We start from the raw sequence: 103,746 nt of genomic DNA, 5'->3' as shown, positions 1-103,746 counted from the left end.
CTACCTGGGTTGAAGAGTGAAAATACAATTGCGGTTCAAAATCCAAATTTCAGCAGTGTTTCTGGTGCCGTTGATCAGCTCGTGTCGACTTGGGTTGAGAAGTATTCGGACACGCACACCCTGCCTGCAAGATTACAATATGCAGAATCGATGGTGTACAGCAAAAACCAAATTGCTAGTACACTTAATGTGAACGCGCAATACCTTAACAATACGCTCGGAATCGATTTTAACGCGGTCGCAAGCGGCGAGAAAAAAGTGATGGTAGCGGCTTATAAGCAAATCTTTTATACCGTAAGTGCGACTCTTCCTAACAATCCATCGGACCTTTTTGATAGCAGTGTGACGTTTGCTGAATTAGCCCGTAAAGGGGTAAGTAATGAGGCTCCGCCACTGATGGTATCCAACGTAGCTTATGGCAGAACCATTTACGTGAAATTGGAGACAACCTCGAAGAGCAGTGATGTACAGACGGCATTTAAAGCATTGCTCAATAATCCTAACATACAAACTAGTGGTAGTGGACAGTACAAAGATATTTATGATGAAAGTTCATTTACTGCTGTTGTATTAGGCGGCGATGCACAAACACATAACCAGATCGTCTCGAAAGACTTTAGTGTTATCCAAAATGTAATTAAGGACAATGCACAATTTAGCAGTAAAAATCCAGCTTACCCAATATCTTATACGAGTGTCTTCTTGAAAGATAATTCCATTGCTGCTGTTCACAACAATACGGAATATATTGAGACCAAAACTACAGAATATACTAAAGGTAAAATAACGCTTGATCACAGCGGTGCATACGTGGCTCAGTTTGACGTATCTTGGGATGAATTTACATTTGATGCAAATGGACAAGAAATCATTACACATAAAACATGGGAAGGAAGTGGTCGAGATAAAACAGCGCATTTCTCGACAGAGATTCCACTTCCTCCTAATGTCAAGAACATCAAAATTTCCGCCAAAGAGTGTACAGGTCTTGCGTGGGAGTGGTGGAGAACCGTGATTGATGAAACGAACGTTCCATTATCCAGCAATATCAAAGTTTCGATTGGTGGTACGACGTTATATCCAACAGGTTCGATTAGTCAATAATGATTAATGAAAGGGGCCGTCTCAAAGCCATGAAAATGGCCGAGGGACAGCCCCTTTCGTTTTAGGGAAGGTAATGAAATAAAGCTTATCGATATCCTTGGCTCTGAAGCCGAGGATGTGTATGTTCCGAGGATTGAGAAGCGAGCGTTGATGAAGCTGTATCATGAGTTTTATAAGGCGAAGCGGTGAGCTTAAAGTCATAAAGTAGTTCTGTTAACATTAAAGTATTAAAAGGCGACTTGTCTGCGGATAAGTTGCTTTTGTTTTTTAGGAAAGGTGATTAGACAACAAAGTATCCCGGATCCAGGAAATATCGGACAGGCTCTTTCCTGGAATAAGCCATAATAAGCTGTGTTACCTTCAAATCTGTGCTTCAACGGAAGCTTTCCGCTCTAGGAACATGCCATATCTTTGCTGCAAGGTGGAATCCCCCTCAGAGAGGTAATCTCAATCCGGCTAAATAAAACAACAAAAAACGCTTGGGCTATGATGAGCCCAAGCGTCTTTGCTGAGTGAAAAGAGGAAGCTGACATCTTATTGTGCTTTTACGAATTCAGCTGATTTAATACCGGCTTGGTAACCGAAAATAAGGATCTCGGCAACGGAGTTACCGCCAATCTGGTTTTGACCGTGCAATCCGCCTGTAACTTCGCCTGCTACGAACAGTCCCGGAATCGGTTTACCGTTTTTATTTAAAACTTCTGTGTTCGAATTGATTTTCACACCACCCATGGTGTAGTGAATCCCGGGACCGATTTTGATTGCATAGTATGGCGCGCTGTTCAAGTCGTTATCCATTGCTGTTGTTCTGACGAATTCGGCATCCTTTTTATTCTTCACTGCGCTGTTCCATGTATCCAAAGTGGTTTCAAGCTGATCTGCCGGAACGCCCATTTCTTTGGGCTCATCTTTTTTCGCATTGTACTGACCCTGTTTTTGGTTTGGTTCCCGCTGCCGCATCCCGTGATCATGAGCATGAAAGAGAGAACGAGAATAAGCGTTGCTGCAACTTTCTTTTTCATGTTTAACCCCTCCGCTATTCTATGTTGTTATTTAGAGATGAATATAAAGAGTAAAGTGATTTTTTTCACAATTGTTTATAAATTGTTGCAGTGGCACCTTTCATACCCGGTATAAGGTCGATAGTAATAATTGCTTGACTGCTAACTTTGAATTTTGGGTTAGACGTTTCCTTTAATCCTTGAGGGACTTCCTCGAACCCGAATGGTCCAACACTGAATGATTCCCGTTTGAGTCAACACTCTCGCTGTTTGCACTATATCCATATCCATTTCTTACGCATACATATGCCGTGGGCTATCTACTGTGATGCCCAAACACATATGTCAGCACAGTCACGAAGAATATTGAAATAGTGGACTCTAGCTTTGCTGCAAGCGTCAATTCACATTTGGAATGGTTGAACAGAAGAATTTACAACCGCTGGCATAGTTACTTTCCATAGTACTTCCTTGTAAAATAATTAGGATTTTCCATGAGTATGTACTCCTGCGAACCAAATTCTATGCATGTCGTTTCCTTCACATACAAAAACGCTTGGGAATACATCAACTCATCTGGAGTGGGATGATGTTTATCGTGCTTGCTCTCTTCACGATCCTGTTAAAATCAAAAATGACCAAATCGAACGCAGAGAAAGTAAACGTATATTTACGTACGAGGAATGAAACGATCATATAGGACAGGTAACCGTAGATTGGAATCAGAAAACCAATACCGTGACAGTCTGCAAATGGTCGCAGAAAATTATGTAACCATAGGAAAAAAGACAGCTTCAGTTGAGAGCGATATAAGAAAAATCTTCGCCAACCCAGAAACAAACTTTTTAGGTTACCTCATACGTCTTACTTACGTGAGAGACAAACAAGAATAAACGGAGGTTTGGAAGATGAAAAAACAGTTTACAAAAAAAATTCCTTATTTAATACTGGCGGGTTTCATTTGTGCGGTTGGAATCGGGGCGCCACAAATTTCATTAGCAAAACAGGCAAACTCAGCTCCAAAAGTGGTGAATCAGCAGTCCAAAAAACCATTGCCAAAAATAGAAATTGGTCAAAAAATTAAAGTACCCGAACTTAAACTGAAGGAAAATACGTATGTACTTGATTACAAAAAATCTGATGTTACCGGTGACTCCGTTATAGACCAAGTGATTTTGGTCGGGACAAAAGAAAAAATTGATGGAAAACTGGATGCGTATGCGAGTAATTTATCCGTCATCGTTCAAGATGGAAAAACCAACAGATACGATAAATATGATTGGGTGTACGAAGGAACGGACGGAAAATTGTACGGAGAACTTGGAAGAGAACCAAATTTGATTATCGGTGACTATACAGGTAACAAAGTGAACGATATTATCACAACAGCCCCTCAAGGAGGAAATGGTGGATACGTGGATCATCTGATCTTAACATGGGAAGGGAATAAACTTAAAGATGTTTTGGTAAAAGATGTTGTGACGGATAACCAAGAACTATACACTAATTCTCAGGCAAACTTCAGTTTGAAATTGCCCGCTTCATGGAAGGGACATTACAAGGCAAGCCAATATGCAGGTGAAAGTGCAAATAAAATCATACCGTTGGCTAAGCATGTAGTGCAGTTCGATTATACGTCAAAAGATCGAAAAGATGCTGAAATGCTGCTGCTGATCTCCGTATTCTCCAAAAATGATTGGAGCTACCTCTCCAGTGAACAAGGCCCGCCTGTAGGGAGTGTAATTATAGAAGCCAACGGAATGGTGTATGTGTATACAACTCCGCAGTCCAATCCGTTTGATCCCCAGTCGAAGGACGGCAAGCTGTTTGACCAACTCTATGGTGATTTGAACATTGGGAAATCTTTCAAACTACTAAAATAGATTTTTGTAGATTCTTGCTCGATAGTTCAATACGAGCATAATTCTTTATTTTCTGTGTCACTTCGTAACGTTTCCTCACGGAGGAAAAAATTAGAATTGCGTAAAAAACTCGATTTCCTTAAGATAAGGAACATCGAGTTTTTTAATCCGACGGAACTCTTAGTAGTTCTCATCACAGCGGGGGACCCTATTTTACTTTGCGAATTTGGAAATGAAACTTGAAATTTTTCCATCTCACACTCATGAACCGAAAAACAAACTTTTTTAGGTACCACCACCGTCTTATTTGTATAGCCAGGAAATGATATGCGCATATCAAAGGGAGAGTCTTTAAATGAAGAAGAAGTTTGAAAAGTTACTCATTGATTTTATTACGGAAAATAAAGAGAATATGTATTACTTAGCCTTCAGTTATGTGAAAAATGCTGAAAATGCACTCGATATTGTTCAGGATACGATCCAAAAGGCTCTCTCTTCATCAGAAACATTGAAATCCGAAGGTTCGATAAAAAGCTGGTTTTACAGGATTCTGGTGAATACATCGATCGATTTCCTGAGAAAACAAAAGCGGATTCAAATTGTAGATGATAAGACATTGGAATTTCACAGTCCTACAGGTGGAGACGTCTACCCTGACATAGATCTGGAGAAAGCTTTGGAGGAATTGCCCCATCCTTATCGTACTGTGATTGTACTTAGATATTTTGAAGATTTAAAAATTGACGAAATTGCGGAAGTTATGAATGAAAACATCAGTACTGTAAAAACACGATTGTATCAAGGGCTCCGCAAACTTCGAATTAAAATGAGTGATGAGATTTTAGAGGAGGTAAAATAAGATGAACGAACAACTGGAACAGTTAAAAAGCAAATATAAAAATACGCCTCTCCCAGATGAACTGGACTTCGTGGTGAAGAAAGCCATTAAACAAAGCAAAAAAAGACATCTGGGTTGGATGAAGAATCTCGTTGGAGTTGGGGCAGCGGCTATTATATTGGTAACAGGCATTAATGCCAGCCCTGCCTTTGCAAAGGCTTTATCAGATGTGCCGCTGGTTGGTTCACTCGTCAAAGTACTGACTTTTACAGAGCTTAAAGTAGATGAAGGAACCGCTAAAGCCAATATCAAAGTACCGGCCATTACGAATATGGAAAATAAAACGTTAGAAGCCACTCTAAATAACAAATATCTGGAAGAAAGTAAAAAGCTATACAGCGATTTTACAGCTGAAATGAAGGAGTTAAAGAAAAGTGGCGGGGGCCATACAGGCGTGGAAAGCGGCTATGAAGTCAAAACCGACAACGATCAGATTCTCGCCATTGGCAGATATGTCGTAAATACGGTCGGCTCATCCTCAACAACATTTAAATACGATACGATCGATAAGAAAAATCAACTTTTAATTAGCTTACCAAGTTTATTTAAAGATGACAGCTATATCAGGCTGATCAGTGAAAATATTAAAGATCAAATGAGACATCAGATGAAAGCGGACCCGGACAAAACGTATTGGGTAGATGATAAAGTCAATTTTGAGAGTTTTGAAAGCATTGCTAAAGATCAATCCTTTTATATTAACAATGATGGAAAACTTGTCATTTCTTTTGATAAATACGAAGTTACGCCAGGTTATATGGGCGTGGTTGAATTTATCATTCCCACCAATGTGATTGCCGATGCATTAGTAAGTAATGTTTATATAAAATAAAAATCCGTAAATTAAAAGGATGCAGCCTAGAAGTCTGCATCCTTTTAAGGGTGTACAGATAGATTTTGCTTCTAGAATTAAAGAAATACATATCAAATCGTATAACAGGATCAAAGAGATAGACAGTTTAATAGAGCAAAAAGAATCTGAAATTGAAGCTCTTCGTGCTCAGATTGCGGCAATGAGTGACAAGCTCACCGCTGACAAAGAGCAGCACCAGGAAGAGCGCCATTTTACTCCAGAGGTAATCTCGGAGTTCCGCACGCGCAAGAAATACATAGATGTAGACCTGAAGCTACTTGGCTGGACAATCGGTGATGACGTAAGGGAAGAAGTAGAGCTGTACGGAATGCCTAATATCGAGGAAAAAGGGTATGCCGACTATGTGCTTTATGGCAGGGATGGCTTGCCTCTAGCGATCATTGAAGCAAAGCGTACCTCCAAAGAAAAGATCCGAAGGTAGGAACCCATCAGGCTAAGCTGTATGCTGATTGTCTGGAACAAATGACTGGCACCCGGCCTATGATGTTCACTACCAACGGATTCGAAACCAATCTGCAACGAAAGCTTGTAGAGATGGTTACACAGATTAAAGAGAATGCGATTAAGATTATTGGGTGAGGTAGGAATGAGTATAAAAAATAAGTGCCAGACCACGATCTTCCGTAGTCTGGCTTTCATTTGGTGGGGACTCATCGTATAAACTTTGCTCACTGTTGGTGAGGATTAATTAAAGCAAGATGCATCAGTGTCTAGACCCTTCCAACATGTATGGAAGGGTTATTTCTTAATCATGTGTTTTATACTCACTGGATCCATATGGAGAGGAATTATTAATTCTGGAAAAGATACACCAGCTAATAGACATTTCTGATAAGTTTATGGAGTATTTTGGAGATAAGAATGAAATTATAGAATTTTTTAATAATTTAATATGGTTATGTAATTACGCTATTACTGAAAATAAATGTATATTATCTTTGGGGGATTAAATTACATCCAATGTTGAATACTGAGAAGAGTAAAATATACAGTAACATGGACATTTGGTCGACGTGAGAAGAAAGTTGTTTTCAGTTTGAATTGGATACAGAATAACCTGTAGGGATGAGATATTAATATCTCATCCCTACAGGTTATTTGTGTTTCTAGTCCATATGAAAATGTTGGAAATCATCGTAGGGATTCTTGCTTTCTAGTATACTTGTACGAGTAGCCCGAAAATATAAATGGATTAGTATAGGAGGCTTCTATGCAAAAATTCGATGATGTACTTTCGTTTATTAGTCAATCTTTTTTGAAAAAAGATGAGCAACTAGAAATGCAAAGGACAATAGGTGAAGCTTCACTTATTGATATAGATATTGTGAAGAAAACAGAACGTACGATAAGAAGAGTCGGGATCATTACGATTGCACGAGAGTACACCTCAATTGTTGAAGATCGCCCGGATCAACAGCTTTTACGTTGGACCGTAGGAAAACGTGCTGCATTAGACGATAATCAACAAACCTTTGATTGGCTTCATAAGGGCTGGATTTTGAAAGAGGTTCGTTTTAAACGTGATGGGAAATCTGTAGAACGAATTCATTACCGTATGGGTTATTTATTATATGTATATTTAACCAATAGGCAAAGGGATGAGCATCGGGATAGTATAAATCAATTCACTCAATATCAGTCGAATGTTGCTCCGAAAATGGAACAAATCAAGTATTTACATGACGAACGATTACATCAATTGAAAGGTGTAGCATCGTTTTTATCAGATAGTTTACAGTGGGGCCTTAATGATTTAGATGAACAGTATATTTTTCCTACGAATTGGAGCGTATCTAAACGAATCAATGCTTTAAACTTTTTATTAGCTTTTCTAATGATTTCTAGCAACAAAGAGATATTTGATTGGAAAGAAATTGGTGCACATTATTATCCGGGTATTGGAGGCTCTAAGGTATTTGATGCGTATAAAGTTGAGTTTCTAAACTTTTTGGAGACGTTAGGTGGTCATTCGCTGGAAACTTTAGGGATGATTAGTGGTGGTCAAATTACGTCAATCTATTTTGCTGGAGAGCTTGAAGGAAATTGGTCGAGTTATCGAGCAGGCCCTGTGCATGCCTTAACAAGTATTTCAGTTTCACAAGACCATTATTCAACTAGAGCAACAACACTCTGGTTAGTTGAGAATCGAGCCGTGTTGACTCGGATATCTGCAGAATCTCATTTTTTGCAGGAGACAAATTCATTGATAATATGTGTGGATGGTCATCTTCGAAGTGCGCATAAACATTTTATCAGACAATTGTTGTTGAATAGTCCTATCGAGCAAACCATCTTTTGGAGCGACTATGATGAAGCTGGATTACAAATTGCAGGAGAGATGTTTCAATCGCTTATGGGACACGCTGTTCGGCATAAATGGATCTGTCCAGATCATTCGATAATATCCAATTGGTCAGAGTATCAATATAACATGGAAAGTTTACTACAATATTCGAAATCGGAACAAGAGATCGTGTTAGGGGAGGCAAAAGATTGGAGAAGATGGATCTACCACTAATTTCAATTTTTCAAACAAACGAATCTAAACCGGAAATGCATCAGGCCTTGAGGGATGTTGCATTATTATCTGGAGTTCTTAACGATCTCAACTCACAAAACTTTCTGCAAACACCTATCGAAATTTTACGCTTCCTACGTATTATTCAATTGATAAATGAAGAAGCCTTGGGACTCGATGAACCGATTGAAAACGCTGATACGTTATATTTTCGTTATCGAAATCGTTTTGATGATATTGAACCACCAAGTAAGAAAAAGGTCGATCAAATTGTAAATGTCCTAGTGAAGTATAACTGGATATCCAAGCAAACAAGGCAACTTAAAATGCGAGACGTAGGTAAGCGGATGATGGATACGCTCATACGTCTAGCAAATGATTCATTAGCCTATTATATGCATGATGATATTGGAAGATCTCTATTCCAAGCTAGACGGGATGCCGAGCTTAGTGAAGCTTATGATGATCATGGCATTTCTGGTGGTAATAAAATTGCTAGTATGATTCGCAACGTTGAAAATGCGATTCAATTGATGAAAGAACGCGAGTTGGAGTTGTTAGCAGACCGTAATGCGTTACCGCAACTAGAGATCATCCATCAGTTAATGCAGGAATTGGAAATTAAACTATCGGAACGATTCCGCCAATTTTATACGTTAGAGGATAGTCTGGTACTCAGTAATTTAATGCAATCAGGCACTTCTGCACTTGCAGATGGCACGAATTTGAGCATGGGGATGATCAATAAGTATCTAAAATTTACAATGATGAAGCAAACGATGCTATTGTCCTCGATAAATCCAGAAAAAGTAAGGCTGTTTATTACACAAATGTATGATCCGCCTCAAGAATCAGACATTCCAAACGCTTATCAAATAATGAGCTTTATGGAGCAGAATGAATACGAAGGTGAGTCCATGGATGGTTTATGGATTCCGATTAAATTCGCTGCACCGCTTTCAGGGGAAGCAATTGGTGAAGCCATAGAATATCTAGAAAACTATGAGCCGATTGTTGAATTGATGCAAGAAGACGACCAGGAAATACAATATATAAATGAGGAAATAGATATTGCTTTATTAGAAGATATGATGGGAGAAACAGAATGGTTGCTAACCAAATCCATGATTGAAACGGAAGCGATTGAAGTATTCATGAAGGAAGTGGAGGCTGCTCCTATAGAGACTGTAATGATTGAAGCGACGTCTACGGCGTGGGGGGACGCCATTAACGCGCTTACTGCGTTATCTGCATTGGTAGGCAGCAAGAAGTTAACGTTGGAGGAAGCAAAGGATGAGTCACAAGTTCAAGTCTCTCTATATGAGAAAGAATGGGATTGGATGAGTCGTGATGATAGCAATCAAGTGGTCAAACATAAAAATTATCGCATTATAGAAAATAAGGACATTGATAGTATGCAGGAGAGGAGTGATGATGAACTTGATGGATGAGATGAATGTAAATCCACTTAATGCCATGCAAGCCATCAAAGGAATGCTATCCGAGGACGAAGAAATTGTGTTTATGAATCTCTTATTCTCATCCTCTGCAACAATACGTGCGGGCAATTTCGGATTATCCAGGCGTGAGGTGGAGAAGCAATTAAAGAGCTCCGGTGATGATGAGAAGTTCGATTCCTTTCTGAAGCGTGTTAATCAAGCGGTAAGTCGATACTTTCAAGTGATTTATGATGAGAAAAAGGATCAAGTTATCGTCATGATGAGAGTTTCTGCTAAAGCTGCACGTAGTACATTGTCCAAAGAAAGTTTAGCAATCCTACTGTTTATGTTTTACCAGCAAGAAGTTTTACAGCATGAGTATACATTATTTGATCAGTTGTTAAATGCCCTTGGACATGAGACTACAAAGGCCAATCAACGTTTGAATCTTAATATAGATCAGTTGAAGAAAATCGGTGCGCTTGAAGAATATGATACAAATTCAAATGAGAAAGCATATGCAATCACGGCAATTGGTGCAAATATGTTCTCGGATTCCTTTTTAAGACGTACTGTTGAATTTAGTCAATCTAATCAATTAAATAAAGAAGAGGTACTGAAATTTTTCAAACGATATAATCTGTATCAGGAAGGAACTGACCAAATAGAATGATACCTTGGAAAATGTGGTTTACGGGAATCAGAGATTATCAGCCAACTGAGATGGATTTGTCAGGAAAAGAATCGCATATACTGATAACTGGTCCTAATGGAGCAGGGAAATCTACTGTAACATACTGTATGGGGAGTGTTCTATATTCTTCCAAGGTTGATTTAGAAGGTCTGAAATCTCGTAATCTTCTGCCGAATGAGACGTGGAAGGCGCATATTCGACTTCTGTTTAAGAATGAAGGACGCATGCGTATTGATGCACCTAATTATGTTGAATTTGCAATTTATATTTTACAGGAACCAGGACAGCCGACTAAGAAGCAATTTGTTATAAAATCGGGTGATGATCCAGAACAGTGGGATGAAACAATTAAGTATACCTCTGGTGATCGGCAATACAATTTCACGACTTACAAGAAGGATCTCCAGTTCAAATATAAAATTGATCCGGATTTATTCTATCTAATTTGGTACCAGCAGGAGGTGAATCAATTCGCTGTTATGGATCCGCAGGAGCGTTTTCGTATTTTTGCCGAAATGCATGGAATAGATCATGTACAACGTAACTGGGAAGAAAGTATGGAGCAGCTAAAGGATGTGCAGGAGAGTTTAAGAAGTGCTGAAGCAAGTGTGGAAAATAAAAAGCAATATCTCGGGATGGCTCGATCAGCGCTAGACCGGTATGAAGATAATCGTAAACGTCTTATAGAGGGCGGGAAGTTGTACGCTGGAGCTTTGCTGAAATTAGAGATTTATTACAAACAAGAACAATTAAATCTAGTAGCCATGGAAGAACAATTGCTCGTGGATCATGATATCGCAAGTGATAGACTGGTGACATTGCAGAAGCAAGGCGATCGATTGAATAATGAAATGAAGCAAATACAAGAAGAAAAAGAAAAGCTTGATACGAAAATTACTTTATTGCAGGAGCAATTAGCCTCTGTGAAAAAGGAAATTGAAGAAACTTCAATTGTAATTGGAGAATTAGAAATTCAGCTAAAAGAACTTAGTCAAGAAAAATCTAGAATTACACATACTGAAGAAGAGGTACATCAACAATTATCAGCAATAACTAAGCAGCTCAACGAAATGAATATTGAGATTGAGAAGACGGAAGCTAGTATTCAAGAATCTGAGGATATTATAGCCCAATTAATAGATTCAAGTTCTTACTTGAAGGCGCTGATTCAACAGGATAAAAGCTTGGATCTTATACACCAAGAACGGTTACGGCAGTATCGCAGCAGTCATGATGTACAGATGGAAATTGACCGCTTAGATCAATCCATTCAACTATCCAAGCAGGAACGAGAAGATAAGTCTAAATTACTTGAGGAGTTATCCAATGAGGAGCGGATGCTTGAGTATAATCAATTATGGTCAGCTCGTCAAAGGGAATCACTATCTTTGTTCAAAGCGATAGGTGTGCGTGCCTATACATTAAATGAATTACTTGAATTAAATGAGTCAGCTCGACTTACAGCGGAGGAACAGTTTGAGACGATAAAATATTCGATATTTTTTGATGGCTCGCACGTTCAAGCTCCTAATGATTTGTATCATGTTCCTTTACGAAGTATAATACCGGATCGTTCTGTTACTGAAATTCAGACACTCCAAATTCGTGTGAAGAATGGAATAGAAGATGATGTATTCCCACATGCGGTCAAGGCTTTATGGTGGGTAGAACAATTTTTTCTATCAGGTGAGACAAGAATAGAGAATGATATGCTTATCGACTCAAAGGGGATTCGAGGTGCACAAGAGAAAAAAAGTTATATATTAAGCCAGAAAGCTATGCAGAAACGTAAAGAGGAGATTCAGAAGAAAACTAGCGAATTGAATACATCACTTGCGAATCTCCATGACTCTCTTGAGATTGATACGAAAACTATGCAAGAACTACATGCCATTATACAATCTGTGCGTGAATCGGAAGCCTTTCTTACAATGAAACATGAACGTGAAGGCCGGATCCTGAAGTATGAAGATGAGATAAAGCATCTTCAGGAACAGAAGGAGCATAGTCAGGAATTTAAGGCTACTCACACAAAGTTTATTGAGAAAAGAATCAGGCTGGAGCATACCCAAGTTATACTACAACTTGAAGCGGATTTTTATGTGAGATTAGGTCAGCAGAAGGAACAGTTTGAAATGTTACAACGGAAGACTCATCGGTACAACCACTTATGCTTACAGCAGGATGCGTTGAAGCAGCAAAATGATACATTGGAAGAGCTGGCTGAACAAAAAGATGGAGATGAACGTCGACAAAAACGCAATCTTTCGAATAATGAAGACGAATTTCAACAAGCTACGCGTACACTTAGTCAAATTGATAATCAAATCAACGATACAAAAGAGTCACTTGATACATCTAAAATAAATCTACTTACAGTAACCGAAGAAATTGAAAATCTCAAAGGGATTGCACGGTTTATTTATGATGAGGTGACAAGTGAGTTTGAACATGAGCCTAATCATGCGAAGAGGCAACAATCGCTTTCAAAGCTCCGCCAAGAGCATGAGTCTGGAAAAGTAACATTTAACAGCGCTAGAAATGAATCAGGTATTGATCCCGCTGCATCTGAGAATTATAAAGTGATAAAAGAAGAGGTTCAACGATTGCAGGATGAATTTAAACGGACAAGCTTATTGTTTGAAGAGAACCAAGAACGAGCTGAGAATTTGAAAGATCAGTTAGAGACGACAATCAACATGAGGGTCCTTGAAATTCAACAGCGATTTAAGAATTATATGAGCATTTTTCAATTTGAGGGGCAGATCGATTGGAATCAGCAGGAGGATCGTCGAGGTCGAGTGCTCTTCCATTTATTCATTAAGGCTCGCAAGGAAGGGCACCGAGGAACATTAGAGGATGTTAGTGTGAAGGCACGTGGAGGAAGAGTTGGCAAAGGTGTTTCTGGAGGCGAAGAATCGCTCAGTTCACTACTTTTTGCTCTTGCTTTATTGCAGAATCTGCAAACGGCACCCGGATTTATAGTCATGGATGAATTTGATAGCGCGTTAGATGAGCAGAGGAAGTTAAAGGTATTTGATCTTTATGCTGGTGAATTACAACGTAAATTGATTATCCTGTCACCAAAGTCGCATGAGAACTCTTATCTGGATCGATTCTCGAAAGCGTACATTGTGCAGCATGATCCCACTGTACCACGGAGTAAAGTGATGGGGTTAAATTTGCAACGAATATGACCATGTGGGTAAATGAATTAGCCTGTTAGAGTGAGATCTCCATCGATCATTCTTACGGGCTAATTGGTTGTATGTGCATACATACTTAAGCTAATATAAAATTTACTGTGCTGTGGTATACTCGAGCTATCATATATAATGAGGTGTTTCTATAAATGATGAATCTTACACAAGACCTTGCTAAATTGATTCGATTAACGGGTGATCGTGCCAAATTGGATGCAAAAGCAAATGGGACATATATCGTATATAAAACAGCTGCTGGGCAAATTGTTAAAGAATATAGCACGGGTGAGATCGAGGAAATGAGTGAACAGGATCTTAACCATGACTGAGCCAGTTTCAACCATGTTTGTATTTGCTGGTAATTATGGAAGTGGTAAGAGCACAGTTCGCAATTTGATTGTTGACCGACTTGGGGTAAGTGTGAATATTGATCCGGATGCACTAGCTCGCAAAATTAATACTCAATATCCAGAAAAAGGTAAAGTATCTGCTGGCAAAGAAGCCATATGTTTTATGTGGGGCTAGGGGATATTCGGCTTAATATTGAGCGTGTTGCTATGCGAGTAAGGAACGGTGGTCATCATATTGAAACAGAGGATATTATTAGACGCAATTTAACAAGTATGAATAATCTGTTGTCTCACTTAGACCTAATAGATCAGTTGTTAGTTGTTGATAATAGTAAAGCAGATGGTGAGATTATTCTTGGAGCGGATATAAGCGGGATGAAATATTATTCAAATGAATTACCTGTATGGGCACATAAAATTGATCAAGAATTACAGTTGAAATATCAAAAGTAAACCAATTCGAATCGGGAGCGATCGTAATAGGTTTGCTTTTTTTTTACATCACATCGTGTCCATAACCTTTAAAAAAGTTGATAATACTGGGGAAGACATGGAGGATCTGATCTCCATCGGAACAATTGGGCTGATTAAAGCCATTGAGAGCTACCGTCCAAACAAAGGCACAAAAGCTAGCCACTTTTGCTGTTCGTTGTATTGAAAACGAAATCCTGATGCACTTAAGATCATTGAAAAAGACCCGCAAGGATGTTCCATTGTATGATCCAATTGGGACTGACAAGGAAGGTAATGAAATTACACTTATCGATATCCTTGGCTCCGAGGCTGATGATGTTATTAAAGAAGTCGATCTGAAAATCGCGAAGAGTAAGTTATCGTAATGAGTTTTATAAGGCGGGACAGCTCCCTTACATAGAATTAGATGGAATAACGGAATCGTGCAAAAAGTAACTTTCTTAGCTAAATAAAACTCTCCATCATTCTTATATAATAAAGGTAATAAGGTATCATAAGAAGACGAAAGTTATTCTGTAGTAATCCGGGTATTATACAAATGTAAGAGAAGGATATGCATGTAGAATGGTAAGTAATCAATGCCCAAGAAGACTAGACGCTGTAGGGAGACTTCGGCTTCTCCCAACAGGGAGCTTGGATCAACATAAAATAACCTCCGCGAGTGAGAAGGATAGGATGGATGCATCATGAAAAGGTACGGGGTTGTCGTGATAGGCTGCGGTTATATGGGGGCTCTCCACTTGGACGCGATATCACGACAGGAGCGGGTCCGGTTGATCGGCGTGGCGGATTGGAACAGGGACAGGGTCTCCTTAGTGGCAAGCCAATACGGAGCCGAGTGTTGGGGCACGGATTACCGGGCCTTGATCGAGCGTGACGATGTGGACCTGGTCATTATCGCCACGTACCCGTCCTCCCATCTGGAGATCGCAAAAGATTGTCTCGCTGCAGGGAAGCATATCCTATGCGAGAAGCCGATGGCGGGCAATGAACGGGAAACGCAGGAATTCATGAAGCTGGCCCGTGGAGCCAAAACCAAGGTGCTGATCGGTCACATCCTTCGCCATAACACCACGTACCAGGCGGTTATGAAGATGATCCGGGAGGGCGCCATCGGCTTTCCCTTGGTCATCCGGTTATCTCAATTGAAGCCCTCCAAAAATTGGGCTTCCCACTTGTCCCTGCTACGGGACGTCTCGCCGATCGTGGATTGCGGCGTCCATTATATCGATGTGATGCGTTGGGCTACAGGGGCGGACGTGGTAAGTGTCAACGGGATCGGGCAGCGTCTCTATGAAGAAGTCCCGCCGTACACTTACAATTACGGACTCATGACCCTCCGTCTGTCGGACGGTTCCATCGGCTACTTTGAGACGGGGTGGGGCAAGGGGCTTCCGACTGATAACCGGAAGGAATTCATTGGACCGGCAGGCCGGATCCGCATCATCTACAAGAACGATCGCCCGCTAGGGGTTCAGCATTTGGGAAATCTGGTCGAGGTCGAAGACTACCGGAAAGGAACGGTCCGGCAGATCAATATGGACTTCTCCGTGAAGCCTACGGGTGCTCAACTGGACTATTTCCTGTCCATGGTAGAGAACAACTTGCCCGCTATACCGGCAATGGAGGATGCTTACCGGGCGATGGAGATCGCTCTCCTGGCCGACCGGGCGATCCATGAAGGAATTACGTTACCTTGCGCGAAATAAGGGTGGACCAACATAGTGATGCGATTGCAGAGCTTATAAGCTCCGGAGCCATATTCCAGGAGGTTCCGTTGGGCGAGGGAAAGGTGGATTTCGACGCCAATTTCGCCGCCTTGCAGGAGAGCGGATATGGGGGGCTGACCATCGAGCGGGAAGTGGGGGATCGCCCGAGAGGGATATAGAGCGGGCGGTCTCCTTCATCCACCAATACAGGTAACGGCAGACGGCAGTGCGAAATCTCGGGGATCGAGACTGTGTATTGGAAAACCGGGTAATCGCGGGTCTAAATAATCAAGTTAATTAATGGTTGTTTTGCTGTGTTAGCTCCAGTGGGATTTTGAACAGAAGGGAATGAACCATGGAAAGAAAAGTGGAAACCTTAGTAATTCCCCGCCTGACAAATCAGACGGATGTTTCAGATACAGAAGAAGTCCAGATCATCAAGCAGTATCAATGGCTTAAAGGGTATAACCCGATCGTTACAGCAAGATTAAATTACAGTCAGGAGGATCTGAAGCTTCAGTTTAAGGTTTATGAAAAGAATCCAATACGAACATATAGAAACATGAATGATCCCGTGTATAAGGATAGCTGCATCGAGTTCTTTTTTCAGCCTACTCCGGATTCGGACCAGCGCTATATGAATTTCGAATTTAATGCGAATGGCGCAATTCTCTTGCAGATAGGAGCGGATCGGTATGATCGCTTCCCAATCACTATCAATCCGGCACTTTTCCACGTCCTAACCACTACGGATCAAATCAATGATAAAGGGGAAGTGTATTGGGAATTAAGCTTTTCGATCTCATGGGCTTGGGTACAATCTTATTTTTCGGATTTCCGGGCAGTGTCGGGAAAAAGGATAAGAGGAAACTTTTACAAGTGCGGCGACGATACGACCTATCCGCACTTTGGAACATGGAGCAAAGTTCATTCGAACAAACCAGAATTTCATAGCAGCTGTGATTTTGGGATTCTGTACTTAGAGTAACTGCGAAACGCAGCGTCAATGAATAACTTCCGAAGCCGCATATACGGGGTTGGAGGTTTTTTTTCGTTTTAGGGAAATTAGTCAAATAGAAACAAGATTGATATCATGCCAAATTATACATAGGTTTAGGATGTCGGCAATAGCAGAGATTTTGTTATGTTCGATTATTTTCTTGGGACACTAGTCCGGATATTTGGAGCAACCATACCCAGGTGAACTATGATTATAACGCCGAGGTACTGACTGAAGAAAAGCTGAGTGGCAACAGTATCATCCAACAATCCACGTTGTGCGCGGGGATCGAGTACTCGTGAAAAAGGACAAGACGGCCAATAAAGATTACTTATACAATGGTCATGGTGATGTGGTACAGAATGTGGATACTAGCGGAAAAACAGTAAATGAATATAGTTATGATGAATGGGGGAACATCACTGGCCAGATAGAAGGAACCTCCAACTCTTTCAAAATACACAGGTGAAGTGTATGATGCTGAAACGGGATTATATTATCTGCGGGCTAGATATTACGATCCGGGTATGGGGCGGTTTTTAAATGAGGACTCTCATTTAAGGCGTTGTCATAATAATTTCATCGGCGTGACATACTGATTTGGGCTCCAACCTGTGGCAGCATGTCGTGGTATGAATGGGAAGTGTACTAGTATCCCTGATTACTGTGACGATCAATCCAGTCACGTCTTTATGCGTTTCAAAGGTAATCGCTTTGATACCTAGGGCGGTATCCTACCGTGCTGTTACGGTGCTCATAGTAGCTTTGATCTTACGTCTGTCAGTATCCTTATCCTTGCGTTTCAGAAAGGCATAGGCTTATGGTTTGCTTGTGCTTAAGCTCGCCGATGACGATATATCGCTTCTTTAACCCTCCCGATTCAAGATTTGTAACCACTTTTTAGGACATCTACCTCCAATTTCAAACGACGCAGTTCTCGTTCATGCTCGGTTTCAACTCTGTGTGCATCTCTACGTCAATCCTCAAATGATACTTTCTCATCCAGACTCATGTATATCTAAGCTTAAACTTCTGACCTTTCTTTGTTGGCATAAAAAATGTACCCCCTAGAATTACATCGGATTTACCCAGGGGTTTTTCCAATGTCTAATTTAAGGGAGGCACTTCAAATAAAACCTGCAGAGTTTTTGGTGTGCAACAGCTTTACAAGTACGGGTTACCGCTTCACATAACGATTTATCCCCGCTGTCCAGATTTCGATCAAATGCTCAATCTTGATACGTCCTCAGTGCATTGGAAACCAACTGTTTTCGTTAATTTTCGTAAAAAATCATTGATTTATGTAGATGAATGTATAGTAAGCGCTATTTTTCCGGCATATAATAGCTTTGCGAAACAAACACAAAGAAATCCCGAAACTCTGTTTCGTTCATTCCAATGAATAAAATTTTCTGGGAATTCATCGGGAATGGACGCGATTCGCTGATGGTGAAGTGAAAATAGAAGAAACAAAAAGAAACGGAGGCTAATTATGTTAAAAAAAATCTTTACAGTTTGGTTAACGCTGGCGCTGGCTATTTTGCCGCTGGTGGGTACGAAGGTGAATGCGGCGGGTGACTACACTGCCGGCATAAGTGAGACCGGCTCCACAGGCACAATTTGGTTTCAGACCAGCTTAACGCTGAGATTCCTGGATGTACATTACACCATCACATCCAGCGGTCAAACAGGTGTTCAGCAGAATATTTCCATGCAAAAAAATACAGCCACAGGCAACTATGAATATAAAATTCCCGTTGCATTAGCTGCGAATGATGTCATTAAATATTCATTTACCTATTTTAATGAAGCAACCGGAGGAGCAACCGACACAGCACAGCTTTCTTATACCTACGGACAAGGCGGAGGAGAAAATCCGGCAACATTATCCGCTCCAACGTTCAACCCAGGTGCAGGCACTTACACCTCAGCACAGAATGTTACTATCTCTGCTGTACCAAGTGATGTCGCCATTTATTACACCACCGACGGCAGCGCACCCACCCGCCAGTCCGCACTATACACCGGAGCCATCCAAGTATCGCAAAGCCAGACCCTCAAGGCCATAGCCGTGAAAACGGGTTATTTTGACTCTCCAGCCGCGATTTCGGCATACAGCATTAATACGGGCGGAGGCCCGGATGTGCCGGTCGGAAGCAACCGCTTGACTATCCAGATTAAAAATGACAGCAAAGGCCAATACACAGATAGCCAGGTTTACTGGCAGATTGTCGGCAAATCCTATCAAACGGGAAAATTCGTTCACGTGGATGCAACCGGCAGCCTAGTCGAAATGAAACGAACGGACAATACCTATTACAAGAATAACCAAGACGGCAATAATACGAATGATTATTACACCAACTACTTCCATAAGCTGAGTGACGCAAGCTGGGTATCCATCCCGGATATCGAATCTGCAAGGCTCTATGTGAGCTATGGTGAGCCTGTATTAATCCGTACGGTTGACGCTCTGGATGGCGCCGGAAATATCGTCGGCCTTGGATATCAGGGACCGGACATCAACTCCCCAACGGACGCCAACCAGAAGGTTTATTTTGATTTTATCGAATTCAATTTGGGTCCAAACGGATTCCATGGCAACACAACAAGAGTGGATCAATTCGGGTTCCCGCTAAAAATGCAATTGATCGGACACGACGGTTACAACCGTACTGTCGGCGAAACGGAATCTCGCGCGGCCATTTACGCCGCCTACAAGAACGAGGTATCCGACAAGTTCGTTTCCTTGGCAAACTCTCCATACCGGATTCTGGCTCCGGGTAAAGGCTCATTTGGACACCCCGTGAACGGTGAAGACAATACGCACTTTTTTGATGCCTACATTAATGACATCTGGAATACTTACCGCAGCAAAGAACTGGTATTTTCCGTCCCTGTCGGTGGAGGCAATCTGGTAACCTACAGCGGGCATGTGATGCCGGGAACCGACAAGCTCGTATTCAAAAAGGATGCGAATAACGGCAATGGATTCACACCGTACCAATACTATGTGGATAAACCGACAACTCCTGACGCATTGGAAGGCAAAGGAGCCTTTGACAGAAGAAGTGCTGGCCAACCTGCGTCGATTACCGATGTTGAACTGGCGATCCAGGCCCAACTGTGCGCGGCAATCAACAGACACCTGCTGCTTTCGGTTGACCCAACAAACTGGGGAAATGAAAGTTATTTCTTTAAAACAGCACCTTCCAACGAATTTGTGAAGTTCTGGCATAACCATAGTATTGATCGGTTGGCCTACGGCTTTTGCTATGATGATGTCCGTGACTTCAGCCCATCGCTTCATACTCCAAGTCCTAAAGCAATGGTTGTCACTGTAGCCTGGTAAAAGATAAGCACCCTTTCGGGCGGTTTTCTGGATGAATGAATCCATTGATGCCAGTGGGGTGCTACCGCCCATGATACAACAGAATAATTTGTTGTCACAAATGATTATCATCCTGAAAGAACTTCAAAAGTTTAAGGCTTAAGTTAACAATAAAGAGACCCTATACGAGGTCTTTTTTTATTTAAAGAAGCATGGATATCTCAAAAAATATTGCAAAGTATGACGTGTATCATTTACGGTTCTTCCTTCATCAGCAGTATCAACAATCATTGCGGAGTGGAGTTATCATCTGTAACGCTGTTAGGGGTACGCATTCTTCAAATAATAAATATAGTTTTCACATGATTAATTACACTATTTTATTGGGTTATATAAGCGATTTCAAGAGATTATCATGAAGTCAGAGAAAAAGGAGGCAATGCAAATGGAAGCGTTAACAGCAGTGAAACCACTTAAACCACTTAAACCCCGGGGGAAATCGGATAAGTTCTGGAGGACCCTTTTTCAACAAAAGTATTTGTATTTGATGTCCATACCTTTTGTTATTTGGGTATTCGTATTTAACTATATCCCGATCTGGGGCTGGACGATGGCATTCCAGCGCTATCGGCCGGGTAAGTCTTTCATGAAGCAGGAATGGGTCGGGCTTGATAACTTCAGGGAATTATTCCATGATGAACGGTTTTACATGGCACTTAAAAACACGCTGGCTATGAGCTTTATGGGGTTATTCGCAGGATTTACAATTCCTATCCTATTTGCCCTCTTGCTTAATGAACTGCGCCGTCAAATGTTTAAACGTATTGTGCAAACCGTATCGTACCTGCCCCACTTCGTATCCTGGGTAGTCGTAGCTGGGATCATCAACAAGATGATGTCCATCGATGGCGGAATTAACGGACTACTTATGAATCTGCATATTATTGCAGAACCTATTCAGTTTTTGGCGAAAGCAGACTGGTTTTGGGGAATTGTGACAGCTTCCGATGTCTGGAAGGAGACAGGTTGGAATTCGATCATCTACTTGGCTGCAATGACGGGAATTGATCCGGAACTGTATGAAGCAGCCAGAGTAGATGGGGCGGCCCGGATTCGACAAATGTGGCATATTACGCTTCCGGGAATTCGGACAACAATCATCATTCTGCTGATTATGTCCATCGGAAACTTGATTAATATCGGTTTTGAAAAGCAGTTCCTGTTGAGCAACCCGATTGTTGCTGATAAGGCCGAAACCTTGGACCTTTATGCCTTGAATTACGGTTTACAGCTTGGGCGTTATTCCTTTGGTACGGCCATTAATATATTCAACTCTGTAGTTGCAGTGATCCTACTGTTTACAGCGAACACGATATTTAAAAGAACATCGAAAGAAAGCATTATGTAGGAGGGCAGGGATATGAACAGACAAAGCAGAGCTATTAACGCTTCTAGGTCCGATAAGATATTTGACATCGTTAACTGTTCCTTTATGACTTTGGCGTTTGTCATTACGCTTTACCCCTTTCTAAACGTACTGGCCATCTCATTAAATGATTCTATGGATACCGTCAAGGGAGGGATATACCTTTGGCCGAGAAAGTGGACGTGGGCAAACTACGATGCCATCTTCTCCTTCAGGGGATTGATTACCGGATTTAAAATCTCATTTCTGAGAACTTTTGTTGGTACGTTACTAGGATTGCTGAGCTCATCCATGCTCGCTTTCGTCCTGAGCCGGTCCGATTTTCAGGCAAGAAAGCTAGTTTCGACTTTTCTGGTCATGACAATGTATGTATCCGGCGGATTGATCCCGGGCTTTATCCTGGTTCGTCATCTTGGAATGATGAATTCCTTTTGGGTTTATGTACTGCCCGGTATGGTAAGCGCTTGGAATGTATTTATCATCCGATCTTTTATAGACGGACTGCCCAGTGCACTTCAGGAATCAGCCAAGCTGGACGGTGCCAATGACTTTACGATCTACTGGAGAGTGATCCTCCCTCTTTGTAAGCCTGTGTTGGCTACTGTTGCTCTCTTTTTGGCAGTAGGTCAATGGAATTCCTGGTTTGATACGTTTCTTTATAATAGCATGGCGCGCCATCTAACTACCCTGCAATACGAATTGATGAAGGTGCTGCAAAGCACGCAGATCGGTTCCAATGATATTCATGATCCGAACATGTCACAACTAATGAATAGGATTTCACCGGAATCTGTCAAAATGGCCATCACCATCGTTGTAACTGTACCCATTCTGATCGTTTACCCCTTTCTGCAAAGGTACTTTGTGAAGGGGATGACCTTAGGTGCAGTGAAGAGCTAGTTTCGGTATCAACAGGGTTACCTGTTATACATATATACAATATCTTTCAGGGGAGGCAGTACAGATGAAGGGAAAAACAGGTAAAATGATATTAACACTAATACTGGTCCTATCTTTGACAATCACAATGATCGGTTGCAGCGGCAATAACAATGAAGAAGCCAATAATTCAAACGTCAATTCCAGCAAAGGAGCAGACAAAGGAAGCAATGACAAGCAAGCTTCTGAGAAGCTTGAACCGATCACCTTCTCTTTTTTCGCAGAAGATCCAAATCCGAACTGGGTAGACATGCGGGATGATATCGGGAAAGCCATCACAGAAAAAACAGGTGTATCCCTGGATGCAGAATTTGCTGTAGGTGATCCTTCCCAAAAAGTATCGCTTATCGCAGTCAGTGGCGAGTATCCTGATTTGATCAGTGCAAAAAACGATATTAACAAAATGGTTGATGCAGATGCACTTCTTGACCTGACCGATCTGATAGAGAAGCATGCCCCTAATATCAAAAAGCTATACGGGAAATATATGAAGCGCCTACGTTACAGTGAAACAGACCATAGCATCTATGCGCTTCCGACTTATGCAGGCGTAGATGGTATCGGGTTTAGCGCAACCGGCGGTTTCGAGCTTCAGCATCGTGTCGTGAAAGAGCTTGGATACCCGAAGATCAGAACGGTTAAGGATTTCGAGAACGCTATCAAAACCTATCTCGACAAGCATCCGACCAATGAAAAAGGCGAGAAAAACATCGGTCTATCCCTGCTCGCTGAAGACTGGAGAATTTTGATTTCTGTTACAAATCCTGCATTCTTGACTACCGGTGCCCCGGACGACGGAGAATATTATATCAACCCTGAGACCTATGAGGCAATGTATCACTTCAGACGTCCTGAAGAGAAAGAATACTTCAGATGGTTGAATCATATGAACGATATCGGTCTGCTGGATCGAGAATCCTTCATACAAAAATTTGACCAATATAAAGCGAAAATCGCATCAGGCAGCGTATTGGGCTTGATCGACCAAGACTGGGAGTATGGTGATGGTGAGAGAAGCTTGAAGGCAGAGGGGAAATTCGATCATGCCTACGGTCATTATCCGGTTACCCTGAATGAACAATTCAAAGATCATTCTTTCCAGTCAACTGGCTTCATGGCAGGTTACGGTATTTCGATCTCTAAAACTTGCAAAGATCCGGTTCGTGCCATTAAATTCCTTGATTATCTCGCCTCCGAGGAAGGCCAAGTTCTTACCTACTGGGGTGTTGAGGGTATGCATTACGTTGTAGAAAACGGTGTGCGAAAAATTCCTCAAGAAATCAATGATCAAAAAATCAACGATTCCATTAATTTCTCCAAAAAAACAGGTATAGGCTTTTATAATAACATAGGTCCGCACTATGGCGACGGCGTAAAGGATTCCACTGGCAACTATATTACTACTAACTTCCCGGAACAAATTGAAGCTTCCTATAATGATGTGGAGAAGGAAGTGTTAACAGGCTACGGCATCAAAAATTGGAAGGAGTTATTCCCGGGTGAATCTGAATTCCCGGTTAAGCCTTGGGGTGTAGCATGGAACATTTCTGCTCCAGCTGACTCCAAAGTCAGTGTGCTAGCTGAGAAAATGAAGGATATTACCTGGAAGCGTATACCTGAAGCGATTCTTGCAAAACCTGAAAAATTCGACGTCATCTGGGATGTTTATATGAAAGATATCGAGAAGGCAGGCGTGAAAGAGATGGAGAAGGAATATACGAAGCTGATTCAAGCACGCGTGAAGCTTTGGAATGAATAATTAAACATTAAAATTAGCCTGTATAAAATACAGGCTCTTAAATTTAGACAGACAGAAATGATTCGCGATAAACGTTAGCTGTAAAAGTTACTAATAATGCTTTTAATAGGAGTAATGTATGCCATAATGAACCTCTTAAATAACATGAGGATACGGAACAAATTGATATTATCCTTCATCATTGCTGTATTTGTTCCGGTCATAATAGTTGGTTTCTTTTTAACGTTAGAACTGCGAAAAATGGCATTGAATAACGCCTTAGATCAGAGTGTAAAGAATGTGGAACGGTTGAAGAAACGGACGGAGGATTTATTGTATTCTCCTTCCGATGTATCTTATCGTCTGTTATTTGACCGTCAGCTGAGTAGGGTTGTCACCGCTCAATATACATCCGTATATGATGTAGTCAAAACGTATAACGACTATAAAAAATTTCAAGAATACGTGGATTTATATAAAGAAATTGAATATTTCCGTTTCTTTATCAAGAATCCTACGATGTTAAATAACTGGATTTTCAACCAGCCAACACCGGAAGTCATGCAGATGCCATGGTATGTAGATGCGATGAACGCCAGGGGACTAATTACGTGGAGTTTCATTGAGGATGTTAACACGCACAAGAAACAGTTGTGTCTGATCCGACGAATAGATTTTTTGGAAACTCATAAAACCGGAGTATTGGTAATCGCTATCAGTACAAATGAGTTGGAATCCATCGTAAGCCAGGAGCCATTCGAAACCATGATTGTAGACAGCTATAACAATATCGTGGCAGCAAATCATGAAAACCTAACTGGAAGGTCCTTGGAGGACATTCATTTGGATACTGAATTAATGGATCACGGCAAAGGAACCTACGATGCTCTTGTGGATGGTAAGAAATCAAAGATTGTTATTGAAGAGCTGATGCCAAGATCAAGTCTAAATGGAGTACGTATTATTTCCATTTATTCCGTTGAATCCATTGTTAAAGATGCCAATCGGATCAAAATGTTGGCTCTGTCCGTGATCATCGCCAGCTTGTTTGTGGCAGTTTTGCTGGTTTACTTTTTCTCCATGTTAATATCATCACGCCTATTGCGCCTAAGCAAACATATCAACAAGGTAGCTTTGGGAAATTTAACGATAACAATGCAGATTGAAGGTAAGGACGAGATTGCCCAACTTTCCCGTCAATTCAATTCGATGGTGGGCAGTATCCACGCGTTGATGTCGGAGATTCAAGAATCTAACCAGCAAAAAAGCTTGCTGCAGCAAAAGCAAACTGAAATCAAACTGAAAATGCTGGCAAGCCAAATCAACCCGCACTTTCTGTTTAATGCCCTTGAATCGATCCGGATGAGAGCGCATTTGAAGGGAGAAGCTGAAATATCCAATACCGTACAGATGCTTGGAAAAATGATGCGGAAGAACCTTGAGGTCGGCAGCAGGAGCATCCCGCTGAAAAGTGAGATTGAAATGATTCATTGTTATTTGGAAATACAAAAATTTAGGTTTGGAGACAGATTAACCTACAAGATGGATGTGGAACCTGCTGCCCTAAACGTACCAGTTCCACCGTTGATCATACAACCCTTGGTCGAAAATGCAGTCATCCACGGTTTGGAAAACAAGATGGAAGTGGGTTGTATTTTCATAAGCGTGACATGCCTTCAAGATGAACTTCAGATCGAGGTTGTTGACAACGGAATAGGCATATATGAAGAAAAGCTCGAAGTATTGCAAAGCTCCCTGGATGACGTAGAGGATGAAAAAAATAGGATTGGTTTACGAAATGTACATCAGCGTCTTGTGTTGACTTACGGCAATACATATGGGCTTCACATCGATAGCAAAAGCAATCAAGAAACGAAGGTGAGTTTTCGAATTCCGCTTGGAGGAGATAAGCATGTATAAGGTTCTGATCGTAGATGACGAGCAGTACATCCGGGAAGGATTGAAAACACTAATTCCCTGGGAAAACGCTGGTTTCCAAGTCTGTGATGCGGCTTCCAACGGAATAGACGCCATAGAGAAACACAAAACAATGCTGCCGCATCTCATGATCATTGACATCCGTATGCCAGGCATGAATGGATTGGAACTGATCGAGAGGATCCGAAAGGAGGATCCAAATGTTCATTTTCTTATATTAAGTGGATATGCGGATTTCGATAATGCTAAAAGAGCCATGACCTATACAGTGGACAGTTATATTTTGAAACCTGTGGATCAGGATGAATTATTGGATTACCTGCATCGTTTAAGGAGCGTCTTTGATGGGGAGCAAGAAGATAAACGGGAAAAGATGAAAATAGGTTTGATTCAAGCTTTGCACTCGGGCACAGTCACCCCGGAACTGGCGGAGCATGCCATCCGGTATGATCTGATGTTGAAAACCTGTCAGGTGTTGGTGATTGAGTTGTCCAGCGAGAAAAAAACAGCCGAAAAAGCACTATACCGAATGGAAGCGTTGCTCAAGAAACACTTTGAGGCTTCTGGACGTGGAGAAGTGGTTCCCATGGGTTCCTACACGGGGATTCTTTTAAATGAGGATATATTCCAGGAAGAGGATCGAAAAGCCCTATATTCGGAGCTTATTCAATTACTTGGTTCAGAGCTTGATTTCTGTGCCGCCATTGGAAGTCCAGTACATTCATTGACTGATATAGTACATTCTTATCAAAAGTGCATAGACCTTTTGGCCTTCCGCTTTTTTATGCCAGGTGAAGACTTGCTGCATACCGCTCCCGACTTTCCATCATTGGAGCAGGAGATACCGCTTGATTTGGAAGAGTTTTCCCAAACATTATTGATCGCTCTAGATGTCGGAGATATGGAAGCCGCACAGAAATGTATTATTTCAATGGGAGATGGGATGGTTCAGGCCGGGTACAGGGAGCAAGATATGAAGCTCGGATATGCGCAGATCATTTCAACGGCCATAAACAAGTTGTTACTCTCTCTACCAACAAAGCACGATGTCATACAGGATGCTCGTGGCAGAATCGTTCAGTTGTATCAGCAACAAAGTAGATTTGATCTCAACAGGTTTGCGATGCGGTTGTTATCTGATTTAAATAGACAGATTAAATCAAGTAATGGAGATACCTCATTGAAGCAGTTGATCGAGTTTATTCAGCGCAATTACCACAAGAATCTCAAACTGGAGAGCCTAGCGGATTCCTTTAATTACAACAACGCATATTTAGGTAAAATTTTCAGGAATTATACGGGAGAGCCCTTTAGGACTTATTTAGATAAAGTACGTATGGATCGTGCCAAATCCTTGTTGGAGCAGGGATATAAAGTATATAAAGTAGCAGAGTTGGTTGGTTTTCCTAACGTTGATTACTTTCATTTTAAGTTTAGAAAATATGTCGGTTGTTCTCCCTCCGATTACAGGAAAGCCCATTCTTTACAGTAGAAGCGCTTAAGGTAAAGGGGAGTGAAGGCTCGGTCTTTTGACCGGGTCGATTGTTTTTTGTAGTGTGCCTAGCGTGGAATTCAGCAGTATCATTCAAGTCCTAAACGGGTCAGGCCAGTGTTTACCCTAGCCAAGCGCGGGGTGTCCAGTGTGAGGAGGAATGAGCCTATAAATTTTATATGAAATTTAGTAGTAGAATGTTGGGTATTAAAAAGTATTTGTATATTTTATAATCAAATAGAAATGTAAGCGGTTTCCGGCTATGAAGAAACCTGCTTGAGAACGCATCTTGTGAATCTCAATCTAAATAACTATTATACTCGATTGATAATACCTCTTAGATCGGACCCTTTCCACCTCTATATGCCTATCAACTAAACTATACCGATTTGCACCTACTTCATATTTCTTCAACGTTCTATCCAACATTACCATCGGCTCTTAGTTTGGAACTTCTTTCTCCTATCTATCCATCCCTCAAGTAATTTATTTTATCTTTTTACATCATTAAATCTCTATGGATTTTTATTATGTAAGGCATCCATAAAGATACCAATTATCCGATTATCTTTAATATATAATGTGTAATTCGCTAAATGACAATGAGACACCAAGAGATACCATATAGATTAGCAAGTGATCCTTTGATGAAGGGGGTATTAAAGGGGAATTGGAAGATTGGAAGTAAGTAAATAAGTAAGTATGGAAGGTCATACAGTGGTCGTAATGACTGTTAACAGTTGAAAGGAGAGCAAGTACGGCATTCAGGTAAAGACGGGATTGCCCCTCGAAGGAGAGTAGGGGGTGGCAGCTTTTGCATCCTGACAATTGGAAATGGTCGCTTTAGTAGCTTGTGCTTGGTTACCATACACGGTTTCGACCGTCGGTCCAAATCAAGAATAAACGACTCCTGTGGACAAGGCCGGATGAGATTCTGATTGATCTGACGCCAGCTCCTTTGAAGGTTTCGGGCACTAATTTTCTCTAAGTATTCAAGAAATACTTTGCTTCCCTCCAGCGTTCGTACATCATTAGGATACTTTACCTAAAAGGTGTTTCTCACTTGGGTGATGTTTACGGATAAACACTAATCTACCAGAGATTTGGAGTCCTTATTCATTTTTAGATCAGGTTATTCTCGAAATTCATGTTCAATGAATGAAGTACTGCGATTATCAATCGGGCGTCCAAGCAGAGTAACCCACGAAAATGTGCAACAAACAATTTAAGGAGGTAGTTATATATGTTGAAAAGAATGATTGCGGTTTTTTTTGCATTTCTTATCACCTTCATGGCCGTATCCTTCGTCCCAACTGAAAAAGTAAAGGCCGAAGAAGTTAATTCGGTAGTATCCAAAAACGGCCAATTGCGAGTTTCTGGAAACCAATTAGTGAATCAGGCAGGAGAAGCGATCCAATTAAAGGGTATGAGTTCACACGGCTTGCAGTGGTTTGGACAGTTTTCGAACTACGACAGTATGAAATGGTTAAGAGACAATTGGGGAATGACCGTGTTTCGTGCTGCGATGTATACGCAAGATGGCGGATATATCAACGACCCTTCCCAAAAAAATAAAGTGAAACAAGCTGTACAAAACGCTATTGATCTTGGCATCTATGTAATCATCGACTGGCATGTGTTGGGTGAACAAGACCCGAACGTCTACAAACAACAAGCGAAGGGATTTTTTAGTGAAATGGCCTCCTTGTATAAGGATTATCCGAACGTGATTTATGAAATCTGCAATGAGCCCAATGGATCTGCCACTACGTGGAACGATAAAATTAAGCCTTATGCAGAGGAAGTCATTCCGGTTATCCGTTCCATTGCTCCGGGTAGTATTATTATCGTAGGAACCGGAACATGGAGCCAGGATGTGCAGGATGCGGCAAACAATCCGCTCTTTTACAGCAACATTATGTATACAACGCATTTCTACGCTGGTACTCATGGTCAATGGCTGAGAGATCGTATAGATTATGCGAGAAGCAAAGGTGTAGCTGTATTCATCACGGAGTGGGGAACAAGCGATGCCTCTGGAGATGGTGGTCCATTCCTTGCCGAATCTAAGGTTTGGACGGACTTTATGCAAGATAGAAAAATAAGCTGGGCGAACTGGTCGTTATGCGATAAATCGGAAGTATCCGCTGCACTGATGCCAGGCGCAAGCCCGTATGGTGGATGGTCAGATGCGCAGTTAACTGCATCCGGTAAGTTTGTCAAAGATCAAATGTATGGATCCTCGCAACCGCCAAGCGATGGCATCGTTTCAGGTAAAATCTACAAATTGGTTAACGTAGGCAGCGGTAAAGCATTGGATGTATCTGCTGCAGGTACTTCAGACGGTACGAATGTACAGATCTGGGACGATAACGGAACCGGTGCTCAGCAGTGGGTGATCACAGATGTTGGCGGCGGGCTGTACAAAGTCATTAACGTCAATAGCAATAAAGGTTTGGATGTAGCGGGTACAGCTAGTGGTTCGAATGTACAAATATGGAGCTATGGTGCCGGAGCCAATCAGAAGTGGAAAATTGTCAAGGTTGGGAGCGCTTATAAATTGATTGCCAGCCACAATGGTAAAGCTTTGGATGTAGCTTCCGCAAGCACTGATAATGGTGCGAATGTTCAAATTTGGGATGACAATGGCTCGAACGCGCAAAATTGGAATCTGTATCAATTAAACTAACTGTCAGTTATGAAAGAACTGATATAGCAGCCATTCCATATCGAATTTACAAGAAATAAGCAATAAGTATTAGAGACAATCGTTTTACATTTCAAAAACGATTGTCTCTCTTTATACATAACTGTGATTCCATGAACTGCGAACGCCACTCATGTCGAATTACACTCATCGATATCCTTGGATCGGAAGCCGATGATGTCATTAAAGAGGTCGATCTCAAGATCGAGAAGAGCAAGATCTACCGCAACCTCGACATTCTGGATGATCGGGAAAAAGAAGTAGTGGTTGGGCGGTTTGGATTGGACACGGGTGGAGAAGAGAGAACACAGCATTGCTAAGAAAATGAATAGGTATGATAGTATATTTGTGAGCGGATGTACCCTTTAAAGCAAAGGGCGGCGGCTTATTTTTGGCCTCTTTTTCGGCTGTGTTTTCATTTTTTTAATCATTAAAATATGTATCATTTGAGATGGAATTATTGTATAGACTTGGATATTTGTTTGTTATATGATTCTAGTGAATCGATGGACCTGTAATTTTTTGCCTATTTAGTCTATCGCAATCACAGGGGGGACATATGAGAAAAAGGATTTTGAGTATTGTATTAGGGGCTATAGTTCTAGTGAATTTGGTTTTTGGGAGTCAAGGAATAACCTTTGCCGCCCAAGCACAGTCAACTGACAGAATGTCCGACATTCAGAGCCATTGGGCCAGCAGCCAGATTTCTAGATGGTTAGATAAAGGTTTGATTTCAGGATATGCCGATCATACTTTCAAACCGAATACAAGCATTTCACGGGCTGAGTTTGCTGCGATAATCAATAAAGTGTTTGGTTTTACGGACCAGTCGCAGGATGTTTTTAAAGATGTGAACTCGGATAAGTGGTATTATTCCGAAATTGGAAAAGCTAAGGCAGCCGGGTATATCTCCGGGTTTGGGGACAATACGTTCCGGCCTGAGGCTGCTATAAGCAGGCAGGAAGCGACAAAAATGTTGTACATACTGTTGCAGCTGAATGGTTCTAATGATGATTCAGCAATAAAGGCGTTTAAAGATTACAGCGTAGTACCGGCTTGGAGCAAAACCTATTTAAATGAAATTGTAAGTAAAGGATACATAAATGGTTATCCGGATCGTACGTTAAGACCCCTTCAGACGATTTCGAGAGCAGAAGCTGTTGTCATACTGGATAAAGTAATGGGTACTCTTATTATGGATAAGGGAACCGTTGGCGGAACGGAATTAACAACGATATCGGGAAATGTAACGATTAACACATCAGGGATTACCTTGAAGAACACCAGAATTGAAGGAGATTTACTGTTAACTGCGGGTATTGGTGCAGGTGAAGTGGATCTCGATCAGGTGACTGTGTCAGGAAGAACGATTATAGCAGGCGGCGGGGAGAATAGTGTTCATCTGCTGGACTCCCAATTGAATAAAATGCTTGTAAATAAGCAGCCGGGGAGAGTCCGTATAGTAGCTCAGGGCAGCACCCGAATTAAGGAAACAATTGTAAAAACAGAAGCCGAACTGGAGGGAACTAATAAAGAATCGGGCTTTGACTCTATTGAACTCGATCTTTCGAAGGCAGATGGATATGTTGATTTAAGCGGTATCTTCAAGACTATAATAATAAAAAATAAAACGATAGTTAATGTTCTTGAAAAGTCTGAGATCGGTGCGCTTGAGGTAGCCAAAGAGGCAGCGGCCAGCACGGTGAATTTAGCCGATAACAGCGTACTGAGACAATTAACTTTGAATGCGGCTGCCATAGTCAAGGGAAAAGGCACGATTACAAAGACACTCATTAATGCCAGCGGTTCTACATTCGAACAGGAAATTAAAGATTATACTTTGGCCAAAGGCGTGTCAGTTGTTATGAATGGCAAAGAAATCGGCGAGGAGCTGAATAAGGCACAGCAGATTGCCCCAAGTGTACAGTTGCCAGCCTCTCCAGCTGCAGGTGGAGGAGGTAGTGGCAGCGGCGGCGGTAGTTCAAACCCGGGCCCCTCTCCTCAGCCGGAGCCACAACCTGAACCTGTTGAACTTCCGGAAGTTCTAGGAGTGTTTATGGTTGAGGATCAACTGTACGCCTGGTTTGAAGAATCTGGTAATCATAGTAAAATACAGTGGGATCTGTATAATGAAAACACTCAAAAAAGTTATGAGACAACATATAAGAATACTGCGGGAAAGATTGGGGTTTATACAGTAAAAGAAGGTGGTCTTCCTCCGGCTGAATATATTGCTGCCATTTCCAATGAAAAGTATTATGATCTTTTGCCGAGTCTCTTACTTAGCAAATCGGTTATCAATGGCTCCTATTATCCCGCCGTTTATTACACAGGTATGCTCGATATCGGCTTTAAAATCAATCAGAACGAGATTATCGTAGATTTAAATCAGTCATCTGCTGCTGATAACACTCCTTTAGCGGATGGTGATCTGATTTCCGTATACTACGGGGACTATCTGGTTCTGAAAGCAAAATGGGATGGTGCGGGCAAGAAGTGGGTGTATCAGGGCATTGTGAACATTTTACCAGCCCCGGATAATGTTTCAGCAACCCCTTCCTCCAGAACGGATATCAACATTAAGTGGGGGGCGATGCCTGTAGCAGAGTACTATCATATTCTCACAAGCAGCTCACCGGATGGACCTTATACTCCTGTTAAAGATAGTTCGGGAGCACCTATGAAGGTAACAGAAAACTTTTATATTGATAGCGGGCATTCGCCGCATACAACCGTTTACTATAAAGTGATTGCGGTGCTTAACGGCATCGGATCTGCATTTAGCGATTATGCTTCAGCCACTACGTTTGCTAATGAGCATATGCAATTAGATTTCAATGTTACTGACAGCGTTCAAGACCCAAGCAAGCCAATTATTTATGCAACAGACAAACAGAATAAGAAACTCGTTGCAGTTAACTATGAGACCCAACAGACTACTGCGGTTCCGTTGGGACTGCCTCCGGAAAGTATAACGTACGCGGATGGAAAATTGTACGTGGCTCTCCTGAAAGCGGAACATTCATCTCAAATTTTTGATGAACAACAAAAAGGGGCTGTCGCTGTTGTAGATGCGGCAACGCTTACCATTGACCATGTTTATGATATTAATCTCGATCCTTATAGCATTGCAGTAGACCGTGAAGGCTATGTGTATATTTCATCCGGTTCAGGCCAATGGACGAAAATACGGTCTTATTCTGGTGATTCTTTTACTCCCATTGGATCTTATACAATCAGTCACGCAACTCATATTCTTATGCATCCGATCATGAATAAGATATATACCGTTAATACGAATTCGATTCCAAGAGATATTGGAACATTTGTCATTAAGAACGGCGAATTCCTAAGCAACTACGATTCTCCTTATCACGGAGATTACCCAATGACGACAAAGATTAATTTATCTCCAGACGGAAAGTATCTTTTCAATGGCGCAGGAACGGTATTTTCAACCGAGTATGACAAATTTGGTGACATGAGCTTTGTATATAAAATGGATGGAATGTATGATGATATGGCATTCGATTTGAAGAACGGAAGGTTTTATACCGTTAAAGATCATCTAATCAACTCTTATGACTACAGTAATTTCAGCAAAGTTGAAACTATTCCGGTAGATGGTGTCGGCCAGCGGATTTTCGAGGGAGCCAATCAATTGCTTGCATTGACCAACTTAGAAGGTAAGACGATTCTTGAGTTTGTTGATAAACCTTCTTCGGAGGAAGTACCGCCGGTAGATGCCCCGGGGATTTATTTGGGCGGAACGGTTGTAGACGCTGTATATAGCTCTGCTGACAATAAGGTTTACGCTATTGATCAAGCGTTCAAAAATTTAATCGTAGTTGATACCGCAAGCCAATCTGTTATTCAAAAAATATCTCTGCCCTATAAACCGGCAGGACTGACATTATCAGAAGATAGAACAAAATTATATATTGTGAATAAGGATGCTAGCAATCTGGTTACTGAGTTAAGTTTAAGTGATTATTCAGTTACCCGGAGCTTGACGTATCCGAATATGGCGGATTCCCGGGACTTCTCGGATCGGCATATTTACAGTAAGTCGGGCCGTCTGTATGTGGTATTAGGTGACTGGTCTCCAACGCTGTTGATTTTTGATGAAGAGACTTTCCAGCCAAGCCCCGGCAATGCGAAAATTAATGGTATCGGGGATATGGTGTTCTCCAGTGATAACAGCAAATTCTATTACTGGAGTCAATATGGATGGGATGCCGGTTCAGCTAATTCAACCGTCTATACGTATTCCATTCATGAAGATGGCAGCTTCACCAACGTTGACCAGTCCGTTTTGGCATATCCGGAAATGGATAGAGATCCGCTTGATACGCCGGCTTTGTTAGTGGAAAATCTAGGAATGATTATTGTGAAGAACAAAGCCTTTAATAAGGATAACCTGCAAGAAGTTAAAGGGACGTTCCCGGAAACGATTTATGCTGTGGATGTAGTGAATAATACGGCGTTGGGTAAAAGAGGAGTTTATGACCTTACCACCTTCCAGAAGATCGAATCCATTGATTTAGCCGGTGCAAACAACATTTTCTATGATGATAAAGGAAACCGGTATTATATAATAGATAACTCTTTGTTTATCAATTAAATTCAAAAAATTGTAATCATTTTTTCTAAGTTTTCAGTATAATAGGCAAAAGACCGCTTTAGTCACAGAAAGCGGTCTTTTGCCTATTATAGATTTCAGATGGCGGAAATGTGTTGGTATCAAATCACCAAAATAAGCTGTGTTCCCTTCAAATAATGTTCAGTCCGTTGTTTCTGTATTCTTTTGTTTATCAGGTGAAATGCCGGGAGCTGTGACCTCTGGTTCGTCGCCCTGCATAGCACCCACGATTTCTTCCAGCTTACCTGTTGCTCCCATATCGCCAGCCAGGCTTGAATCGGGTTCGGTTATGGGATCAACACCCGGGCCACGTCCGTCAAGCGGAGCTTTGTTGTCGTCCTTCATTTGATCGTCTCCTTTCTGTGTAGTCTTTGTGTTTCTTTCCAATCCAAATCATTGAATAGCAACAATAAAGGTAACCGTCGAGCAATAGAAAATGTGATATAATGACGTCGCTGTTGTAAGGTGCATTTTTAAATATGAAAATAGGATGGACAATATGAAGGGATATATTCATAACGTCGATAAAAAACGATTGATTATTATGGTTATCGGCAATGTATTTCTAGGCATGGGAATTAGTATTTTCAAGCTGTCCGGTATGGGGAATGATCCCTTCAGCGGCATGGTAATGGCACTTGCAGAGAGCGTCGGTATAACATATGCGAATTTTCTGATCTTACTGAACCTGGTATTGTTTGTAATCGAATTCATAACAGGAAGAAAGTTTATTGGAGCCGGGACTTTCGTAAATGCAATCCTTTTGGGATATATCGCCACTTTCTTTCACGGGACTTGGCTATCTCTGTTCGGCGAACCTCAGCTGTTATGGCAACGGGTGGTCATCGTAGCGATTGGCGTGGTGGTATGCAGTTTTGGGGTATCCCTGTATCAGACATCGGCTGTGGGAGTAGCTCCCTACGACAGCTTGTCCCTGATTATGAGGGATAACTTCCCTAAAATATCTTATTTTTGGCACCGGATGTTTACGGATGCTCTTTGTGCTTTGATTTGCTTCCTGGCAGGAGGCGTTATAGGCTTAGGAACCCTAGTGTCCGCACTTGGTCTGGGACCCATCATTCATTTTTTTGATGTGAATTTTACGGAGAAGCTGCTGGCAAAAAGGCGTCCAAATTAAGAAAGGCGGGGCAGATTAATCTGCTCCGCCTTTACTGTAGTTTGAAGGTCTATTTCTAATGAGTAAATGCGCTCTTTATTTTATTGTTTTTATGAACATTTTCCGTGCCGCTATCCAAGGCGGTCTTGTAGTAGAAGCATTTATGTTCTATGACTTCCATCGTTTTTTTTAATTCTTCCATCTGCGCTTCTACGGAAGCTTTCCGCTCCAGGAACATGTCATATCTTTGCTGTAAGGTGGAATCCCCCTCAGAGCACCACTCAATGAAATGTTTTATTTCTTTAATTGGCATCCCGGATGACTTCAGGCATTCAATTACTTTTAAAGCGTCCATATCGGATTGTTTAAAAATACGTTTACCGCCGGAGGTTCTTTCTATAGAAGGGAAAAGACCTTCCTTGTCATAGTAACGCAGGGTATGTGGTGTCATGTTAAAGGATTCTGCAACTTCACTTATGGAGTATGTCTTCATCATCTATCTCCAATCTCAAATATATTTTGTACTTGACTTAGAGTTAACTTTAAGTAATAACATATGTTTTGTAAAGCTGACGTTTTAGATTTTAATATTAACAGAAGAGAGGTTTCACTATGGTAAAAGTTAATGCACGCGCTACATTCAGTCAGGAAGGTCCATTTAAGCTAACCACAATCGAACGCCGAGATCTGCAACCGCACGATGTTCTTATTGAGATTAAATACGCTGGCATTTGCCACTCGGACATTCATACTGCCCGTGGGGAGTGGGGACCGGTCAACTATCCACTCGTTCCGGGGCATGAGATCGCCGGAATTGTCAGCCAGATTGGTTCTGAAGTCACAAAATACTCAGTGGGCGACCGGGTAGGTGTAGGTTGTATGGTTGACTCCTGTGGAGAGTGCAGTAATTGCCATAAAGGTGAGGAGCAGTATTGCCTAAGTGGAAATACGGGCACCTATGGAGCTATCGACCGGTACGGGCAGTATACGCAAGGCGGCTACTCCACTCATATCGTCGTAACCGAAGATTTTGTGGTTCGGATCCCTGACAGTATTCCGCTTGATGCCGCTGCACCGCTTCTGTGTGCAGGAATCACCACCTATTCACCTCTGCGTCATTGGGGAGCAGCTCCCGGCAAAAAAGTAGCTGTAGTGGGTCTTGGTGGGCTTGGACATATGGCTGTGAAGATTGCTCATGCCATGGGAGCTGAGGTGACTGTGTTGTCACAGTCACTGAAGAAGAAGGAAGACGGATTGCAATTAGGGGCGGATCATTATTATGCCACTAGCGATCCGGAGACATTTAAACAGCTTGCCGGTTCGTTCGACCTAATCGTAAATACTGTAAGCGCGCAGATTAATATCGATGCCTATCTTTCGCTCCTGGCGCTGGATGGTACATTAGTCAATGTCGGTGCGCCCGCTGATCCATTGGCAGTTAACGTATTCTCGCTGATCGGCCACCGCCGCTCGTTTGCCGGATCGATGATTGGCGGAATCCGTGAAACGCAGGAAATGCTTAATTTCTGCGCTGAACATAATATTGCATCTGAAATCGAGGTCATTTCTGCTGACCGGATTGATGAAGCCTGGGAGCGTGTGCTTGCTTCTGATGTCCGTTACCGGTTTGTAATTGATTGCAGCAGCGTTTGATGGGAAATGTTAATTATCTGTCAATCCTTGTAACGCTTGTCTATATGGTGTTGGGTCTGCTTTTCTCCACACAGCTGGTACGATTCATGGGTGGAGAAGGGGAAACTCTGGCTCTTGGAGACAGCTATTTTAGAATTACGGTAATCGGTTCATTTTTCTGGATTTATGGATTGGCTGCCAACATGATTGTGCGTGCCGAAGGGAAAATGAAATCGGCAGCCGTGGTAATGGGCATTGGACTGGCAGTTGATGTTTTGTCCAATTATATTCTGGTAGCCTGGCTCAATTTTGGAGTAGAGGGTGCTGCCTGGGCTACAAATATCGGGATGCTGGTCTATACCTTGCTGGGATGGATTTATTTTGGCAAAGGATTTGCCTCATTCCGAACGAATGTCTTCGCAATTTATCGGGATGCGAGCACAATCAAATCCATAGTTGGACTGGGAATGTCCGCTTTCATTATGAACTTTATGAATCTGGTACAGGCTGTTATAGTATTCAATACACTGTCGAGATACGGGACTACAGCAGATATTGCATTTTATGGTGTGGTTTTTCGTGTATTCACCTTCCTGTTGACACCGATATTCGGATTAATGCGCGCCTTGCAGCCGGTCATTGGCATTAATTTTGGAGCAGAACAGTATGAGCGCGCCATCAAAGCTTATAAAATATTCACACTCGTCTCCATGCTGCTAACTCTGCCTTTCTGGATAATTTCCATGATCTCTCCGGCTTCCATTCTGGGACTGATGCTGCCGGATCAAATCTTTAAGACCAGCGAAATGTTATATTTCCGGTTGAACATGGCGGTTCTGCCGTTATTGTCGCTCATTTTTATGGCCATGACCTTTTTCCCTGCGATTAATAAAGGGAAACCGGCGGCCGTTATCGGTATTACCCGACAACTTGTTTTTTATGTGCCGGTGATGCTTATTTTGCCAAGATGGTTAGGAGTCTCTGGAGTATATTGGGGTTCGCTTGTGATTGATTCTGTGGTTGTTGTGTGGACGGTAATCCTGGTAACTAAGGAATTCACCAGACTCAGAGCTAAGTCTAAGCCAGTCAGGACTTACAATATGTAAAGATAAGATGCTGGAGTTCACAGCCGAAGGATGGACGATCTGACAGATATATCCAAAAAAAGAGCCTTGGCACTATAAAGGCTCTTTTTTGTGCTAAAGGTTGACATTATAAATAAAAAGAAAGTATGATGTTTTAAATCGTAATAATTACGAATAAATGTTGGCTATAATCGAGTTGAGTAATAATGGATTCGTTCACTTTAAATAGGCTGAAGGTCATGGGAACTGATTTGCTCAATTCCGCTGGAACAAATGATAAGTGGAAGGTCTATTGACTAAATAATTTGTTAAAGGAGCTTCAATAATTAATGAATAAAAGCAGCACCAATCAACGTCTACCCAGAGCAAAAGGAATCGATATGGGTACCTATTATACACCCAAAGAATGTGCCAAAAAGGTTAGACATCTCGTTCTGCCCGATATGAATCGAAAGATTGTCGAAGAATTCATTACAATCCTAGGAATGAGGGGAATATTTGAAGAGCATCGAGTTCCAATTCCAAATAAAGTGGTTATGTATGGTCCACCGGGCACAGGGAAAACACTTACGGCATTTTATATGGCTCAAATGCTGGAGCTTCCACTTATCCTAGTTCGACTAGATGGAATTATTCACAGCCATTTGGGTGAGACTGGAAGTAATATTCGAAAAATATTCGAGTATGCCAAAGCATCTCCTTGTGTTCTTTTCCTGGATGAGTTTGATGCCATTGCAAGAACACGGGAGAGTAATGACGAGGTTAAAGAAATGGCTCGTGCGGTGAATACACTACTGCGATGTCTCGATGATTTTGGTGATAATAGCATTTTTGTAGCAGCGACGAACCTGGAAAATGAACTGGATAGAGCTATTTGGAGAAGGTTTGATACAAAAATGATTTATTCTAACCCTGATGAATCAAGTAGGCGTCAATATGTCGAACTGTTAATCAATGATTTTGAAAGAGAAGCTGGGTTGATGGAGGAGGCATGCGAGCATCTTTCCGGTTGCAGTTTTGCTGATATTGAACAAATTGTTCTAAAAGCGAAACGTAAGGCGATCATAGAGCATTGTCCGCTAAAAAGAGAGCATCTTGTTCTTTCTTATGAAGAATACAATCCTTCCATATACTAATTGTGGGCGATTATAAATACAGGGACATTGTAATAAGAACAATTTAATGAAAATAAAGAACCCAAGCGATTGAATTCTTAATTGCTTGGGTTCTTTACTTCATTTAATGAATCAACTGATATTAGGTGTAGAGTCTCTTATGATGAGTTTGGTATAAATATGAGAAACCTGATAGGGTTGCTTTGGATCATTAATTCGGGAAAGTAGCATTTCGGCTGCTTTGACACCCATCTCATTACTATAAATATGAACCGTAGTGAGATGGGGTTCTACAATGCTTGATTCAGGGCCGTTATCAAAACCACAAATGACGATGTCGTTAGGAATGGAAAGCACATTTTTGAGTGATTTCATAAAGGTAACCGCAATATAATCGTTAGCACACACGAAAGCAGAAGGGAGCTCATTTATTTGACTTAGTCTAGTATCTGCCCACTCCGGATTGGAGGAAAATAGTCGATCGTCATCGAGAATGCATTGAGAGAGATCTAGCTGAATCCCGGATTCTATCAGTGCACGGTTAAAACCCACCCATCTTTCATTAAAACTCCTACAGTGATTATAGTCCCCGATGAACCCCAGTGATTTGTAACCGCCATCAATTAACTTTTTTGTAAGTTGGTACGTGCTGTGTTCGTTCTCCATGAGAAGTACATCTGCTTGGAATTCAGGATAACAGACATCTGCAGAGCAGTCGATGAAAATAGTTGGAATGCCTAGACTTGTAATCAGCTTACTATATTCCGAATTGAACAACTCAATACAAATAATTCCGTCTACATTGGAGACATCAAAATTATTTGGAAGAGACAGGGACTCCTGATCAATGTCTCTTATAATGTGCATGGATAAATTATATCCTTCCGCGCTGATTCGTTTCTCCATGCCACTGATCAGTTTCGATCCAAAGTGGGAAGTGTTAGGTAAGTTTTCTGTTAATAAAGCGATGTTTCCAGAGTTTCTTGATTGAACACTCTCGGTGTCCATAAAAGCAAACTGTTTATATTTTAACTCTATCGCTTTCTTTATAACCTTGTTTCTGGTTTCATCAGGTATACCATTCGTTCCATTTAAGGCTTTGGAAGCTGTATTTCTGGAGATTCCTAAAGCATCCGCGATGTCTTGTATGGTTACTTTTTCTCTGGCCATCTATGTAATTCACCTCTATATTCTAGTTCTTAATATTCGCACAAATAGTATACTATTTGCCATTATTCCAACTCTCTTTAATGTATATTAGTTTGCTAAAAATAGCAACATGATATTTACAAATGCGCAATTTAGTTTACATTTTATTAGGTCACTATTGTGCAAAAAAATCGCTATGTTTTCATTTTACTGAGAAAATGATGAGATTAAAGTATATGATCTTATTTAAATTGGCTGTATTTGTAATTATGTAAAATTATATACGCCGTTTATGAACAAAATATTTTGTCATATGCACATAAATATTTTACAAAATGTATTGACGAACGATAAAGTGTTTGGTAAATTGTAAAAGCAGCAGGACATAGGTGAGAATGAAAGCCCTTACTGCATCAAGATGTAAACATTGATAAGAACGGAGGTAAAGGCATTGCATAACCCAATAGAAGCCGAACACGGAATAACGGTGACGAGACATAAGAGCTCCTTACTAGACTATCTAAAGAAGCACTACTTTCTTTATATTTTGCTCGCACCAGCTGTGATTCTGACCCTTATTTTTAAATACGGGCCTATGTATGGTGCGATTATCGCCTTTAAAGATTTCAGCCCAATCAAAGGGATTATGGGGAGTGAATGGGTTGGTTTGTACAACTTCGAGAAATTTCTTTCATCCCCCAATTTCGAAGTTATCTTTATGAATACGCTTAAATTAAGTTTCTTCGGATTAATTCTGAGTTTTCCAATTCCAATCCTGCTTGCCTTGATGTTGAATCAAATTCGCCGTGCAGGCGTCAAAAAGAACATTCAATTGTTCTTGTATGCCCCTAACTTTATTTCTGTGGTCGTTGTGGTCGGGATGTTGTTTATCTTCTTGTCCCCAACGGGACCGATTAACCAGTTTTTCACCTGGCTTACAGGTGAACCAATCATGTTCATGTCTCGTCCCGAGTACTTTCGTTCGATCTACATCCTATCCGATATTTGGACCGGAGCCGGTTGGGCATCCATTATTTATGTAGCAGCGCTTGCGAATGTCGATCCTGAGTTACATAATGCAGCCAATCTCGACGGTGCTAATCTTCTACAAAGAATACGCCATATCGATCTGCCAACCATTCGTCCAATTATGGCTATCGTATTTATCCTTGCAGCCGGTGGGATTATGTCAATTGGTTTCGAGAAAGCCTACCTCATGCAAACGGCGATGAACTTGCCAACCTCAGAAATCATTCCGACTTATGTTTATAAAATTGGTTTGCAGTCGGGCGATTATGCCTATTCAGCCGCAGTAGGATTGTTTAACTCTATCATCAACATCGTCTTGCTCCTCACAGTTAACTTCACCGTGAAGAAACTGAATGAGGGTGAAGGTCTTTACTAAGAAAGGAGCAACAAGCTATGCCCATTAAACATTCCGGATTAGATCGCTTTATCGTCGTGCTGAACGCGATCTTCCTGACACTGGCCGTACTTATCATCGTACTTCCTTTGATTTATGTAGTGATTGCCTCTTTTATGGATCCGTCTGTGCTGCTCAGTAAAGGATTATCATTCAACCTTTCGGACTGGTCATTAGAAGGGTATAAAAAAATTCTTTCTAATCCGGCCATGATCCGAGGTTTTGGAAACTCTGTTTTATACTCTGTTTCATTTGCTATGATTACCGTTCTCGTCTCAATCTGTGCGGGGTACGCACTGTCTGATGACAGGCTCAAAGGAAAAGGATTCTTCATGACTTTGTTTATTATCACCATGTTCTTTGGCGGTGGGCTTATACCTACATATCTGCTCGTTAAGAACCTGGGTCTGCTTGATACAGTATGGGCGGTGATCATTCCAGGGGCAGTCAATGTTTGGAACATCATTCTCTCTAGAACTTTCTTCAAAGGAGTTCCGAATGAAATGAAGGAAGCCGCTAATGTAGACGGAGCCTCGGAGATGCGAATCTTCTTCAGTGTCGTATTACCGCTCTCCAAACCGATTGTTTTCGTGCTCGCTCTTTATGCTTTTGTGGGCCAGTGGAATTCCTACTTTGACGCGATGATCTATTTAGATCATTCGAATCTTCATCCACTGCAGCTCGTGTTGCGTTCCATCTTGATCCAGAATCAGGTAGATCCGGGCATGATCAGCGATCAACTCGCCATGGCGGAAATGAAGCGATTGTCTGAAATCATCAAGTACGCTGCCATCGTTGTTTCCAGTTTGCCACTTATTGTTATGTACCCGTTCTTCCAGAAGTACTTTGAAAAAGGTGTTATGGTCGGTTCCCTTAAGTAGGAAACAGGCTGCACATAGATAAAGATTAATTCATTCATATCTAATTTGGAGGTCATAACCTATGAAAAGAATTAAGAAATCAAGAGTATCAACGAAAGTAGCTTCTGCATCTGTACTTGCTTCGTTTATGTTCCTTACTGCATGCGGTAGTGGAGGAGGAGGAAGTGCAGCTAGTAAAGAACAGGACGCCAGCGGTAAAGTAACTTTGAGCTTTATTACGCAAAGCTCTCCACTTGCACCAGCTGATCCAAATGAAAAACTGATTAATAAGCGTCTTGAAGAAAAGACGAATGTTCATATTAATTGGAAGAATTTCACGAAAGACGTATTTGTTGAAAAAAGAAACTTGGCTGTGGCAAGTGGTGATCTTCCTGATGCAATTTTTAATGCGGACTATAGCGACTATGAGCTGCTCAAACTTGCTAAAGACGGTGCCATCGTTACGCTGAATGATCTTATCGAGAACCATATGCCAAACTTTAAAAAGGTACTGGAAGAAGCACCAGAATATAAGAGTATGATTACGGCACCAGACGGCAACATTTATGCCTTTCCATGGATTGAAGAGCTGGGTAGCGGTAAAGAAAGAATCCAAGCGGTAGATAGTATGCCTTGGATTAATGTGGAATGGCTTAAGAAGCTTGGCCTTGATATGCCTAAAACAACAGAAGAATTAAAAGAAGTATTAATTGCATTCAAGACAAAAGATCCAAATGGCAATGGTAAGGCTGACGAAATTCCATTGTCCTTTATTAACAAGCCGGGAGCAGAAGATCTGGCATTCCTATTTGCTTCGTTCGGATTGGGTGAGAATCCTGACCACGCGGTTGTGAGCAATGATGGGAAGGTAATATTTACGGCGGCACAAGATGACTACAAAGAAGCAGTTTCTTTTATTAACGAGCTGTATAAAGAAGGACTCATTGATATTGAAGCCTATACACAGGACTGGAGTACTTACCTTGCAAAAGGGAAGGATCAGAGATACGGACTTTACTTCTCATGGGATAAGGCCAACATTACTGGAGCTAATGATACTTACGATGTTATGCCTCCACTTGCTGGACCCGATGGTGAAGTTAACGTAACTAGAACGAACGCGCTTGGTTTGGGAAGAGGCAAAATGGTTGTCACAAGCGCCAATAAGAACTTAGAAACGACAGCGAAATGGGTTGATCAACTCTTCGATCCGATTCAATCTGTACAGAACAACTGGGGGACATATGGAGATGATAAACAGCAGAATATTTTCGAATTTGATAAAGAAAAAGAAATGCTGAAACATTTGCCACTGGAGGGTGCAGCTCCTGTAGAACTACGTGAGAAAACAAGTGTCGGTGGGCCATTAGCTATCCTTGATTCCTATTATGGGAAATACACAACCATGCCGGATGATGCCAAAGGCAGAATGGATATTATCAAGAACATCATGGCGCCAAATATGAAAGCAGAAAACGTAATGCCGAGTGTATTCCATTCCATTCAAGAGCTTGATCGCCTTACGACAATTGAAACGGATCTTTTTGCCTATGTACTTAGAATGCGCACTGAATGGTATCAAAACGGTAAAGTCGAAGCGCAGTGGCATGAATATCTGAAAGAATTGGACCGTCTGGGCTTGAAAGAATGGCTTGAAATTAAACAAGGCGGCTATGACAGAGCAACCAAATAATAAACTATTAAATTAATATTGTGCGGTGAAGGCCGTGTTCAAGAGTAAAGGAGAAAACAATAATGTCTACGATTGCGAAACAAAATTACCGAGGATTGTATCATTTTTCACCTAAAGAAAAGTGGATGAACGATCCAAACGGAATGGTTTATTTTGAGGGCGAATATCATTTGTTCTTTCAGCACCATCCAGGTGGAATGACCATGGGAGCTATGCATTGGGGCCATGCGGTTAGCAAGGATCTTGTTACATGGGAGGAACTGCCTATCGCTCTCGCTCCAGATGAATTAGGGATGATTTTTTCCGGCAGTGCCGCAGTCGACTGGAATAATACGACTGGATTTTTTAAAGATAAACCAGGACTAGTAGCTATCTTTACACACCATCTAGATATGCCAGAAGGCAAGCCAGCCATTCAGCGTCAAAGCTTGGCCTATAGTAAAGATAACGGAAGAACCTGGACGAAATATGAAGGAAACCCGGTACTTGAACATGATACATTCATTGATTTCCGTGACCCCAAAGTATTTTGGAATAAAGATACTAATAAGTGGGTGATGATTGTAGCTTGTGGCCAAACGGTATGTCTATATCATTCTCCTGATCTGATGAACTGGACATTTGCCAGTGAATTCGGAGAAGGAATCGGTTCTCATGACGGGGTATGGGAATGCCCGGACTTGTTCCCGCTGGCCATTGATGGTGATCCTTCGAACACGAAATGGGTGATGCTAGTGAGCATCGGTGCGGATCCCGCTTTTGTGGAAGGGTCAAGAACACAGTATTTTACAGGGGATTTTGATGGTGAAGTGTTCACGCCAGATGAAGATTCGATAAAAGTTCGCTGGCTTGATTATGGAAGGGATAATTATGCAGGTGTAAGCTGGTCCGATATACCGGCTGAAGATGGAAGACGACTATTTATCGGCTGGATGAGCAACTGGATGTATGCTAACAAGACCCCTGCAGAAGAATTCCGCGGCGAGATGACAATTGCAAGAGAACTTCAACTCGAATCAAGACAAGGGGAGATTTTTCTTGTGCAGAAGCCGGTGCAAGAGTTGGAATCTGCTCGTGTACAAGTCCTTTCTGTGAAAGAGGCAACGGTGCAAGAAATCAATACTCTTCTTAAGGAAATTCACTTGGAATCTTATGAGATTATAGCTGAGTTCACTCGGGGTAAATCTGTAGGCTTCAAAGTAAGAGTTGGTTCGGATGAACAAACAGTGATCGGTATCAACGGTGAGACAGAGGAACTTTATGTAGACCGGAAGGCTTCGGGTCAGCATGATTTCCACGAACATTTCTTAGGATCCCATTCAGCCACACTGGAAGCACTTGGTGAGTCAAATGATCTCCGTATTTATGTGGATCGCTCTTCCGTTGAGGTGTTCAGTAATAGAGGTCAGGCAGTGATTTCGGATCTTATATTCCCTGGACTAGAATCTAAAGGTATTGCTGTGTTTGGAGAGAATGAGAATGACTTGCTGATTTCCCTGGATATCTATGAGCTTACTCCCTCTGCTGAGCAAGACAAGAATTAGTCACCGAGAGGAGTCATGTATATGCGTATAGGAGCGATTGAAGCTGGCGGGACGAAGTTTATATGTGGCATTGGGAATAAAAATGGGATAATTGAAGATCAAATTAGTTTCCCAACAGAACATCCTGAGTTGACGTTGCCCAAAGTTATACAATATTTTCAAGGCAAGCAAGTAGAAGCTATCGGAATTGGATCGTTCGGTCCGATCGATATACGCCTAGATAGCCCAACATATGGTTACGTTACTACAACACCAAAGCCAGGGTGGGGAAATTACGATATGCTGGGCACTTTGAAAAGAAACTTTTCGGTTCCCTTTGGCTGGGACACGGACGTCAATGCAGCGGCATTTGGTGAAGCCAAATGGGGCGCTGCCCAAGGGTTATCCAGCTGTTTGTATTATACAGTTGGCACGGGTGTTGGTGTAGGAGTGTATTCAGAAGGCAAACTCATTCATGGTCTTGTCCATCCTGAAGGTGGTCATGTTCTTACGAGACGCCATCCTGAAGATGTATTCCCAGGGGGATGTCCCTATCATGGGGACTGCCTAGAAGGGATGGCGGCAGGTCCTGCTATTGAAGCAAGGTGGGGGAAGAAGGGACATGAGCTTCCTATAGATCACATGGCATGGGAAATGGAAGCATTTTATATTGCGCAGTCGATAACAGGTGCTATATTGCTTAACTCTCCTCAGAAAATCATTTTGGGTGGTGGTGTTATGCAGCAGTCGCAATTGTTTCCACTTATTCGGCAGGCCGTGCTTCAGAACCTGAATGGTTATGTCAGCTCAAGTACTATTTTAGAACACATAGATGAATATATCGTTCCACCAGGTCTAGGCCAACAGGCGGGATTATGCGGTGCTCTGGCGCTTGGACTCACAGCACGGGAAAGTCAGATTTCTGCTTAATTGTAAAAGAATATAGAGATTCTTGTTTTTCAATATTAATGATAGAAGAAGAGGGAACCGTAAGTATTACCTCTGTTCATCATAAAAAAGCGCTGGAAGTATCGGCGGATGGAACGACACTGTCTCTAAGCGAGCTTGATCCTACTCTTGATCGACAAAAGTGGGTAATTACGACTTAAAATGAGGAAGATAGAAGTAATGGAAGAGCTGCTAAGATTGGCGGCTCTTCTTCTTTATTTACCACACAAATAAGCAACATCCCAAACTATTCCGTAATTTGGTGAAATATAGTGACTTACTGTTTTTTTAAAGCAGGAAAATATACATTTATATTGAATACAAAACAACAAAGAAGGAGGATCAAAATGTCATATAGTGAAAATGAATTGCGTTCGTCATTAACCCTAGCTGTTCCAATTATCCTAAACAGGCATTTTCATTCTATGAATATGAAAAAAAGTATTGAATCCGCCTGGTTTGTTGAGACGCATAATGAATTGTTAGATTCAACATTCAGTACGATATTAATGAGTATGGTAGAAGCACTGTTCTTGGATTCATTTGATTACGACCAATACCTAAACTTACTAGAAAAAGAGGGCTTTGAGCAAGGGATTTATACTGCAGTAATATTCGCAGATCATTTTGATATCTTACTGGAAATGAGCAAGGATTTAAACTTAATCGCTCAGAATGTTATGTTTAAGATCATTGAAGAGATAGAAGATGATTCTACGATTCGATTGATTTTATATAATCGTTTAATGGAATGCAACTGGACACGTTTTGCTGGCTTTGCACAGGGTTATTTATCTAATAAAAACCAACAGATTGACAAGTTACATGAACAAAAAATTGCTGTTATGGGACAAATGGCAGCAGGTATGGCACATGAAATACGGAACCCGCTTGCTTCGATTAAAGGATTTGCTCAGCTTGTAAATAACAGGCTATATGAACCGCAGATCAAGGCGGATGAATTGCGTGCTTATTTGGATATAACCATCAAAGAAATTGATGCTCTGAATGGATTAGTAACGGACTTCCTGGTGCTGGCTCGAAAAGGTGATAGTGCGAAGAATAACGGCGTAGTATTTAACATTATCGAGGTTATACATAGAGTTAATAACATCGTAAATCAACTCATACTTAGTGATGATATTATTCTTTCTGTGGAGTATTCTCTAGAGAAAGTACTAACGTATGGAAACGCCTCTCAACTAGAGCAGGTAATCCTGAATATTTTAAAAAATAGTATTGATTCATTCACAGCGTTTAGAGGCAGAATAGACATTACAGTTAGCACCGCTGCTGAGACTAACGAAATTATACTTATTTTTAAAGACAATGGAGAAGGAATTCCACAGGATAAATTAAATCGAATATTTGACCCTTTCTTTACAACCAAGCAAAAAGGGACAGGAATTGGATTGTCAATTTGTAAACAATTAATAGAAATGTATGGGGGACAAATTAAGGTGCATTCAGAAGTTCAGGTAGGTACTAGCGTGATGGTTAGTTTGCCTTGGGTAAATGATTATCACATTTGAGCTTACGAGCAATTTAAAGGAAGGATGATAAATGAATGACGAAATTTGAGTGGAAAAAGCATGACAAAGCACTCTATGTACCAGGTCAGAAGCCCGTTCTGATCGAAGTACCGGAAATGCAGTATTTTACGATTCAAGGTAAGGGAGACCCGAACGGTGAGGCGTTTCAAGAACATGTAGAGGTACTCTATGCACTGTCTTACGCGATTCGGATGATGCCGAAGCAGGGGGTTACACCAGAAGGATATTTTGAATATACGGTGTTTCCCTTAGAGGGATGTTGGGACTTAGCTGAAGAGGGAAGAAAGCTGGATTACTTGGATAAGGATCATTTGATTTATACATTGATGATTCGGCAGCCGGACTTCGTTACAGAGGATCTGTTTCAGTGGGCAAAAGAGCAGGTTCAACGTAAGAAAAGGCATCTCAATGTGGAGTCTGCTCGGTTGGACAAGATCATAGAGGGTTCGTGTGTGCAAGTGATGCATCTTGGTAGTTATGATAATGAACCGGAGACATTTACAATGATGGAGGAATATTGCGCGGATCATCAGCTTCGGAGAGCCGAGAAAACACATAAAGAAATTTATTTAACGGATGCCCGAAAAACATTGCCAGAAAAACTGAAGACGGTTCTGCGATTTAAGGTGGAAAGAGATATATAAACTGATGATCACGCCAGTAAATCCTCCGACAATGTTCAATGGATATATGATGAAAAGCTAGTACAGCAAAAATAAACAAGCCTGGCACAGAAGCTCATCAGGCTTGTTTACTATTTTTCATGCTGAAAAGGATGCCCCAAGCGATACGCAGTATCGCTGCTTCGGAAGAATACGCCTGCCTTAGAGGGCGGCAAAGCCGGTTCTACTTTTCACTAAGTTGTATCCCTTTTTCTTTTACAAACTTCTCCAGAACTCTAAAATCCTCGGTAACCTTTTTAAATGGTAAAGATCCCAGTACCTTATCCCGGTAATCCTTTTTGGCTGCAACGGACAGACGGGAATCAAGTATGCTGAGTACACCAAGGTCAGTTTCACTACGGATCAGTCGCCCGGTTCCTTGTCTTAACCGAAGCAGCATGTCCGGTACAAAAACGTCTTTTAAGGGATCCTTCGCCAAAGATGCCTTATATTCATAGACAGGATCGGAAGGAACAGGGAAAGGCAGACGGAAAATAATTAACTGCGACAAATCGGACCCTTCGATATTCACGCCTTCCCAGAATACACCGGTACTAAGAAGGACACCTTTACTCCCTCGGAATTCAGCGATCACCCCGTCCTGAGACGATCCTTCTCTTTGAACATGCACCGCCCATGCAAGCTTTTCGGATTTCAGCTTATTATGAATGTACTTCATATCTTCCTTAGCTGAAAAAAGGACCAATGTCCGACCGTCCGTTAAATTACAGAGCCTCAGCATTTCCTTGTATGCCGCTTCAAGATAACCTACCTTGTTCTGATGGTTGTAGTATGGGATGTCCTTGGCAATATACATCATGGTGTGGTTGTCATAATCAAACAGCGAAGCCTGGCGCTCCATATAATCTCCCCAGTAACCGAGGGACTCTGTCAGATATGCATATTGTTCCTCTAATGTTTCAGCGCTTTGGCACATGGTTGCTGACGTTAAAATAACAGATGTCTTACCGTTAAATAAGCTATATCTCAGAAACTGGCTTATGCCTTTAGGACAGATACTAATGGTAGCCTCACGCTGGGTATTGCTTGCCCAGATCAGATAGTTATCCTCCACTCCGGCGAGTACATCAAACAGATCTATAAGTCCGTTTATGGCTTCAAAAATGTTGTCGATCTCCCGCTCGTGCTTGGAAGTTAAGACGGATAAGCTGAGATTAAACTCTTTCAAAACCTGGGCCCCTCGCTTTAACGGAATCCCTGTGATCTCCGACACTTTTATCCGGTCATTATCCTGCTTGGCTGTTTGCAGCAAATCTGCCTCTACCTGTTTGAAAATATGACCAACGCATCTTTTTAAAAATTTGAATTGTGGCATTAGGTCCGTATCTGCGGATTGCTTGAAGAGAATCTGTAAGGTGTCATCCAGCATACGGCAGGTTCTCCGGTATGTAAACTCGAGCGTTCTAGCATCTCTAACCTTTGCTTCCAGATTATGAGCTTCATCAATTACGATCAGAGCTGGCCGTTCAGTGATTAATCCCTTCGTTCCTTCTTTTTTCTTGATCAAATCACGGATGAGCAGGTCCTGGTTGACGATAATAAAATCCATGTCGCTGGCGTTAGCGTTAATCTTAGCTCTCATCTCATAAAACGAACATGTACTTTTATAATGACAACGTTCAAATTTGCAATCATTCACACAAACGTTCGACCACACTGCATCACTAACCCCGCCCTTAATATCTGCCCGCTCATCAACGTCATAATTCACAATACGCTGGGCAATTGTAGATAGAGGGGAGCTTAAATCATCAGGCTGTAACAAATCTGCTGCTCTGTACCGGCAAGCATATTGCCCCATGCCCTTTCCTACTACGGAGCGAACCGATGTAAATCCGAGCCGGCTTCCGATGAATCTCAGATCTTTATGTATCTGTTCTGAAAGTTGTATGGAGGATGTTGCAATAATGATCGGTTGCCTTGCGATTTGGTTTATGAGCAGGCTGGGAATGAGGTATGCAAAGGACTTGCCGATGCCGACTCCAGCTTCAATCATTGCGTTTCGGCCATTAATATAAGCATCAGCGATATCCAGAGACATATCCTGCTGACCGATCCGCTCTTTAAGTCCAATCCTGGGAAATCTATCATACATCCGAAAGATGGCATTGACTAAAGAGGGCTCGATGTCCTTTTTTAGCTCCTGCTTCTGTAATTTATAGAGATCACTTAACCAGCTAATAAGGACCGCCCCTTTTCATTATCAATTTTCTTCCAGTCCCAGTTTTTTGGGTGAGGTTGTAATTATCGTAGATGAAGCGCTAACAGTCAAGTGTCGGAATATAAAATAATGATTTTAACCCTAGTTCTTCCAATCATTAGGGATAGGAAGTGTGTAGGATCACAAAGCATTTATTGGATACGTTTATACTCAATATATCAATTAAATTTGAAATATAAATGACATAAGAATTTGGAGGCTACGGGCATGGATCATTTTACTTTTACAGATATGAAAAAAATAAAAAGAGAAAATTTGGGTGATGCTGTACCCTTAGAGCTTTTCAGAACGATTAGACTTATTGGATTATATCAAGCGTTACCCATGAAAGGTAAGGGTACAACGTTGACCATAGGAAGAAAAATAGGGGAAGAGTTTGGTGTTACCTCGGTTAATGAACTCTTCCGGTTATTCGAACAATTGAAGATAGGGATCCCTGTAATAACCCATGAAGATGACAAGGGGATGTCGATAGCAGTACATGATTGTTTCTGCGAAGGTTTACCTGTTATGGAAGGGAAAATGGTATGTGACCTGGAGGGGGCCATAATCGAAGGAGCACTTACCAAAATACGTGGGAAACGAGTTTCCGTCCGGGAAGTGAAGTGTAATGTTCATGGGGATGAATGTTGTGAATACATAGTCAAATATTAAAAAATTCGTGATATTTATAATACGGCTGCTTTAGTCAGATCTGTAAACGACAGAAGAACAGCGATTCTCCAAAGATGGAGAATCGCTGTTTTGTCTTTTCAGTCAATTGTTGATCAAGAAGCTGATTTAGGCGTAAACGCTCTACGTACAACCTTTGTCAATTCCATTAGGATAACGGCACCGAGTGCCAGACCGCTTGCAACCAGCCAATCGGACATTCCGAACGAAGCCGGAATCGAGAAGATTTCTCTAACTCCTGGCAGAACCGCAATGCCATAAAAGGCAAAGCAGACGAGAACGGCTCCGATGACGTATTTGTTGCTGAAAAAGCCAGCTTCAATAGCTGTTTGACTGTTCGAGCGAGCAGCAAAGGTCTGAAGTGTACGAGACAGGATTAGGGTTGTGAATGCCATGGCCACGCCCATATCAGGGGAATGCTGGAGTCCAATATACAGGGATATAATTACGGCTATACCTATAAGTAGACCACGGGTAATAATAGCCTGCATCATTCCTCCGGCAAATATACCTTCCTTGAGTTCTCTTGGATTTCTGCTCATCACATTAGGTTCAGGTTTCTCCATACCAAGAGCAATGGCTGGGAGAGAATCATTCGCCAAATTGATAAATAGAAGCTGAATCGCCGTGAATGGATTAATCCAGTCGAAGATCAGAGCAAAGAGAATAGCGATAATGGCACCCAGATTGCCAGAAAATAAATAGGCGATCGCTTTTTTGATATTGTCGAATACCGTTCTGCCCACAGATACAGCATTCACAATCGATACAAAATTATCATCGGTCAAAATCATGGCAGCCGCATCTTTAGCAACGTCGGTTCCACTGCCCATAGCGACGCCGATATCTGCTTGCTTCAAGGCAGGTGCGTCATTTACGCCATCACCTGTCATGGCTGTGATTTTGCCTTTTCTCTGCCACGCACGGACAATTCTGATCTTATTCTCCGGGGAGACTCGGGCGTACACACCAATTTGCTCAAGTTTATTATCCAGTTCTTCGTCGGACATGGCATCAAGCTCTTGACCGGTTACTGCAATTTCTTTTTCGGTCATCAGGCCGATATCGCGTCCGATCGCTTGTGCGGTTGTCTTATGATCACCAGTAATCATGATGGTGCGGATTCCAGCCTTCTTAGATTCTGCGATTGCACCGTAGACAGCTTCCCGAGGGGGATCAATCATAGCTGTCAAGCCTACGAGCACCAGGTTTTGTTCATCCTCAAGTCCGACTTCAGTGACCGTATTTGGTACGGTTTTGTAAGCATAGGCAAGTACACGTAGTGCTCTGCTGGAGAATTCCTCATTGGCTTCAAAGAACCGATCAAGAATTTCCGGTGTCATCGGCACTTCTTGTCCACTTAGTAGTACATGCGTACAAAGACCAAAGAGTACATCTGGTCCGCCTTTGGTGATCATTGCTTTTTGTCCGTTAAAAGTATGCAAGGTCGTCATCAGCTTGCGATCCGAGTCAAAAGGAAGTTCGGCTTCACGAGGGAAATTGTCGCGTATTTCCTTGTAATCTTTATTCATGCTGTTACTGAAGGCAATAAGTGCCACCTCAGTTGGATCGCCTAGTTCTTTACCATCTTCATTAATGTTAGAGTCGTTACAAAGCACGGCAATGTGTAGGAGGCGCCGGGCTTCCTCAGACCATTCTTCGGGCTCTTGATTGAATTGATCACGATTACCCTCCGGTAAAAAGTAATCTACAACCGTCATTTTATTTTGGGTTAGGGTACCGGTTTTGTCGGTACAGATGACACTGGTTGATCCAAGTGCTTCGACGGCTGGCAGCTTACGAATAATCGCATGTTGCTTAGCCATTTTGTTCGTACCTACGGATAAGACAATCGTTACGATCGAGGATAAAGCTTCAGGAATAGCGGCGACTGCCACAGCGACTGCGAACATTAGCGCATTCAGGATGGCTTCCGTGGTATCCACTGTATCATTTGACAGCCAAACACGTCCGGCTTGGATGGCAAAGATCAGAATGGACAGCAGGATGATGGCTATACCCAGCTGCTTGCTGAAGGTTTCGAGCTTACGCTGCAGTGGCGTTTGTTTGGCTTCGGCACTTTCAATGAGTTCAGCAATTTTTCCGATTTCGGTAGTTAGTGCTGTTCCTGTTACAACAAGGGTTCCACGGCCATATACAACCAAAGAACCGCTGAATGCCATATTACGACGGTCTCCGAGTGGAGATTCCTTCGCGATGGTATCCGTATGCTTCTCTACAGCTTCGGATTCTCCGGTAAGCATGCCTTCATTGATCTTCAAGCTTCCCGATTCTATGACACGGCCGTCGGCAGGTACAAAATCACCAGCTTCCAGTAATACGATATCACCGCGAACAAGCTCTCTAGCAGGGACGGTTTTTAAGACTCCATCCCGCAACACTTTAGCCTCGGGTGCCGACATCTGCTGTAAGGCATCGAGTGAACTCTCCGCTTTACGAGTTTGGATGACACTTATAACTGCATTGAGAATCAACACGAGGAAAATGATAAGCGACTCCATAACTTGACCCATAACAATCTGGACAATGGCCGCAATAAGCAGTACGACCACCATAGGGTCCTTGAAATTTTCAAGAAAAAGTTTCCAGAGGGGATCTTTTTTCTTTCCTTTTAATTCATTGTAACCATCACGTTCCAGTCGTTTGTTGACTTCTGCCGACGTAAGCCCGCTAGTTGTACTCTGCACTTCCTGTAAACTGTCTGTTACATTCTTGCGGTAATACTCCACTAATGATAGCTCCTCTCCGCTGTGCTGTGTCTTTTTTTAGGTCTCATAAGCTTCGATTTACTGCATAAGTGCACATAACTGCGTGTTCTACACAAATATGTTATATCAGTTCGTCAAATCAGTAGACTTCAGGACCTATCTTCAAACTTACGATTCAACTTGGCGCAAGTTTCAAAATATCGAGCTTAGTATGCGCATATCTAAAAAAAGATCATTCGTAATCGTCTATATTGTGAAATCTTTTTAATGAAAAGTATTGGATTACGCATGAAGAGGTCTTATTACATGGGAAGACATAGGGAATTCCAAGATCTTGCGTGTGTTTTCCTATGATTATGGGGGGTAACACCTTTAGTATTAGTATAGTTGTGGATAGAATCGGAAGGTGAAATAATGTGAATTCGCTAATGCTAAAGACCAAAATTAGGAGGAATGGTGCAAATGAACAAAATACTTAAACAAGTCATCTCGATCTTACTCGCAATCGCGATACTTATACCGTCAGGTTTGTTTGCACCGGTTACGGAAGCTGCGTCATCTGAAATTCCTGTACTATTGTATCATCGTATTGTCGATACAGCGACGAATGAATGGACAGATACAAGCGTAGATAAATTCAAGAGCACTATGAAATATCTTTATGATAACGGTTATAATACATTGACTGCGGATCAATATGTGAACATTAAAGCCGGTGTCGAGGCAGCTCCTGCCAAACCGATTTTGCTCACTTTCGATGACGGGACACCTGACTTTGTTACCAAAGCTCTTCCGGTATTGGATCAATATGATATGAATGCGGTTGCATTTATTGTCACTGGATGGATTGGCGCTGGCTACAGCATGTCGCATGCGCAACTGCAAGATTTAGCGACCAACCACCCCGAATATTAGTATCCAGAATCATACGGTTAACCATGCTGAAGCTAAATGGAAGACCATGACAAAGGCGGATGCTTCCGCAGAATTAGCTGAGGCTAATAATTATCTTAAAGAAATCACGAATAAAGATCCTGTTCTTTTGGCTTATCCTTATGGCGACTTCAATTCCGATGTTCAGTCTGCAGCTGCAGCGAACGGCATAAAGTACTCCTTTAAAGTGGGTTATCCGAATCAAGGGGACCATGCTATTGGACGTTATTACGTACAAATGGGCACAACATTATCAGAAATTGCTAATTGGATTGGTGGACCTGCACCCGATACGACAGCACCCTCAAGTCCGGTAACGGTTTATCACGAATCCTTTGCGAGTGGCAAAGGTGCTGCTACGCAATCTGGGAACGCAAGCTTGACGACAGTCACGGACAAGGTTTTTGCGGGGAATGAAGACGGCACAGCATTATACGTAAGCAACAGAGCCAATGACTGGGACGCGGCTGATTTCGATTACAGCGGGATAAAACTTGTAAACGGTAAGACTTACACGGTAACCGCATCCGTGTACGTTGACGAAAACGTGAATGTACCTAGCGGTGCCCAAGCTTATATACAAAGCATAGAGAGCTATGACGTTGTTGCGAGCGCGAATTATGAAGCTGGTAAAGCAATCACCTTAAGTGGAAAATTCACTGTAGATACGAGCAAAAATACAAAACTGCGTTTTCAATCAAACGCGGACGGGAAAGAAGTTCCATTCTATATCGGTGATATATTGATAACAGAGAAACTCGATACGGTAGAGCCATCTAGAGACCCCGCTTTGCCTTTTACCACTGTTACTTTTGAGGATCAAAAAGTAGGCTTTTTTGAAGGTAGAGCAGGTACTGAAAAGCTGACCGTTTCCGATGAAGCTAATCATACTGCTGATGGTTCCTACGCTTTGAAGGTAGAGGGTAGACAGGATACTTGGCAAGGACCTTCGTTACGTGTGGAGAAATATATTGACAAGGGACAAGAATATAAAATTTCACTCTGGGTTAAGTTGATCGAGCCTTCAAGCTCGGAGCTTAAGCTGTCTACGCAAGTTGGCAGTACAAGTCCAAGTTATAATACACTTGCCTCGAAGGCAATTAGTAATAGCGACGGCTGGGTTCAATTACAAGGCACCTACCGTTATAACTCAATAAGTGAAGAGTATTTAACCATCTATGTGGAAAGCTCTAACGCAACAGCCTCATTTTATATCGACGATATCCGCTTTGAAAACACAGGTTCAGGTACGATCGACATTGAAAAAGATCTAACTCCGATCAAGGATGCCTATCAAAACGATTTTCTGATTGGAAACGCGATATCGGCTGCAGATCTGGATGGTCTTAGACTGGATCTTCTCAAGATGCATCACAATACCGTTACAGCAGAAAACGCAATGAAACCGGATCAGGCATATTCTTCACCAGGCAAATTTGATTTTACCGCACAAGATAAGCTTGTTGATAAAATTTTGGCAGAAGGACTTAAGCTGCATGGACACGTATTGGTATGGCATCAGCAGACACCAGAGTGGCTGAATACAACAACAGATGAAGAAGAGAACATGATCCCATTGGGCCGGGAGGAAGCTCTTAAGAATTTGAGGACCCATATTAAAACCGTCATGGAGCATTTCGGCGATAAGGTGATTTCTTGGGACGTTGTAAACGAAGCGATGAACGATAACCCTTCCAACCCAACAGATTGGAAAGCAGCGCTGCGAACAGCTCCTTGGAAAAGCGCCATCGGAACAGACTACGTAGAGCAGGCATTCCTGGCAGCAAGAGAAGTGCTGGATTCGCATCCTGAATGGAATATTAAGTTATATTACAATGATTACAATGATGATAATCAGAATAAAGCACAGGCTATCTACAGTATGGTCAAAGAAATCAATGATAAATATGCGCTGGAACACCCAGGTAAACTTCTTATCGATGGCGTTGGTATGCAGGCGCACTATAATATAAACACGAATCCGGAGAATGTTAAGCTGTCATTAGAGAAGTTCATTTCCTTGGGTGTAGAAGTAAGTATTACGGAGCTTGACATCATGGCCGGAAGTGATTCTAAGATTACCGAGCAACAAGCGAATGCTCAGGGTTATCTATATGCACAGCTGTTTAAAATCTATAAGACTCACGCAGCAAATATCTCACGCGTGACATTCTGGGGGCTGAATGATGGTACTAGCTGGAGAGCCTCTCAGAATCCATTGCTGTTTGATAGTAACTTGAAGGCCAAACCGGCTTATTACGGGGTAATCGCCCCGGACAAATTTATAGCAGACCATACACCTGATGTTGTAAATGCTAACCAGTCAACCGCTAAATATGCAACACCTGTAGTTGACGGGACTGTTGATGCCGTTTGGAACGATGCGGCCCCAATGCCGATTAATCGCTATCAGATGGCATGGCAGGGCGCAAATGGTGTAGCAAAAGCACTTTGGGATGATGAAAATCTTTATCTTTTAGTCCAGGTGAACGATACGCAGCTTAACAAAAGCAGTGTCAATGAATATGAACAAGACTCCGTTGAAATCTTCTTGGATCAAAACAATGCAAAAACAAGCTTCTATCAAAGTGATGATGGACAGTATAGAATCAACTTTGACAACGAAACCTCATTTAATCCTGTAAGCATCGGAGCTGGTTTCGAATCGGCGACTCACATTTCCGGAACAAACTACACGGTTGAAGTAAAGATTCCGCTTCATGGGATAACTCCGGATGACGATACAGAGCTTGGTTTCGATGTACAGAACAATGATGCTAAAGACGGCTCACGTCAAAGTGTTGCCGCTTGGAACGAACGACAGGTAATGGATATATGGACACATCTGTTTACGGTGTGCTTACCCTCAAGGGTAAATCTACCGGTACGGAACCAACGCCAACGTCAACGCCGGATCCATCAGCAACTCCGACACCTGTTCCAACAGCGACACCAGCGCCAACCAATGAACCAACTGGTAGCAGTAACACTGGTAGTGCAGTAACAACTCCAAAGCCTGTAGCCATTGCATACAAAGATGGTGTTGTTACGATTACACTGGAGGTGAAATCCGATAATGGCCGTGCCATAGGTACGATCTCCAGCGATAACTTGAAAAAAGCGCTTGAACTGGCTACCCCAGCAGTAAACGGAAAAAAACAAATCGTAATCGAAGTGCCAAAGTATACGGATGCGAATGTGTATGATATACAATTACCTACCCAAAGCTTGATAGGGAAAGAAAACTTTGAGCTATTGCTTAAGACGGAAAATGCTACAATCCAAATTCCAAGCAATATGCTGCCCGACTTAACAGATCATGCTGAGCAAGTGTCCATACGCATAAGTAAAGTCTCTGCGGACAGCCTGAGTGCAGCTACCCGCAATTTGATCGGTAACCATCCAGTTATTGATCTAAGCGTTGTATCAGGCGATAAAGTCATTCCGTGGAATAACCCTAACGCGCCTGTAACGGTATCCATTCCTTACAGACCGACAGCGGAAGAACTAAGTAATCCGGATTTAATCGTTGTTTGGTACATTGATGATAAAGGTAATGTAGTGCCGGTTCCGAACGGTCGATATGATGCTGCAACCCAAACGATTGTATTTCAAACGACCCACTTCAGCATTTATGCAGTAACCTTTGTAAAGAAAAACTTCGGAGACCTTCAGAGCGTATTTTGGGCGAAAAAAGCCATAGATGTTATGGCAGCTCGCGATGTCATCCAAAGAACGAGCATGAATAGTTTCTCACCTGCAGATTCTATTAAGCGAGCGGATTTCATTGCTCTTCTCGTCAGAGCGCTTGAACTCAAGGGAACGGGAAAAAGTGCAGCATTGTTCAGCGATGTCCAAAAGACGGACTATTATTATGATGAACTGGTCACTGCGAAGGAACTGGGAATTGCCACAGGCTATGAAAATGATACGTTCCGACCACACAGTGATATCTCTCGTCAAGATATGATGGTGCTGACCGCACGGGCACTGGCGGTATCCGGTAAGCAAATCAAGGCGAGTGGAGCTTTAAATGCTTATCTGGATGAAGCAAGCATCTCCAGCTACGCGAAAGACAGCGCATCATTGTTGATCAACTTCGGAGTTGTAACCGGAAAGAACGCTAGAATTGCGCCTAACGATACGCTTACCCGTGCTGAAGCGGCAGTTATCTTGTACCGCATCTGGAAGCTGTAGTCCCGGCAGCAGAGAAAAGAAGTCTGAATTGGCTGATGGTCATATTTAATCTGAAGAGCGGAAATACGTGTATATCCATCCCTTAGCGTTCTTCAGTTTCAAGAATTGCTGCTCACCTCTCTGCGGAGAGGAGCAGCGATTTTTTTTTGTGTGTTTCGTTAAATTGGAGCTGATACGGAAAAAAATGTCACGAAACGGACCGCTCAAGTGTTATAACTGTACTGATAGTAGAAAGGAGACAGTCGTGGACTCTATTGAAGAAAAGATAAAGCGGGTACAAGCGGGAGAAGTCTACCTTTTTTCAGATATTATCAGACTCTACCAACAACGGATCTACCTCTACTGCTTTCGCTTGTTGAACAATAAGGAAGAAGCCGAGGATGCGGTTCAGGACATATTTATTAAGGCTTACCAGAACATCGGCCATTTTGAGTCTCAGGTGAGTTTTAACTCGTGGCTCTACAGGGTTTCCTATAATCATTGCCTGAATCAATTGCGCCGGAAGAAATTTCAAAATCAGCTGCGAAAATTACTCAGACAGGATGTAACCACTAAAAGCGCTGAACAAATGGTAGAAAATCAGTTGTTCAGTGAATCCGTGACCTCTGCCCTGGAAAAGCTTAGCGTGGAGGAACGCAATCTGTTGATTTTACGCATTTTTGAAGATAAATCATTTGCAGAAATTAGTGAAATTCTGGGTAAAAGTACGGTCACTGTTAGGAAACGATACGAGCGGACAAGGTGCAAGCTCAGAGAAGTCATTGAAAGAAAGGAGAAACAACTATGCGTAAGGACGAATTGACTTCCGAAGAGTTGTTTCTGAAGGAGGGGGATAATTCTGCTAAACTTCTGCTGGTTGATGTTCATGATTCTGTAATGCAAGCCATTGGGCTAGGTAATGGTCGCCTTGCTGTTAAGTCTGTACCACCCTTGCAGGAGGGGGACATCCCAGATATTATGCATCGAATGGAGCCAGCAACCGAGGCAAAGCGATACCGTAAGCGCACGTGGAGCAGACCAGTAAGGAGATGGGCAACGGTGCTGATCCTGGTTGTCTTGGTAGGAGGCGGCTATTCTATGTTTATGGAAAGCCCCTGGCAAGCTGCCAAATTTCAATATGAAGTACTGCCATATGAGCCGCTTCTTGCAACGAAGGAAGGGGGGACGATTGAAGTATCTAAGAATCCGTTAGTTCCCACAAAGGGAAAAATTCCTCAGAGAGTGGCGACTAAAGAAGAAGAGCTGCTGACTGAAAAAAATTTAGAGGCATATAGAGTTGTAGAGAAATTATTACTTCCGGGAGAGGGCGCTTCTTACGTGTTGAAAAAGGAAGATTCCGGAGATGAGCGTCCTCAGCTTGGCAGAGTTATTCCTGCGATGTTATTTAATGATTATTCCAGCTATTTAGCCAAAGCAGAAGAGTATAAGGCGCCATATTTGCCACGCCCGGAGTATCTGCCAGAAGGGTATGTTTTTGATCAAGCATGGATTCAACCTGATTTTGAGGTCAACGAGAATGAGCTACTTGCCCTGACTGATGGTATAAAGCTGGAAGGCGGTTACCGGGTTATGTGGAAAAAAGAAGCTGCGGCCAGTATTAATTATGACTATTCGTCGATGAGATACAAAAAAGGGGGGAGTATGGTAAGAATTAATGCCAAACACATCAAGTCAAAGACCAGAACGGTGGAAAGCTTGCTAAGGACTAATACCACAAACGTAGAGAATATTCTTGTTAACGGAACCCAACTGATCTATACGGAAACTACAAACAATGAAATAAAGTTGGGGTATAGATACAGACTTGTCTGGACGGATCCAGAACAAAATGTAGTATACGATATGACTGCTGCACCGGAGTCTTCTTCTTTAACCAAAGAGGAGGTTATCCGAATTGCTGCCGACATGATGAAATAAGTACAGAAATTTGATGTCACGAATCCGGTAACGTAAGTGTTATGTAAGAGTATTACATATACAGGAAGGTGAGGTATTTAAAATGAATAATAGAAAAATGCTCATTGCCATGACCAGTATGACCCTAATGTTCGGTTTAGGCTATGGTTTCAAAGGAGAAGCTTATGCCGAGAAGTCTGTTACTCAGTCTGCGGAAGAAACCGCCATTAAGGCGGAAGTCAAATATATAGCTCAGGGCATTGATGAAGCTGCCAAAGCGAAAACGGATCAGGAACAAAAAAAATTCAAAAATCTCAAAGATCTGCAGCAGAAAGCATTAAGTGAAAAGCTTAATCCTGGAGAAATCAGATATGTGTATATTAATGACAAGGAATATCAAGCCTATGCTAAGGGATCACCCACTACGGGTGCATATTATTCCCTTTCGTTTAATACGTATAATGAATATGTGGAAAAGTATGCTGCCGGCAATACCTCCATGCCACTGCAATTGCAAGAGCCTCCGGAAGGCTACATTTTTTTCATGGCAATTGTTTCTCCATATATGACGAAAAAAGAACAGGATAAGATATACTATCAAGTGATCGCCGAGGGTAAGGCGTCCGATAAGAAAATATATGTAAAGAAATTGCAGGAGAAGCGTACAGCTATCAACATCATCTATAATATGACCACAGAGAAAAATGGTAAAAGAGGAGTTCTTGCCATCGCTGCCGAACCTGCAGGACCTAAGGATACGACTGTTGAATCCGAACCAGCAAATGCACAGTCGCAGAAGCTAAAAGTGAGTGGTCAAGAGGTAGTATACACACCTATTGATAAGATGGAGTACAAGTCAGTTGCATGGATGAATCCAAAGACCCGTGTCAATTATATTATTCGGGAAACCGGTGGACATCTGACCAAGGAGGATTTGATTGCTTTGGCAGGACAGATCATTGAAGCTTCGGCGTAGAATGATTCTAAGACAGTTACTAATTAATTTGATCAAGGCAGCCCCAAGGCTGCTTTTTGGTTTGAGTATAAAGATTTATAGTATTCACGCTATTTAGGAGATTAAAAGCGAAATGTGGCAGTGGAGAATGGAAATGTGTCTTTTTTAAGTATTCACAAATAAAGAACGAATATCCTATCGTACCAATATTTACAAAAATCGATATAAAGTGATATAATTTTCAGGATTCATATACATAAACATGAAAGAAGAGTGTAAGATGCTAAAGGTAACAAGCAAAAAAGTCATGTCAATTATTACAGTTAGCTCAATGCTGTTGGCTGTGGGCGCGGTCGCTTACGCAGACACGACATTGAAGAAGATTTCTGCATATCAGAATGCGGCCATCAGCATTGAAGTGGATAATCAGAAAGTGAACCTGTCAAGTAGTGAAGGAACAATGTACCCAATTATCTATGAGGGACATAGCTATGTATCCGCCAAGGCTGTATCTGAAGCGCTGGGGGCAACTGTGAAATGGGACAACAGTCGTCAAGCTGTTGTGATCACATCGGCGAACGGCGGAACATCAACATCTGTTGTACCGGATAAGGACAATACAGTTGCACAAGCTACTGCGAAGCCAGTAACCGTATCTACTCCGCCTGCAACCGAGTCCACTCCGCAGGCAACACCAAAGCCTGCTGCATCATCTTCCGCTACGGCTTCCAATAACAGCGGCGCTTCGTTTGCAGATGCAGTGAAGTTGGGTACTTCTTTTACTTATACGGACCTTGATAACAATTATAGCCCTAAGGGTGATTCAACATCTGCTCAATATACTTTCACTATCAATGAGGTTACGTCGACTACTCTCGGACAATTACATGCTCTTGGGTTTGAGGAACATGTCACTGATCCCGATGTAGCTGTAGATTATGTCCTGCTTGATGTAACGCTTAAGGTGAAGAACGCCACTCTTGTAAAAGGTAGTCAGGACCAAGGGCGGAAGTTCCTTTCAAGTTTTACACCTACCATTTGGGGGGTAGAAACATCCAGTGGACAATACTATATTGGTGGCTCTAGTGATTATTTTGAGGGATCTCTCGGAGAAAATATCGAAAAGTTGTTGGCTGATTTTCCTGAAGTCACCCCAAGTAAACCGGGTTCTTTTGAAGCTTCGGGTAAAGTTATTCTACCAATAATTAAAGGCAAGGAGAACAACCTTGTTCTTCATAGAAAAGATAGTAAGCTTGAGTCCGACAAAACGTCCATCTATTTTAAACTGAAATAGTTATGCAAGTTAGCAGATGGTTTGGTCGCTAATTGTTGTAATAAAGATCAGACTAAAAAGAGATCAACGATGTTATTCATCGTTGATCTCTTTTTTATGATGCTTAAAACAGTGCGGATAACTTCTATATATCAAGCTTCTTTGGCAATGATTTTTTTGAGCTTCACCTTGGGTTCTTGCTCAGGATCAGGCGCTTGCCCAACACGTTTGATAAAGAAAGATAGCAGCAGACCGAGGATACCAATTCCCACAATCACTAGATAGGAATCATTGATCCCTTGAATGGATGCTTCCATAGTCATATGTTCCTTTGTTCCGTTCTGTGTGCTGCCAGAGGCCAGCATATCCTTCATATGCGTTGTAGTACGGCTCTTCATTACGGTGACGAGCAGGGAAGTCCCAACGGCGCCAGCTACTTGTCGAATGGTATTTGAAGCGGAAAATGCGAAGTTTTACAAAGTTATACTCACGTCGAAACGAAGCCCTATTTTTACAGTTCGCCTGTTTAACTTGATGGCGTAAATCATTTCTGCACACCAGGAGAAAAAGGAGGATGCCGCTGATCATTCCAAGATGCCCATACAGAAGGACATTGCCGTCTGGTACGGTTCAGCAGCACTAATTGGTACGGTTATTTCTTGGCTTCGTGATGACATGCCCTATACGCCTGTGTATCTTGCCAGACAAATTAGTATGCTGCGTGCTAACTAACAGCGGGTTCCGAGTAATGACCAACAGAGAGCAATGAAATGAATACGATCAAAAGAAAAAGTCACGCATCGTTACGCGGCTGTCTGTCGTATTTAGATCGGGTAAATCACTGCACACTGAGATTATCCCAGTTGATTTGGAATTCCTTCAGCATACCTTCTTTGGTCAGCTTGCCGCCGAGATACCCTTGGATGCTGCTGGATAATTCCTGTGGCATTCCGTTCGGCAGGCGGGTCCAATTCCAGGTCAGCGCTTGATCTTTATCGGTATAGGCCAGCACCTCAGCACCTAGAGCTCCAAGATCTTCTTCGGTTCCCTTAATGTTGTCGAGCGCAGCTGGTAGCATCACCAATGCTTATCCGAACGATTATCCTTATGGCATCTCCAAAATGGCGCTAAACATGTTCTCGCAGCAGCTGCATGTGTATGTAAAAGAACGCGGGATACAAGTGCTCAGCGTGCATCCCGGCTGGATGCATACGGATATGGGCGGGGCAGAGGCGCCAACGAATCCGACCCAAAGTGCTGAGGGCATGATGGACTTGATCGAGAAGCGGACTACACCGGAAGGTCATTTCATGTTTGTAGATTATACGGGGAAGGATATGAAGATTTAGGCGTTCCTACAGTTCCAAACTTCCCCTCCGATCCTTTTCGCTTTTTGTTATAATCTTTTATACAGCCTATATAGATAGGAACGGTCAGTAAAGAGAACCTCGGTAATTATGCAGAGGTTCTCTTTTTTGTTTATAGAACTGCTTATTTCTTAAGCAATAAATAAGTGAAATAAGGTACGCCGATTAGTGATACCATGATCCCTGCCGGAATACCGTCAGGATCGACGAGATTGCGGCCAACGGTGTCCGCGATCAGAAGTAACCAGCCACCCAGCAATACAGCGACGGGAATAAACATCTGATTGCGCGGGCCCACTAGTGATTTCGCAATATGTGGAGCCATCAGTCCGATGAAGGCGATTCCGCCTGTCACATCCATTGGTCCAAGAGTACCTAAGGTAGATCGAATATAAATACTACTATGATCCTTCATCCATTTTTAAAAGAGGTGAATCTAAGATGAAAAGACAGGTGAAACCTAGTAGGAAAAGAAGACCTGCCTCCAGACTGCAGCCTAAACGCAGTTTGATTCTTAAAGCAACAGCCCAGACCATTAACTTTGCGGTTATTGGAGATAGCCATGTGGGTTATGGGAATAGCTCTAGCATTTTCAGAAATCTTTTGCCGAAGGCAGTGAACAGCGGAAATAAGAGGTTTGTTATTTTTGGAGGCGATAATACTCAAGCGGGAGCGAATCATGGAAATAATGCAAATACTTACTACAAGGATTTTAAAGATACGGTAACAAGCACACTCGGGAGCATTCCTTATAAAGCATCAATAGGAAATTGGGAGGCAAGTACCCAGTCCTTATTCACGCAATATTTAGGAAGAGTCGAGGGACAAATGAATTTCCCGGGAACACAAGGCAAGGTGAAGTATGTATGGCTTAATTGTGCTCTTGGAAAGTTCACTCCGGCTAGTATAAATCTGTTGACGAATCTAGATGATAGTTTCTATTATATTATTGATTTCCATTGGCCTTTAAAAGTGAGCGGGATCACGGTCGATCCTAGCCATGTATTAAGCGCGGCGGAGACAGCTAAGTTTTTTGCGGCCATACCTACGAAAGTGAGAGATAAAGTGCTGGCTATCTTTACACATCATGGGCATCTGTTTTATCGGAAGCTAACCAATATATACCCCGGTTATACCAAGACTAAATTCTTCGTGTGCGGATGTTCTGGGGATTATAAATGTAAGCCGAGTGGTGATCGAGGGTATTACAACGCCACATTGACCATCAATGAGACGGCATTAAATGTAGATGCTTTTAAGGTAGCAGTCACTTAGTGAAGAAGAGGATGCGGTTAAAATAAAACGCTAAATTTCGAGAGAAAACCGAGATTAGCGTTTTTCTTTTATTAAGAATAGTTCATTAACCATGGGTCAAAGGATAATAGTAAGCAAACAGGATTACTTAACATATTTGTATAATAGTTTATGTATGTATTGAATAAATTTATTATGGAGGGCTATCCATGAAAAAACTATCCTTTTATTCGTTAGAACAGGCGGGTGTGTCGGCTTACGGTGTAGAACGTATACGTACAGCAGCCGCGCAAATAGTTAAAGACAACATCACACCGGCACAAGTTATTGTTGCTGCGAGAAAAGGGACGCTACTGGTCCATCAAGCGAACGGGAAATTCGGTCCAGAGCCAGACGCAGCAGAATTAACTGTAGATGCTATATATCCTATATGCTCCATAACAAAACTGTTTACTTCAACCGCTATTATGATGTTAATGGAACAAGGTAAGGTAGGTCTAAACAGACCTGTGTCCGATTACATCCCCGAATTTGCAGGTGAAGGCAAAACTAAGGTATGCGTACATCATTTGTTGACACATACCTCCGGTCTGGATGGTGAGGTCATTTGGATGAACGGACAGGAGAAACAGGAACAAAGGCAATACCCTCCACACGAACCTAATCAAGATCCAGATCAGCATAAATACTTATATGGCGGTTATGATGCCCCACTTAGTAACGAACCTGGTACGGTCATGTCTTATTGTGGATATGGTTATGAGCTGTTGGGAGAAATCATCCGCCGTGTCAGTGGACAAGCTTATGATGTATTCGTAAAGGAAACTATATTTCAACCGCTTGGCATGGAAAATACATATTATCGTGTGCCAATGGAAGTGCGGAACAAAGTAGTTAGACGTGCACCAGAGGCGCATGCGCGGAATGGGTAGACAGCGAATACAATTTGAATTCCGTATCTGCGGGGGGCGGCGCTTACTCCACGGCTATGGATTTGGCTGTTTTTGGCCAGATGTTCCTTAATGGTGGCATTTATAACGGAGTACGATTCCTTAGTCCGATAACCGTAAAAGAAATGACCCGCAATCAAATACCAGGCGTATCCTCACAATATAGAGACGAGGTTTTTTCAGAAGCGTATTGGGGGTACAGATGGGCGATTAACGGTACGAAGCGTGACGGTGGTGATCTGTTCTCTCCAGAAGCCATTTAAAAATATGTATGTTGAGTACTTCAATAATACCGTTCTGGCAGCGATCACAGATCTGTAATCCGGTCAAGGATCTGCAAGAAGAATTTAATGCCTTGGCTACTAAGTAGAAGGAAGCCAGTGGCGTATATTAGTCATATTTATTATACACCACTGGCTTATTTATTTATAAAATCTGTTGTTCAACTACCGTTATCCGTAAACTCAATGATTCTGGTGTGCTTAACGCTTCCTTGAAGGAAATCCGTATTCTTTAGCTTGCCACGCTACTAATAGTGCAAGAATCAATAGTATAAACATTACCCACGGGAAGGAGCGGACACCAAGTGTTTCAATAAGAATCCCACCCATCACACCGCCACCGCCGATGGCTAGGTTCCATGCCGTCACCAACATCGATTGGGCCACATCTGCACTTTCGCCAGCGGTTTCGGCAACGGCTGTCTGTAGCAAAGTAGCCGCTCCTCCGAACGTCAATCCCCAAACACCAACCACTAAATAGATTACTACGGGCTGGCTGCTACTAATGCCTAGTGCAATGGATGACAAGGCGAAAGCAGCGAGGCTGATCAGAACCAATGGACGCAGTTTGCGGTCGATCAAAATACCGATGACCCAGATGCCAGCAAGCGCTGTAATGCCGAAAATAAGCAGTACCAAGTCAACGCGTTGGGTTAGCCCGGCCTGAGTAAGATAGGGGGCAATGTAGGTATACAAGATGTTATGTGCTAGTACCCATGCCAGAACGACAAACAGTACCGACCGTACTCCCGGAATAACAAAAACCTTGTAGAGAGGGAGCCGTTTATCAGGGGCCTCTCCTGGATAGTCCGGTAGCTTCCAAAACACCCAAGCGACCAGCATCAGAGCCAATAGCGACATGATCCCGAAGATAGAGCGCCAGCCTACAAGGGTGCCAAGAAGTGTTCCCGCAGGGACACCGAGTGCCAGAGCGAGAGGCGTGCCAACCATCGCTACCGCCATTGCTCGTCCCTTGAGTGACTCCGGCACCATGCGCCGGGCGTAACCTGCTATCATCCCCCATAAGACTCCAGCGGATACGCCTGCGAAGAACCGAGCTGCCAGCGTAAGTATATAATTGGAAGAAAAAGTGGTGACGGTGTTGAATATGAGAAAACCAAGGATGCACATTAGTAGCAGTGGTCGCCGCCGCCATCCACGCGTCACGGTAGTTAAGGGAATCGCGGCCAACAGTGAACCCAGGGCGTACAGAGTGACAAGTTGACCCGCAAGGGCCTCGGAGACTCCAAGCCCATCACCTATTTGGAGCAACAAGCCGGCCGGAATCGTTTCGGTAAGAATACAGATAAACCCCGTCATAGCCAGGGCGAGTAATCCAGCCCATGGCAGACGTTCAGAAGAGGGAGTGCTGGAGGCACTTTGTGTGGCAGAAGATGTGTTTTGGCTCATAGGAGTAGCACCTCTCTTATATAATTTTAGCAAACTCAATGATATACACGACGAATAGGGTCTACTAGACAGAGTGCCTAGGCCGGTTCATTCCGGAACAAGGCTCCTTGTGTTCTTGCTCTATTTATTACGTCTATCATAAATGGCATCACAAAGGTCTACAGTAAACTGACCCGACATGCCTTCCAGTGCGGTATTAGTGAAAGCCACGACACTGAGGCGTTGCTTGGGATCGACGAACCACGAGTGACCATAGGTGCCACCCATGCGCCAAGTACCCGGGGATTCCGGAGTGTCTGCGGCGACAGGGTCCTTTAGTACCGTAATACCTAGGCCAAAGCCTCGTCCTGGCCAGAAGGCCATTGGCAGATCACCGATCTGGTTGGTCGTCATATCGTGAACCAGAGACTCCGGTAGCAGCGGTGCTCCGCCCTTACGTAATGTCTCCAGCAGTTGCAAAAAATCTCCGGCGCTGCCGACCATGCCAGCTCCTCCAGAATGATAGGCAGTAGTGTCAAGTGCTCGGCCAGGGGCAAGCAGGAACCCAGCCGTTCCCTCCACAAAGGCAATACTGTCGGGATCAAGTAAGGGCCGAGGCTCTGGAGCAGCATTGGTATAGGAAGTGGCCAGTCGTTCTCGATCAACTGCAATGAAACCCGTGTCGCTCATGCCAAGCGGCTTTGTTACGAGTGAATGTACAGCCTCACTGAGCGGTGTTTCTGTGACCTTTGCAATTACTGCTCCTAGCACATCTGTCGCGATGGAATATTTCCACTCGGTACCTGGCGTATAGAGGAGGGGGACAGAGGCAAGACGACGCAGGTTCTCTTCCAATGTGATGCCGGACTGATCCATACCATCTGATACCCCTGCAGACTGATAGGAACCCTTCTCTTCTTGAAAGAATCGGTAAGACAGGCCTGCGGTGTGCGTCATCAAATGACGAATCGTCAAGGTCGCCAACTCGCCATTCTGCAAACGTGGCCGAAACTCTGGAAGCCAACGATCAACGCGGTCGTCCAGCTGCAGGCGACCTTGCGCAACTAATGCTAGGGCTGCTGTTGAAACGATAGGTTTAGTAACTGAGGCGAGCCGGAATAAGGCATCTTCTCGCATAAGTCGGCTCATCTCGCGGTCGGCAAAACCGGCAGCGCGGCTATAAACCAGTTCCCCATCTATCGCCACTTTAATGACAGCACCGACCAGGCGCTTGTCAGCAAGGGTTCGATCGATTACTTCATCGATGCGACCTGATAAACAATCTGTAATTATTTTGTTTGAATCCAATATACTCAACAGTCTTCATCCCTTCGGAATAGTTAAAGCCATGAACACTTTACTATTGTAGGGTTATTATATATAACAAGTTATCTTGATTACATAAGGCAACTAAGTTAAATTAGCTTTATAACGGTTAATTACAAGCTAGTTTATATAGAACACCTTAAATTTAAAGGAGACGATTTTGATGGACCATGTTGATAAGCAAATTCTCTTTCATCTTCAAAATCAAGCGAGAATTTCTATGACAGAGCTGGGGAAATGTGTAGGATTATCACAACCTGCAGTGACGGAAAGAGTTAGGCGTATGGAGGAAAAAGGTATCATCAGCGAATATCGCACCATAATTTCCCCTGAAAAGATTGGAAAACATGCTGCTGCCTACATGTTATTTCATTCTAGGGATTGTAATGCATTTCTTGATTTCTGCCGCTCCAGTCCTGATGTCGTCGAATGTTACCGTATAAGCGGAGAACACAACTACTTGTTGAAAGTAGTAACCGACTCTACACGAGCCCTTGAGGAGTTCGGAAATCAATGTGACAAATACGGTACCTACACGATTCTTATTGTGATGTCATCGCCAATCGATCATAAATTTCTTATCCCATCGCTTGAAGAAGCAAGCATCAACTTGCTTAGTTAGAATTGAACATCACTTGATGGTCAAGCCCCTATTTTATAGACACTGAAAAAAGACCCTAGACAATAAGCTGTTTCCGGTACTCTACCGGGGGCAGCTTATTTAGTTTTCGTTGTGGCCGATGTTGGTTATAAAATCGAATGTAATCTTCAATTTTCTTTTGTGCCTCATCCATATTTCGGATATGATATGGATAGAGTCCTTCCGTTTTGAGATGCGAGAAGAAGCTCTCCATGGAGGCATTGTCATAACAATTGCCCCGGCGTGACATGCTGTTTCGGGCCCCAACCTTTGGCAGCATGTCGTGGTATGCATGAGACGTGTACTGGAATCCCTGATCGCTGTGAACGATCAGTCCGGTCACGTCTTTTTGCTGAGTCCACGCCTGCTCAAAGGTTCGGAGAACCAGTTCATTGTCATTCCTAGCACTCATTAGAGAGGGCTCTGTTTCATGGTGTTAAGATCACGATTGGATCAGATGCACATAAACCTGAACGGGTGGGAGATCAGTTCGAAGAAGTTCTGAAAAACCTGCAGGCCATTGGCTATCAAGAATGGGCTACATTCCATAAACGAGTTAGAACAATGGTTAGCCTAGACCAAATATAAATTGAATTAAGTAGCCAAGCCAATGCCAGCATCGCCTAGTTTCCAACGGCAGGTCATTATCAGTTTCTCACCTTCCAGTTCGGCTGTCAGCGTGCCACCCATTTTATTCATCAGACTTTTGGCGATGGAGAGACCCAGCCCGGAGGCTTGAGAAGATCGGGTACGGTCTGCGGTATAGAATCGGTCAAATAAGAGGTTAACATCGCTTCCGGCTAAATCCTTAGCATCGTTTACAATCGTTAAATCTGCTGTTTCCTGCTGGCGGTTGAAACTGATTCCCACATACCCGGTCGTATGTTTGACCGTATTGACAAGCAAATTCTCTATAACTCTCCGCACAGCGGATTCATCGGCGTATACGGACACATTTTCCTCAGGTAGCCGTATATCCGGTGTAATGTTGCGATCGTTGAACGAATCGTAAAATCCGACCAGAATTTCCGAGAGTAGGACAGTCATTCCAAGCTTTTCGGTATGTAGAGGATAATCTAGCGATTCGATCAAGGAAAGCTCAAAAAAATCATTCAGCAGTGCCTGCAGCCGTTTCGTCCGGTTTTTAACGATGGCAACATATTCAAGCTTCTCATCAGGGGTAATAGACTCATCCTCCAACAGTTGAATATAACCGAAGATGGAGGTGAGTGGTGTACGAATATCATGAGAAATATTTGCTACGGCCTGACGGAATTCTTGTTCGACACGTTTTCGTTGGGCTTCCGCTTCGACGATTAAATCAGATTGACGATTGATTTGTCCCGCAAGCGCCTCAAGCTTCTGGTCGAATAGAGCCACATTGATTTTTTTACCGGTTGCACGTTCGTTGTAGGTATGCAATTGCGTTGTCATCCGCCCTAGCTCTCGCCTTAACATCAACAGACGGACAAGCAGGAGAGACCCTGCCGCAAACAATATGATTGTCAGAATAAGCAGCACTCTCCTGCACCTCCGATGTGTTATTTGATTTCTTTTCTGTGGAATACGAGAATACCGAGCATCCCGGAAACGGCAATTGTTAACAACGGTACAAGTAGAAGTGCTAGCCAATCTCCGCTGTCGATACTGGGCTTACCTATATCGCCTACCAGTTTGAAGATGGAATAATCGTACAAATTACTAAAGAAAGAGATCTTCGAACCTATACCAGCCAAAACTGTATCGATCATAAGGAAGAAAATCATTGAGAAGCCGATAGTTTTGCCGCTGTCGGTAAGAATTACGGTGAACAGCGCGCCGATCGCTGCGTAACCAGCCGTGTACAATAACGTTAGACCGAGGGCGCGCGGTATGAAAAGTGCAGTGCTTCCTTCCGGCAGTTGACCGAAGCCCGAAAGCAGCGTGACTTCGGCTGTGCTGACCATAGGAAAGATGAGAGAAATCGCCATGGCTCCAACTGCGAATACGATAAGTTTTGCCGCGAACAGTCTCCCTCTGGTGTTGCCCGATGATGCGATTGTCTTCATGACCCCTGTGGAATATTCGTTAGAGATGAAGAATCCCGCCAGAATGGCTACGCCGAATTTAATAATGTAGGCATTGCTTGAAATAAAGGTAGTCAGAAATTCGGCACCGGTGATCTGAGGTTCCCCATTGGACCGATGATCAAAATAATATAGCAATGGGTAAGCAAGCGAGAGGACGGAAAGTGCTAATAGAAAAGTCCAAAATGATCTATTCTTACGGAGCTTGAAAAACTCAACTCTGATCAGATTATACATTTGGATTCCCCCCAATTCGCTTCGTAAAATAACTTTCCAAGTCTTCACCCATAGGCATAAACTTCTCGATTTCGAGACCCGCGGAGAATAACGCTGTTGATACTTTACCTGGCTGCTCAATGCGGCTATACAACTTGATGGTTCCATCCTGCATCACTTCGAAATCGGCCGTACCCAGCTCGTTCTGAATGACGGCTGTTGCCTTGCCCGGATCATCCACTTTGATAAACAAGTACTGCTGACATTTCTCGTTCAATTCCTCCGCAGTGAGTTGTTCAAGCAACTGACCGCGATGAATAATACCATAATGACTTGCCATTAAATGCAACTCACTTAGAATATGACTTGAGATCATTATCGTAATGCCCAGCTCACGGTTTAGCCGCTTGAGCAGTTCGCGCATTTCGACGACACCCATCGGATCCAACCCATTGGTTGGCTCGTCCAGAATCAGAAATTCTGGATCTCCCAGCAAGGCGATGGCAAGACCTAGCCGCTGTTTCATTCCCAGCGAGAAATTTTTGGCTTTCTTTTTGCCGGCGCCCTGCAGTCCAACCTGCTCTAGCATTCTAGGAACGCAATCTTTGCCGGGAATACCGCGTAGAATCCGGTTTGCTTCTAAATTTTCGCTTGCAGTCATATGGGGGAACAAAGCGGGGCTCTCGATAATTGAGCCGATTCGCTTACGAGCCTGGATCAGGGCCTGCTCTTCATTGGCTCCGAACAGCTCGATCGTCCCCTGAGTCGGAAAAGCAAGTCCGGTCACCATACGGATTAATGTTGATTTTCCAGCTCCATTTTGCCCAATAAAACCATAAATAGAGCCTTTACGGATTGACAAATTGACTTTGTCCAGCGCTGTATGGCCCTTGAACTTTTTGGATAGCTGATTTGTTTTTAATACATATTCGTACATCTCGTCTTGGCCTCCTTTTCGTGATAGACCAAGTATAGAATTGAAAACATAAGAAGAGCTAAAGCCAAATCTTAAGAATGTCTTAAGGCTTGAGCCGATAACCTATGCCCCATACCGTCTCGATAAATTCGCTTCCTGGTGCGGCCTTGGTTAGCTTGCTGCGCAAATTGCTCATATGGACATTGACCGTATTGTCGTCCCCGTAATATGGCTCGTGCCAGACCCTTTCGTACAAATTCGCTTTTGTGAACACCTTCTTAGGGGCCGACAAAAGCAACGAGAGAATCTCAAACTCTAGAGCCGTGAGCGTCAGTTCCGCTCCATTTGCCGTAACCGACATCGCATCTCGATGAAGTACAAGGCCCTGATGCTGGAGCACGTTAGGCAAAGCCGATTGCGCAATCCGTGAATACAACCGTAGATGAGAATCGATCCGTGCAGAGACTTCCTCAACGTCGAAGGGTTTCGTAATGAAATCATCCGCCCCCGCCCGCAGGGCAGACACCTTGGTCTGGGGCTCACCCTTGGCTGAAATGATAATTACTGACATATCGTCCCGCCCGGCAATCTTCTCAAGTAGTTCCTCTCCCGACATGCCAGGCAGCATCAGATCCAGTAGCAGCATACTCCATTGACGTTGCTCCAGATAGAGAAGTGCCTCCGTTCCCGAGTAAGCAGGTTGGGGAATGTAGCCGCTTTTCTTAATAATGCTGCACAGCAATCGGTTGATGTCGCTGTCGTCTTCAGCAACGAGAATATGTATCAGGTTATTCATTTAATCTCCTTTTTCCACCTAAAATAGGTCGTTATTCGGATGAATGCCTATTAAATAGGATAGCAGGTTTTAGATTCTGTATCCAGATCCAGCCAATTTAATAACAAAGAGACTCTTCTATTTAAATAGAGGAGTCTCTTTGCGGTGTTAAGGTATTTAGATAAATAGATTATGACTAGATTGATCGGCTTGGCCGAGGTAATATCCTACGCCGCCGATTCCTACGCCGTCGATTAGTTCTTCACGGGTGATGCCCATAAGATCCATAGACATTTGGCAGGCGACGATCTCGACGCCTTGGTCGACAGCCATCTGAATCAATTCTTCCAAAGAAGAGACATTATTGTTCTTCATTACAGAGCGAATCATTTTGGAGCCCATCCCCATCATGTTCATATTCGAAAGCGTTAGCTTCCGGCTGCCGCGCGGCATCATCGCTCCGAACATTTTGCCGATGAAATTCTTGTTCACAGGCACTTTCTCATCTTTACGGATAATATTGAGGCCCCAGAAGGTAAAGAACATCGTCACTTTTTTGCCACTGGAGGCTGCTCCATTAGCAATGATGAAGGAAGCGATCGCTTTATCCAAATCCCCGCTAAAAACAACCATTGTGCTTGCGTTGCTAGTTTGGACAGGTTGTGCTCCTGTTGGGGCGGATTCTTCGTTCAATCCTTTGCGCAGATAAGCTTCGATCATACCAGTAGGCAGCTTTGTTAATTGCAAAAGCGTGTGCTTAGACATGCGAGCCCATGCCTTGATATCTTCATAGAATCCCGGATCGGAAGCCGTTACCTTCAAAATTTGTCCGTCCAAGAGCGGGTCGATGCTCATCTTGACTTGAATCAGCGGTCCGGGGCAGCACAGTCCACAAGCATCAAGCACGGAATCAGGTGTTAAATCCAGTTCTTGTTCGACTGGGACGGATGCAGTGGCGCTGGAGTTGGCCGCAAAAGCTGCAATATTGGTATTGACTGTAGCTAACCCGTTAACTGTAGCTGTTCCAGTTCCAATTGCGGCAGAATTATTGCTAGTGCCAGTCCCCGTTCCTGTCGGTGCTACTGCTGCTGCGATTTCTTTACGGGCTGCTGAAATACCGACGTTTGGCGTCAGGCAATCTTTTTTTTCAGGCGAATATTTGCTCAGTTGATACGTCTTAAAGCCTCCGGTCAGATTCTTCACACGGAAACCCTTTTGCTGCAAAATGCGGGAAGCGGTGTAGCCTCTAAGTCCAACTTGGCAATACACCCAAATTTCTTTACTAGGGTCAAGCTCGGCTAGACGACCACGCAGATCATCTACAGGGATGTTAATAGAGCCTTCAATATGGCCGTTGGCATGCTCGATTTCCGAACGTACGTCAACTAAAATGGTATTGTTGTGGTCACGACCTTCTAAATCCTTAGGAACGAATACTGTGGTCATGCCTTTCAAAATATTTTCAGCGGCAAAGCCAGCCATATTCACTGGATCTTTAGCCGAAGAGTAAGGAGGGGCATAAGAAAGCTCCAATTCCGTTAAATCAGTAACCGTACCTCTAAAGCGAATCACTGTAGCGATATCGTCGATACGTTTATCTACTCCACTATAACCAACAGCTTGTGCACCGAGCACCGTACCTTTTGGATCAAAAATCAGCTTCATTGATATTGGAGTTGCCCCCGGATAATAAGTTGCATGAGAGCTTGGATGAACATAAATCACGTGATAAGGTAAGCCCAAGCGTTGTAGCGTTTTTTCGTTATTACCGGTAGAAGCGCCTGTCACACCAAATACTTTAATGATAGAAGTGCCTTGGGAACCTTTGTAAGAAGTACCTAGACCGCTAACATTGTCCGCTGCAATCCGTCCTTGCTTATTGGCGGGGCCTGCTAGTGGAATAGCGGTTTTCGTTCCGTTTACAAAATCAACCACCTCAACCGCGTCACCTACAGCGTACACTTGATCCAAATTTGTCTCCATGCGCTCGTTGACCAAGATGTGGCCGCGTGGACCGAACTCTAAACCACTATCCTTCAGGAAAGAGGTATCCGGCGAAACGCCGATAGCCAGCAGAACCATATCACTTTGCAGCACAGTGCCACTCGCTAATTGAACCTGTATTTGTTCTCCCACCTCAGCAAAACCTTGGACCATATCGGAAAAAATAAGATTAACGCCATGCTCGTCGAGTTCTTTTGCCAAAATAGAAGACATTTCAGTATCGAACGGAGCTAAGATTTGCGGACCCGCCTCGATCAAGGATACTTCCAGACCTGCTTCTCTGAGGTTCTCAGCCATTTCCACACCGATAAATCCACCACCGATCACAACGGCGGAACGAGTGCCTTCGGCTGCCACTTTAGCTTTGATTTTGTCAGTGTCGGGAATGTTGCGCAGCATGTGAATTTTGGAACTCTCGATACCGGGCAAATTCGGACGAATCGGTTTAGCACCAGGCGATAAAATAAGCGCATCGTAGCTCTCTTCATAGGAGCCTTTTTCTATGCTTTCTACTCGTACTTTCTTGTTCACAGGGTCGATAGACACCACTTCGCTTTGAATCCGAACATCGATGTTAAAACGTTTATGCATCGCCTCTGGTGTCTGAACCAGCAGCTTGGAGCGATCCTGAATGGAGCCTCCGATATAATATGGCAGTCCGCAGTTGGCAAAAGAAATGTACGGATCACGCTCAAACATTATGATATGAGCCTCTTCATCTAATCTCCGAAGCCTGGCGGCCGCTGATGCGCCTCCTGCAACTCCTCCGACAATCAGTACTTTTTTACTCATGATGATTTATTCCTCCCCTAAAAATAGCTGAATTAGATGTTTGATCTTCTCGTCTTTAACAGAATAGTTAATTTCCAGTCCATTACGTTCGGTTTCGACAATGCCTAGGGATCTAAGCTTCTGCAAATGCTGGGATACCGTAGATTGTGGAAGGTCGAGACAGTCCTGCATGAAGCTAACGTTGCAGCTGCCTTTTTCAAGCAGTCCTTTAATGATGCACAAGCGAACGGGATGAGCGATAGCCTTTAAGGTTTCGGCGGTTTGATTATAGGCTTTAAAATTTTTGTCCATAGTTATGAACTCCTCGCTTTACAATATCCTTATATCGTAATATTATGATATAGTGATATGAAAATCAAGTTATTTTTTAAAAAAGAGAAGGAGAGATGCTCGATGTCTTTTAAAATTCCAAAGGAAATTACCCCGCAGCAAGTGGCGGAACTTCTGAAGAATGGAGAGACCCCTACGCTGCTGGATGTACGCGAACCCGCCGAATGGGTGGAGGGACATGTGAACGGTGCGAAGCATATTCCGCTTGGGCAGCTGTTAATGCGTATAGATGAACTAGATCCTAATGGAGAGACGATTGTGATGTGCTTAAGTGGTGGCCGGAGTGGACTGGCGTGTGAGCTGTTGAGCGAAAAGGGATATAACGTTGTGAATATGATGGGTGGATTAAGTGCTTGGACGGATAATTTTTTGGTGCGGGGGTAATAACATGAGCATGATGTTTCGGATACTACTGAGTATATTAATTGTCTTTAGTATTGTAAGGTTCTTACGTTACGCTTGGCCAGTCCGTTCACTCTCATATGTAGAAGCCCGCGACGTTCACGAATTAGCAGATCAAACCTTGGCCATGAAAATGCTCGATGTGAGGGATGCCGTAGATTATGAAAAGGATAGTATCCGTGGCTCGATAAATATATCACTCGGGCGGCTAGCTTATGTCTGGCAACACTGCCTTTCGTCCGACGACTCGGTCCTAATTCTTGCTGATAGTTATTATAAAAGAAACAAAGCTGCGAGAATTCTATATAAGCAGGGCTTTCGAAAGTTATATGCGGTAAATGGTGATTTTTTAGGGAACAAAAGAACGCTCTCCGACATTTCGGTGAAAGGTTGTTGTGAAGGATAATGGATTTAAGCTCATTGATGTCCCGTCTTGGATTTGGTAAAAGCGCAAGTGTAAGAACATTGAAGGTGGCAGAGTTCCGGAGCAAAATGGAGCTATCTAAAAATAAGCTGCTGATCGATGTCCGCGAACCGGATGAATACAAGAGTGGATTTATTCCGGGGGCGAAAAACATCCCGCTGTCTCAAATGGAAAAGCGGCTCGGTGAGATCCCAAAGGATCGGGATCTGCTACTCTACTGCCGTAGTGGTATGCGAAGCAAAAGTGCAGCGCGGATTCTGAGTAAGCATGGGTTTACTAGGCTTGCACATTTGCAGGGCGGGGTAAGTAGCTGGAATGGGAAGTTGAGTCGGCGGTAGGATTAGGGGATTTCGTACTGAGCATAGTTCAACTGATGTTGCTTTTACGTACTTAAACCAATTAGCTTTTTTAATGGAACTGAATGCTGTGGTGAGGTACCTTACTTTATCGCAATGTACTTAAACTAATTAGCTTTTTTTGCTGGATAAGTTATATTTAGCTGGATCTAGTGTTGGCTGTTGAGTGTTATTGACAGTATCAGAAAGTGAATACTATACTTTTGAGTAATAGGACGAAGCACGTCCCGTACCCATATTGGGTGCGGGATTTTTTTATGCCAAGGAGGAGAGTAACGTATGGGATTTGCGGAGGAGCATCGTAAGTGGGTAGAGGATCATATTAGTCGAAGATCAGGAGAACGGCGTGGGAGATTGGAGCGGGGACATGGCCATGGTGAGCGGATATTTTTGGAGAAGGTATGGTGGCCTATGATGGGGCATTTCAATGACCTTCATCCTGAATACGAAGTGGTGGATTGGCGTAGCAAGCCCTACTTTGTTGATTTTGTGTGGAAGCCTGGACAGGTTAAGTTTGCATTTGAAGTAAAAGGCTACGGCCCACATGTACAAAATACAGACCGAACGCGCTACAGGCAGGAGCTGAATCGAGAGACTTATCTGCAAATCGCGGGTTATCGGGTAGTGGCGATTCCTTATGATGATCTGGATGCGAGTCCTGAACTTACGATAACTTTGTTAAGACCATTGCTGATGCCGTACCTCGATGTGAAGATGGAGGAGCAAAGGGAGTTTAGCCGACTGGAACGTGATATTTTACGGATTGCTGTGCGTTTGAATGGGTGCATCCGGCCGGTTGATTTGGTGAGGGAGCTTGGGATTGATAAGCGTACGGCTCGAAAGGGACTGGGTGCTCTCAGCGAAAAAGGAAAGTTTATTCCCATAGTTTCTGAGGAGAGCGGTAGAGTCTGCAGATATGAATATATCCATTCCTTAAAGGATATTCAGCTATGGTGAGGCAACTAAATGCCCTAGCTATCGCCCAAAAGGCTGGAATTGGGCAAAAGAAAGGCAAAAATGCCTTGGATACCGCCCAAAAGGCTGGAATTGGGCGAAAGAAAGGCAAAAATGCCTTGGATACCGCCCAAAAGGCTGGAATTGGGCGAAAGGAAGGCAAAAATGCCTTGGATATCGCTCAAAAGGCTGGAATTGGGCGAAAGGAAGGCAAAAATGCCCTGGATACCGCCCAAAAGGCTGGAATTGGGCGAAAGAAAGGCAAAAATGCCTTGGATACCATTCCCCCGCCACACTCCACCTTCCATTCTCACTAAGTGAGACGACTGGGCGAGCGAGGCCCCCCAAAAATCTCTAATTATGACCTGATTTTCATTTAGATTGTTAAGGTGTTACTTATTGACCTAATCTTCTATGATTAGGTTGATAGACCAGATTTGTGTTTGACATAGACAATTACCTTGAGAACATATGAAACCGCTATCAACTTGAATCGAAGGAGCGATTTTGATGGAAACAGCGACATCTAAATATCCATTTCAACAGATTGATTTACCTCTAAATGAACGAGTGCAGGATCTGATCTCCAGATTAACGCTTGATGAAAAAGTAAGCCTCATCCCCCAGTATCAAGCTGCCATAGAGCGTTTAGGCGTTGGAGCCTATAAGCACGGTACAGAAGCGGCGCACGGAATTTCCTGGCTTGGTAAAGCGACCTCTTTTCCTCAGCCGAGCGGACTGGCTTGTACCTGGAACCCGGAGTTAATGAAAGAAATCGGCTCGGCCATTGGAGATGAAGCAAGAGCATTTTACAAAAAGAATCCAACGGTGAATGGGCTGACGTTATGGGCACCAACAGTGGATATGGAGCGTGACCCGCGGTGGGGTAGAACGGAAGAAGCCTATGGTGAAGATCCGGAATTAACTGGACAACTCAGTACATCACTTGTGCAAGGAATCCAAGGAGATCACCCTGTCTATTTGAAAGCGGTCGCAACGCTCAAACACTTTCTAGGAAACAACAACGAGATCGAACGCGGAAATTGTTCCGCCAGCATTGATCCGAGAAATATGCGCGAGTATTACCTGGAAGCATTTAAGCCTGCTTTTCAAGAAGGTGGCGCACAGTCTATGATGACCGCCTATAACGCGGTGAATGGTGTGCCTGTTATTCTTCATCCAGCAGTGATGGATGTGGTCAAAGGCGAATGGGACATGGACGGTTTTATCGTCAGTGATGCCGGAGATTTATTCGGGATTGTGAAGGACCATAAATATTATGAATCTTTTGCACAGTCGATGGCGGAGTCTATCAAAAACGGAATTGACAGCGTAACAGAAGAAACCGAAGAGACAATCAAGGTTCTTCATGAAGCACTTGACCAAGGTCTGCTGGCAGAGGAAGATTTGGATCGCGCACTAACCAACACATTTAGAGTTCGCTTCCGTCTGGGAGAGTTTGACCCGGCTGAAGGAAACCCATATGCGGCAATCGACGATTCCTTTATTCTTAGCAAAAAACATGCCGCACTATCCATGGAAGCTGCCAAACAATCCATTGTGCTACTAAAAAATGAGCAAGCCACATTGCCGCTGAGCAAGACTAAATTAAACAAAGTGGCGATTATTGGTCCACTCGGCAATGAAGCTTTTAGAGACTGGTATTCCGGCACATTACCTTATGGAGTGACCCCCCTGCAGGGCGTGCGTAAGAAGCTGCCTGGTAAACAAGTTACTTTTGAGAGCGGCGCAGATCAAATCATTCTTACCTCAGCCGCAAACGGTCAAGCCATCGGAATTACGGGTGAGGACGGAAGATTGGCTGTACAGCATGACACGGCAGAGCACGGAGAAATGTTCCAACATACGGCTTGGGGCTGGACTAGCAATACGCTGAAGGCGACAAGTCGTGGACAGTATGTAACTTTAAGTGAAGCGGAGACGCTCACTGCATCTGCTGAAGAAATTTACGGATGGTTTGTAAAAGAATCCCTTAACATCGTTCCGGAAGCTGAGGGTAAAGTCTCTTTGCGGACTTGGAATGACAAATTGATCTCTGTGAATGCTGAGGATGGCACACTGCAGGTTGCTGATCAGGACGCAAGTGCTGACGCTCGTCTTTTCAAAAAGAACATCGTTACGAACGGCATAGAAGCTGCTGTAGAAGCTGCCAAAGCTGCTGAAGTGGCTGTGGTTTTTGTCGGTAACCATCCACTCCTAAACGGAAAAGAAGAAATCGACAGACCTGATATTGTACTTCCGGAGGAGCAGGAACGTTTGGTCAAAGCAGTCTATGAAGCGAATCCGAATACAGTGGTAGTTATTGTCGGCAGTTACCCGATCTCTTCCACTTGGATTGACGAGAATATCCCGGCAGTTCTATATACTTCCCACAGTGGACAAGAGCTGGGCAATGCGGTTGCTGAAGTGTTGTTCGGAGATTACAGTCCTTCTGGCAAGCTGAATATGACTTGGTTCCGTTCTGTGGAGCAGCTGCCAGAGCTGATGGATTATGATATTATCAAAGGTAAAAGAACCTATATGTACTTTGACGGCGAGCCATTGTATCCTTTTGGTCACGGCTTAAGTTACGCCCAAATGTCCTACAGTAACCTAAATTTAAGCACCAAGGATCTGCAACAAGATGATATGCTTAACATTTCCGTTCAAGTGGATAACACTGGAGCAATCGATGGGGACGAGGTTGTTCAGTTATACGTGCAAGCTTTGAATTCCCGGGTTAAACGTCCGATTAAACAGTTGAAGGGTCTTGAAAAAGCGAGTATAGCCGCAGGTCAATCGCATACAGTAGAGTTTGCATTACCAGTTACAGAGTTAGCATTCTGGGATGTTACACGCGAACAATATTGCATCGAAAATGGAGAATACGCGATTCTGATTGGCCGTTCTTCTGCTGATATTAAATTGTCCTCAATCGTAAAGGTGAAAGGGGACATCATTCCTTCCCGTAATTTATATAACAACACCAAAGCAGAGAACTATGATGACTACGAAGGTGTATATCTGGACGAATGCAAAGCAGGTGGAGCTTCCATACATCCGGTAAAAGAGGGCGCTTGGATCGCTTTTAACGATGTATTGTTCGATCATGGCGCAGTAGCATTTGAAGCTGTGGTATCTTCCACAAAAGGTGGCAGCATCGAGATCAGAACTGGAAGCACAACTGGGAAGCTGGTTGGAACCTTAAATGTTCCTTCTGGTGGAGTTCTGCAACAGTGGAGCACACTGACTGGCGAAGTATCCGTGGAGCCTGGTACTACCGATGTTTATGTAGTCTTTAACGGTGAGGTACTTCTCAGCCGGTTTCAATTTAATCAATAATAAAGATGACCTTTGATTATGGATTGGAGTGTGCAAATATGGAGTGCTTGGGATGTCGGATTGCTAACGGAATTGAGCCTAACGTAAAAGTAGTATATGAGAATGAATCTATTACTTGTGTGCTAGATATCGCTCCATTTAATGAAGGACATATCTTGATTCTTCCTAAAAAGCATTACTTGGATCTCGAAGAAATCGATTCAGAGACTTCCTATGCGATAATGGACGGGTCGAAGAAGTTGTCAATTATCTTGAAGGATCTATTCAACCCAGATGGCATAAGCATATGCCAAAATGGCGGGAAGTTTAACGACCTGACCCACTACCATATGCACCTCATCCCTAGATACGAAGGCGATGGATTCGCGTGGAGTGAACCATTACAACCGCACGGTGCTGAGAATTTTTTAAGTCAGACGCAAGGAAAGATTCTTGAAGTATTAAAAGGGCAATAAACATAAAAAGGGCATTCCTGAAGCAATATCAGGGATGCCCTTTTCCTTTTGTTATAGCGTAACGCTCTAATCACATCCGCCACCGCCACCAGAATCTCCTCCACCGAAATCTCCCCCGCCACTGTGTCCGCTATCCCCACCCCAGCTATGGCCGCTGTCATGTCCAGAATGGTGATGAGAGTCGCTCCCGTGATGGTGTTGATGGTGGTGATTAGAGTGATTCGGGTTATTTGGATCCAGGAGATCTGGATGGCTAGCTGCCATAAAAGACATGCTGGCGGCATCATCACGTCTATTCCTTTCAAATCTGTTACTGCTTGAGCTTGAGCCATTACGAACTACGGACTGTATAATTATGTATACAATAACTCCAATAAACAGTATCCCAAAGACCATTAGATCGCCCTCCTAGTTGTTCATTATAAGCTGTATTCTCTTAAATTGTACCATAATATTGAATAAATGGATTTAAAAAATGAAATTAAGCTATGAATTTGTTCTTTTTTATTTAGAAAAGGTTGATTTTATCACCCCGATTTGCTACCATACGATGTAACTTAATAGTTATTGTTTTCTAGGGTTCCGCAGCTGGTGCACAGCTGGTCTGGTCCGAGGGAAAACGCACGAACAGCATCGTTCGTGTCTACACGGAGGGATAAAAGCCCGGGAGGTATCGCCATATATGGCGACGACCTTCCGGGCTTATTTGTTTGTTTCGTGGGCAATTATAAAGTAGGTGAATTAAAGGAGGGCTTGAAATGAAAAATAATTCAGAGTGGTTAAAGGTAGTTGGTGCAGCCGTTTTCGAGGTCATGTGGGTCATCGGCTTAAAACATGCCTCCACGATGTGGGAGTGGCTGATAACTGTGGTAGCTATAATAATAAGCTTCTATGTGATGATTTCAGCGAGTACCAAACTGCCGGTCGGCACGGTATATTCCGTGTTTGTTGGTCTAGGAACTGCAGGTACAGTAGTTGCGGACATGGTTTTATTCGGAGAACCGTTCAAGTTGATGAAGCTGGTTCTAGTGGTTATTTTGCTGGCAGGCGTTATAGGATTGAAAATGGTGACCAAAGAAGCCGAAGTAAAGGGGGAGTCTTAAATGGCATGGGTATTTCTGGTAGTTGCTGGTTTATTTGAAATGTTTGGAGTAGCTATGATTAACAGGTTGAATAAATACCGAAATTTCCTGTCGTTCGCGCTGCTCTTTCTTGGTTTCGGAGCAAGCTTTCTGTTTCTGTCTTTAGCCATGAAGAGTCTGCCGATGGGAACAGCTTATGCGGTATGGACGGGGATCGGTGCATCCGGTGGAGCGATTCTGGGGATGTTGTTGTATGGGGAGGCTAAAGATTGGCGCCGGATCGTTTGTATTATTATGATTCTGGGGGCTGCTGTGGGACTAAAACTGATAGCTTAGTTTGGTATTCATTCTTTACTTTTTCTCTTCAAAAGAGGGATTAGTTATAAATTGGACACGATTCAGATGTTTAGAAAGGTTCTTATAGGTCGTATAAAGTAAGTATACAATACTTCAATAAGGGGATTTTTAATATGACTAAGGATTCAATCGAACATTTGGCTGAAATCGCAACAATGAATCAATCTAACCGCATGCTGCTTCCAGATGGAACGTCACTTCCCAGAATCGGGCAGGGAACTTGGAATATGGGTGACGACGCGTCCCGTAGGGAGGAAGAGATTACTGCACTGAGATTAGGTGTGGAACTAGGCATAAATTTAATAGATACGGCTGAGATGTATGGAGACGGGCGCTCTGAGCTTTTAGTAGGTGAGGCTATCACAGGCATTCGGGATCAAGTTTTCTTGGTGTCAAAAGTCTATCCACAAAATGCCGGGAATGAGCGCCTTATCCGCAGCTGTGAAGAAAGCTTGAAACGCTTGAATACGGATCATCTGGATCTTTATTTGCTGCATTGGCGGGGAGATATCCCACTAGAAGAGACTGTTCTAGGTATGGAAAAACTAATCTCTCAAGGAAAAATAGCAAGATGGGGTGTATCTAACTTCGATATCGACGATATGAAAGAGTTGCTTAAACTTGCTGAAGGAACTCATTGTGCTACCAATCAGATTCTTTATCATTTAGGGTCCAGAGGCATTGAAACTGAACTGCTGCCATGGCAAAGAAGCCACAAGATCCCGGTAATGGCTTACTCACCGCTTGCTCAAGCAGGTTCACTCCGAAAAGGAGTGATCGAGAGTGAAGTCGTTCAGGAAATCGCTAGTGCACATCAAGCAACTCCGCTTCAGATTATGCTGGCTTGGACGGTGCGTGAAGAGGATGTTATTTCTATCCCAAAAGCTTCTTCTCGTAAGCATGTCATTGAGAATGCTGCCGCAGGCTTGATTACACTAAGTAAAGATGAAATTTGGAAGTTGGACGAAGCTTTCCCAATACCGTCTTGGAAAGTGCCGCTAGATATGATCTAAATTAGTTCTATTCACATAAAAAGAAGCCCTCAATCACTGTAAAAGTGTTTGAGGGCTTCTTTAATTCTTTATGCGATTAGCTGTTCTCAATGATTGTCTGTAGTGTGGTCCGATCAAGCCCTTCTACCAGCTTGATCAGAAGCTCTTTAGCAGCATCGTAGTCATCACTGTGAATCACTGATGAAGCGGTGTGTATGTATCGGGAGCATATTCCGATTACTGCGGAAGGAACACCGATTCCACTAACATGAACTTGACCCGCATCTGTTCCACCTTGGGATACAAAATACTGATATTTGATCCGGTGAGTATCCGCTGTATCTTGTACATATTCAATCAGACCGCGATGTGTAACCATCGTAGGATCGAGGATGCGCAGGAGAGCACCTTTACCCAGATGGCCAAATGCTTGGCTGTCACCTGTCATATCGGCAGCAGCGCTCGCGTCCAGACCGAAGAAGATATCCGGTGACAGGAGATTAGCCGCAGTACGGGCGCCCCGCAGACCTACTTCCTCTTGTACAGTGGCACCAGCGAAAACGGTGTTCGGCAGCTTTTTACCGTGCAATGCTTTAACTAGTTCAATGGCGAGACCTACGCCGTAACGGTTGTCCCAAGCTTTCGCCAAGATTTTTTTGGGATTAGCAAGGGGGGTAAAGGGACAAATCGGCAGAACTTGTTGGCCTGGTCTAACGCCAAAGCTTTCTGCTTCCTCGCGGCTGTCTGCACCGATATCAATATACATTTTGCTAATTTCACCAGTCTTACCGCGTTCTTCATTACTTAACAAATGGATTGGCGTGCTGCCAACAACACCGGTCAGCGTTCCTTTAGGTGTAATGATATGAAGACGTTGGGATGCAACAGCAGAGGCAAGCCAGCCGCCAAGTGGTTGAAAACGGATCATTCCGGTGTTAGTAATTCCAGTTACCATGAAACCTACTTCGTCAAAGTGCCCGGCGACCATAATTTTTGGCCCGTTCTCTTCGCCGCGCAGTACGCCGAACAAACTTCCGAGACGATCCTGTACGAACTCATCAGTATAAGGAGTCATAGCATCCTTGACGTAAGCGCGGAGTTCGCGCTCGAATCCTGGGGCTGAGGGAAATTCGGTAAGTGTTTTGAACATGTTCAGTGTTTCTTGATTCATATGAATTCACTCCTTTATTAAAATATAAGAACACATTTATACATCATCCTTATATTTCTACGAGAAACGGATGTTATCCATAATGGACGGCATCGTTATTTCTTCCTGCAACTTAGTATGAACATTCTGAGCTCACTTGTCCATGATAAGAGACATTGAACACCGGGCACGAGCTCCGCGAATACTATGCATTAGAGGCTTTGGTGACAGTAGCCTTAGAAAGGATGCGAAGACGAATGAGGGTAGCGGGTAGCGTACCCCAACGAAGGGTGCAGGGAGGATTCTCTAGTAGGAGCCTACAAGTAAACGGAACGCACAGACGATATTGGCGCCGCAATCCAAGGGAAAGAGAAGCAGTACTTATTTTTGTGCTCTTTTTGCTGCTGATTGTTGTGTTACTGTATTTTTCCTGAACTGGAGGGACATAACGAAGCGGAGGATGGCAAACAATAAGGAAAACTTCTAAGCGAAGAACAACTTAAGGGGCTTTAAAGTGTGTACTACAATTGCTTGTCAGCCCCCTTCGCCTAACTTTCAGGAGGTGCCTCAATGCCGGCAAAAACTAAGAAATCGGGTGTCAAGCTGAAGCTTGACACCCTGACTCCACAAGATTACGATAAATTGTCCAAGCCCTTTGTTCCTGCCAGGCCCGTATTCAAAAACTGCATACGAGCGTTTATTGCTGGCGGCATAATCTGTGTTATTGGACAAGGTGTTCAGGAGGCTTTTATGGCAATTTTCGATATGAGCTCCAAGGAAGCTGCCAGTCCGACAGTCGCGGTGATGATACTGCTCTCTGTAATTCTGACCAGCTTTGGCGTGTACGACAAAATGGCTCAATGGGCTGGTGCAGGAACTGCAGTCCCAGTGACCGGGTTCGCAAACAGTATGTGCTCTGCAGCTCTAGAGCATCGCGCTGAGGGGCTTGTGCTCGGTGTAGGCGGCAATATGTTTAAGCTAGCGGGCTCGGTCATCGTATTTGGTGCCGTCGCTGCTTTCATCATTGGTATCGTCTATCTCATCTTAGGCGTAGACGGAGGTGCACATACATGAAGCAGCTTGGCAGTCAGACCTGGGAGTTCACGAACCGTCCCGTTATTCTAGGTTCTTCCGCTGTAGTAGGGCCAGAAGAGGGAGAAGGTCCTTTAGTATCAGATTTTGATTTTATATTTGATTCGCTGGAAATGGACGAGAAGACATGGGAGAAGGCAGAGCGCGCTCTTTTCGAAAAGGCAGCCATGCTAGCTCTGATTAATGCGAATATCGATAAAGAGAAGCTGGAGTTTTTTGTCGGAGGAGATTTGATGAACCAGATTATCAGCAGCTCTTTCGCAGCAAGAAAATTGGGCGTACCATATCTCGGAGTCTTTGGCGCTTGCTCTACCTCCATGGAGAGCCTTGCGATTGCCTCAATGATTGTTGATTCTGGAGGCAGCAAATATGTGCTTGCGGGAACATCCAGCCATAACTGTACGGTAGAGAAGCAATTTCGTTATCCTACTGAATATGGCTCACAGAAGCCCCCAACGGCGCAGTATACAGTTACAGGCTCGGGCTGTGCTGTAGTGGGTCAAAATGACGGCACAGGTAACTATCCAGTCGTGGTCTCAGCAACACTTGGACGTATTATGGATCTAGGCTTGACAGACCCTTTTAATATGGGAACGGCTATGGCACCTGCGGCGGCGGATACAATAACTGCGCACTTTCGGGATACCGGACTATCGCCCGGGCACTACGATCTAATTGTTACCGGGGATTTAGCATCCGTGGGACTACCCATAGCCAAAACCCTGTTAGCTAAAGAGGGGATTCCTATGGAGCAAACAACCTTTGATGATTGTGGTCTACTTATCTACGACTTGGAGAAACAGAAATATGTAATCGCTGGAGGAAGTGGCTGCGGATGTTCAGCGGTTGTAACCTATGGTCATATCCTTAAGCGCCTAAAAAAAGGACAACTTAAACGTGTGCTTATAGTGGCAACTGGCGCATTGTTATCCCCTTTGTCTTATCAGCAGGGAGAGAGCATTCCGTGTGTCGCTCATGCTGTAGCCATAGAGAGCGGAGGTGAAGCATAATGATGATTTACTTATGGGCTTTTCTGATAGGAGGAGCCATTTGCGTTATAGGGCAGCTGATGTTCGATGTATTGAAGCTGACACCTGCACATACGATGAGTACTTTAGTTGTAGCCGGGGCGATTGCCGATGCTTTTGGAATATACGATCCACTTGTGAAATTTGCAGGAGCCGGAGCAACCATACCAATCACAAGCTTTGGCAATTCCTTGGTACATGGTGCATTGACAGAGCTGGAGCGGGATGGCTGGATCGGTGTAGTTACGGGTATTTTTGATATTACAAGTGCGGGCATTTCGTCAGCTATTGTGTTCTCCTTTTTGGCAGCTTTAGTTGTACGGCCGAAGGGGTAGAAAAGTTGATCCTACATGATACGGTTGTCGTCTAAAAAAGACGGCAACCGTTTTTTTGTTTAAAACTTGTAGGATGTTTCATCTTATGGTTTTTTTTGTATTCTCACTTCGTGATCTTCAACAATGTACTTTGGGTCCCCTAATCATGTAAAATATAAATAATACTGCTTATTCTGGCTAGGAGGATCGTATATGCCCGTACGTCAAGAATCAATGCACATCATGAATGCTGTACGCACTAATTTGGAATCCTGCATACTTGGAAAATCATTTGAAATACAATTACTGTTAACCGCACTGCTTGCTGGTGGTCATGTATTGATCGAGGATGTACCGGGAACAGGGAAAACCCAACTAATACGCGCACTTTCAAGATCAATGTCCGGTGAATATCGCCGAATTCAGTGTAATCCGGATATACTTCCGAGTGATATTACAGGTGTTTCTGTCTATCATCCTAGGGATGAGATGTTTCATTTTCGGCCAGGTCCGGTAATGACGAATATTCTGCTAGCTGATGAAATTAACCGTGCTACAACGAAGACACAATCCGCACTTCTGGAAGTGATGGAGGAGAGAAACGTAACCGTGGATGGAGAGACGTATCCACTTCCGCATCCTTTCATGTTGTGCGCTACCCAGAATCCGATAGACTTTGAGGGAACTTACACGCTGCCTGAAGCTCAACTAGATCGATTCATGCTGAGAATTAGCCTTGGATATCCTGATGCAGCGACGGAGAAGAATTTATTGCTGAGCCATCAGGAAGGCCAACCTGTGGACAGGCTTTCGCCAGTAACAAGCATGGAACAAATTGCAGGGATTCAGGAAGAGATTCGTGACATCTTTATGAGCGATCCTGTGCTGAATTACTTGTTAGATATTGTGCGGCAGACAAGAGAACATCCACTAGTAATGCTAGGTGCAAGTCCACGTGCTTCACTATCCTTTATGATGGCTTGTAAAGCTTATGCCTTTTTGCAGGGAAGAGACTATGTTCTGCCTGATGATGTGAAGATCCTTACTCCATTTGCCTTGGGTCATCGTATATTGCTGCGTCCAGAGTCGCGCCTAGATAATATTAGCGTAGAATCTTTGCTTCAAAAGCTTCTGCAGAGCATTCATGTGCCTGTTACGATGAGGCAATAATATGAGACGTTATTTGTCGTCGGTAGCAGCTATCATTCAGCCATCTAAGCTTGCAAGCATCCTTGTAATTTGGAGCATTACACTCTTATATGTGCTTTTTCAGGGCGGGAAAACTGCATTTATGTTGTTTATCATGGTCTCTGTACTTATTGCATATTTGATTGCTGGAGGTTTAGGAGGCGTTCGGCGGGCTAAGGGCACTCGCAGTCTTTATTCTGAACAGGACAAGGGAGATTTGCTCTCTGCCGGAGGGCATCTTCGTGTGAAACTTAAGGTTACAATCCCCGGAATTTTGCCCTTGCCTTATGTGGTTATAAGGGAGGCCCTTAAGCGGCATAATGGAGAATCATGGGTATTTGAAGAAAGTGTGATCCCAAATCTCAGAGGAATTGGGGAATTGAAGTTTCAGACACCAGCCCTAGAACGTGGAACCTACACGTTCTCTAATACGGATATCATCAGCCAAGATATATTTGGGCTTGTCGAGCATAAGGGGACATTTTTATCTGAAGGACAATTTCAGGTTTTGCCTCGTGCGATCTACGTTCCCCGCTGGCAGTTATATGAGAGGAAATCTCGGCTATCCGGGCCTCAGACATCCGTTGTTCAATCTCGGCGTGAAACCACACAAATTAATGGCGTCCGCGACTATGTATACGGTGATCGCTTGACGCGAATTCACTGGAATGCCACTGCTAAGACCGGTTCTTGGAAATCCAAAGAGTTCGAGCATGAGTCGATTCCCAAAACCATTCTAGTTCTTGATGGAAGCACATCAGCTTATATGAATACGAATCAATTCGAATTAGCAGTTTCTGTAACGGCCTCACTACTCGGCTTCGGTATTCGAGAGAGAATTGGAATTGGTCTGTGTTGTTTGGATAAGACGACAAAGGTGTTCGCACCCGTCGAAGGTGCTGCTGAGCGTCAGAAGATGATTCAATATTTAATCGATCTTAACGCTGAGGGGCGAGGTCCGCTTATTTCCCGATTGGAAAAAGGATACCGTATGTTTCCTAAGGGTTCTTACTTCGTGTTGATCAGCCCACAGCGTGGACAGCCTGTACTTGATGCACTACGCTGGGCTGATAGCAGAGGGATGACTGCTTCTCACATTCATGTGCGAAATTCGGCAGAGATAAATAGAGGTAACGATTGGATAGACGTCCTTAGATCTCGTGGAATAACCGGTTATGGCATTAGCTCGCTTCAAGAGCTTCCCTCCGTGTTAGGAGGGGAGGGATGATATGAGAACCTGGTGGAATCAGATAAAATTCTCCTGGCACCGTTCATTCAGCTTATTTTGGCTATTGATTATTGCACAGCAGTGGATTTCTTATACGGGACCTATTTGGTTAAATCAAACCACTGCTTCTGTATGGGCTGCTCTAATAACGATCACAGTCATTGAAATTCTTATCCCAGTTAAAGTTCAGTTCAGACTAATTATGGAAATAGTAGCTATTTTCTATATCGTTTATCGCACCATTACTAATTATGAAATTTATAATCCTGACCCATGGGCCATAACACTTGGAGATAGGCTCCAGGATATTAGTGTGTATATGGTACCGTATATCTGGTTTGCTCTTGGTGCCTCTGCCTTGCTGTTGCTTTCGTCTTGGTGGGTATCCTCGAAAAGGCGCATCTTATGGTTTGTAGGAATGAACATTGTGGCGCTGGCTGCTCTTGATTCCTTTACATCTATTGTATTGTGGCAGGAAGTGGCTTGGACGGTATTTGCGGGTATGGGTTGGCTTGTCAGCCAGCACTTGAGAAGTTTTCAGCTGCATTATCCGCGTGGATGGGTACATTTGCTGGAATATCCCTCGAAAATAGTCATGAATATCGCTATCGTCTTCTCTCTGGTTATTCTAATCGGTGTGAATATGCCGGATGTAAGGCCTACTTTGACGGATCCATATACGGCTTGGCAAGATTGGAACGGAAATGGAAAGTCTTCTGGTAAGAGCACAACTGGAACAACGAAATCCAATACGGGCTCAAGTTCCTCTATTAACAATACTTCGTCTGGCTACAGTCTGAATGATGATAACCTTGGCGGGGGCTTTAACTTCGATTATACGCCGGTGATGACAGTGGTTTCGGATTTACGTACTTATATGCGTGGAGAGACACGCAGAGTCTACTCCGGAAGTGGATGGACCGATAAGGATCGATTGAAGCGGGGACCTATATCAGAGGTGGAGACGGGGGAATCCTTGGAGCAAAGTGTGTCCTCTAAGGTCACAACTCGAACGTTGAAACAGACGGTTAAAGTGCTTAACAATAATGAATTCCCTGTATTGTTCGGTGCTTACTCTGTTACTTCGGTGGATTCATTAAATGGCGAGGCAGCCGGGAAGGGTCTTTTCTGGAGAGATCGTGATAGTGAGCTTATATGGGATGTAGATGGGAAGAAACGCGATTATCCATCGAACTTCGAGCTGACTTCTGAAGTTCCTGTCATTCCTGTTCAGGAATTGGCAGCAAAGACCTATGAGGAGCTATACAAAGGTAATGATCTGGAGGAAAGTTTCCTTCAGCTGCCTGATGATTTCCCTCAACGGGTTAAAGAGCTGGCTGAGGAAATTACAGCACAAGGAACAACACCGTATGAAAAAGCAGCGCTTTTGCAACAATACTTACAACAAACCTTTCCATACACCAACAAGCCGGATATTTCACGTGTTTCAAGTAAGGATTTTGTCGATGGATTTTTGTTCGAGCTGAGGGAAGGGTACTGTGATTATTATTCAACGGCACTAGTCACTATGGCACGTTCTCTGAACATTCCTGCAAGATGGGTTAAGGGGTACGCACCTGGAGAACAGCCGGAACTGCCTATGAATCTGGCGCAGCAGGCGGGTGCGGCGAATAATAATTACACGATTACCAATGCAGATGCCCATTCCTGGGCGGAAGTCTATTTTGGTGAGTATGGTTGGATTCCGGTTGAAGCTACTCCTGGTTTTAATGTTCCTCTACTGACTAAGAATGAGCAAACACCAGAGACAGAGCCGGAAGACCAAGATGAACAAGCAGAACCTACACCTGAACCTGTGACTAATGCACAAGCAGATCAAGGCTTTCATGTGGGTGTATGGGTAATTTTGGCGGCAGTGGGTGTATTGTTATCCTGGATCATTTTTAAAATTTGGCATATGCGCTTTAAGCTTCGCTTCTTCGTTCAACAGATGCGACTGGGTCGACCTTTAACGCCTGATCAGAAAGTTGTAACGGAAACTGAGCGTTGGGTAAGGTATTTGCATCGTAAGGGAATGATAAAGGAAGAGCATGAAACACTGCGTGAAACTGTAGTCCGCTGGAGTCAGGAACGACCTGCTGTGGCCCATCATCTTTCTTCACTGCTAACGATGTTTGAACAAGCGAAGTATAGCCCTGATGTTATTGAAGACAAAGACTGGCAGAGCGTGTATACTGAAGCTTTGCGGCTGCGGAGAACGATAAGATCCAAGAAATAGCGTGATTGCAGTAAATCATTGATATAGATTTATTTGCGTAGCGCATGGAGTATGTTATAGTTTTTTGTATGAAATCGAGGTGAACGTATTGTTTGAAATGTTAGTTCCCAAACTCCGGGTGAATACGGTATTCGATATTTCTCTGGAAGAGCTGTATCGACAGGGATACCGTGGAATCATTACGGATCTGGATAACACACTGGTCGGTGCCAAAGCGCCTGTGGCTACTCCGGAGCTGTTGTTATGGTTTGAGAAGGTGAAGGAATTGGGCTTTAAGCTCATCATCGTATCCAATAACAACATGGATCGGGTGTCACGCTTTGCTACACCGCTTAATATTGAATTTGTGCATCAGGCTCGTAAACCGAGTAATGCTCCTTTTCTCAAAGCGATGAAGCAGATGGAGTTGCCACCGGAGCAAACGATTGTGGTGGGAGACCAAATGCTTACAGATGTATACGGCGGCAATCGGCTTGGCCTGTATACCGTATTGGTGCTGCCAATCTCCGTTAAGGATGAAGGGTTCGGTACAAGATTTAATCGCCGGGTAGAGCGAGTTGCTCTGACACGGCTTCGTAAAAAAGGATTGTGGCACGAGGAGGATAAATAGTAATGAACGAACAAAGTGAAACACAGCGTGCTGAGAAGTGTAGCGGTTGTGGTATCAAGCTTCAGACGGAGCATAAGGATCAACCAGGATACCTTCCGGAAGTCGCACTTGATCGGGACCCCGTGATTTGCCAGCGCTGTTTCCGGATTAAGAATTATAACGAGGCTTCATCTGTTTCTGTGAATCAGGATGAATTTCTTCGCTTGCTGAGTGGAGTAGGGGAGAAAAATGCACTTGTTATTCATATTGTGGACATTTTCGATTTTGAAGGCAGTTTGATTTCCGGCCTTCAGCGGTTTGTCGGTAATAACCCAGTTATTCTTGCAGTGAATAAATGTGATCTGCTACCTAAGGTTACGAACTGGAATAAACTGCGTAACTGGATGCAACAACGCTGTAAAGAAGAAGGATTGCGGACAGCTGAAATCGTACTTTGTAGTGCGAAACGTAATCAAGGTTTTGACCGTTTGCTGGAGGCCGTAACAGAACTGCGTGGTGAGCGTGATGTTTATGTAGTGGGTGCAACGAATGTAGGGAAATCCACGCTTATCAACCGTCTGATTTCAGACTATAGCGATTTGGAGCAGGAGTTAACCACTTCACGTTACCCTGGTACAACACTCGATACGGTCAAAATCCCACTGGATGATGGCCACTATATTATTGATACGCCAGGGATCGTGTATCCATGGCGTTATAGTGAACTAGTTGAGCGTCAAGATTTGGATGCGGTTATGCCTGCTAACCCGTTAAAACCTGCAGTATACCAGTTGAACGAAGGACAAACTCTTTTCTTCGGTGGACTGGGACGTTTTGATTTCGTGCAAGGCCCACATCAATCGTTCACTTGCTTTATTAGTGGTACTTTAAAAATCCATCGTACCAAGCTGGAACGTGCAGATTCCCTTTATGAGGACCATCGTGGTGAAATGTTGTCTCCTCCAGGAAGTGACCGGATGGACAAGCTGCCACCGTGGCAACGGCATGAGTTCCGTATTAATAAAGGCAGTCGGAGCGATCTATACATTTCAGGTTTAGGCTGGATTAAGGTCAACGGGATAGAAGGCGCAGTCGTGGCTATCCACGTTCCGCGTGGTGTGAAGGTGCTTACCCGCCCTTCGATGATCTGACGGGGAGGCTATTACAGTGTCTTTGATAACTGCAACCGAGGGCTACAATACCGGGAATATTCTGCTGGGCGTAATGGGAGATCCTATTATACAATCAAAATCTCCTATTATGCATGAAGCAGCACTGCAAGCATTGGGAATTCCGGGTGCTTACGTGCCTCTTCATATCCTTCCGGAGAATCTGGAAGATGCGGTGCAAGCGATTCGCACGCTTGGGTTCCGTGGGGTAAATGTGACAATTCCGCATAAGGTTGCGGTGATGGCTCATGTGGATCTATTAGATGAAAGTGCGGTAGCCGTTGGTGCAGTCAATACGATTGTTAATAATAACGGGATACTCACCGGATATAATACGGATGGAATCGGTTATGTACGTTCGCTTAAAGCGGAAGCCATTTCTGATTTGTCAGGTTCGAAGATTATGGTGATTGGAGCCGGCGGAGCAGCAAGAGGAATTGTTGCCGCACTGCTTCAGGAGAAGCCTTCTGCTATCCTTATCGCTAATCGCAGTGTTGATAAGGCACAGGACTTAGCTGCAGAGTGCCAGAGCAAAGGGAATGTCATTGGGATTAGCATGAACGAAGTGGCGGAAATGCTGGATGGTGTTAATGTACTGATTAATACAACCTCCGTAGGAATGTATCCTCATATGGATGAGACACCGATAGATCCTGGACTGCTTCGTGCAGGGATGGTCGTAAGTGATCTGATTTATAATCCACTGCGTACGCGTCTATTGTTAGAAGGACTTGAACGGGGCTGTACGATTCATGGAGGCCTCGGGATGTTTGTCTATCAGGGCGCCTATGCACTGGAGTACTGGACAGGACAACCTGCTCCTACGGAAATCATGCGTCAGACCATACTCAATTGTCTGGGTGGAAAAGAGTAAGAAATGGATTCATCAATTTAGGGTAATAATATATGTTAATTAAGGAGTTATTCATTTATGTTAACTGGTAAACAAACACGGTATCTTCGTTCATTGGCGCATCACCTCGATCCTATTTTTCAAGTGGGCAAAGGTGGAGTAAATGATCACCTCGTACGCCACATTGAAGAAGCTATTGAGAAGCGTGAGCTTATGAAGATTAGTATACTGAGCAACAATATTGAGAATCCCAAAGAAATCGGTGCGCTACTTGCCGAACAATCGGGTTCTGAGCTTGTACAAGTAATCGGAAAGACCATTGTCTTGTACAAGGAATCGCGTGATAACAAAACCATTGAGCTGCCACGCTAATACCTGAAAGCATACTACCGAGGAGGTCGTCCCTTGAAAGTTGGAATTATGGGAGGTACCTTTGATCCTCTTCATATCGGTCATATGATGGCAGCGGAAGCAGCTAGAGAAACTTATGGACTTCAAGAAGTATGGTTCATGCCTTCACATATCCCGCCTCATAAACATGAGGCAGGGGTATCTGGAGCAGACCGGCTGGCAATGGTGCAGGAAGCGATACACAATCATGAAGCTTTTCGCACATTAGACTGGGAAGTTGTCAGAGGTGGCGTTTCCTATACGTATGAGACCATAAGACGGCTGCAAGAGGCGTATCCGCATTTCGATCTTTATTTCATCATCGGAGCGGATATGGTCCAATATTTACCGAAATGGAACGAGATTGAAGAGCTTGTGCAGCGGCTCACATTTATCGGCGTAGGTCGTCCGGGAACACCTATTGATCTAGACGCATTGCCAACCTATATAGCAGAAAAGGTGCTACTAGCAGATATGCCTCTGGTTGATATTTCGTCAACGATGTTAAGAGAACGGGCTGCAACGGGCAAATCCATTCGTTATATGGTACCTGAGGCAGTGTTCGATTATGTTCAAAGGAGTGGATTGTATGGTATACAGCCGCGAAGCTCTGATTGAGGCGGTCTCGACACAAATGCCTGCTAAGCGCTGGAAGCATACACTGGGCGTCATGGAGTCATCCATTCAACTAGCGGAGCAATATGGCGCTGATCCTGAGCGTGCAGAGACAGCAGCGATTCTGCATGATGTAGCCAAGTATTGGCCTGTGGAGAGAATGAAGGAGATTATCGAGCAGAATCATCTGAACTTGAATCTTCTGAAGCATGACAAGCAGCTGTGGCATTCGGAAGTAGGAGCCTTTGTAGCAGAGCAAGATTATGGGATCACAGATCCGGATATTCTTAATGCGATCCGTTTTCACACCTCAGGTCGTGAAGACATGAGTTTACTTGAGAAAATTGTCTGTCTCGCCGACTATATCGAGCCTGGCCGCGATTTTCCAGGGGTCGATAAGATACGTAAGCTGGCAAAAGAAAGTTTGGAAGAAGGACTAGTCGCTGGATTTGATTCTACGATTAGTTTGCTACTGGAAAAACGCCGAGTGATCTTTCCGTTAACGGTACTGGCGCGTAATGATTTAGTTAGAATATTGGAGGATAAAATATGAGTGTACAACCAAGCAAGCTGTTAGAACTGGCCCTTAAGGCTGTGGAAGATAAAAAAGCAATGAACGTAGTGGCATTAGATCTGCGTACTGTTTCACCAATTAGTGATTACTTTGTTGTATGTCATGGTAATTCGGATACCCAAGTACAGTCCATCGCTACCGAAGTCCGCAAAGTAGTCCATGAAGCAGGCGGAGTAATTAAGGGTATCGAAGGAATGGATTCAGCACGCTGGGTACTGATGGATCTTGGAGATGTTATCGTTCATATTTTCCACCGTGATGAACGTGAATACTACAATATTGAGCGTCTGTGGTCGGATGCGAAGGTAGTGGAGACTGTATGAGCCTGATTGCAGGAACTACAGTTACACTTAATGTAGTAAGAGAGGTATCCCCATACGGATTTTTCCTGAACGCAGGAGATCAGGATGTTATGCTGCATTATACAGAGCTTACCGAGAAGGTTAAGACAGGCGATAAAGTTGAAGTCTTTATCTTCTTCGATACCGAGGATCGTCTTGCGGCAACGATGAAGAAACCGTTTCTAACGTTGGGCGAGATGGCGTTATTGGAAGTAGCTGATATTCATCCACGGCTGGGCTGCTTCTTGGAAATGGGCCTTGGACGGCAGCTGCTGTTGCCAATCCGTGAGCTTCCAGAGCTTCCAGAGCTTCGTCCTCAGGTCGGTGACTATGTGTATGCGATTATGGAACATGATAAACAGGGGCGTCTTCGTGCTAAATTAGCTGGAGAACAGGAACTAGCTCCGCTAGCTCTTCCTGCGCCTGAATCCTGGATGGGACAGACTGTGACAGCCCGGGTGTATAAGCCGCTGCAGATGGGGACTTTTGTTCTTGTAGATGCTGGAGTTTTAGGCTTTGGTATTATCGGTATGGTCCATTCCTCTGAACGGAGTCGTCTACTACGTCTTGGAGAGCAGTTCGAAGCACGTGTCTCCCATATCCGTGAGGATGGTCGTGTTAACCTTTCTATGGGTCTCCGTAAAGAAGTAGGCATGGATGTAGACTCTGCCTCGATTTTGGAGTTCTTGCATGCCCGTCCGGGTGGAGCAATGCCTTATTCGGATGCAACACCACCCGATATTATCAAGCAACGTTTCGGAATTAGCAAATCAGCCTTTAAGCGTGCGCTTGGAAAGCTGATGAAGGAAGGCCATATTACCCAAAAAGAGAATTGGACGTATCTTGCTCCTAAGGAAGAGGAAGCTTTAACCGAGGGAAATGAAGAAACAACCGAATAATTTAAAATATGAGATAGTATAAGTTTCACACTATACGTTCTCCTTATATTTCTCGCTTAAACGCTCACCGTCCTTGTAGGGATGCCGAGGGCGTTTATGCTTGTTGGGCCAATAATAGAATCATATTAAATGTTGTAATAGAAAGCGGTGTACTAGTGTCTTCCTATGGGAAATTTGCTTATGTATACGATGAGCTCATGGCAGATATGCCGTATCCTGATTGGATCTCCTTTGCTGAAACCGCATGGAGCAAATATGGTAAGCCTGTAACCGTGGCTGAGCTTGGCTGCGGCACAGGGAGTATCACCATTCCTTTGGCGGGTTCAGGATATCATATGACCGGAATCGATCTATCTTCAGACATGCTCTCAGTGGCACAGCGCAAAATGGAGGAGCATCCCCAGGGACGGCGCTTTTTGCGCGAAGGTAGTGTTCGTTGGATTAGACAAAACATGAAGGAATGGGAGCTTCCAGAGCTTGTAGACTCTGTGATTTCATTCTGTGACTGTCTGAACTATGTACTGGAAGAAGACGATGTCAGAGCTGTCTTTGCTAGTACCTTTGCAGGTCTGAAGCAAGGCGGCACCTTTCTGTTCGATGTGCATCATCCGAACACACTGATCCGTTATGAAGAAGAGCAGCCCTTTATTCTGGACGAACCGTCGGTGTCCTATATTTGGACTTGTGAGATGGATGTTCCACGCCATGAAATAGAACATCATCTGTCCATTTTCGCTCGCGAAGAGGGGCGGAGTGATGTTTATCGCCGTTTCGAAGAGACGCATATTCAGCGTGCCTACGATCCCCAGTGGATGAAGGATGAACTGCTTAAGGCTGGCTTTAGTGATGTGAGAACTTACGCCGATTTCGAGTGGATAGAGGCGGATGATGATGCTGAACGTTTATTTTATATTGCTATAAAATAAATAGAGAAGGGCTGTCCCATAAGCTATGAAAATAGCTGGTGAGACAGCCTTCTTTTTGTGAGCTCGGTTGCAGAGCAGAGAGAGAGTAGGGTTGCCGCTATTGGCCTGAAAAATGCCTAATAGCATGTATGAAGTAGCTGTAATTGCGCTAATATGTGAACATCAAAAAAACCGGGCAGTGTTTATGCCACCCGGCATCTTCCAATCCTTACCGATGCTCAAACAGATCAATGGCACCCAATACGACATGAGCCAGACCAAATCCAAGTACGCCTGTTGCTGCCATCTTATACTTGCTTCCAAGAAAAGCGGCGCTAGAAGCGATTACGACGGTTCCAAGAACAGCGGGAATTAGACCTTCACGCATTCGAAACACTCCTTCTCGGTGGTTTGGGAGACAAGGTTATTATGAGTCAAAATCAAAAAAATATACAAAGCAAAAGAAGACCTTAGACCAGTTATTGCTGGTTCTAAGGTCTTCTTGCTTAGGGATAATTTTACTCTGATAAGGTAACGGCAGTACGAGAGGCGCCAATTTCTACTTCATGTACATCGTATAGTACACGCGCGAGTAAGTCCTGGCTGTAGTTGCCAAAATGTTTGCCGTAAATGGTGAGCCCACGTTTATTTACAGGCTTGTCCGTTACAGCTATCCGGAAAGTGAGTTCGCTCTTATAATCCAACTGAATGTCATCCAGTGTCACGTCAGAAATTCGGCAGCCGTCAATGAAGCTACCTTCATTATTAATACGGATTAATTTGAGCATACCGTATTGATTTAAATGTGGCGGCCACCAGTCTGGATTAAACGTTCCTCGGGTGTCTCCGAAATCTCCAGGACTAGTCCAGTAGCCGATTTTTATTCCGTTTAAGTAGAAATAAAGGTCGGAGGGATAGTTATCGTTAGATCCAGGGGCTTCAGAGCCAATCTCCATTGAGAATTGGATTTCGCGGAACGTTTGGTTAGCTTTAAGATAGTTCGGAATTCTATATTCGAGAAAGCCCTCAGCCATCCAAATGATTTCGGATTCAATCCGCTGAGGATCAGCGAAATAACGGGGTTCGTCGAAGTCACCGATAATACTGTCTTTGGTAGCAAGTCCACAGGTTGGAATGGCCTGATAGTTGCTATAATGTCCTACTTGGATTTCTACTTCGTAGAGATTATCAACATCCTTACTGCGAAGATCAACAATAAGCTTATCCTTATTTAAATAGCAGACCTTCTGAATGCCATGTTTGCCGACAGATGTGTTTATCTCGATGAGACCGCTTTCTTCTAACTTTTTAATATGCATCGTGATTGCGCCATTGCTGAGGTTCAGCTTCTTGGCTATTTCATTCAGGTTCAGTGCTTGATTGGTAGCTAAAAGTTCGAGTATGAGGATTCTGATTTCAGAACTAAGCGCCTTGAATATTTCAAGACCACTCATTAAATCTTTAATATAGATCATTTTATCCACTACCTTCTTCCAAATGGTCATA

The 103,746-nt window shown here is 43.3% G+C and carries 95 protein-coding genes, 6 pseudogenes and 1 riboswitch; of the genes and pseudogenes, 78 read left to right on the top strand and 23 right to left on the bottom strand.

Features of this window, described 5'->3' with window-relative positions; translation table 11 throughout:
• Window positions 1-1,104: thiol-activated cytolysin family protein (locus UQ64_RS20885; RefSeq protein ID WP_245238135.1), on the top strand; the 1,104-nt coding region annotated here is incomplete at its 5' end.
• 363 nt (window positions 1,105-1,467) lie between these two features.
• On the opposite strand, the pseudogene UQ64_RS32315 reads toward UQ64_RS20885, so the two are convergent.
• Together UQ64_RS32315 and UQ64_RS20880 are read right to left on the bottom strand one after the other, a co-directional pair.
• Window positions 1,468-1,551, bottom strand: a pseudogene (locus tag UQ64_RS32315) (MerR family transcriptional regulator); the annotation flags it as partial.
• A gap of 87 nt (window positions 1,552-1,638) precedes the next feature.
• Window positions 1,639-2,094: pseudogene (locus tag UQ64_RS20880) on the bottom strand (FAD-binding protein); the annotation flags it as partial.
• 919 nt (window positions 2,095-3,013) lie between these two features.
• Here UQ64_RS20880 and UQ64_RS32310 point away from each other — a divergent pair.
• From UQ64_RS32310 to UQ64_RS20765, 26 genes and pseudogenes are all read left to right on the top strand, one after another.
• Window positions 3,014-3,988, top strand: a complete 975-nt coding sequence (locus UQ64_RS32310) for a hypothetical protein (RefSeq protein WP_245238133.1) — start codon at window positions 3,014-3,016, stop codon at window positions 3,986-3,988.
• Window positions 3,989-4,322: 334 nt separating this feature from the next.
• Window positions 4,323-4,826, top strand: a complete 504-nt coding sequence (locus UQ64_RS20865) for an RNA polymerase sigma factor SigV (RefSeq protein WP_060625391.1) — start codon at window positions 4,323-4,325, stop codon at window positions 4,824-4,826.
• A 1-nt stretch (window position 4,827) separates the two neighbouring features.
• Window positions 4,828-5,697: an anti-sigma-V factor RsiV gene (gene rsiV / locus UQ64_RS20860; protein ID WP_060625390.1), complete on the top strand. Its 870-nt coding sequence runs from the start codon at window positions 4,828-4,830 to the stop codon at window positions 5,695-5,697.
• Window positions 5,698-5,716: 19 nt separating this feature from the next.
• On the top strand, window positions 5,717-6,160 hold the full coding sequence (locus UQ64_RS20855) for a hypothetical protein (protein ID WP_060625389.1): 444 nt from the start codon (window positions 5,717-5,719) through the stop codon (window positions 6,158-6,160).
• Between the two features lie 789 nt (window positions 6,161-6,949).
• Window positions 6,950-8,257 carry a DUF2399 domain-containing protein gene (locus tag UQ64_RS20850; protein ID WP_060625388.1) on the top strand — a complete coding sequence of 436 codons (1,308 nt, stop codon included), beginning with the start codon at window positions 6,950-6,952 and terminating at the stop codon, window positions 8,255-8,257.
• A complete protein-coding gene (locus tag UQ64_RS20845) occupies window positions 8,233-9,708 on the top strand; it encodes a class III extradiol ring-cleavage dioxygenase family protein (RefSeq protein ID WP_425339608.1) in 1,476 nt (491 codons plus the stop codon). The genes UQ64_RS20850 and UQ64_RS20845 overlap by 25 nt, the downstream gene beginning before the upstream one ends.
• On the top strand, window positions 9,689-10,369 hold the full coding sequence (locus UQ64_RS20840; RefSeq protein WP_060625387.1) for a hypothetical protein: 681 nt from the start codon (window positions 9,689-9,691) through the stop codon (window positions 10,367-10,369). The genes UQ64_RS20845 and UQ64_RS20840 overlap by 20 nt, the downstream gene beginning before the upstream one ends.
• Before the next feature lie 11 nt (window positions 10,370-10,380).
• The gene (locus tag UQ64_RS20835; RefSeq protein ID WP_245238131.1) at window positions 10,381-13,587 is read left to right on the top strand and encodes a coiled-coil domain-containing protein; all 3,207 of its coding nucleotides are present in this window, start codon (window positions 10,381-10,383) and stop codon (window positions 13,585-13,587) included.
• A 155-nt stretch (window positions 13,588-13,742) separates the two neighbouring features.
• Window positions 13,743-13,922: a hypothetical protein gene (locus UQ64_RS20830; RefSeq protein ID WP_060625385.1), complete on the top strand. Its 180-nt coding sequence runs from the start codon at window positions 13,743-13,745 to the stop codon at window positions 13,920-13,922.
• Window positions 13,915-14,118 (top strand): hypothetical protein, encoded by a 204-nt coding sequence (locus UQ64_RS32730; RefSeq protein ID WP_342447603.1) that lies wholly within the window; start codon window positions 13,915-13,917, stop codon window positions 14,116-14,118. Before UQ64_RS20830 ends, UQ64_RS32730 begins: the two co-directional genes overlap by 8 nt.
• Complete coding sequence (locus tag UQ64_RS32725) at window positions 14,100-14,396, top strand: hypothetical protein (protein ID WP_342447602.1); 297 nt, start codon at window positions 14,100-14,102, stop codon at window positions 14,394-14,396. The genes UQ64_RS32730 and UQ64_RS32725 overlap by 19 nt, the downstream gene beginning before the upstream one ends.
• 70 nt (window positions 14,397-14,466) lie before the next feature.
• A pseudogene (locus tag UQ64_RS20820) lies at window positions 14,467-14,776 on the top strand (sigma factor); the annotation flags it as partial.
• A 327-nt stretch (window positions 14,777-15,103) separates the two neighbouring features.
• Window positions 15,104-16,126, top strand: a complete 1,023-nt coding sequence (locus UQ64_RS20815; RefSeq protein ID WP_060625384.1) for a Gfo/Idh/MocA family protein — start codon at window positions 15,104-15,106, stop codon at window positions 16,124-16,126.
• Window positions 16,127-16,143: 17 nt separating this feature from the next.
• Window positions 16,144-16,340: pseudogene (locus tag UQ64_RS32305) on the top strand (sugar phosphate isomerase/epimerase); the annotation flags it as partial.
• Window positions 16,341-16,481: 141 nt separating this feature from the next.
• On the top strand, window positions 16,482-17,114 hold the full coding sequence (locus tag UQ64_RS20805; protein WP_060625382.1) for a carbohydrate-binding family 9-like protein: 633 nt from the start codon (window positions 16,482-16,484) through the stop codon (window positions 17,112-17,114).
• A gap of 310 nt (window positions 17,115-17,424) precedes the next feature.
• Window positions 17,425-17,595 (top strand): M20 family metallopeptidase, encoded by a 171-nt coding sequence (locus UQ64_RS31005; protein ID WP_167348509.1) that lies wholly within the window; start codon window positions 17,425-17,427, stop codon window positions 17,593-17,595.
• A 1-nt stretch (window position 17,596) separates the two neighbouring features.
• Entirely contained in the window at window positions 17,597-17,725 is a 129-nt protein-coding gene (locus tag UQ64_RS32960) for an RHS repeat-associated core domain-containing protein (RefSeq protein ID WP_082651226.1), read from the top strand.
• An 893-nt stretch (window positions 17,726-18,618) separates the two neighbouring features.
• Window positions 18,619-20,478, top strand: coding sequence for a beta-1,3-glucanase family protein (locus tag UQ64_RS20800; protein ID WP_060625381.1), 1,860 nt, complete (start codon window positions 18,619-18,621; stop codon window positions 20,476-20,478).
• A 424-nt stretch (window positions 20,479-20,902) separates the two neighbouring features.
• Window positions 20,903-21,865, top strand: a complete 963-nt coding sequence (locus tag UQ64_RS20795) for an ABC transporter permease (RefSeq protein ID WP_060625380.1) — start codon at window positions 20,903-20,905, stop codon at window positions 21,863-21,865.
• Window positions 21,866-21,877: 12 nt separating this feature from the next.
• Window positions 21,878-22,783 carry a carbohydrate ABC transporter permease gene (locus UQ64_RS20790; RefSeq protein ID WP_060625379.1) on the top strand — a complete coding sequence of 302 codons (906 nt, stop codon included), beginning with the start codon at window positions 21,878-21,880 and terminating at the stop codon, window positions 22,781-22,783.
• Between the two features lie 64 nt (window positions 22,784-22,847).
• Complete coding sequence (locus tag UQ64_RS20785) at window positions 22,848-24,581, top strand: ABC transporter substrate-binding protein (RefSeq protein WP_060625378.1); 1,734 nt, start codon at window positions 22,848-22,850, stop codon at window positions 24,579-24,581.
• Window positions 24,582-24,743: 162 nt separating this feature from the next.
• The gene (locus UQ64_RS20780) at window positions 24,744-26,480 is read left to right on the top strand and encodes a sensor histidine kinase (RefSeq protein ID WP_342447601.1); all 1,737 of its coding nucleotides are present in this window, start codon (window positions 24,744-24,746) and stop codon (window positions 26,478-26,480) included.
• The gene (locus UQ64_RS20775; RefSeq protein WP_060625376.1) at window positions 26,473-27,990 is read left to right on the top strand and encodes a response regulator transcription factor; all 1,518 of its coding nucleotides are present in this window, start codon (window positions 26,473-26,475) and stop codon (window positions 27,988-27,990) included. Before UQ64_RS20780 ends, UQ64_RS20775 begins: the two co-directional genes overlap by 8 nt.
• Before the next feature lie 1,243 nt (window positions 27,991-29,233).
• Window positions 29,234-30,679, top strand: a complete 1,446-nt coding sequence (locus tag UQ64_RS20770; RefSeq protein ID WP_060625375.1) for a cellulase family glycosylhydrolase — start codon at window positions 29,234-29,236, stop codon at window positions 30,677-30,679.
• A gap of 155 nt (window positions 30,680-30,834) precedes the next feature.
• A pseudogene (locus UQ64_RS31000) lies at window positions 30,835-31,008 on the top strand (RNA polymerase subunit sigma-70); the annotation flags it as partial.
• 248 nt (window positions 31,009-31,256) lie between these two features.
• Complete coding sequence (locus tag UQ64_RS20765) at window positions 31,257-35,321, top strand: S-layer homology domain-containing protein (protein WP_060625374.1); 4,065 nt, start codon at window positions 31,257-31,259, stop codon at window positions 35,319-35,321.
• A 159-nt stretch (window positions 35,322-35,480) separates the two neighbouring features.
• Here the strand turns inward: UQ64_RS20765 and UQ64_RS20760 are convergent, their stop codons facing one another.
• Window positions 35,481-35,684 (bottom strand): hypothetical protein, encoded by a 204-nt coding sequence (locus UQ64_RS20760; RefSeq protein WP_060625373.1) that lies wholly within the window; start codon window positions 35,682-35,684, stop codon window positions 35,481-35,483.
• Between the two features lie 154 nt (window positions 35,685-35,838).
• On the opposite strand from UQ64_RS20760, the gene UQ64_RS20755 reads away from it, so the two are divergent.
• The gene (locus UQ64_RS20755; protein ID WP_060625372.1) at window positions 35,839-36,477 is read left to right on the top strand and encodes a YczE/YyaS/YitT family protein; all 639 of its coding nucleotides are present in this window, start codon (window positions 35,839-35,841) and stop codon (window positions 36,475-36,477) included.
• A gap of 55 nt (window positions 36,478-36,532) precedes the next feature.
• Here the strand turns inward: UQ64_RS20755 and UQ64_RS20750 are convergent, their stop codons facing one another.
• Complete coding sequence (locus UQ64_RS20750) at window positions 36,533-36,949, bottom strand: MerR family transcriptional regulator (protein ID WP_060625371.1); 417 nt, start codon at window positions 36,947-36,949, stop codon at window positions 36,533-36,535.
• A gap of 119 nt (window positions 36,950-37,068) precedes the next feature.
• Between UQ64_RS20750 and UQ64_RS20745 the strand changes: the two genes are divergently transcribed.
• The 3 genes from UQ64_RS20745 (at window position 37,069) to UQ64_RS20735 (ending at window position 40,309) form a co-directional block, all read left to right on the top strand.
• Window positions 37,069-38,109: an NAD(P)-dependent alcohol dehydrogenase gene (locus UQ64_RS20745; protein WP_060625370.1), complete on the top strand. Its 1,041-nt coding sequence runs from the start codon at window positions 37,069-37,071 to the stop codon at window positions 38,107-38,109.
• Entirely contained in the window at window positions 38,109-39,194 is a 1,086-nt protein-coding gene (locus tag UQ64_RS20740) for an MATE family efflux transporter (protein WP_156417626.1), read from the top strand. Before UQ64_RS20745 ends, UQ64_RS20740 begins: the two co-directional genes overlap by 1 nt.
• A gap of 308 nt (window positions 39,195-39,502) precedes the next feature.
• Window positions 39,503-40,309 (top strand): AAA family ATPase, encoded by an 807-nt coding sequence (locus UQ64_RS20735; protein WP_060625368.1) that lies wholly within the window; start codon window positions 39,503-39,505, stop codon window positions 40,307-40,309.
• Between the two features lie 111 nt (window positions 40,310-40,420).
• Here the strand turns inward: UQ64_RS20735 and UQ64_RS20730 are convergent, their stop codons facing one another.
• Complete coding sequence (locus UQ64_RS20730) at window positions 40,421-41,458, bottom strand: LacI family DNA-binding transcriptional regulator (protein WP_060625367.1); 1,038 nt, start codon at window positions 41,456-41,458, stop codon at window positions 40,421-40,423.
• A 460-nt stretch (window positions 41,459-41,918) separates the two neighbouring features.
• Between UQ64_RS20730 and UQ64_RS20725 the strand changes: the two genes are divergently transcribed.
• The 8 genes from UQ64_RS20725 to UQ64_RS20695 all read left to right on the top strand — a co-directional run bounded on the left by UQ64_RS20725 (window position 41,919) and on the right by UQ64_RS20695 (window position 50,081).
• The gene (locus UQ64_RS20725) at window positions 41,919-42,842 is read left to right on the top strand and encodes an ABC transporter permease (RefSeq protein WP_425339613.1); all 924 of its coding nucleotides are present in this window, start codon (window positions 41,919-41,921) and stop codon (window positions 42,840-42,842) included.
• A 17-nt stretch (window positions 42,843-42,859) separates the two neighbouring features.
• Window positions 42,860-43,741, top strand: coding sequence for a carbohydrate ABC transporter permease (locus tag UQ64_RS20720; protein ID WP_060625365.1), 882 nt, complete (start codon window positions 42,860-42,862; stop codon window positions 43,739-43,741).
• Between the two features lie 61 nt (window positions 43,742-43,802).
• Window positions 43,803-45,413, top strand: a complete 1,611-nt coding sequence (locus UQ64_RS20715) for an ABC transporter substrate-binding protein (protein ID WP_060625364.1) — start codon at window positions 43,803-43,805, stop codon at window positions 45,411-45,413.
• A gap of 62 nt (window positions 45,414-45,475) precedes the next feature.
• Window positions 45,476-46,957 (top strand): glycoside hydrolase family 32 protein, encoded by a 1,482-nt coding sequence (locus tag UQ64_RS20710; RefSeq protein ID WP_060625363.1) that lies wholly within the window; start codon window positions 45,476-45,478, stop codon window positions 46,955-46,957.
• A gap of 21 nt (window positions 46,958-46,978) precedes the next feature.
• Entirely contained in the window at window positions 46,979-47,866 is an 888-nt protein-coding gene (locus UQ64_RS20705; RefSeq protein ID WP_060625362.1) for an ROK family protein, read from the top strand.
• A 38-nt stretch (window positions 47,867-47,904) separates the two neighbouring features.
• Complete coding sequence (locus UQ64_RS31760) at window positions 47,905-48,045, top strand: hypothetical protein (RefSeq protein WP_209445850.1); 141 nt, start codon at window positions 47,905-47,907, stop codon at window positions 48,043-48,045.
• A 186-nt stretch (window positions 48,046-48,231) separates the two neighbouring features.
• Window positions 48,232-49,416, top strand: a complete 1,185-nt coding sequence (locus tag UQ64_RS20700) for a sensor histidine kinase (RefSeq protein WP_060625361.1) — start codon at window positions 48,232-48,234, stop codon at window positions 49,414-49,416.
• 35 nt (window positions 49,417-49,451) lie between these two features.
• Complete coding sequence (locus tag UQ64_RS20695) at window positions 49,452-50,081, top strand: GyrI-like domain-containing protein (RefSeq protein ID WP_060625360.1); 630 nt, start codon at window positions 49,452-49,454, stop codon at window positions 50,079-50,081.
• Window positions 50,082-50,283: 202 nt separating this feature from the next.
• Here the strand turns inward: UQ64_RS20695 and UQ64_RS20690 are convergent, their stop codons facing one another.
• Entirely contained in the window at window positions 50,284-52,215 is a 1,932-nt protein-coding gene (locus tag UQ64_RS20690; protein WP_156417625.1) for an ATP-dependent DNA helicase, read from the bottom strand.
• Between the two features lie 333 nt (window positions 52,216-52,548).
• Here UQ64_RS20690 and UQ64_RS20685 point away from each other — a divergent pair, with 333 nt between their 5' ends.
• On the top strand, window positions 52,549-52,995 hold the full coding sequence (locus UQ64_RS20685; RefSeq protein ID WP_060625358.1) for a V4R domain-containing protein: 447 nt from the start codon (window positions 52,549-52,551) through the stop codon (window positions 52,993-52,995).
• A 113-nt stretch (window positions 52,996-53,108) separates the two neighbouring features.
• On the opposite strand, the gene UQ64_RS20680 is transcribed toward UQ64_RS20685, so the two are convergent.
• On the bottom strand, window positions 53,109-55,763 hold the full coding sequence (locus UQ64_RS20680) for a cation-translocating P-type ATPase (RefSeq protein WP_060625357.1): 2,655 nt from the start codon (window positions 55,761-55,763) through the stop codon (window positions 53,109-53,111).
• 441 nt (window positions 55,764-56,204) lie between these two features.
• Here UQ64_RS20680 and UQ64_RS32600 point away from each other — a divergent pair, with 441 nt between their 5' ends.
• The 7 genes from UQ64_RS32600 to UQ64_RS20655 all read left to right on the top strand — a co-directional run bounded on the left by UQ64_RS32600 (window position 56,205) and on the right by UQ64_RS20655 (window position 65,017).
• Entirely contained in the window at window positions 56,205-56,657 is a 453-nt protein-coding gene (locus UQ64_RS32600) for a polysaccharide deacetylase family protein (protein WP_167348508.1), read from the top strand.
• Between the two features lie 46 nt (window positions 56,658-56,703).
• Window positions 56,704-59,679 (top strand): endo-1,4-beta-xylanase, encoded by a 2,976-nt coding sequence (locus UQ64_RS32300; protein ID WP_342447600.1) that lies wholly within the window; start codon window positions 56,704-56,706, stop codon window positions 59,677-59,679.
• 293 nt (window positions 59,680-59,972) lie between these two features.
• Window positions 59,973-60,872, top strand: coding sequence for an S-layer homology domain-containing protein (locus UQ64_RS32720; protein WP_342447608.1), 900 nt, complete (start codon window positions 59,973-59,975; stop codon window positions 60,870-60,872).
• Between the two features lie 244 nt (window positions 60,873-61,116).
• On the top strand, window positions 61,117-61,674 hold the full coding sequence (locus UQ64_RS20670; RefSeq protein WP_245238130.1) for an RNA polymerase sigma factor: 558 nt from the start codon (window positions 61,117-61,119) through the stop codon (window positions 61,672-61,674).
• Window positions 61,656-62,789 carry a DUF4367 domain-containing protein gene (locus tag UQ64_RS20665; protein ID WP_060625356.1) on the top strand — a complete coding sequence of 378 codons (1,134 nt, stop codon included), beginning with the start codon at window positions 61,656-61,658 and terminating at the stop codon, window positions 62,787-62,789. The genes UQ64_RS20670 and UQ64_RS20665 overlap by 19 nt, the downstream gene beginning before the upstream one ends.
• Before the next feature lie 82 nt (window positions 62,790-62,871).
• Window positions 62,872-63,744: a hypothetical protein gene (locus UQ64_RS20660; RefSeq protein ID WP_060625355.1), complete on the top strand. Its 873-nt coding sequence runs from the start codon at window positions 62,872-62,874 to the stop codon at window positions 63,742-63,744.
• Between the two features lie 286 nt (window positions 63,745-64,030).
• Complete coding sequence (locus UQ64_RS20655) at window positions 64,031-65,017, top strand: stalk domain-containing protein (RefSeq protein ID WP_209445848.1); 987 nt, start codon at window positions 64,031-64,033, stop codon at window positions 65,015-65,017.
• Window positions 65,018-65,148: 131 nt separating this feature from the next.
• On the opposite strand, the gene UQ64_RS20650 is transcribed toward UQ64_RS20655, so the two are convergent.
• A complete protein-coding gene (locus UQ64_RS20650; RefSeq protein ID WP_342447599.1) occupies window positions 65,149-65,394 on the bottom strand; it encodes a hypothetical protein in 246 nt (81 codons plus the stop codon).
• 196 nt (window positions 65,395-65,590) lie between these two features.
• Between UQ64_RS20650 and UQ64_RS30995 the strand changes: the two genes are divergently transcribed.
• The gene (locus UQ64_RS30995; protein WP_156417624.1) at window positions 65,591-65,728 is read left to right on the top strand and encodes a TetR-like C-terminal domain-containing protein; all 138 of its coding nucleotides are present in this window, start codon (window positions 65,591-65,593) and stop codon (window positions 65,726-65,728) included.
• Between the two features lie 106 nt (window positions 65,729-65,834).
• Here the strand turns inward: UQ64_RS30995 and UQ64_RS20645 are convergent, their stop codons facing one another.
• Complete coding sequence (locus UQ64_RS20645; RefSeq protein WP_060625352.1) at window positions 65,835-66,074, bottom strand: hypothetical protein; 240 nt, start codon at window positions 66,072-66,074, stop codon at window positions 65,835-65,837.
• On the opposite strand from UQ64_RS20645, the gene UQ64_RS20640 reads away from it, so the two are divergent.
• The gene (locus tag UQ64_RS20640; protein WP_082651223.1) at window positions 66,049-66,345 is read left to right on the top strand and encodes an SDR family NAD(P)-dependent oxidoreductase; all 297 of its coding nucleotides are present in this window, start codon (window positions 66,049-66,051) and stop codon (window positions 66,343-66,345) included. The two genes, UQ64_RS20645 and UQ64_RS20640, sit on opposite strands and share 26 nt — an antisense overlap.
• A gap of 142 nt (window positions 66,346-66,487) precedes the next feature.
• On the opposite strand, the pseudogene UQ64_RS20635 reads toward UQ64_RS20640, so the two are convergent.
• Window positions 66,488-66,724, bottom strand: a pseudogene (locus UQ64_RS20635) (iron chelate uptake ABC transporter family permease subunit); the annotation flags it as partial.
• A gap of 80 nt (window positions 66,725-66,804) precedes the next feature.
• Here UQ64_RS20635 and UQ64_RS20630 point away from each other — a divergent pair.
• The 3 genes from UQ64_RS20630 (at window position 66,805) to UQ64_RS20620 (ending at window position 68,830) form a co-directional block, all read left to right on the top strand.
• Complete coding sequence (locus UQ64_RS20630) at window positions 66,805-67,638, top strand: metallophosphoesterase family protein (RefSeq protein WP_060625350.1); 834 nt, start codon at window positions 66,805-66,807, stop codon at window positions 67,636-67,638.
• A 188-nt stretch (window positions 67,639-67,826) separates the two neighbouring features.
• A complete protein-coding gene (locus UQ64_RS20625; protein ID WP_060625349.1) occupies window positions 67,827-68,549 on the top strand; it encodes a serine hydrolase domain-containing protein in 723 nt (240 codons plus the stop codon).
• 14 nt (window positions 68,550-68,563) lie between these two features.
• A complete protein-coding gene (locus UQ64_RS20620; RefSeq protein WP_156417622.1) occupies window positions 68,564-68,830 on the top strand; it encodes a serine hydrolase domain-containing protein in 267 nt (88 codons plus the stop codon).
• A gap of 219 nt (window positions 68,831-69,049) precedes the next feature.
• Here UQ64_RS20620 and UQ64_RS20615 read toward each other — a convergent pair whose 3' ends face one another.
• Complete coding sequence (locus UQ64_RS20615) at window positions 69,050-70,258, bottom strand: MFS transporter (protein ID WP_060625347.1); 1,209 nt, start codon at window positions 70,256-70,258, stop codon at window positions 69,050-69,052.
• 120 nt (window positions 70,259-70,378) lie between these two features.
• Window positions 70,379-71,554, bottom strand: a complete 1,176-nt coding sequence (locus tag UQ64_RS20610; RefSeq protein WP_245238127.1) for a serine hydrolase domain-containing protein — start codon at window positions 71,552-71,554, stop codon at window positions 70,379-70,381.
• Between the two features lie 172 nt (window positions 71,555-71,726).
• Between UQ64_RS20610 and UQ64_RS20605 the strand changes: the two genes are divergently transcribed.
• Window positions 71,727-72,185 (top strand): Lrp/AsnC family transcriptional regulator, encoded by a 459-nt coding sequence (locus UQ64_RS20605; protein WP_060625346.1) that lies wholly within the window; start codon window positions 71,727-71,729, stop codon window positions 72,183-72,185.
• Window positions 72,186-72,240: 55 nt separating this feature from the next.
• Here UQ64_RS20605 and UQ64_RS20600 read toward each other — a convergent pair whose 3' ends face one another.
• The 7 genes from UQ64_RS20600 to UQ64_RS20570 form a co-directional block, all read right to left on the bottom strand.
• Entirely contained in the window at window positions 72,241-72,615 is a 375-nt protein-coding gene (locus UQ64_RS20600) for an integrase core domain-containing protein (RefSeq protein WP_245238126.1), read from the bottom strand.
• Between the two features lie 182 nt (window positions 72,616-72,797).
• A complete protein-coding gene (locus UQ64_RS20595; RefSeq protein ID WP_245238124.1) occupies window positions 72,798-73,724 on the bottom strand; it encodes a sensor histidine kinase in 927 nt (308 codons plus the stop codon).
• Window positions 73,725-73,744: 20 nt separating this feature from the next.
• Window positions 73,745-74,506 (bottom strand): ABC transporter permease, encoded by a 762-nt coding sequence (locus tag UQ64_RS20590; RefSeq protein WP_060625345.1) that lies wholly within the window; start codon window positions 74,504-74,506, stop codon window positions 73,745-73,747.
• On the bottom strand, window positions 74,499-75,422 hold the full coding sequence (locus UQ64_RS20585; RefSeq protein ID WP_060625344.1) for an ABC transporter ATP-binding protein: 924 nt from the start codon (window positions 75,420-75,422) through the stop codon (window positions 74,499-74,501). Before UQ64_RS20585 ends, UQ64_RS20590 begins: the two co-directional genes overlap by 8 nt.
• An 82-nt stretch (window positions 75,423-75,504) precedes the next feature.
• Window positions 75,505-76,197: a response regulator transcription factor gene (locus UQ64_RS20580; protein WP_060625343.1), complete on the bottom strand. Its 693-nt coding sequence runs from the start codon at window positions 76,195-76,197 to the stop codon at window positions 75,505-75,507.
• A 156-nt stretch (window positions 76,198-76,353) separates the two neighbouring features.
• A complete protein-coding gene (locus tag UQ64_RS20575; protein ID WP_060625342.1) occupies window positions 76,354-78,972 on the bottom strand; it encodes an FAD-dependent oxidoreductase in 2,619 nt (872 codons plus the stop codon).
• Window positions 78,973-78,978: 6 nt separating this feature from the next.
• Window positions 78,979-79,263 carry an ArsR/SmtB family transcription factor gene (locus tag UQ64_RS20570; RefSeq protein ID WP_036675735.1) on the bottom strand — a complete coding sequence of 95 codons (285 nt, stop codon included), beginning with the start codon at window positions 79,261-79,263 and terminating at the stop codon, window positions 78,979-78,981.
• Between the two features lie 102 nt (window positions 79,264-79,365).
• Between UQ64_RS20570 and UQ64_RS20565 the strand changes: the two genes are divergently transcribed.
• From UQ64_RS20565 to UQ64_RS20535, 7 genes are all read left to right on the top strand, one after another.
• Complete coding sequence (locus UQ64_RS20565; protein ID WP_060625341.1) at window positions 79,366-79,686, top strand: rhodanese-like domain-containing protein; 321 nt, start codon at window positions 79,366-79,368, stop codon at window positions 79,684-79,686.
• Window positions 79,687-79,690: 4 nt separating this feature from the next.
• Entirely contained in the window at window positions 79,691-80,110 is a 420-nt protein-coding gene (locus tag UQ64_RS20560) for a rhodanese-like domain-containing protein (RefSeq protein WP_060625340.1), read from the top strand.
• A gap of 17 nt (window positions 80,111-80,127) precedes the next feature.
• On the top strand, window positions 80,128-80,466 hold the full coding sequence (locus UQ64_RS20555; protein WP_245238122.1) for a rhodanese-like domain-containing protein: 339 nt from the start codon (window positions 80,128-80,130) through the stop codon (window positions 80,464-80,466).
• Between the two features lie 297 nt (window positions 80,467-80,763).
• Window positions 80,764-81,441, top strand: a complete 678-nt coding sequence (locus tag UQ64_RS20550) for a hypothetical protein (RefSeq protein ID WP_060625338.1) — start codon at window positions 80,764-80,766, stop codon at window positions 81,439-81,441.
• Window positions 81,435-81,755 (top strand): hypothetical protein, encoded by a 321-nt coding sequence (locus UQ64_RS20545; RefSeq protein WP_060625337.1) that lies wholly within the window; start codon window positions 81,435-81,437, stop codon window positions 81,753-81,755. Before UQ64_RS20550 ends, UQ64_RS20545 begins: the two co-directional genes overlap by 7 nt.
• 193 nt (window positions 81,756-81,948) lie before the next feature.
• Window positions 81,949-84,780, top strand: a complete 2,832-nt coding sequence (locus UQ64_RS20540; RefSeq protein WP_060625336.1) for a glycoside hydrolase family 3 protein — start codon at window positions 81,949-81,951, stop codon at window positions 84,778-84,780.
• 38 nt (window positions 84,781-84,818) lie between these two features.
• The gene (locus UQ64_RS20535) at window positions 84,819-85,235 is read left to right on the top strand and encodes an HIT family protein (RefSeq protein ID WP_060625335.1); all 417 of its coding nucleotides are present in this window, start codon (window positions 84,819-84,821) and stop codon (window positions 85,233-85,235) included.
• Window positions 85,236-85,301: 66 nt separating this feature from the next.
• Here UQ64_RS20535 and UQ64_RS20530 read toward each other — a convergent pair whose 3' ends face one another.
• A complete protein-coding gene (locus tag UQ64_RS20530; RefSeq protein WP_060625334.1) occupies window positions 85,302-85,631 on the bottom strand; it encodes a hypothetical protein in 330 nt (109 codons plus the stop codon).
• Between the two features lie 167 nt (window positions 85,632-85,798).
• Window positions 85,799-85,907, top strand: a riboswitch (guanidine-I (ykkC/yxkD leader).
• Between the two features lie 86 nt (window positions 85,908-85,993).
• On the opposite strand from UQ64_RS20530, the gene UQ64_RS20525 reads away from it, so the two are divergent.
• From UQ64_RS20525 to UQ64_RS20515, 3 genes are all read left to right on the top strand, one after another.
• Complete coding sequence (locus tag UQ64_RS20525; protein ID WP_042125357.1) at window positions 85,994-86,338, top strand: DMT family transporter; 345 nt, start codon at window positions 85,994-85,996, stop codon at window positions 86,336-86,338.
• Window positions 86,339-86,653 (top strand): DMT family transporter, encoded by a 315-nt coding sequence (locus tag UQ64_RS20520; protein ID WP_060625333.1) that lies wholly within the window; start codon window positions 86,339-86,341, stop codon window positions 86,651-86,653.
• A gap of 134 nt (window positions 86,654-86,787) precedes the next feature.
• Window positions 86,788-87,687: an aldo/keto reductase gene (locus UQ64_RS20515; protein WP_060625332.1), complete on the top strand. Its 900-nt coding sequence runs from the start codon at window positions 86,788-86,790 to the stop codon at window positions 87,685-87,687.
• Between the two features lie 76 nt (window positions 87,688-87,763).
• Here the strand turns inward: UQ64_RS20515 and UQ64_RS20510 are convergent, their stop codons facing one another.
• Entirely contained in the window at window positions 87,764-88,837 is a 1,074-nt protein-coding gene (locus UQ64_RS20510; RefSeq protein WP_060625331.1) for a M42 family metallopeptidase, read from the bottom strand.
• Between the two features lie 549 nt (window positions 88,838-89,386).
• Here UQ64_RS20510 and spoVAC point away from each other — a divergent pair.
• The 15 genes from spoVAC (at window position 89,387) to UQ64_RS20435 (ending at window position 102,261) form a co-directional block, all read left to right on the top strand.
• Complete coding sequence (gene spoVAC, locus UQ64_RS20505; protein WP_060625330.1) at window positions 89,387-89,890, top strand: stage V sporulation protein AC; 504 nt, start codon at window positions 89,387-89,389, stop codon at window positions 89,888-89,890.
• On the top strand, window positions 89,887-90,918 hold the full coding sequence (gene spoVAD / locus UQ64_RS20500) for a stage V sporulation protein AD (protein WP_060625329.1): 1,032 nt from the start codon (window positions 89,887-89,889) through the stop codon (window positions 90,916-90,918). Before spoVAC ends, spoVAD begins: the two co-directional genes overlap by 4 nt.
• A 2-nt stretch (window positions 90,919-90,920) precedes the next feature.
• The gene (spoVAE, locus tag UQ64_RS20495) at window positions 90,921-91,271 is read left to right on the top strand and encodes a stage V sporulation protein AE (RefSeq protein ID WP_036675923.1); all 351 of its coding nucleotides are present in this window, start codon (window positions 90,921-90,923) and stop codon (window positions 91,269-91,271) included.
• Between the two features lie 192 nt (window positions 91,272-91,463).
• Complete coding sequence (locus UQ64_RS20490; protein ID WP_042125369.1) at window positions 91,464-92,420, top strand: AAA family ATPase; 957 nt, start codon at window positions 91,464-91,466, stop codon at window positions 92,418-92,420.
• A 1-nt stretch (window position 92,421) separates the two neighbouring features.
• Window positions 92,422-93,666, top strand: a complete 1,245-nt coding sequence (locus UQ64_RS20485) for a DUF58 domain-containing protein (RefSeq protein WP_060625328.1) — start codon at window positions 92,422-92,424, stop codon at window positions 93,664-93,666.
• 1 nt (window position 93,667) lies between these two features.
• The gene (locus tag UQ64_RS20480; RefSeq protein WP_060625327.1) at window positions 93,668-95,905 is read left to right on the top strand and encodes a DUF4129 domain-containing transglutaminase family protein; all 2,238 of its coding nucleotides are present in this window, start codon (window positions 93,668-93,670) and stop codon (window positions 95,903-95,905) included.
• A gap of 88 nt (window positions 95,906-95,993) precedes the next feature.
• Window positions 95,994-96,515 (top strand): YqeG family HAD IIIA-type phosphatase, encoded by a 522-nt coding sequence (locus tag UQ64_RS20475; RefSeq protein WP_060625667.1) that lies wholly within the window; start codon window positions 95,994-95,996, stop codon window positions 96,513-96,515.
• A gap of 2 nt (window positions 96,516-96,517) precedes the next feature.
• On the top strand, window positions 96,518-97,645 hold the full coding sequence (yqeH, locus tag UQ64_RS20470) for a ribosome biogenesis GTPase YqeH (protein WP_060625326.1): 1,128 nt from the start codon (window positions 96,518-96,520) through the stop codon (window positions 97,643-97,645).
• Window positions 97,646-97,661: 16 nt separating this feature from the next.
• Complete coding sequence (gene aroE / locus UQ64_RS20465) at window positions 97,662-98,537, top strand: shikimate dehydrogenase (RefSeq protein ID WP_280818232.1); 876 nt, start codon at window positions 97,662-97,664, stop codon at window positions 98,535-98,537.
• Between the two features lie 57 nt (window positions 98,538-98,594).
• Window positions 98,595-98,888, top strand: a complete 294-nt coding sequence (gene yhbY, locus UQ64_RS20460) for a ribosome assembly RNA-binding protein YhbY (RefSeq protein WP_042125377.1) — start codon at window positions 98,595-98,597, stop codon at window positions 98,886-98,888.
• Between the two features lie 33 nt (window positions 98,889-98,921).
• Window positions 98,922-99,524, top strand: a complete 603-nt coding sequence (locus UQ64_RS20455; RefSeq protein WP_060625325.1) for a nicotinate-nucleotide adenylyltransferase — start codon at window positions 98,922-98,924, stop codon at window positions 99,522-99,524.
• Window positions 99,496-100,074, top strand: coding sequence for a bis(5'-nucleosyl)-tetraphosphatase (symmetrical) YqeK (yqeK, locus tag UQ64_RS20450; protein WP_060625324.1), 579 nt, complete (start codon window positions 99,496-99,498; stop codon window positions 100,072-100,074). The genes UQ64_RS20455 and yqeK overlap by 29 nt, the downstream gene beginning before the upstream one ends.
• Complete coding sequence (gene rsfS, locus UQ64_RS20445) at window positions 100,071-100,418, top strand: ribosome silencing factor (protein WP_042185972.1); 348 nt, start codon at window positions 100,071-100,073, stop codon at window positions 100,416-100,418. The genes yqeK and rsfS overlap by 4 nt, the downstream gene beginning before the upstream one ends.
• Window positions 100,415-101,335, top strand: a complete 921-nt coding sequence (locus UQ64_RS20440) for a CvfB family protein (protein WP_060625323.1) — start codon at window positions 100,415-100,417, stop codon at window positions 101,333-101,335. Before rsfS ends, UQ64_RS20440 begins: the two co-directional genes overlap by 4 nt.
• A gap of 155 nt (window positions 101,336-101,490) precedes the next feature.
• The gene (locus UQ64_RS20435) at window positions 101,491-102,261 is read left to right on the top strand and encodes a class I SAM-dependent DNA methyltransferase (protein ID WP_060625322.1); all 771 of its coding nucleotides are present in this window, start codon (window positions 101,491-101,493) and stop codon (window positions 102,259-102,261) included.
• Between the two features lie 208 nt (window positions 102,262-102,469).
• Here UQ64_RS20435 and UQ64_RS20430 read toward each other — a convergent pair whose 3' ends face one another.
• Together UQ64_RS20430 and UQ64_RS20425 are read right to left on the bottom strand one after the other, a co-directional pair.
• Window positions 102,470-102,628 (bottom strand): hypothetical protein, encoded by a 159-nt coding sequence (locus tag UQ64_RS20430; protein ID WP_060625321.1) that lies wholly within the window; start codon window positions 102,626-102,628, stop codon window positions 102,470-102,472.
• Between the two features lie 130 nt (window positions 102,629-102,758).
• Complete coding sequence (locus tag UQ64_RS20425) at window positions 102,759-103,715, bottom strand: ArsR/SmtB family transcription factor (protein ID WP_060625320.1); 957 nt, start codon at window positions 103,713-103,715, stop codon at window positions 102,759-102,761.
• Window positions 103,716-103,746: the final 31 nt, after the last annotated feature.

The organism is Paenibacillus etheri (genome assembly GCF_001012825.1).
GTDB lineage: Bacteria > Bacillota > Bacilli > Paenibacillales > Paenibacillaceae > Paenibacillus_AQ > Paenibacillus_AQ etheri.
The sequence above is the reverse complement of the archived record's forward strand: the minus strand, read 5'-3'. Positions and strand labels throughout refer to the sequence as shown.

What these genes read in the sequence shown, in the direction of transcription:
- UQ64_RS32310 (WP_245238133.1), top strand. Translation starts at nt 3,014, where the DNA reads ATGAAAAAACAGTTTACAAAAAAAATTCCTTATTTAATACTGGCGGGT.
- UQ64_RS20865 (WP_060625391.1), top strand. Translation starts at nt 4,323, where the DNA reads ATGAAGAAGAAGTTTGAAAAGTTACTCATTGATTTTATTACGGAAAAT.
- rsiV (WP_060625390.1), top strand. Translation starts at nt 4,828, where the DNA reads ATGAACGAACAACTGGAACAGTTAAAAAGCAAATATAAAAATACGCCT.
- UQ64_RS20855 (WP_060625389.1), top strand. Translation starts at nt 5,717, where the DNA reads ATGCAGCCTAGAAGTCTGCATCCTTTTAAGGGTGTACAGATAGATTTT.
- UQ64_RS20850 (WP_060625388.1), top strand. Translation starts at nt 6,950, where the DNA reads ATGCAAAAATTCGATGATGTACTTTCGTTTATTAGTCAATCTTTTTTG.
- UQ64_RS20840 (WP_060625387.1), top strand. Translation starts at nt 9,689, where the DNA reads ATGATGAACTTGATGGATGAGATGAATGTAAATCCACTTAATGCCATG.
- UQ64_RS20835 (WP_245238131.1), top strand. Translation starts at nt 10,381, where the DNA reads ATGTGGTTTACGGGAATCAGAGATTATCAGCCAACTGAGATGGATTTG.
- UQ64_RS20830 (WP_060625385.1), top strand. Translation starts at nt 13,743, where the DNA reads ATGATGAATCTTACACAAGACCTTGCTAAATTGATTCGATTAACGGGT.
- UQ64_RS32730 (WP_342447603.1), top strand. Translation starts at nt 13,915, where the DNA reads ATGACTGAGCCAGTTTCAACCATGTTTGTATTTGCTGGTAATTATGGA.
- UQ64_RS32725 (WP_342447602.1), top strand. Translation starts at nt 14,100, where the DNA reads ATGTTTTATGTGGGGCTAGGGGATATTCGGCTTAATATTGAGCGTGTT.
- UQ64_RS20815 (WP_060625384.1), top strand. Translation starts at nt 15,104, where the DNA reads ATGAAAAGGTACGGGGTTGTCGTGATAGGCTGCGGTTATATGGGGGCT.
- UQ64_RS20805 (WP_060625382.1), top strand. Translation starts at nt 16,482, where the DNA reads ATGGAAAGAAAAGTGGAAACCTTAGTAATTCCCCGCCTGACAAATCAG.
- UQ64_RS20800 (WP_060625381.1), top strand. Translation starts at nt 18,619, where the DNA reads ATGTTAAAAAAAATCTTTACAGTTTGGTTAACGCTGGCGCTGGCTATT.
- UQ64_RS20795 (WP_060625380.1), top strand. Translation starts at nt 20,903, where the DNA reads ATGGAAGCGTTAACAGCAGTGAAACCACTTAAACCACTTAAACCCCGG.
- UQ64_RS20790 (WP_060625379.1), top strand. Translation starts at nt 21,878, where the DNA reads ATGAACAGACAAAGCAGAGCTATTAACGCTTCTAGGTCCGATAAGATA.
- UQ64_RS20785 (WP_060625378.1), top strand. Translation starts at nt 22,848, where the DNA reads ATGAAGGGAAAAACAGGTAAAATGATATTAACACTAATACTGGTCCTA.
- UQ64_RS20775 (WP_060625376.1), top strand. Translation starts at nt 26,473, where the DNA reads ATGTATAAGGTTCTGATCGTAGATGACGAGCAGTACATCCGGGAAGGA.
- UQ64_RS20770 (WP_060625375.1), top strand. Translation starts at nt 29,234, where the DNA reads ATGTTGAAAAGAATGATTGCGGTTTTTTTTGCATTTCTTATCACCTTC.
- UQ64_RS20765 (WP_060625374.1), top strand. Translation starts at nt 31,257, where the DNA reads ATGAGAAAAAGGATTTTGAGTATTGTATTAGGGGCTATAGTTCTAGTG.
- UQ64_RS20760 (WP_060625373.1), bottom strand. Translation starts at nt 35,684, where the DNA reads ATGAAGGACGACAACAAAGCTCCGCTTGACGGACGTGGCCCGGGTGTT.
- UQ64_RS20755 (WP_060625372.1), top strand. Translation starts at nt 35,839, where the DNA reads ATGAAGGGATATATTCATAACGTCGATAAAAAACGATTGATTATTATG.
- UQ64_RS20750 (WP_060625371.1), bottom strand. Translation starts at nt 36,949, where the DNA reads ATGAAGACATACTCCATAAGTGAAGTTGCAGAATCCTTTAACATGACA.
- UQ64_RS20745 (WP_060625370.1), top strand. Translation starts at nt 37,069, where the DNA reads ATGGTAAAAGTTAATGCACGCGCTACATTCAGTCAGGAAGGTCCATTT.
- UQ64_RS20740 (WP_156417626.1), top strand. Translation starts at nt 38,109, where the DNA reads ATGGGAAATGTTAATTATCTGTCAATCCTTGTAACGCTTGTCTATATG.
- UQ64_RS20735 (WP_060625368.1), top strand. Translation starts at nt 39,503, where the DNA reads ATGAATAAAAGCAGCACCAATCAACGTCTACCCAGAGCAAAAGGAATC.
- UQ64_RS20730 (WP_060625367.1), bottom strand. Translation starts at nt 41,458, where the DNA reads ATGGCCAGAGAAAAAGTAACCATACAAGACATCGCGGATGCTTTAGGA.
- UQ64_RS20720 (WP_060625365.1), top strand. Translation starts at nt 42,860, where the DNA reads ATGCCCATTAAACATTCCGGATTAGATCGCTTTATCGTCGTGCTGAAC.
- UQ64_RS20715 (WP_060625364.1), top strand. Translation starts at nt 43,803, where the DNA reads ATGAAAAGAATTAAGAAATCAAGAGTATCAACGAAAGTAGCTTCTGCA.
- UQ64_RS20710 (WP_060625363.1), top strand. Translation starts at nt 45,476, where the DNA reads ATGTCTACGATTGCGAAACAAAATTACCGAGGATTGTATCATTTTTCA.
- UQ64_RS20705 (WP_060625362.1), top strand. Translation starts at nt 46,979, where the DNA reads ATGCGTATAGGAGCGATTGAAGCTGGCGGGACGAAGTTTATATGTGGC.
- UQ64_RS31760 (WP_209445850.1), top strand. Translation starts at nt 47,905, where the DNA reads ATGATAGAAGAAGAGGGAACCGTAAGTATTACCTCTGTTCATCATAAA.
- UQ64_RS20700 (WP_060625361.1), top strand. Translation starts at nt 48,232, where the DNA reads ATGTCATATAGTGAAAATGAATTGCGTTCGTCATTAACCCTAGCTGTT.
- UQ64_RS20695 (WP_060625360.1), top strand. Translation starts at nt 49,452, where the DNA reads ATGACGAAATTTGAGTGGAAAAAGCATGACAAAGCACTCTATGTACCA.
- UQ64_RS20690 (WP_156417625.1), bottom strand. Translation starts at nt 52,215, where the DNA reads ATGTATGATAGATTTCCCAGGATTGGACTTAAAGAGCGGATCGGTCAG.
- UQ64_RS20685 (WP_060625358.1), top strand. Translation starts at nt 52,549, where the DNA reads ATGGATCATTTTACTTTTACAGATATGAAAAAAATAAAAAGAGAAAAT.
- UQ64_RS32600 (WP_167348508.1), top strand. Translation starts at nt 56,205, where the DNA reads ATGAACAAAATACTTAAACAAGTCATCTCGATCTTACTCGCAATCGCG.
- UQ64_RS32300 (WP_342447600.1), top strand. Translation starts at nt 56,704, where the DNA reads ATGACAAAGGCGGATGCTTCCGCAGAATTAGCTGAGGCTAATAATTAT.
- UQ64_RS32720 (WP_342447608.1), top strand. Translation starts at nt 59,973, where the DNA reads ATGCTGCCCGACTTAACAGATCATGCTGAGCAAGTGTCCATACGCATA.
- UQ64_RS20665 (WP_060625356.1), top strand. Translation starts at nt 61,656, where the DNA reads ATGCGTAAGGACGAATTGACTTCCGAAGAGTTGTTTCTGAAGGAGGGG.
- UQ64_RS20660 (WP_060625355.1), top strand. Translation starts at nt 62,872, where the DNA reads ATGAATAATAGAAAAATGCTCATTGCCATGACCAGTATGACCCTAATG.
- UQ64_RS20655 (WP_209445848.1), top strand. Translation starts at nt 64,031, where the DNA reads ATGTCAATTATTACAGTTAGCTCAATGCTGTTGGCTGTGGGCGCGGTC.
- UQ64_RS20650 (WP_342447599.1), bottom strand. Translation starts at nt 65,394, where the DNA reads ATGAAGAGCCGTACTACAACGCATATGAAGGATATGCTGGCCTCTGGC.
- UQ64_RS30995 (WP_156417624.1), top strand. Translation starts at nt 65,591, where the DNA reads ATGCCCATACAGAAGGACATTGCCGTCTGGTACGGTTCAGCAGCACTA.
- UQ64_RS20640 (WP_082651223.1), top strand. Translation starts at nt 66,049, where the DNA reads ATGTTGTCGAGCGCAGCTGGTAGCATCACCAATGCTTATCCGAACGAT.
- UQ64_RS20645 (WP_060625352.1), bottom strand. Translation starts at nt 66,074, where the DNA reads ATGCTACCAGCTGCGCTCGACAACATTAAGGGAACCGAAGAAGATCTT.
- UQ64_RS20630 (WP_060625350.1), top strand. Translation starts at nt 66,805, where the DNA reads ATGAAAAGACAGGTGAAACCTAGTAGGAAAAGAAGACCTGCCTCCAGA.
- UQ64_RS20625 (WP_060625349.1), top strand. Translation starts at nt 67,827, where the DNA reads ATGAAAAAACTATCCTTTTATTCGTTAGAACAGGCGGGTGTGTCGGCT.
- UQ64_RS20615 (WP_060625347.1), bottom strand. Translation starts at nt 70,258, where the DNA reads ATGAGCCAAAACACATCTTCTGCCACACAAAGTGCCTCCAGCACTCCC.
- UQ64_RS20605 (WP_060625346.1), top strand. Translation starts at nt 71,727, where the DNA reads ATGGACCATGTTGATAAGCAAATTCTCTTTCATCTTCAAAATCAAGCG.
- UQ64_RS20600 (WP_245238126.1), bottom strand. Translation starts at nt 72,615, where the DNA reads ATGAGTGCTAGGAATGACAATGAACTGGTTCTCCGAACCTTTGAGCAG.
- UQ64_RS20590 (WP_060625345.1), bottom strand. Translation starts at nt 74,506, where the DNA reads ATGTATAATCTGATCAGAGTTGAGTTTTTCAAGCTCCGTAAGAATAGA.
- UQ64_RS20585 (WP_060625344.1), bottom strand. Translation starts at nt 75,422, where the DNA reads ATGTACGAATATGTATTAAAAACAAATCAGCTATCCAAAAAGTTCAAG.
- UQ64_RS20580 (WP_060625343.1), bottom strand. Translation starts at nt 76,197, where the DNA reads ATGAATAACCTGATACATATTCTCGTTGCTGAAGACGACAGCGACATC.
- UQ64_RS20575 (WP_060625342.1), bottom strand. Translation starts at nt 78,972, where the DNA reads ATGAGTAAAAAAGTACTGATTGTCGGAGGAGTTGCAGGAGGCGCATCA.
- UQ64_RS20570 (WP_036675735.1), bottom strand. Translation starts at nt 79,263, where the DNA reads ATGGACAAAAATTTTAAAGCCTATAATCAAACCGCCGAAACCTTAAAG.
- UQ64_RS20565 (WP_060625341.1), top strand. Translation starts at nt 79,366, where the DNA reads ATGTCTTTTAAAATTCCAAAGGAAATTACCCCGCAGCAAGTGGCGGAA.
- UQ64_RS20560 (WP_060625340.1), top strand. Translation starts at nt 79,691, where the DNA reads ATGAGCATGATGTTTCGGATACTACTGAGTATATTAATTGTCTTTAGT.
- UQ64_RS20555 (WP_245238122.1), top strand. Translation starts at nt 80,128, where the DNA reads ATGTCCCGTCTTGGATTTGGTAAAAGCGCAAGTGTAAGAACATTGAAG.
- UQ64_RS20550 (WP_060625338.1), top strand. Translation starts at nt 80,764, where the DNA reads ATGGGATTTGCGGAGGAGCATCGTAAGTGGGTAGAGGATCATATTAGT.
- UQ64_RS20545 (WP_060625337.1), top strand. Translation starts at nt 81,435, where the DNA reads ATGGTGAGGCAACTAAATGCCCTAGCTATCGCCCAAAAGGCTGGAATT.
- UQ64_RS20540 (WP_060625336.1), top strand. Translation starts at nt 81,949, where the DNA reads ATGGAAACAGCGACATCTAAATATCCATTTCAACAGATTGATTTACCT.
- UQ64_RS20535 (WP_060625335.1), top strand. Translation starts at nt 84,819, where the DNA reads ATGGAGTGCTTGGGATGTCGGATTGCTAACGGAATTGAGCCTAACGTA.
- UQ64_RS20530 (WP_060625334.1), bottom strand. Translation starts at nt 85,631, where the DNA reads ATGGTCTTTGGGATACTGTTTATTGGAGTTATTGTATACATAATTATA.
- UQ64_RS20525 (WP_042125357.1), top strand. Translation starts at nt 85,994, where the DNA reads ATGAAAAATAATTCAGAGTGGTTAAAGGTAGTTGGTGCAGCCGTTTTC.
- UQ64_RS20520 (WP_060625333.1), top strand. Translation starts at nt 86,339, where the DNA reads ATGGCATGGGTATTTCTGGTAGTTGCTGGTTTATTTGAAATGTTTGGA.
- UQ64_RS20515 (WP_060625332.1), top strand. Translation starts at nt 86,788, where the DNA reads ATGACTAAGGATTCAATCGAACATTTGGCTGAAATCGCAACAATGAAT.
- UQ64_RS20510 (WP_060625331.1), bottom strand. Translation starts at nt 88,837, where the DNA reads ATGAATCAAGAAACACTGAACATGTTCAAAACACTTACCGAATTTCCC.
- spoVAC (WP_060625330.1), top strand. Translation starts at nt 89,387, where the DNA reads ATGCCGGCAAAAACTAAGAAATCGGGTGTCAAGCTGAAGCTTGACACC.
- spoVAD (WP_060625329.1), top strand. Translation starts at nt 89,887, where the DNA reads ATGAAGCAGCTTGGCAGTCAGACCTGGGAGTTCACGAACCGTCCCGTT.
- spoVAE (WP_036675923.1), top strand. Translation starts at nt 90,921, where the DNA reads ATGATTTACTTATGGGCTTTTCTGATAGGAGGAGCCATTTGCGTTATA.
- UQ64_RS20490 (WP_042125369.1), top strand. Translation starts at nt 91,464, where the DNA reads ATGCCCGTACGTCAAGAATCAATGCACATCATGAATGCTGTACGCACT.
- UQ64_RS20485 (WP_060625328.1), top strand. Translation starts at nt 92,422, where the DNA reads ATGAGACGTTATTTGTCGTCGGTAGCAGCTATCATTCAGCCATCTAAG.
- UQ64_RS20480 (WP_060625327.1), top strand. Translation starts at nt 93,668, where the DNA reads ATGAGAACCTGGTGGAATCAGATAAAATTCTCCTGGCACCGTTCATTC.
- yqeH (WP_060625326.1), top strand. Translation starts at nt 96,518, where the DNA reads ATGAACGAACAAAGTGAAACACAGCGTGCTGAGAAGTGTAGCGGTTGT.
- yhbY (WP_042125377.1), top strand. Translation starts at nt 98,595, where the DNA reads ATGTTAACTGGTAAACAAACACGGTATCTTCGTTCATTGGCGCATCAC.
- yqeK (WP_060625324.1), top strand. Translation starts at nt 99,496, where the DNA reads ATGGTATACAGCCGCGAAGCTCTGATTGAGGCGGTCTCGACACAAATG.
- rsfS (WP_042185972.1), top strand. Translation starts at nt 100,071, where the DNA reads ATGAGTGTACAACCAAGCAAGCTGTTAGAACTGGCCCTTAAGGCTGTG.
- UQ64_RS20440 (WP_060625323.1), top strand. Translation starts at nt 100,415, where the DNA reads ATGAGCCTGATTGCAGGAACTACAGTTACACTTAATGTAGTAAGAGAG.
- UQ64_RS20430 (WP_060625321.1), bottom strand. Translation starts at nt 102,628, where the DNA reads ATGCGTGAAGGTCTAATTCCCGCTGTTCTTGGAACCGTCGTAATCGCT.
- UQ64_RS20425 (WP_060625320.1), bottom strand. Translation starts at nt 103,715, where the DNA reads ATGATCTATATTAAAGATTTAATGAGTGGTCTTGAAATATTCAAGGCG.